110 protein-coding genes and 1 tRNA gene (2 of these 111 cut by a window edge) are annotated in these 113,683 nt (G+C 63.1%); 70 read left to right on the top strand and 41 right to left on the bottom strand.

Annotated features, from left to right (window positions below):
* From V1283_RS19855 to V1283_RS19795, 13 genes are all read left to right on the top strand, one after another.
* Positions 1-1,939 carry the 3' portion of a RelA/SpoT family protein gene (locus V1283_RS19855; protein WP_334388126.1) on the top strand. Its footprint begins 353 nt before the window's first position, so the window shows 1,939 of its 2,292 coding nt (coding positions 354-2,292); its start codon lies beyond the left edge, outside the window; its stop codon occupies positions 1,937-1,939.
* Positions 1,940-2,093: 154 nt separating this feature from the next.
* Positions 2,094-2,858 (top strand): pyridoxine 5'-phosphate synthase, encoded by a 765-nt coding sequence (locus V1283_RS19850; protein ID WP_334388125.1) that lies wholly within the window; start codon positions 2,094-2,096, stop codon positions 2,856-2,858.
* Positions 2,855-3,274 (top strand): holo-ACP synthase, encoded by a 420-nt coding sequence (acpS, locus tag V1283_RS19845; protein WP_212421701.1) that lies wholly within the window; start codon positions 2,855-2,857, stop codon positions 3,272-3,274. The genes V1283_RS19850 and acpS overlap by 4 nt, the downstream gene beginning before the upstream one ends.
* 282 nt (positions 3,275-3,556) lie before the next feature.
* Entirely contained in the window at positions 3,557-4,315 is a 759-nt protein-coding gene (lepB, locus tag V1283_RS19840) for a signal peptidase I (RefSeq protein ID WP_212421700.1), read from the top strand.
* Positions 4,312-5,130: a ribonuclease III gene (gene rnc / locus V1283_RS19835; RefSeq protein WP_334388123.1), complete on the top strand. Its 819-nt coding sequence runs from the start codon at positions 4,312-4,314 to the stop codon at positions 5,128-5,130. Before lepB ends, rnc begins: the two co-directional genes overlap by 4 nt.
* Positions 5,120-6,049 (top strand): GTPase Era, encoded by a 930-nt coding sequence (gene era / locus V1283_RS19830; RefSeq protein ID WP_334388121.1) that lies wholly within the window; start codon positions 5,120-5,122, stop codon positions 6,047-6,049. The genes rnc and era overlap by 11 nt, the downstream gene beginning before the upstream one ends.
* Before the next feature lie 8 nt (positions 6,050-6,057).
* The gene (locus V1283_RS19825) at positions 6,058-6,438 is read left to right on the top strand and encodes a hypothetical protein (protein ID WP_334388120.1); all 381 of its coding nucleotides are present in this window, start codon (positions 6,058-6,060) and stop codon (positions 6,436-6,438) included.
* An 83-nt stretch (positions 6,439-6,521) separates the two neighbouring features.
* Entirely contained in the window at positions 6,522-7,262 is a 741-nt protein-coding gene (gene recO, locus V1283_RS19820) for a DNA repair protein RecO (protein ID WP_334388119.1), read from the top strand.
* 135 nt (positions 7,263-7,397) lie between these two features.
* Entirely contained in the window at positions 7,398-10,205 is a 2,808-nt protein-coding gene (locus V1283_RS19815; protein WP_334388118.1) for a patatin-like phospholipase family protein, read from the top strand.
* Positions 10,206-10,211: 6 nt separating this feature from the next.
* Positions 10,212-11,549, top strand: a complete 1,338-nt coding sequence (locus V1283_RS19810) for a hypothetical protein (RefSeq protein ID WP_334388117.1) — start codon at positions 10,212-10,214, stop codon at positions 11,547-11,549.
* 290 nt (positions 11,550-11,839) lie between these two features.
* Complete coding sequence (gene parC, locus V1283_RS19805) at positions 11,840-14,095, top strand: DNA topoisomerase IV subunit A (RefSeq protein WP_334388116.1); 2,256 nt, start codon at positions 11,840-11,842, stop codon at positions 14,093-14,095.
* Between the two features lie 109 nt (positions 14,096-14,204).
* Entirely contained in the window at positions 14,205-16,205 is a 2,001-nt protein-coding gene (locus V1283_RS19800; RefSeq protein WP_334388115.1) for a pyrroloquinoline quinone-dependent dehydrogenase, read from the top strand.
* A gap of 65 nt (positions 16,206-16,270) precedes the next feature.
* Positions 16,271-17,218 (top strand): cation diffusion facilitator family transporter, encoded by a 948-nt coding sequence (locus V1283_RS19795; protein ID WP_334388114.1) that lies wholly within the window; start codon positions 16,271-16,273, stop codon positions 17,216-17,218.
* 103 nt (positions 17,219-17,321) lie between these two features.
* Here the strand turns inward: V1283_RS19795 and chrA are convergent, their stop codons facing one another.
* Together chrA and V1283_RS19785 are read right to left on the bottom strand one after the other, a co-directional pair.
* Positions 17,322-18,713 (bottom strand): chromate efflux transporter, encoded by a 1,392-nt coding sequence (gene chrA / locus V1283_RS19790; RefSeq protein WP_334388113.1) that lies wholly within the window; start codon positions 18,711-18,713, stop codon positions 17,322-17,324.
* A gap of 11 nt (positions 18,714-18,724) precedes the next feature.
* The gene (locus V1283_RS19785) at positions 18,725-19,543 is read right to left on the bottom strand and encodes a sulfurtransferase/chromate resistance protein (RefSeq protein ID WP_334388112.1); all 819 of its coding nucleotides are present in this window, start codon (positions 19,541-19,543) and stop codon (positions 18,725-18,727) included.
* A 373-nt stretch (positions 19,544-19,916) separates the two neighbouring features.
* On the opposite strand from V1283_RS19785, the gene V1283_RS19780 reads away from it, so the two are divergent.
* Both V1283_RS19780 and V1283_RS19775 read left to right on the top strand, forming a co-directional pair.
* Positions 19,917-20,489: a hypothetical protein gene (locus V1283_RS19780; protein ID WP_334388111.1), complete on the top strand. Its 573-nt coding sequence runs from the start codon at positions 19,917-19,919 to the stop codon at positions 20,487-20,489.
* 13 nt (positions 20,490-20,502) lie between these two features.
* The gene (locus V1283_RS19775; RefSeq protein WP_334388110.1) at positions 20,503-21,732 is read left to right on the top strand and encodes an MFS transporter; all 1,230 of its coding nucleotides are present in this window, start codon (positions 20,503-20,505) and stop codon (positions 21,730-21,732) included.
* A 16-nt stretch (positions 21,733-21,748) separates the two neighbouring features.
* Here V1283_RS19775 and V1283_RS19770 read toward each other — a convergent pair whose 3' ends face one another.
* On the bottom strand, positions 21,749-22,003 hold the full coding sequence (locus tag V1283_RS19770; RefSeq protein WP_334388109.1) for a hypothetical protein: 255 nt from the start codon (positions 22,001-22,003) through the stop codon (positions 21,749-21,751).
* Between the two features lie 262 nt (positions 22,004-22,265).
* Positions 22,266-23,090 (bottom strand): helix-turn-helix domain-containing protein, encoded by an 825-nt coding sequence (locus V1283_RS19765; protein WP_334388108.1) that lies wholly within the window; start codon positions 23,088-23,090, stop codon positions 22,266-22,268.
* 94 nt (positions 23,091-23,184) lie between these two features.
* Between V1283_RS19765 and V1283_RS19760 the strand changes: the two genes are divergently transcribed.
* Positions 23,185-24,063 (top strand): DMT family transporter, encoded by an 879-nt coding sequence (locus tag V1283_RS19760; RefSeq protein WP_334388107.1) that lies wholly within the window; start codon positions 23,185-23,187, stop codon positions 24,061-24,063.
* Positions 24,064-24,074: 11 nt separating this feature from the next.
* Here V1283_RS19760 and V1283_RS19755 read toward each other — a convergent pair whose 3' ends face one another.
* The 6 genes from V1283_RS19755 to V1283_RS19730 all read right to left on the bottom strand — a co-directional run bounded on the left by V1283_RS19755 (position 24,075) and on the right by V1283_RS19730 (position 29,227).
* Positions 24,075-24,476 (bottom strand): RidA family protein, encoded by a 402-nt coding sequence (locus tag V1283_RS19755; RefSeq protein WP_334388106.1) that lies wholly within the window; start codon positions 24,474-24,476, stop codon positions 24,075-24,077.
* 60 nt (positions 24,477-24,536) lie between these two features.
* On the bottom strand, positions 24,537-25,691 hold the full coding sequence (locus tag V1283_RS19750; RefSeq protein WP_334388105.1) for an MFS transporter: 1,155 nt from the start codon (positions 25,689-25,691) through the stop codon (positions 24,537-24,539).
* The gene (locus V1283_RS19745; protein WP_334393105.1) at positions 25,688-26,857 is read right to left on the bottom strand and encodes an MFS transporter; all 1,170 of its coding nucleotides are present in this window, start codon (positions 26,855-26,857) and stop codon (positions 25,688-25,690) included. Before V1283_RS19745 ends, V1283_RS19750 begins: the two co-directional genes overlap by 4 nt.
* 50 nt (positions 26,858-26,907) lie before the next feature.
* Positions 26,908-28,272 (bottom strand): NAD(P)-binding domain-containing protein, encoded by a 1,365-nt coding sequence (locus V1283_RS19740; RefSeq protein ID WP_334388104.1) that lies wholly within the window; start codon positions 28,270-28,272, stop codon positions 26,908-26,910.
* Between the two features lie 56 nt (positions 28,273-28,328).
* On the bottom strand, positions 28,329-28,646 hold the full coding sequence (locus V1283_RS19735) for an ArsR/SmtB family transcription factor (RefSeq protein WP_334388103.1): 318 nt from the start codon (positions 28,644-28,646) through the stop codon (positions 28,329-28,331).
* Between the two features lie 62 nt (positions 28,647-28,708).
* Positions 28,709-29,227 (bottom strand): hypothetical protein, encoded by a 519-nt coding sequence (locus V1283_RS19730; RefSeq protein WP_334388102.1) that lies wholly within the window; start codon positions 29,225-29,227, stop codon positions 28,709-28,711.
* Between the two features lie 118 nt (positions 29,228-29,345).
* Here V1283_RS19730 and V1283_RS19725 point away from each other — a divergent pair, with 118 nt between their 5' ends.
* The 6 genes from V1283_RS19725 to V1283_RS19700 are packed head-to-tail and all read left to right on the top strand — an operon-like array spanning position 29,346 to position 34,251.
* Entirely contained in the window at positions 29,346-29,708 is a 363-nt protein-coding gene (locus V1283_RS19725) for an ArsR/SmtB family transcription factor (RefSeq protein ID WP_334393103.1), read from the top strand.
* Entirely contained in the window at positions 29,701-30,228 is a 528-nt protein-coding gene (locus V1283_RS19720) for an arsenate reductase ArsC (RefSeq protein WP_334388101.1), read from the top strand. Before V1283_RS19725 ends, V1283_RS19720 begins: the two co-directional genes overlap by 8 nt.
* Positions 30,228-30,923 carry an MIP/aquaporin family protein gene (locus V1283_RS19715; protein WP_334388100.1) on the top strand — a complete coding sequence of 232 codons (696 nt, stop codon included), beginning with the start codon at positions 30,228-30,230 and terminating at the stop codon, positions 30,921-30,923. The genes V1283_RS19720 and V1283_RS19715 overlap by 1 nt, the downstream gene beginning before the upstream one ends.
* Entirely contained in the window at positions 30,920-31,327 is a 408-nt protein-coding gene (arsC, locus tag V1283_RS19710; RefSeq protein ID WP_334388099.1) for an arsenate reductase (glutaredoxin), read from the top strand. Before V1283_RS19715 ends, arsC begins: the two co-directional genes overlap by 4 nt.
* A 46-nt stretch (positions 31,328-31,373) precedes the next feature.
* On the top strand, positions 31,374-32,636 hold the full coding sequence (locus V1283_RS19705) for an adenylate/guanylate cyclase domain-containing protein (protein WP_334388098.1): 1,263 nt from the start codon (positions 31,374-31,376) through the stop codon (positions 32,634-32,636).
* Between the two features lie 22 nt (positions 32,637-32,658).
* Complete coding sequence (locus V1283_RS19700) at positions 32,659-34,251, top strand: serine hydrolase domain-containing protein (RefSeq protein ID WP_334388097.1); 1,593 nt, start codon at positions 32,659-32,661, stop codon at positions 34,249-34,251.
* On the opposite strand, the gene V1283_RS19695 is transcribed toward V1283_RS19700, so the two are convergent.
* The gene (locus V1283_RS19695) at positions 34,248-35,462 is read right to left on the bottom strand and encodes a multidrug effflux MFS transporter (RefSeq protein WP_334388096.1); all 1,215 of its coding nucleotides are present in this window, start codon (positions 35,460-35,462) and stop codon (positions 34,248-34,250) included. The genes V1283_RS19700 and V1283_RS19695 overlap by 4 nt on opposite strands.
* 161 nt (positions 35,463-35,623) lie before the next feature.
* A complete protein-coding gene (locus tag V1283_RS19690; RefSeq protein WP_334388095.1) occupies positions 35,624-36,868 on the bottom strand; it encodes an MFS transporter in 1,245 nt (414 codons plus the stop codon).
* 175 nt (positions 36,869-37,043) lie between these two features.
* Here V1283_RS19690 and V1283_RS19685 point away from each other — a divergent pair, with 175 nt between their 5' ends.
* On the top strand, positions 37,044-38,438 hold the full coding sequence (locus tag V1283_RS19685) for an Nramp family divalent metal transporter (RefSeq protein ID WP_442895872.1): 1,395 nt from the start codon (positions 37,044-37,046) through the stop codon (positions 38,436-38,438).
* A gap of 250 nt (positions 38,439-38,688) precedes the next feature.
* The gene (locus V1283_RS19680; protein WP_334388093.1) at positions 38,689-39,684 is read left to right on the top strand and encodes a sulfurtransferase; all 996 of its coding nucleotides are present in this window, start codon (positions 38,689-38,691) and stop codon (positions 39,682-39,684) included.
* A gap of 556 nt (positions 39,685-40,240) precedes the next feature.
* Here V1283_RS19680 and V1283_RS19675 read toward each other — a convergent pair.
* From V1283_RS19675 to hemB, 3 genes are all read right to left on the bottom strand, one after another.
* Positions 40,241-41,017 (bottom strand): arginyltransferase, encoded by a 777-nt coding sequence (locus V1283_RS19675; protein WP_334388092.1) that lies wholly within the window; start codon positions 41,015-41,017, stop codon positions 40,241-40,243.
* A 163-nt stretch (positions 41,018-41,180) separates the two neighbouring features.
* On the bottom strand, positions 41,181-41,771 hold the full coding sequence (locus tag V1283_RS19670; protein WP_334388091.1) for an RDD family protein: 591 nt from the start codon (positions 41,769-41,771) through the stop codon (positions 41,181-41,183).
* Between the two features lie 239 nt (positions 41,772-42,010).
* The gene (hemB, locus tag V1283_RS19665) at positions 42,011-43,072 is read right to left on the bottom strand and encodes a porphobilinogen synthase (RefSeq protein ID WP_334388090.1); all 1,062 of its coding nucleotides are present in this window, start codon (positions 43,070-43,072) and stop codon (positions 42,011-42,013) included.
* 204 nt (positions 43,073-43,276) lie between these two features.
* On the opposite strand from hemB, the gene V1283_RS19660 reads away from it, so the two are divergent.
* The 8 genes from V1283_RS19660 (at position 43,277) to V1283_RS19625 (ending at position 50,000) form a co-directional block, all read left to right on the top strand.
* Positions 43,277-43,747, top strand: a complete 471-nt coding sequence (locus V1283_RS19660) for a DUF6163 family protein (RefSeq protein ID WP_334388089.1) — start codon at positions 43,277-43,279, stop codon at positions 43,745-43,747.
* A gap of 577 nt (positions 43,748-44,324) precedes the next feature.
* Entirely contained in the window at positions 44,325-44,840 is a 516-nt protein-coding gene (gene ldtR, locus V1283_RS19655) for a transcriptional regulator LdtR (protein WP_074276258.1), read from the top strand.
* A 325-nt stretch (positions 44,841-45,165) separates the two neighbouring features.
* Positions 45,166-46,059, top strand: a complete 894-nt coding sequence (locus V1283_RS19650; RefSeq protein WP_334388088.1) for a carbohydrate ABC transporter permease — start codon at positions 45,166-45,168, stop codon at positions 46,057-46,059.
* 13 nt (positions 46,060-46,072) lie between these two features.
* Positions 46,073-46,900: a carbohydrate ABC transporter permease gene (locus tag V1283_RS19645; RefSeq protein WP_334388087.1), complete on the top strand. Its 828-nt coding sequence runs from the start codon at positions 46,073-46,075 to the stop codon at positions 46,898-46,900.
* 45 nt (positions 46,901-46,945) lie between these two features.
* Positions 46,946-48,232 carry an ABC transporter substrate-binding protein gene (locus tag V1283_RS19640; RefSeq protein WP_334388086.1) on the top strand — a complete coding sequence of 429 codons (1,287 nt, stop codon included), beginning with the start codon at positions 46,946-46,948 and terminating at the stop codon, positions 48,230-48,232.
* Positions 48,233-48,310: 78 nt separating this feature from the next.
* Positions 48,311-49,408 (top strand): ABC transporter ATP-binding protein, encoded by a 1,098-nt coding sequence (locus V1283_RS19635; RefSeq protein ID WP_334388085.1) that lies wholly within the window; start codon positions 48,311-48,313, stop codon positions 49,406-49,408.
* A 109-nt stretch (positions 49,409-49,517) separates the two neighbouring features.
* On the top strand, positions 49,518-49,742 hold the full coding sequence (locus V1283_RS19630) for a hypothetical protein (protein ID WP_334388084.1): 225 nt from the start codon (positions 49,518-49,520) through the stop codon (positions 49,740-49,742).
* Positions 49,743-49,778: 36 nt separating this feature from the next.
* A complete protein-coding gene (locus tag V1283_RS19625; protein WP_334388083.1) occupies positions 49,779-50,000 on the top strand; it encodes a hypothetical protein in 222 nt (73 codons plus the stop codon).
* Positions 50,001-50,251: 251 nt separating this feature from the next.
* On the opposite strand, the gene V1283_RS19620 is transcribed toward V1283_RS19625, so the two are convergent.
* Positions 50,252-50,503 (bottom strand): hypothetical protein, encoded by a 252-nt coding sequence (locus V1283_RS19620; protein ID WP_334388082.1) that lies wholly within the window; start codon positions 50,501-50,503, stop codon positions 50,252-50,254.
* Between the two features lie 1,032 nt (positions 50,504-51,535).
* Between V1283_RS19620 and V1283_RS19615 the strand changes: the two genes are divergently transcribed.
* The 11 genes from V1283_RS19615 (at position 51,536) to V1283_RS19565 (ending at position 61,337) form a co-directional block, all read left to right on the top strand.
* Positions 51,536-52,171 carry a glutathione S-transferase family protein gene (locus V1283_RS19615; RefSeq protein ID WP_334388081.1) on the top strand — a complete coding sequence of 212 codons (636 nt, stop codon included), beginning with the start codon at positions 51,536-51,538 and terminating at the stop codon, positions 52,169-52,171.
* A gap of 318 nt (positions 52,172-52,489) precedes the next feature.
* The gene (gene glyA / locus V1283_RS19610; protein WP_334388080.1) at positions 52,490-53,800 is read left to right on the top strand and encodes a serine hydroxymethyltransferase; all 1,311 of its coding nucleotides are present in this window, start codon (positions 52,490-52,492) and stop codon (positions 53,798-53,800) included.
* Between the two features lie 12 nt (positions 53,801-53,812).
* Positions 53,813-54,295 (top strand): transcriptional regulator NrdR, encoded by a 483-nt coding sequence (gene nrdR, locus V1283_RS19605; protein WP_108513565.1) that lies wholly within the window; start codon positions 53,813-53,815, stop codon positions 54,293-54,295.
* Positions 54,292-55,443: a bifunctional diaminohydroxyphosphoribosylaminopyrimidine deaminase/5-amino-6-(5-phosphoribosylamino)uracil reductase RibD gene (gene ribD, locus V1283_RS19600; RefSeq protein ID WP_334388079.1), complete on the top strand. Its 1,152-nt coding sequence runs from the start codon at positions 54,292-54,294 to the stop codon at positions 55,441-55,443. The genes nrdR and ribD overlap by 4 nt, the downstream gene beginning before the upstream one ends.
* The gene (locus V1283_RS19595; protein WP_334388078.1) at positions 55,443-56,051 is read left to right on the top strand and encodes a riboflavin synthase; all 609 of its coding nucleotides are present in this window, start codon (positions 55,443-55,445) and stop codon (positions 56,049-56,051) included. Before ribD ends, V1283_RS19595 begins: the two co-directional genes overlap by 1 nt.
* A gap of 171 nt (positions 56,052-56,222) precedes the next feature.
* Positions 56,223-56,714 carry a 6,7-dimethyl-8-ribityllumazine synthase gene (gene ribH / locus V1283_RS19590; protein WP_334388077.1) on the top strand — a complete coding sequence of 164 codons (492 nt, stop codon included), beginning with the start codon at positions 56,223-56,225 and terminating at the stop codon, positions 56,712-56,714.
* Positions 56,715-56,716: 2 nt separating this feature from the next.
* On the top strand, positions 56,717-57,211 hold the full coding sequence (gene nusB, locus V1283_RS19585; RefSeq protein ID WP_334388076.1) for a transcription antitermination factor NusB: 495 nt from the start codon (positions 56,717-56,719) through the stop codon (positions 57,209-57,211).
* Positions 57,204-58,199 carry a thiamine-phosphate kinase gene (thiL, locus tag V1283_RS19580; RefSeq protein WP_334388074.1) on the top strand — a complete coding sequence of 332 codons (996 nt, stop codon included), beginning with the start codon at positions 57,204-57,206 and terminating at the stop codon, positions 58,197-58,199. The genes nusB and thiL overlap by 8 nt, the downstream gene beginning before the upstream one ends.
* A 209-nt stretch (positions 58,200-58,408) precedes the next feature.
* Positions 58,409-58,618, top strand: coding sequence for a cold-shock protein (locus tag V1283_RS19575; protein WP_028345703.1), 210 nt, complete (start codon positions 58,409-58,411; stop codon positions 58,616-58,618).
* Positions 58,619-58,956: 338 nt separating this feature from the next.
* Positions 58,957-61,077: a sodium-translocating pyrophosphatase gene (locus V1283_RS19570; RefSeq protein WP_334388073.1), complete on the top strand. Its 2,121-nt coding sequence runs from the start codon at positions 58,957-58,959 to the stop codon at positions 61,075-61,077.
* Between the two features lie 104 nt (positions 61,078-61,181).
* Positions 61,182-61,337, top strand: a complete 156-nt coding sequence (locus V1283_RS19565; RefSeq protein WP_334388072.1) for a hypothetical protein — start codon at positions 61,182-61,184, stop codon at positions 61,335-61,337.
* Positions 61,338-61,442: 105 nt separating this feature from the next.
* On the opposite strand, the gene V1283_RS19560 is transcribed toward V1283_RS19565, so the two are convergent.
* Positions 61,443-62,447 (bottom strand): Bug family tripartite tricarboxylate transporter substrate binding protein, encoded by a 1,005-nt coding sequence (locus V1283_RS19560; RefSeq protein ID WP_334388071.1) that lies wholly within the window; start codon positions 62,445-62,447, stop codon positions 61,443-61,445.
* A gap of 105 nt (positions 62,448-62,552) precedes the next feature.
* The gene (locus tag V1283_RS19555) at positions 62,553-63,029 is read right to left on the bottom strand and encodes an outer membrane protein assembly factor BamE (RefSeq protein WP_442895871.1); all 477 of its coding nucleotides are present in this window, start codon (positions 63,027-63,029) and stop codon (positions 62,553-62,555) included.
* A 130-nt stretch (positions 63,030-63,159) separates the two neighbouring features.
* On the opposite strand from V1283_RS19555, the gene V1283_RS19550 reads away from it, so the two are divergent.
* From V1283_RS19550 to V1283_RS19520, 7 genes are all read left to right on the top strand, one after another.
* Positions 63,160-63,708, top strand: coding sequence for a ubiquinol-cytochrome C chaperone family protein (locus V1283_RS19550; protein WP_334388070.1), 549 nt, complete (start codon positions 63,160-63,162; stop codon positions 63,706-63,708).
* Positions 63,705-64,292: a YceD family protein gene (locus tag V1283_RS19545; protein ID WP_334388069.1), complete on the top strand. Its 588-nt coding sequence runs from the start codon at positions 63,705-63,707 to the stop codon at positions 64,290-64,292. The genes V1283_RS19550 and V1283_RS19545 overlap by 4 nt, the downstream gene beginning before the upstream one ends.
* Before the next feature lie 302 nt (positions 64,293-64,594).
* On the top strand, positions 64,595-65,632 hold the full coding sequence (plsX, locus tag V1283_RS19540; protein ID WP_334388068.1) for a phosphate acyltransferase PlsX: 1,038 nt from the start codon (positions 64,595-64,597) through the stop codon (positions 65,630-65,632).
* Positions 65,629-66,606 carry a beta-ketoacyl-ACP synthase III gene (locus V1283_RS19535; protein WP_334388067.1) on the top strand — a complete coding sequence of 326 codons (978 nt, stop codon included), beginning with the start codon at positions 65,629-65,631 and terminating at the stop codon, positions 66,604-66,606. Before plsX ends, V1283_RS19535 begins: the two co-directional genes overlap by 4 nt.
* Before the next feature lie 130 nt (positions 66,607-66,736).
* Entirely contained in the window at positions 66,737-67,066 is a 330-nt protein-coding gene (locus tag V1283_RS19530) for an integration host factor subunit alpha (RefSeq protein ID WP_214492960.1), read from the top strand.
* 91 nt (positions 67,067-67,157) lie between these two features.
* Positions 67,158-67,712 carry a MerR family transcriptional regulator gene (locus V1283_RS19525; protein WP_334388066.1) on the top strand — a complete coding sequence of 185 codons (555 nt, stop codon included), beginning with the start codon at positions 67,158-67,160 and terminating at the stop codon, positions 67,710-67,712.
* Between the two features lie 90 nt (positions 67,713-67,802).
* Positions 67,803-67,880 (top strand) — tRNA-Pro (locus V1283_RS19520).
* A gap of 64 nt (positions 67,881-67,944) precedes the next feature.
* Here V1283_RS19520 and V1283_RS19515 read toward each other — a convergent pair.
* Positions 67,945-69,288 carry a hypothetical protein gene (locus V1283_RS19515; RefSeq protein WP_334388065.1) on the bottom strand — a complete coding sequence of 448 codons (1,344 nt, stop codon included), beginning with the start codon at positions 69,286-69,288 and terminating at the stop codon, positions 67,945-67,947.
* 767 nt (positions 69,289-70,055) lie between these two features.
* Here V1283_RS19515 and V1283_RS19510 point away from each other — a divergent pair.
* From V1283_RS19510 to V1283_RS19500, 3 genes are all read left to right on the top strand, one after another.
* Positions 70,056-70,511: a hypothetical protein gene (locus V1283_RS19510; RefSeq protein ID WP_334388064.1), complete on the top strand. Its 456-nt coding sequence runs from the start codon at positions 70,056-70,058 to the stop codon at positions 70,509-70,511.
* 265 nt (positions 70,512-70,776) lie between these two features.
* Complete coding sequence (locus V1283_RS19505; protein ID WP_334388063.1) at positions 70,777-70,974, top strand: hypothetical protein; 198 nt, start codon at positions 70,777-70,779, stop codon at positions 70,972-70,974.
* Between the two features lie 207 nt (positions 70,975-71,181).
* The gene (locus V1283_RS19500) at positions 71,182-72,267 is read left to right on the top strand and encodes an acyltransferase family protein (protein WP_334388062.1); all 1,086 of its coding nucleotides are present in this window, start codon (positions 71,182-71,184) and stop codon (positions 72,265-72,267) included.
* Positions 72,268-72,829: 562 nt separating this feature from the next.
* On the opposite strand, the gene V1283_RS19495 is transcribed toward V1283_RS19500, so the two are convergent.
* Positions 72,830-73,918, bottom strand: a complete 1,089-nt coding sequence (locus tag V1283_RS19495) for an acyltransferase family protein (RefSeq protein ID WP_334388061.1) — start codon at positions 73,916-73,918, stop codon at positions 72,830-72,832.
* 602 nt (positions 73,919-74,520) lie between these two features.
* On the opposite strand from V1283_RS19495, the gene V1283_RS19490 reads away from it, so the two are divergent.
* Positions 74,521-75,426 (top strand): dihydrodipicolinate synthase family protein, encoded by a 906-nt coding sequence (locus V1283_RS19490; RefSeq protein WP_334388060.1) that lies wholly within the window; start codon positions 74,521-74,523, stop codon positions 75,424-75,426.
* A gap of 153 nt (positions 75,427-75,579) precedes the next feature.
* Positions 75,580-76,548, top strand: a complete 969-nt coding sequence (locus tag V1283_RS19485; protein WP_334388059.1) for an SDR family oxidoreductase — start codon at positions 75,580-75,582, stop codon at positions 76,546-76,548.
* A 60-nt stretch (positions 76,549-76,608) separates the two neighbouring features.
* Here V1283_RS19485 and V1283_RS19480 read toward each other — a convergent pair whose 3' ends face one another.
* Together V1283_RS19480 and V1283_RS19475 are read right to left on the bottom strand one after the other, a co-directional pair.
* Positions 76,609-77,097, bottom strand: coding sequence for a GcrA family cell cycle regulator (locus tag V1283_RS19480; protein ID WP_334388058.1), 489 nt, complete (start codon positions 77,095-77,097; stop codon positions 76,609-76,611).
* Positions 77,098-77,146: 49 nt separating this feature from the next.
* Positions 77,147-77,347: a hypothetical protein gene (locus V1283_RS19475; protein WP_057839093.1), complete on the bottom strand. Its 201-nt coding sequence runs from the start codon at positions 77,345-77,347 to the stop codon at positions 77,147-77,149.
* 286 nt (positions 77,348-77,633) lie between these two features.
* Here V1283_RS19475 and V1283_RS19470 point away from each other — a divergent pair, with 286 nt between their 5' ends.
* Positions 77,634-77,981, top strand: coding sequence for a GrlR family regulatory protein (locus V1283_RS19470; protein ID WP_334388057.1), 348 nt, complete (start codon positions 77,634-77,636; stop codon positions 77,979-77,981).
* Between the two features lie 8 nt (positions 77,982-77,989).
* Here V1283_RS19470 and V1283_RS19465 read toward each other — a convergent pair whose 3' ends face one another.
* Complete coding sequence (locus V1283_RS19465) at positions 77,990-78,931, bottom strand: acetamidase/formamidase family protein (protein ID WP_334388056.1); 942 nt, start codon at positions 78,929-78,931, stop codon at positions 77,990-77,992.
* Positions 78,932-78,998: 67 nt separating this feature from the next.
* Here V1283_RS19465 and V1283_RS19460 point away from each other — a divergent pair, with 67 nt between their 5' ends.
* From V1283_RS19460 to V1283_RS19450, 3 genes are all read left to right on the top strand, one after another.
* On the top strand, positions 78,999-79,802 hold the full coding sequence (locus tag V1283_RS19460) for a YdcF family protein (RefSeq protein ID WP_334388055.1): 804 nt from the start codon (positions 78,999-79,001) through the stop codon (positions 79,800-79,802).
* Positions 79,803-79,879: 77 nt separating this feature from the next.
* Positions 79,880-80,665 (top strand): DUF169 domain-containing protein, encoded by a 786-nt coding sequence (locus tag V1283_RS19455; RefSeq protein WP_334388054.1) that lies wholly within the window; start codon positions 79,880-79,882, stop codon positions 80,663-80,665.
* A 148-nt stretch (positions 80,666-80,813) separates the two neighbouring features.
* Entirely contained in the window at positions 80,814-81,992 is a 1,179-nt protein-coding gene (locus V1283_RS19450; protein ID WP_334388053.1) for a saccharopine dehydrogenase family protein, read from the top strand.
* Between the two features lie 450 nt (positions 81,993-82,442).
* Here V1283_RS19450 and V1283_RS19445 read toward each other — a convergent pair whose 3' ends face one another.
* Together V1283_RS19445 and V1283_RS19440 are read right to left on the bottom strand one after the other, a co-directional pair.
* Entirely contained in the window at positions 82,443-83,606 is a 1,164-nt protein-coding gene (locus tag V1283_RS19445; protein ID WP_334385105.1) for an IS110 family transposase, read from the bottom strand.
* A gap of 87 nt (positions 83,607-83,693) precedes the next feature.
* Positions 83,694-84,890: an FAD-dependent oxidoreductase gene (locus tag V1283_RS19440; protein WP_334388052.1), complete on the bottom strand. Its 1,197-nt coding sequence runs from the start codon at positions 84,888-84,890 to the stop codon at positions 83,694-83,696.
* Positions 84,891-85,014: 124 nt separating this feature from the next.
* Here V1283_RS19440 and V1283_RS19435 point away from each other — a divergent pair, with 124 nt between their 5' ends.
* A complete protein-coding gene (locus tag V1283_RS19435) occupies positions 85,015-85,539 on the top strand; it encodes a MarR family winged helix-turn-helix transcriptional regulator (protein ID WP_334388051.1) in 525 nt (174 codons plus the stop codon).
* Here V1283_RS19435 and V1283_RS19430 read toward each other — a convergent pair.
* From V1283_RS19430 to V1283_RS19420, 3 genes are all read right to left on the bottom strand, one after another.
* Positions 85,514-86,782, bottom strand: coding sequence for an O-antigen ligase family protein (locus V1283_RS19430; RefSeq protein ID WP_334388050.1), 1,269 nt, complete (start codon positions 86,780-86,782; stop codon positions 85,514-85,516). The genes V1283_RS19435 and V1283_RS19430 overlap by 26 nt on opposite strands.
* 141 nt (positions 86,783-86,923) lie before the next feature.
* A complete protein-coding gene (locus tag V1283_RS19425; protein ID WP_334388049.1) occupies positions 86,924-88,474 on the bottom strand; it encodes an undecaprenyl-phosphate glucose phosphotransferase in 1,551 nt (516 codons plus the stop codon).
* 114 nt (positions 88,475-88,588) lie between these two features.
* Entirely contained in the window at positions 88,589-89,722 is a 1,134-nt protein-coding gene (locus V1283_RS19420; protein ID WP_334388048.1) for a glycosyltransferase family 4 protein, read from the bottom strand.
* 255 nt (positions 89,723-89,977) lie between these two features.
* Between V1283_RS19420 and V1283_RS19415 the strand changes: the two genes are divergently transcribed.
* A complete protein-coding gene (locus V1283_RS19415) occupies positions 89,978-92,242 on the top strand; it encodes a GumC family protein (protein ID WP_334388047.1) in 2,265 nt (754 codons plus the stop codon).
* A gap of 111 nt (positions 92,243-92,353) precedes the next feature.
* Here the strand turns inward: V1283_RS19415 and V1283_RS19410 are convergent, their stop codons facing one another.
* On the bottom strand, positions 92,354-93,544 hold the full coding sequence (locus V1283_RS19410; protein ID WP_334388046.1) for a GNAT family N-acetyltransferase: 1,191 nt from the start codon (positions 93,542-93,544) through the stop codon (positions 92,354-92,356).
* 129 nt (positions 93,545-93,673) lie between these two features.
* Here V1283_RS19410 and V1283_RS19405 point away from each other — a divergent pair, with 129 nt between their 5' ends.
* Entirely contained in the window at positions 93,674-94,726 is a 1,053-nt protein-coding gene (locus V1283_RS19405) for a polysaccharide deacetylase family protein (RefSeq protein WP_334388045.1), read from the top strand.
* A 1-nt stretch (position 94,727) separates the two neighbouring features.
* Here the strand turns inward: V1283_RS19405 and V1283_RS19400 are convergent, their stop codons facing one another.
* Positions 94,728-94,940: a DUF2842 domain-containing protein gene (locus V1283_RS19400; RefSeq protein ID WP_334388044.1), complete on the bottom strand. Its 213-nt coding sequence runs from the start codon at positions 94,938-94,940 to the stop codon at positions 94,728-94,730.
* Positions 94,941-95,058: 118 nt separating this feature from the next.
* Here V1283_RS19400 and V1283_RS19395 point away from each other — a divergent pair, with 118 nt between their 5' ends.
* Positions 95,059-96,150 (top strand): COX15/CtaA family protein, encoded by a 1,092-nt coding sequence (locus tag V1283_RS19395; protein ID WP_334388043.1) that lies wholly within the window; start codon positions 95,059-95,061, stop codon positions 96,148-96,150.
* 151 nt (positions 96,151-96,301) lie between these two features.
* Positions 96,302-97,111: an FTR1 family iron permease gene (locus tag V1283_RS19390; RefSeq protein ID WP_334388042.1), complete on the top strand. Its 810-nt coding sequence runs from the start codon at positions 96,302-96,304 to the stop codon at positions 97,109-97,111.
* A gap of 103 nt (positions 97,112-97,214) precedes the next feature.
* Here V1283_RS19390 and V1283_RS19385 read toward each other — a convergent pair whose 3' ends face one another.
* Positions 97,215-98,150, bottom strand: coding sequence for an SDR family oxidoreductase (locus V1283_RS19385; protein WP_334388041.1), 936 nt, complete (start codon positions 98,148-98,150; stop codon positions 97,215-97,217).
* An 82-nt stretch (positions 98,151-98,232) separates the two neighbouring features.
* Positions 98,233-98,973 carry an SDR family oxidoreductase gene (locus tag V1283_RS19380; RefSeq protein WP_334388040.1) on the bottom strand — a complete coding sequence of 247 codons (741 nt, stop codon included), beginning with the start codon at positions 98,971-98,973 and terminating at the stop codon, positions 98,233-98,235.
* Between the two features lie 124 nt (positions 98,974-99,097).
* Here V1283_RS19380 and V1283_RS19375 point away from each other — a divergent pair, with 124 nt between their 5' ends.
* Entirely contained in the window at positions 99,098-100,003 is a 906-nt protein-coding gene (locus V1283_RS19375; protein ID WP_334388039.1) for a LysR family transcriptional regulator, read from the top strand.
* A 27-nt stretch (positions 100,004-100,030) separates the two neighbouring features.
* Here V1283_RS19375 and nadC read toward each other — a convergent pair whose 3' ends face one another.
* From nadC to V1283_RS19335, 8 genes are all read right to left on the bottom strand, one after another.
* A complete protein-coding gene (gene nadC / locus V1283_RS19370; protein WP_334388038.1) occupies positions 100,031-100,900 on the bottom strand; it encodes a carboxylating nicotinate-nucleotide diphosphorylase in 870 nt (289 codons plus the stop codon).
* Positions 100,897-102,450: an L-aspartate oxidase gene (locus V1283_RS19365; protein ID WP_334388037.1), complete on the bottom strand. Its 1,554-nt coding sequence runs from the start codon at positions 102,448-102,450 to the stop codon at positions 100,897-100,899. The genes nadC and V1283_RS19365 overlap by 4 nt, the downstream gene beginning before the upstream one ends.
* Positions 102,447-103,433, bottom strand: a complete 987-nt coding sequence (gene nadA, locus V1283_RS19360) for a quinolinate synthase NadA (RefSeq protein WP_334388036.1) — start codon at positions 103,431-103,433, stop codon at positions 102,447-102,449. The genes V1283_RS19365 and nadA overlap by 4 nt, the downstream gene beginning before the upstream one ends.
* A 54-nt stretch (positions 103,434-103,487) precedes the next feature.
* Positions 103,488-104,444, bottom strand: coding sequence for an NUDIX hydrolase (locus V1283_RS19355; protein WP_334388035.1), 957 nt, complete (start codon positions 104,442-104,444; stop codon positions 103,488-103,490).
* 15 nt (positions 104,445-104,459) lie between these two features.
* Positions 104,460-104,999 (bottom strand): hypothetical protein, encoded by a 540-nt coding sequence (locus V1283_RS19350; RefSeq protein ID WP_334393412.1) that lies wholly within the window; start codon positions 104,997-104,999, stop codon positions 104,460-104,462.
* A 216-nt stretch (positions 105,000-105,215) separates the two neighbouring features.
* The gene (locus V1283_RS19345) at positions 105,216-106,496 is read right to left on the bottom strand and encodes an O-acetylhomoserine aminocarboxypropyltransferase (protein ID WP_334388034.1); all 1,281 of its coding nucleotides are present in this window, start codon (positions 106,494-106,496) and stop codon (positions 105,216-105,218) included.
* A gap of 152 nt (positions 106,497-106,648) precedes the next feature.
* The gene (locus tag V1283_RS19340) at positions 106,649-107,233 is read right to left on the bottom strand and encodes a CoA-binding protein (protein WP_334388033.1); all 585 of its coding nucleotides are present in this window, start codon (positions 107,231-107,233) and stop codon (positions 106,649-106,651) included.
* Positions 107,234-107,352: 119 nt separating this feature from the next.
* Positions 107,353-108,177: an enoyl-CoA hydratase gene (locus tag V1283_RS19335; RefSeq protein WP_334388032.1), complete on the bottom strand. Its 825-nt coding sequence runs from the start codon at positions 108,175-108,177 to the stop codon at positions 107,353-107,355.
* Between the two features lie 86 nt (positions 108,178-108,263).
* Here V1283_RS19335 and V1283_RS19330 point away from each other — a divergent pair, with 86 nt between their 5' ends.
* The 5 genes from V1283_RS19330 (at position 108,264) to V1283_RS19310 (ending at position 111,593) form a co-directional block, all read left to right on the top strand.
* Positions 108,264-108,692, top strand: coding sequence for a PaaI family thioesterase (locus V1283_RS19330; RefSeq protein WP_334388031.1), 429 nt, complete (start codon positions 108,264-108,266; stop codon positions 108,690-108,692).
* A gap of 154 nt (positions 108,693-108,846) precedes the next feature.
* Entirely contained in the window at positions 108,847-109,311 is a 465-nt protein-coding gene (gene rplM / locus V1283_RS19325) for a 50S ribosomal protein L13 (protein WP_057858836.1), read from the top strand.
* 1 nt (position 109,312) lies between these two features.
* Positions 109,313-109,789, top strand: a complete 477-nt coding sequence (gene rpsI / locus V1283_RS19320) for a 30S ribosomal protein S9 (protein ID WP_108513524.1) — start codon at positions 109,313-109,315, stop codon at positions 109,787-109,789.
* Between the two features lie 234 nt (positions 109,790-110,023).
* On the top strand, positions 110,024-111,238 hold the full coding sequence (locus V1283_RS19315; protein ID WP_334388029.1) for a GGDEF domain-containing protein: 1,215 nt from the start codon (positions 110,024-110,026) through the stop codon (positions 111,236-111,238).
* Between the two features lie 118 nt (positions 111,239-111,356).
* Complete coding sequence (locus V1283_RS19310; protein WP_334388028.1) at positions 111,357-111,593, top strand: hypothetical protein; 237 nt, start codon at positions 111,357-111,359, stop codon at positions 111,591-111,593.
* Positions 111,594-111,603: 10 nt separating this feature from the next.
* Here V1283_RS19310 and V1283_RS19305 read toward each other — a convergent pair whose 3' ends face one another.
* Positions 111,604-113,683, bottom strand: partial view of a carboxypeptidase regulatory-like domain-containing protein gene (locus V1283_RS19305; RefSeq protein WP_334388027.1) — the 3' portion only. The gene runs 71 nt beyond the window's last position; 2,080 of the gene's 2,151 nt are visible here — the last part of the coding sequence; its start codon lies off the right edge, out of view; its stop codon occupies positions 111,604-111,606.

Below are 113,683 nucleotides of genomic sequence, written 5' to 3'. Positions count from 1 at the left end.
CGAGATCGACAACATCTTCGGCCACGAGATCGGCGCCTTGGTCGAAGGGCTCACCAAGCTGAAGCGGCTGGAGCTGGTGTCGCGCGAAGCCAAGCAGGCCGAAAACCTGCGCAAGCTGTTGCTGGCGATCGCCGACGACGTCCGCGTGCTCTTGATCAAGCTCGCCGACCGCCTGCACAACATGCGCACGCTGGAATTCGTGCCGCACGCCTCGCGCCGCCGCATCGCCGAGGAGACGCTGGACATCTATGCGCCGCTCGCCGGCCGCATGGGCATGCACGAAATGCGCGAGGAGCTCGAAGACCTGTCGTTCCACGTGCTCGACCCTGAAGCGTATGCGGTGGTGAAGCAAAGGCTCGATGCGCTCGCCGAGCGCAACCGCAATCTGATCGGCGAGATCGAAAACCAGCTTTCCAAGAATTTGCAGAAGAATGGCATCACCGCGCGCGTCTATGGCCGCCGCAAGCAGCCGTTTTCGATCTGGACCAAGATGGAGCGCAAATCGGTCGGGTTTGAGCAACTGTCCGACATCCACGGCTTCCGCATCATCCTTGGCGATCTCGAATCCTGCTACCGCGCGCTCGGCGTGGTGCACACCACCTGGCCGGTGGTGCCCGGACGCTTCAAGGACTACATCTCGACGCCGAAGCAGAATGATTACCGTTCGCTCCACACCACCGTGATCGGCCCGGGCAACCAGCGCGTCGAATTGCAGATCCGCACCGAGGAGATGAACCAGATCGCCGAATTTGGCATCGCCGCGCATGCCTTCTACAAAGAGGGGGCGGGCTCGCCGACCGAGCGGCTCAAGCACGAGTCCAACGCCTTTGCGTGGCTGCGCCACACCATCGGCATCCTCTCCGACAGCGCCAATCCGGAAGAGTTTCTGGAGCACACCAAGCTTGAACTGTTCCACGACCAGGTGTTCTGCTTCACGCCGAAGGGCAAACTGATCGCGCTGCCGCGGCAAGCCAATGTGATCGACTTCGCCTATGCCGTGCATACCGATGTCGGCAACTCGGCGGTCGGCTGCAAGATCAACGGCAAGTTCGCACCACTGTCGTCCGAACTGCAGAACGGTGACGAGGTCGAGGTGCTGACCTCCAAGGCGCAGTCCGCGCCGCCCTCGGCCTGGGAATCGCTTGCGGTCACCGGCAAGGCTCGAGCCGCGATCCGGCGCGCGACCCGCACCGCGGTACGCGATCAATATGCGGGCCTTGGCCGGCGCATCATCGATCGCCTGTTTGCCCGCGCCAAGATCGAATACGCCGACGACAAGCTGAAGGGCGCGCTTCCCCGGCTGGCGCGCGCCTCGATCGAGGACGTGATGGCCTCCGTCGGGCGTGGTGAACTCAAGGCTTCCGACGTCGCCCGCGCCATGTATCCGGACTACAAGGAAGAGCGGATGGTGCGGTACGGGGCCAGGAAGAGCCTCGCGGTGAAACTGAAGCTGAAATCGGAACCGCCGCATCCGGCGCGCAGCGCCTCCGTCATCCCGGTGCGCGGCATCAATTCCGATCTGCCGGTGAAGTTCGCGCCGAACGGCGGTGCCGTGCCGGGCGACCGCATCGTCGGCATCGTCACGCCGGGCGAGGGGATCACGATCTATCCGATCCAGTCGCCGGCGCTGAAGGACTTTGAGGAAGAGCCGGAGCGCTGGCTGGACGTGCGCTGGGATATCGATGAGACCATGCCGCAGCGTTTCCCGGCGCGGATCCTGGTCCATAACGTCAACGAGCCCGGCAGCCTAGCCCAGGTCGCTACCGTGATCGCCGAGCATGACGGCAATATCGACAATATCAGCATGTCGCGCCGCTCGCCTGATTTCACCGAGCTGACCATCGACCTCGAGGTCTATGACCTCAAGCATCTCAGTGCAATTATCGCACAATTGCGCGCCAAGGCCGTCGTCGCCAAGGTTGAGCGCGTCAACGGATAGGCGGTATCGTCATTGCCGGATGAAAGCGCGAAGCGCGTCCTTGCACTGAACGACCCGGCAATCCATCCTTTTCAGGTAGATGGATGCGCGGGTCACGTCCGCGCATGACATTTGTGCTATCGAAGTCACGTCAGATTGCTTGAGAGACCAGCAAATGCCCGTTTCCCCGCTACGCCTCGGTGTAAACGTCGATCACGTCGCGACCTTGCGCAATGCGCGCGGCGGCGAGCGGCCGGATCCGGTGCGCGCCGCGCTGTTGGCGATCGAGGCGGGCGCCGACGGCATCACCGCGCATCTGCGTGAGGACCGCCGCCATATCCGCGACACCGACATGGCCCGCCTGAAGGCCGAAATCTCCAAACCGCTGAATTTCGAGATGGCGGCCACCGAAGACATGCTGCGGATTTCGCTCGCCACCAAGCCGCACGCCGTGTGCCTGGTGCCGGAACGCCGCGAAGAGCTCACCACCGAGGGCGGGCTTGACGTGGTCGGCCAGCACAATGCGCTGGCGCCGTTCATCGCGCGACTGAACGATGCCGGGATCCGGGTGTCGCTGTTCATCTCGGCCGACCCGCAGCAGATCGAGATGGCGGCAAGATTGCGCGCGCCCGTGATCGAGATCCATACCGGCGGCTGGTGCGACGCCGTGGTCGACGGTCATATCGCGAAGGCCGAGGCGGAATGGCAGCGGATCGTCACAGGCGCGACATTGGCGCGCGCCGCGGGGCTCGAGGTCCATGCCGGCCACGGGCTCGATTACCAGACCACGGAGACGATTTCGGCGCTGCCCGAGATCGCCGAACTCAACATCGGCTATTTCATGATGGGCGAGGCGCTGTTCGTAGGCCTTGGCGAGACGGTGCGGCAGATGCGCTCCGCGATGGACCGCGGCCGCCAGAAGGTCGCGGGCCGGTCATGATCATCGGCATCGGCTCCGACCTGATCGACATCACAAGGGTCGCCAAGGTGATCGAACGTCATGGAGACCGCTTCCTCGACCGTATCTTCACCGACGCCGAGCGCGCCAGGGCGGCGCGCCGCGCCAACAGCGAAAAGATGGTGGTCGCGACCTACGCCAAGCGATTCGCAGCCAAGGAGGCCTGTTCCAAGGCGCTCGGCACCGGGATCCGGCGCGGCGTCTGGTGGCGGGACATGGGGGTGGTGAACCTGCCGGGCGGCCGGCCGACCATGAAACTCACCGGCGGCGCGCTGGCCCGGCTGGAGGCGTTGACGCCGGAGGGGTTCGAGGCGCGGATCGATCTGTCGATCACCGATGACTGGCCGCTGGCGCAGGCCTTCGTCATAATTTCGGCGGTCGTTCCCGGCAAATCTTGAGCCGCGCAGGCGTTTGCGCCGGAGGTTTAACACAAAACTAAAAATCATTGATTTTTCAATGCATTATGAAGTTTTGACGAGGCGCTTGATTGCGCGCCCACGAACAACCGTCTAAAACGCCGCAGCAACATGTTCGAGCCAGGGCCGATTCAGGTTAGCGCCGGAATTGGCCCTCAACATCAGCAATGAGACCATTTTCCTGACGCGAACGGATGGGCGATTCGTGTGCGGAAAACGTTCTGCCACCGTGCGGGCAAAAGGCCTGCAGGAATTGGGAAAGCGATGAGCGTGACCTCCAGCACAAAATCTGAAAGCGGCTTGGGCGAAACCATCCGCGTCGTCATCCACGCTCTCCTGATCGCGCTCGTGATCCGCACCTTCCTGTTCCAGCCGTTCAACATCCCCTCGGGATCGATGAAGGCGACGCTGCTGGTGGGCGACTACCTGTTCGTCTCGAAATATTCCTACGGCTACAGCCACTATTCCATTCCACTGTCGCCGCCGCTGTTCTCGGGCCGCATCTTCGGCTCGGAGCCGAACCGGGGCGACATCGTGGTGTTCCGCCTGCCCAAGGACGACTCCACCGATTACATCAAGCGCGTGATCGGCCTGCCGGGCGACCGCATCCAGATGCGGGAAGGCCTGCTCTATATCAACGACAAGCCGGTCAAGCGCGAGCGCTTGTCCGATTTCATCGGCGAAGACCCCTGCGGCTCGGATGCCACCGCGCGCGTGAAGCGCTGGAAGGAAACGCTGCCGAACGGCGTCAGCTATGAATCGCTCGATTGCGTCGACAACGGCTTCTACGACAACACCAACGTCTACACCGTGCCCGCCGGCCACTTCTTCATGATGGGCGACAACCGCGACAACTCGACCGACAGCCGCGTGCTGTCGGCGGTCGGCTATGTGCCGTTCGAGAACATCGTCGGCCGGGCGCAGATGATCTTCTTCTCCATTGCCGAGGGCGAACATGCCTGGATGTTCTGGCGCTGGCCGACCGCCGTGCGCTGGAATCGCCTATTCACAATCGTGCGATGATCGACGAGACAGCGACCATTCCTGATACATCGACCTCGGGTGAGCCGGGCCAGCAGGCCGAAGCCGCCGGCGTCGCTGCGCCGAAAAAGAAGCGCGGCAAGGCCGGGGCCAAGGCGGCCGCTGCCGCGATCGAGGGACGCATCGGCTACAAATTTTCCGATCCCGCGCTGCTGACGACCGCCTTTACCCATGTCTCCGCCTTGAAGCCCGCGACCCGCCATCGCGCCGACAGCTATCAGCGGCTGGAATTCCTCGGCGATCACGTGCTCGGGCTGATCATCTCCGACATGCTGTATCGCGCCTATCCGCGGGCCGACGAGGGCGAATTGTCGAAACGGCTCGCCGATCTCGTGCGCAAGGAAAGCTGCGCCGACGTCGCAAAATCGCTCGGGCTGCTCGACGACATCAAGCTCGGTGCGGTAGGCGCGGGCGCAGGCGCGCGCCTGCGCAAATCCGTGCTCGGCGACATCTGCGAGGCGGTGATCGGGGCGATCTATCTCGACGGCGGCTATGCCGCGGCTTCGCAATTCGTCGAGCGCAACTGGCTGGAGCGGATGCGCAAGCCGCGCCGGCCGCTGCGCGATCCCAAGACGGTGTTGCAGGAATGGGCCCAGAGCAAGGGATTGCCGACGCCGGTCTATCGCGAGATCGAGCGCACCGGGCCGCATCACGACCCGCAGTTCCGCGTCGCCGTCGATCTGCCGGGACTGGCGCCCGCCGAAGGCGTCGGCGGCTCCAAGCGCGCCGCCGAGAAGGTCGCAGCCTCCGTGATGATCGAACGCGAAGGCGTCGGCGGCGGCAGCAATGACAGTTGAATCCTCAGCCGAAGCCACGTCCGCCGAGACCCGCTGCGGCTTCGTCGCGCTGATCGGCGCCCCCAATGTCGGCAAGTCCACGCTCGTCAACGCGCTGGTCGGCTCCAAGGTCACCATCGTCTCGCGCAAGGTGCAGACGACGCGCGCCCTGATCCGCGGCATCGTGATCGAGGACAACGCGCAAATCATCCTGGTCGATACGCCCGGCATCTTCTCGCCCAAGCGAAGGCTCGACCGCGCCATGGTCTCCACCGCCTGGAGCGGGGCCCATGATGCCGACCTTGTCTGCGTGCTGCTCGACGCCAAGGCCGGGATCGACGAGGAGGCGGAAGCGATCCTGAACAAGCTGGCGTCGGTTCAACACCCGAAAATCCTGGTGCTGAACAAGATCGACCTGATCCCGCGTGAGAAGCTGTTGGCGTTGGCGCAAGCCGCCAACGACCGCATGAAATTCGAACACACCTTCATGATCTCGGCGCTGTCGGGCGATGGCGTCGACGATCTGCGCAAGACGCTTGCGAGGATGGTGCCGCCTGGCCCCTTCCACTATCCGGAAGACCAGATGTCGGATGCGCCGCTGCGGCATCTGGCGGCCGAAATCACCCGCGAAAAGATCTATCGCCAGCTTCACCAGGAACTGCCGTATCAATCCACCGTCGAGACCGACACCTGGACCGAGCGCAAGGACAAGTCGGTGCGGATCGAGCAGACAATCTTTGTCGAGCGCGAGAGCCAGCGCAAGATCGTGCTCGGCAAGGGCGGCGCCACCATCAAGTCGATCGGCGCGGATTCGCGTAAAGAGATCGCCGAGATTCTGGGCGTGCCCGTGCATTTGTTTCTGTTCGTCAAGGTGCGCGAGAACTGGGGCGACGATCCCGACCGCTACCGGGAAATGGGACTGGAATTCCCCAAGGAATAATAGGCTCGATGAACGTACCCAGAAACGTGCTGTGGTTTGAGGTTTTGCTGTATTTGTCGCTGACGCTGGATGCGGTGTCGGTGGCGTTTCAGGACCGCACACCGAAGGCCGACATGACGGAGCAGATGATCAACGTGGCGACCGTGATGGCGGGCGTCCTGATCCTGCTTTTGGTCTTTTTCGTTTGGCTCGCCGCCCAGCGCCGCAAGAACTGGCCGCGCTGGGTGCTGGCAGCGGCTTTGGTGCTGTCGGTGATTTCGCTGGTGCAGGTGATCGGCGACAACGGCGTACAATTCGACAGCGGCATCGAGGTCATCTCGTGCGCGCTGACGGCGGCGGGACTCTATCTGTCCTTCACCGGCGACGCGCAGGGCTGGTTCAACGCGTGATCCGGGTTCGCATCTTCGATGCGCCCCGGAATGACGGCTGTGAGATGGCTGCGCCGATCGCCGGAATCCTGTAAACTCCGCCCATGGAATGGACCGACGAAGGCATCGTGCTTGGGGTGCGGCGGCATGGCGAATCTTCCGCCATCGTCGAATTGCTGACGCGCGAGCATGGCCGTCATCTGGGTCTCGTGCGCGGCGGCGCCTCCTCGCGGATGCGGCCGCTGCTGCAGCCCGGCAACAGCGTCACGGCGGTCTGGCGGGCGCGGCTCGATGAGCACCTCGGCACCTACGCCATCGAGGGCACGCGGCTGCGCGCGGCAACGCTGCTCGCATCCTCCCATGCCGTCTATGGCGTCACGCATCTCGCCTCGCTGGCGCGGCTGCTGCCGGAGCGCGATCCGCACGAGGACATCTACGAGATGCTCGACCGCACGCTCGACGATTTTGACGATGCCGGCGGCGCGGCCGCCCACCTCATCAGGTTCGAACTCGCGATGCTCGCCGAACTCGGCTTCGGCCTCGATCTGGAAAACTGCGCCGCCACCGGCGGGACCGCGGACCTGATCTACGTCTCGCCAAAGTCCGGCGGCGCGGTGTCGCGGGCCGCCGGCGAGCCGTACCGGGACCGCCTGCTGCGGCTGCCGGCCTTCCTGCGCGAAGGCGAGGGTGGCGCCAACGGTTGGTCGGATCAGGATCTGCAGGACGGTTTTCGCCTGACCGGCCTGTTCCTGCTCCGCCACGTGCTGGAACCGCGCGGGCAGGGCCACTCCGACGCCAGGGACGGGTTCATCAACGCGGTGATGAAGCGGCGGGCGCGCGCCTAGGCCGGCATTCTCCGCGTTTGCGGCGGCCGCGATCACGCATCCGATCACGCCTCGGGTGCAGGGCGTCCGGGCTGCGACTTGCTGTTGAAGTTGCCGCGCCATGCTGTCTAGAATGCCGGGCGGAGGGAGCTGCCATTGGCGATCGCTGACATCAAGGCAACGCCGGTTCTCGTTCTGCTCGGTGATGTGACCGCGGTGCCGCATCATGCCGGGGCGCTGGCGGCGCTGGAGCGAGCTGGCATCGATATCCAATGGGTGTGCGGCAGTTCAGGCGGCGCCATTTCGGCGGCGATTATTGCCGGTAATTCGCCCGAGCGCCGGATGGTTGCCCTTCTCGACTTCTGGCACTGGTACCAGCGCGATCCGTGGGTCTGGCCGCAGTCCCCGGATGCTCAGGCCACTACCGAGCGCCGTCTCTATGACACGTCGCACGCTACCCTCTTTCGTCTCGTGGACTTCGACCTGCTGAACAACGGACCGGTCCGTATGACCACGTTGGCGACCAGCGTGGCACGGGGCAGTTACACGTTCTTCGACAGTTCGAGATCCATGGTTACTGCTGACCACATCCTGGCCTGCAGTTTGGCGAGCCCGGACAGGTTCTCGATCGAAATCAACGGCGAGCGTTACTGGAACGACGATTGGCTTTCGGTCACCACCCTTCAATTCATTTTGCACGAGGAAGCTCGCCGTCTGCTCGTCTTTGTCGTCGATCCCTGGGCGCGCAAGCGACCTTTCTCCGGGGAGCCCGAATGGCAGCGCGCGCGGGCGCGTGAAATCGCCAACGTCACCCGGATCGACTACGACATCCAGGCCATCGGAAACAATCTCGCCCTCGGCAGGATCACCGAAGAGAAACGCCCCCGACCGCTTTCGGCTGCCGCCCTCGACCTGCCTACGGTCGATATTGTTCATGCCCAGTCGAATTCAGGTGCGACCGGCTTCGCGGACCCGAAGTCTGTCCCGTTCGGGACTCCTGATTTTGAGGCGGCGATGGCCGTGGTCAGCCGCGCCATTGATCGCAGGCCCTGGGAACAGGAGCGCGGGGATGCGCCTGTCGCGGTTCACACCGTCTCCGTCGAGTCCGAGTCGACGGAAATGTATCCGGGAAGGGCGGCCGGCCCCCGCAGGCCGCGCGGGGCCAGCCGCAAGCCTCCCCATCTTGAAGACCTGATCAAAAGCATCACAAGGGTCACGCCAGCCGGCGAGCAAAGCACGGTGCAGCAGAGTTCAATTGAGCCGAATATAATTCCGGTGCCTTTGCCCGCAGACTTGCCGCTGTCTTTGCCTGCGGATTTGAAGGGTATCCTGGATGTTTCCGCGCCGGTGATTGCGGTCCCGGAACGCCCGGGACTCATCTTCAAGCTGGAAGGCGAGGGCGACCGTGTCGGTGTCGACGAGGTGGTGTGGGAGCAGCCGTTCGATCTGGTCGTCGACTACGGAGCGGGTTCGGATAGCGCGCTGACGGTGGTGACCGGAGAGAGGCTGATCTCGGCCACCTCCGGTCCTTCCGCCGAACTGGGAATATCGGTTGCGCCGAGCGGGTTCGCTCTGCGCGAAGGCAGCCCCTTTCAAACCCTGAAATTCGAGAATGGCGTTCTGACGGGCGAAACGCCGCGCTTCAAGCTCAGGGCACCGCGGCCGGCCGACCTCGCGGGCCGCACGAGCGGTCCCTGCGGCGTCTTCGTCATGCTGACCAAGGCGAACGCGCTCGTCCACAGCTTCTTCATCGAAATTCGTCTGGTCGAGGTGTTGGACCGCGAGGCGCATCCGGCGCCTGTGATCGATATCGACCTCGACGGTGTCGCTGCCAGCAAGCCCGAGGAGCGGGTCGCGACGATTACGATCACGAACGAAGGTGCCGCCTGGCAGGTTTACTGGAATATCGACGGCGTGCAGAGCCGGCCCCGGATCGCTTCAAAGGCAACACCGGCTGCGCTCAAGGCGGCTTACGACACCTATATCAACAACGACCTGAAGCAGGTCGCGGAGAGTGCGCTGTGGCGCAATACCGATGCGCAACTGCATCTGCCTGACAATGCTGCCTCGCGCGACGAAGCGCAGAAGCTGATGGGTATCACGGCGAGCGCCGGCTACAAGCTCCACAAGCTTTTCCGCGAGGATGAGGTTTTTGAAGAAGCCATCGAACTGATTGAAAAGCTGCCCGACGGGTCCAGGATTACGGTGATCACCGACGACGTCGTCTTCCCCTGGGAATTGTTTTATCCGCTCTCCATTATCGACGGTGAGCCGAAGGAAAATCTGCAGCCGGACATGTTTTGGGGAAATCGCTTCATCATCGAGTCGTTGCTGATCGCCACGTCGAGCGCGGAGAAGCTGCCTTCGAACCGCCAGCAGGGCGGCAAGCTGCATGTCAGCATGGGGCTGAATGCCAGCATCGATCTCGCCCCAGCCTGGAAGGGGCGGGACCTGCTGCCGGTGCAGTTCCAGAAAGCCTATTTTGACTCGGTGTTCGCCAGCAGCGGCGACTATGCCGCTGGATACAAGCAGGTACTGACCGCGATCCGGAGGAAGCCGCCGGACGCCAGCCTGATCTACTTCTTCTGCCACGGAACGGCCGACAGGTTGGAGTTCGAAGCGTCGACCGCCTTCACCCCCTACCATGTGGACGGCGAGAAGTTTTCCAACTGGCCCGTCGTGTTCATCAACGCCTGTGATGCGGGCAACACCTCTCCGCTTTCGTTCCTCTCGTTCCGCACGGAATTCAGGAAGCGCCGGGCCGCGGGACTGATCGCGCCGTCTTTCCCGATCCCGACCTTGTTCGCGGCGATTTTCGCCAAGGCCTTCATGGAGCGTTATGCCGGCAAAGAAGCCGTCGGATCGATCCTGTTCGATTTGCGCAAGAAGCTGCTGTCGGACGACAACCCGCTCGGCCTCTGGTACTCGCTGCAATGTCCCCTCGACCTCAAAGCACCGGGGTGAACTGACATGCAAAAGCCCCTGACCCTGATCGTCAGCGACCTGCATATGGGCGACGGCAGCTCCAGCGACGATTTCGTCGACGACAAGAACCAGTTTGCCAAATTCCTCGCCGAGCAATTGCTGACCGACCGCGGCAAGAAGGGCGAGATCGAGTTGATCATCAACGGCGATTTTCTCGAATTCGTCATGGTCCGCCCCGACCTCTACACCCTGAATTCGCGTGACTACTGGTGCTCGCGGGACGAGTCGGTCGAAAAGCTGAAGACTCTCCTGAAAGGCCATCCCAAGGTCTTCAAGGCGATCGCCGATTTTCAGGTGCCCGGCAATGTCGTGACGATCTTTGCCGGCAACCACGACATCGATCTCTACTGGCCGGAGGTGCGGGACCTGCTCAGGACCAAAACGGGAAACGTCAACATCGAATTGAAGGCCGACACGTATTACAGATACGGCAACAGGCTCCATATCAGCCACGGCCATCTGTTTCCCACCATCGACACCGTTAACGGCTTCTCGAAATGGGCGGATCCGATACTGCCGTTGCCCGCCGACTCCGATCCGAAGCGGCTTCAGATGTGCGACGGCACGCTGTTTGTGGTGCGGCTGGTAAACCCGCTCACGGCGAAATATCCGTTCGCCAATAACCTGCACCCCGAGACCGAAATCTTGCGCGTTCTGCTGCGGGAGGACGCGTGGGGCCTGAGGACGGTGGCGTGGCTGGGCAGCAGGTTCATCGCCCAGCATCCCGGCGCGGCGCTGAGCGCCACCGGCACAGCCGCCTCGGGCGCGGAACTGCTCAATGCCATCCAGCTGGATTCCTTCTTCCGCGAGAAGATCGCCGGCTTGTGCAGGGATCTTCTGAAGATACCCGACATGACCGCGGACAAGGTGCTGCAGAAATATGCAACGGAAGACGACGTCGCCGAACTGCTGGCCGCCCTGCTGGAGGCCGACGGCACGATGAGCAAATGGATCGACGTGATCGAAATCGCCAAGCCCGGCACGAGCTCGGTTGGATCGGCGGGTGGCGAGGTACTCGGCATCATCGAAACCGGAAGGATCGACGTTCGCGCCGCCTGCGCCACGATTGCCCGGGGCAAATGGCTCGCCGGCGCCGAGATTGTCGTGCTCGGCCACACCCATCTTCCGGAGGAAATCGAGGAGAATGGCCGCAAATACTACAATCCGGGGTCGTGGACCCGGTACATCGACAATCCGGCAGGCCTCAAGCTCGCCGATCTCATGGACGAAACGAAATATCCCTACAAGCTTAAATGTGTCCGGATCGAGGAGATCGACGGTAAGCTTACGAGCGAGATGATCCTCATCGATCGCAAGCCCTAGCCGGCTTCCTGGGGTGTCCCTGGGAGGCCGAGCCACGCAGGCAGGGCCATTCCGACGCCAGGGACGGGTTCATCAACGAGGAATCGGGCGCGAATCAGTTCGTCTGCCTGACTCGGCTCCTGCCGCCGGTCGTCCCTTAGAGCAGGGCCCATACGCGGCGGCGGTCGTTTGGCACGGCGGCCGCGCCATTTTTCGCCACCCCTGTGGTTATGGGCCCCTGCGTTCGCAGGGGCGACGGCTGCCCTGATTCAATTCTTGCCCGATTCAGCCGAAAAGTTTAACGCCTCCCCATGGGAAAACGACAGCTGCCGCCGGAAGAACCGGCTGAAATCCACGAGGTGATGCTGCGCGATGCGCTGGAAGAGCGCTATCTCGCCTACGCGCTCTCGACCATCATGCACCGCGCCTTGCCGGACGCCCGCGACGGGTTGAAGCCGGTGCACCGGCGCATCCTCTACGGCATGCGCCTGTTGCGGCTCGACCCCGGCACGCCGTTCAAGAAGTCCGCAAAAATCGTCGGCGACGTGATGGGCTCGTTCCATCCGCACGGCGACCAGGCGATCTACGACGCCATGGTGCGCCTGGCGCAGGACTTCTCGTCGCGCTATCCGCTGGTGGACGGCCAGGGCAATTTTGGCAATATCGACGGCGATAATCCCGCCGCCTACCGCTACACCGAAGCGCGCATGACCGACGTCGCGCGGCTGCTGCTGGAAGGCATCGACGAGGACGGCGTCGACTTCCGCCCGAATTACGACGGCCAGAGCAAGGAGCCGGTGGTTCTGCCCGGCGGCTTCCCGAACCTGCTCGCCAACGGCTCGCAGGGCATCGCGGTCGGCATGGCCACCTCGATCCCGCCGCACAACGCGGCCGAGCTGTGCGACGCCGCCCTGCATCTGATCGACAAGCCCGACGCCAAGTCGAAGTCGCTCTTGAAATGGGTCAAGGGCCCGGATTTCCCGACCGGCGGCATCATCGTCGACTCCAAGGAAAGCATCGCCGAAGCCTACATGACCGGGCGCGGCTCGTTCCGCACCCGCGCCAAGTGGACCCAGGAAGAGGGCGCCCGCGGCACCTGGGTGGTCGTCATCACCGAAATCCCGTGGCTGGTGCAGAAATCCCGGCTGGTCGAGAAGATCGCCGAGCTCCTGAACGAGAAGAAGCTGCCGCTGGTCGGCGACGTCCGGGACGAATCGGCCGAAGACGTTCGCCTCGTGATCGAGCCGAAATCCCGCGCCGTCGATCCCGCGTTGATGATGGAATCGCTGTTCCGGCTCACCGAGCTGGAGAGCAAGATTTCGTTGAACCTCAACGTGCTGATCAAGGGCAAGATCCCCAAAGTGGTGGGGCTTGCGGAGTGCCTGCGCGAATGGCTCGACCATCTGCGCGACGTGCTGGTCCGCCGCTCCAACTTCCGCAAGACCCAGATCGAGAACCGGCTCGAAATACTCGGCGGTTATTTGATCGCCTATCTGAACATCGACAAGGTGATCAAGATCATCCGCACCGAGGATGAGCCGAAGCCGGCGCTGATCAAGGCGTTCAAGCTGACGGAAGTCCAGGCCGACGCCATCCTCAACATGCGCCTGCGCTCCTTGCGCAAGCTCGAGGAGTTCGAAATCCGCACCGAGGACAAGAACCTCCGTGGTGAGTTGAAGGGCCTCAAGTCGCTGCTCGGTTCCGAGACCGAGCAATGGTCCAAGGTCGGCGAACAGGTCCGAAAAGTTCGCGACATGTTTGGACCGAAGACGCCGCTCGGCAAGCGCCGCACGCAATTTGCCGACGCGCCCGAGCACGATCTCGCCGCGATCGAGGAAGCCTTTGTCGAGCGCGAGCCGTGCACGGTCGTGATCTCCGAAAAGGGCTGGGTGCGCACGCTGAAGGGCCATGTCGAGGATATCTCGGGACTCGCCTTCAAGACCGACGACAAGCTCGACCACACGTTCTTCGCCGAGACCACGTCAAAGCTGCTGCTGTTCGCCACCAACGGCAAATTCTACTCGCTCGATGTCGCAAAACTGCCGGGCGGCCGTGGCCATGGCGAGCCGATCCGCATGTTCATCGACATGGAGCAGGACGCCGCGATCGTGTCGCTGTTCGTCAACAAGGGCGAACGCAAGTTCCTGATCGCGAGCAGTGAAGGTCAGGGCTTCGTCGTCAAGGAAGAGGATTGCGTCGGCAACACCCGCAAGGGCAAGCAGGTGCTCAACGTCACCATGCCGAATGAGGCCTGCGCGATTACGACGGTGGCGGGCGATACAGTCGCTGTGATCGGCACCAACCACAAGATGGTGCTGTTCCCGCTCGACCAGGTGCCGGAGATGGCCCGCGGCCGCGGCGTACGCCTGCAGAAATATTCCAGTGCCAAGCTGTCCGACGTCGCGGTGTTCGAATCCAAGGCGGGCTTGACCTGGAAGGATTCCGCCGGCCGCGAGCAGAGCATGAGCGCCAAGGAATTGTCCGACTGGCGCGGCAACCGCGCCGACGCGGGCCGCCTCGCGCACGGCCTGCCGAAGTCGAACAAGTTTTTGCGGGGGGTGGAGTAGGGGTTGAACGCCGGATTACGGTTTCGTAATCCGGCTGCAATCTCCTCTTTTGCCCTTTGACGGGAGCATTGTTCTCGTCGATGCTTGCCTAAGGGTCAGGGAGGCGGCATTGCGCGAAGCAGGATCGCGACGGCTCGTCACGGTGATTTGGCTTGCGTTCGCCTTGTTCGCAATGCCCGCCGCACTCCGCGCCCAATCCATCCCCGGCGCGCTCCCTGAATCCGCCAAGGCATTGTCGCAGGGCGAATGGCCGGCCTACGCCGGGACCTACGCCGCGTCGCGCTATTCGCCGCTGACCCAGATCAACCGCGATAACGCCAAGGGCCTGCATATTGCCTGGCGCTGGAAATCGCCTGATGCCGCGATCAGAGAGGCCAATCCAGGCGTAGGTCCGAGCTTTGCAAATGAATCGACGCCCCTGATGATCGGTGGCGTCCTCTACACCTCGACCTCGCTGTCGCAGGTAGCGGCGATCGATGCCGCGACCGGCGCGACCAAATGGGTATTCGACCCAAAGATCTACGAAAACGGCCTCGGGCTTCCCGCCAATCTCGGCTGGCTGCACCGGGGCGTTGCGTATTGGCGCAACGGCGACGACGAGCGCATCGTCATCCTCACCGCATTCGCTCAGATGATCGCGCTCGACGCCAAGACCGGAAAACCGGTGCGGTCATTCGGCACCGACGGACGGATCGATCTGACGGAGGGCCTGCGTCGGCCGGTCGACCGCAACTACTACACCATGACATCGCCGCCGGTCATCGTGCGTGGCGTTATTGTGGTCGGCTCCTCCGTGATGGACTGGTGGGCGAAGAAGCCATCGCCGCCCGGCGATGTCAGGGGCTTTGACGTCGGCAGCGGACGCCTGCTGTGGACGTTCCATACCGTTGCGCAAGGCGAGGAGCCCGGCGCCGACACCTGGCAGAAGGATTCGTGGAAGGACGCCGGCAACGCCAATGTCTGGGCGCCGATGAGCGCGGACGAGGAGCTGGGATACGTCTATTTGCCGGTGAGCACGCCGACCAATGATTATTACGGCGGCCATCGGCCGGGCGACGGGCTCTTTGGCGAGAGTCTGGTCTGTCTGGATGTCACGACCGGGCGGAAGGTCTGGCACTATCAGCTCGTTCATCACGGCCTGTGGGACTATGACCTGCCGGCCGCGCCCAGCCTGATCGACATAAAGGTCGATGGACGTCCGATCAAGGCGGTCGCGCAAGTGACGAAACAGGCCTTCGTCTATGTGTTCGATCGCCTTACCGGAAAACCGGTATGGCCGATCGAGGAGCAGCCGGTGCTGGCGTCCAGCGTGCCCGGTGAGAGCGCATCGAAGACGCAGCCGATTCCCAGCAAGCCTGCGCCATTCGACCTCCAGGGCGCGCGAGACGATGACCTGATCGATCTTTCGCCGGAGATCCACAAGGAGGCCATCGACATCGCCAAGGCGTATGACCGTGGTGGCATCTATACGCCGCCGTCGCAGCGCGGCACCATCCAGGTGCCGGGCAATGCCGGTGGCGGCAGCTGGTCCGGCGCCGCGATCGACCCTGAAACCGGCACACTCTACGTCGGGACGCAGCGCGTGCCGACGCTGGTCACCATTCGCAAGCCGGAGCCGTGGCAGGGCCAGTATGATTTCATCGGCCTGCCGCAATATCTGCCGGGCCCGCGCGGATTGCCGCTGCTCAAGCCGCCGTTCGGCAGCATCGTCGCCATCGACATGAATTCCGGCGAGCATCGCTGGCGCATTCCGGTCGGGCGCAGCAACGCGATGGGTTCGGTCCGCAGGCTCGACATTGCCGAAAACCTGGGATTGCCGGCCCGGAACTGGACGCTGGTCACCAGGACGGTGATGATCGTGGTGCAACTGGGCTACTTCAGCGCGCCGCGTTTCGTGCCCGAGTTCAATCTGCCGATACGCGACCTCCACAATCTCGATCCGCATCTGTGGGTCTATGACAAGACCAGCGGCGAAATGCTCGCCGAGATGGAGCTGCCGGCCAACGCCACTGGCGCGCCGATGACCTACATGGCCGGCGGCAAGCAGTTCATCGTGTTTCCGGTCGGCGGCGGCCCGCTGGTCGAAGAACTGATCGCAGTGTCGCTGTAATAGTATTCGATAGTCCGCCCGCTATATAAGTCGCCGTCGAAACATCAGAGGCGACGGTTATCCGCGTGGCGCACGATCACTCTCATCACAATCATTCCCACGGGCATGATCATCCCCATGGTCATGCCGGCCACAGCCATGCACCGGATAATTTCGGCTGGGCGTTCGCCATCGGCGCCGCGCTCAATACCGCCTTCGTCATTGCGGAACTGATCTTTGGCTATGCCGCCAATTCGCTCGCGCTGATTTCCGACGCCGTCCACAATCTCTCCGACGTGATCGCGCTCCTGCTGGCATGGGGCGCGGCGTGGTTGTCGCAGAAGCTGCCGACGCAGCGGCACACCTACGGATATCGCCGGGCCTCGATCTTGGCGGCCCTGTTCAACGCCAGCCTGCTGCTGGTTGCGGTCGGTGGCATCGTCGTCGAGGCGGTCAACCGGCTCTACAGTCCTGCGCCGGTCGCGGGCTGGACGGTCGTGGTGGTTGCGGCGCTTGGCGTCGCCATCAACGGCTTCACCGCGCTGCTGTTCATGCGCGGGCGCCACGGCGACCTCAATATTCGCGGCGCCTATCTGCACATGGTGGCGGACGCGGGCGTTTCGCTCGGCGTGGTGGTCGCGGCTCTCGTCATCATGCTGACGGGCTGGCTGTGGCTCGATCCGGCGATCAGCCTCGTCATATCAGCCGTGGTGTTCTGGAGCGGATGGGGCCTGGCGCGCGACAGCGTCAATCTCGCGCTCGACGGCGTGCCGCGCGGCATCGAGCTTGCGAAGGTGAGGGACTATCTCGCCGGACTGGAGGGGGTTACCGAAGTGCATGACCTCCATATCTGGGCGATGAGCACCAACGAGACCGCGCTGACCGCGCATCTGGTGCGGCCCGGCGGCAGCGACGACGCCTTCCTGCACGGCGTCTGCGAGGAACTGTCGCACCGCTTCAACATCCATCACGCCACGCTGCAGATCGAAGCCGCCGCCGAGGTCTGCAGGTTGGCGCCGGCGGACCGGGTGTAGATGAAATCGTAGGATGGGTAGAGCGAAGAGAAACCCATCACCTTTGAACGGCAATTGATGGGTATCGCTTCGCTCCACCCATCCTACGAGATCGCGGCTACGCTCAAGCCATCCCCGCAAACCGCATCATCACTCCCGCCGCGCACGATCCCGACAGCACCCACAACATCCCGATGTTGAGACGGAAAATCGCGGTCGCAGCGGCAGCCGCCAGCACGAAAGCCGCAATATCGAGGCTTCCCCACACCGGCATGTCGAACGACAGCCCGAACGAGCGAACCGGGATGGTCTGCCGGAACAGCGTGTGCAATCCGAACCAGATCGAAAGATTCAGGATCACGCCGACCACGGCAGCGGTGATCGCCGTGAGCGCGCCCGCCAGCCCCTTGTTGCCACGCAGCGTCTCGATATAGGGCGCGCCGAGGAAGATCCAGAGGAAGCAGGGGATGAAGGTGACCCAGGTCGCCAGCAAGCCGCCAAGCGTGGCGGCGAGCATCGGCGACAGCGTGCCGGGATCGCGGTAGGCCGCCATGAAGCCCACGAACTGCAGCACCATGATCAGCGGGCCCGGCGTGGTCTCGGCCATGCCGAGGCCGTCGAGCATCTCGCGCGGCTGCAGCCAGTGATAATGCTCGACCGCCTGCTGGGCGACGTAGGCCAGCACCGCGTAGGCGCCGCCGAACGTCACCATCGCCATCTTGGAAAAGAACAGCGCGATCTGGCTGAACACGTTGGCCTGTCCAAGCCCGATCAGGAGCGCTGCCACTGGTATCACCCATAGCAACAGCCACACTGAGCTCACTCTGAGCGCGCGTGCCACCGTGGGACGAACGTGATCAGGCAATTCCTCGCCGAGCAGGCTGTCGACTGCCGCCGTCTTCCTGTTGCCGCCGCCGTGTTCGACGGCGGCGAATTCCGGCCGTCCGCTGCGCGCGCCGAAGTATCCGATCACGCCGGCCGCAATGATGATGATCGGGAAGGGGACGTTGAAAAAGAAGATCGCGACGAAGGCGATCGCGGCGAGTGCGATCATCAGCCGGTTACGCAGCGCGCGCTTGCCGACCCGAACAACGGCCTGGACCACGATCGCGAGCACCGCAGCCTTCAATCCGAAGAACACCGCCTCGACGAAGCCGACATTGCCGTAGGCCGCGTAGACGTAGCTCAGTCCCATGATGGCGATGATGCCGGGCAGGATGAACAGGCCGCCGGCCATGATGCCGCCGGCGGTCCGGTGCAGCAGCCAGCCGATATAGGTCGCAAGTTGCTGCGCCTCCGGTCCCGGCAGCAGCATGCAGTAGTTCAGCGCATGCAGGAACCGGCTCTCGGAGATCCAGTTCTTCTCCTCGACCAGGATGCGGTGCATCACCGCGATCTGTCCGGCCGGGCCGCCGAAACTCAATACGGCGACCCGCAGCCAGACCCGGAAGGCTTCACCAAAACTGATGCCGTGACCGAGGTCGCGGCTTGCGCCGGCCCCGGTCGTCTTGTCCATCGTGGCATCCATTACGATTTCGCCTTGTTGGTGGGCCAGTTGTGCGTCTCGCCGGACGCGTCGCGGCACCAGCGATAGAACGCGTCGTACAACAACATGCCGGCCTCCAGCTGCTCGAGATCGTCGTCGAATATGCGCGACAGGCCGAGCGAGGCGGCGAGCAGTCCGGGCGCTTCCGGTGACAGATCGAGCCGCCCGGTATCGGCGCCGCGGACCATCGCCGCCAGCCGCAGCAAGGGCGGCGTCGCCAACCCGAATTCCTCGATCATCACGTCAAAGGTGCAGAGTTCGCCGCGATGGCTCCAGAACACATTTTCAATGTCGAAGGGGGCCGCGTTGAAGCGCTCGCCGACGGCGACAACCTCGGAAGGCGCTACGAACAGGAACACCGCGTTCGGATCGACGAACCGGCGGACCAGCCAGGGGCAGGCGATGCGATCGATCTTCGGCCGCGCCCTGGTCACCCAGACGGTGCGACCCTGCGCGTCACGCGGCGGCAGTTTTGACGCGTTCACCAGCGGGAGGTTTGCCTCCTTCCAGCCTTCAAAGCCGCCTTCAAGCGTCTCCGCGGCAACATTGGCATGCCGCAACCAGGCGGCCGTGCCTTGCGCGAGCTTTGCCCCGCGCATGCAGACGACGATGGCTGAGTTGCCGGAAAATTTGCCGCTCCAGTCGCCAGCGTCCTGATGATTACGCCTGATGGCGCCAGGAATCAGCCGCTGATCGGCGGCGAAATCCTCGTCGGTACGAACGTCGATCAGGGCCGGCATGTTCGCCGTGCCGATCAGTTTGGAAAGCTTGTCTGGAGATATCGTGGTGTAGGATGACATGGTTGCGCCCTCGTAAGAGAAAACGGGACGCGATACTTGGGCATGTCGCCTCGTGGGGAGATCGCAAAATCCCCATGGGCGGAATTAACCGCCTGCGGCTGGTGCTGTCAACTGGGGCCGCACTGTTCCCGACGGAAGGCTTGCGGAATCCCGCATTCAGTCCTAGCTTGGCCGGCATCGGGGATAAAGCAGGCTCCCCGTTAGACGGCCCTTCCGTCCAAGCTCTGCGCACCACTCGACGTGTCGAGGATTGCGCATGGACGGGAACGGGCCGATATTTTTTTGCCCCCGCAGATCAGTTCTGACCGCTTTTCTCGCCGCGTGTTTCCTCGCGGACGCGACGCTGTTCGCGTCCGCACAAACAGGAGCCGCCATGATTGCCATTGATCGTATGACGCCCGGATCGCCCCCGGCGGGATTTTCGTTTGCGCGAACCGGCCAGGGCAGCGAGGGGAAATGGACCGTTACTGAAGATCGGACCGCCGCAGCAGGCAAGGTGATCGAGCAGACCAGCACCGACCGCACCGATTACCGGTTTCCGCTCGCGATCCACGAGAACCTGTCGGCCGCCAATGTCGACGTCGAAGTCAGATTCAAGGCAGTTGCGGGCAAGACGGATCAGGCTGGCGGCATCGCCGTGCGGCTGTTGGATGCCGACAATTACTATGTGGCCCGCGCCAATGCGCTGGAGGATAACGTGCGCTTCTATCGCGTCGTCGCCGGCCGGCGCGAGCAACTGGATGGCGCCAATTTGAGGGTCAGCCCCAATGAATGGCATACGCTCGGCTTACGCGCGGAAGGCCAGCGCTTCACGGTCTCCTTCGATGGCAAGAAATTATTCAGCGCGACGGACAAGACTTTTGCCGAGGCCGGCGGCGTGGCGCTGTGGACCAAGTCCGACAGCGTGACGCGCTTCGATCAGTTCAAGATCACCGTCTTGCCGTAACGGGAACGCAGGAATGGCCGATATCGCGACTGAACCAAAGGCTTCAACCGGAACCGCGCTGATCAAGTTGCTCTATGTCGCGCGCGGCCTGCGCGGCTTTGGCGACGGTTTCGCCATCATCATTCTGCCGGCCTATATGACGGCGCTGGGCTACGACGCCATAGCAGTCGGCATCGTTGCGACCGCATCGCTGCTGGGAACGGCGCTGCTGACGCTGATCACAGGCTGGATCGCGCCGCGTCATGACCTGCGCGCGCTCCTGATCTTTGGCGCAGGCCTGATGGCTGCGACCGGGCTTGCATTTCCCGGCGTAGAGCACTTCGTCCTGATCGCGCTCGTGGCGTTCATCGGCACCATCAACCCCTCGGGCGGCGACCTCGGCGTGCTGGTTCCGCTCGAACACGCGGTGCTGGCGAAGAGCGCCACCGACGACCGCCGGACCGAGGTGTTTGCGCGCTACAGCCTGATCGGGGCACTCTGCACCGCCGCCGGCTCGCTTGCGGCAACCTTGCCTGATTTCCTGGTTTCGCACGGCGGCACCACGCTCGGCGCGTTCCGCGTGATGTTTTATGCATATGCCGCGCTCGGGATACTGAGCGCCGCGCTCTATCGCTACGTGCCGCACACTCGTGGCGAGGAGAAGGCGCCGCAGACGCCTCTCGGGCCATCGCGTGGCACCGTCTACAAGCTCGCAGCACTGTTCAGCATCGATGCCTTTGCCGGCGGTTTCGTCGCGCAGTCCCTGCTGGTGCTCTGGCTGTTCGAGCGTTTCGACCTGTCATTGTCCGCGGCCGGATTGTTTTTCTTCTGGTCGAGCACGCTCAGTGCCTTTTCCTATCCGGTCGCCGCCTGGATTGCCAAACGCATCGGCCTCGTCAACACCATGGTGTTCACGCACATTCCCTCCAGCATCTTCCTGATCCTGGCGGCGTTCTCGCCGAACCTGTACGTGGCGCTCGGATTGTTGCTGTTGCGCTCGGCGCTGTCGCAGATGGACGTGCCGACCCGCACCTCCTACGTCATGGCCGTGGTGACGCCGGCCGAACGGCCGGCGGCCGCCAGCGTCACCGCCGTGCCGCGCAGCCTCGCATCCGCGATCAGCCCGGCGATCTCGGGCGCGCTATTGATGACGTCGTTTACGGGGCTGCCGCTGGTGGTCTGCGGCACGCTGAAGATCGCCTACGATCTCGCGCTCCTGTTCTCGTTCCGCCATATCAAGCCGCCGGAGGAGCAGGGGCGTTAGAGCTTTTCAGGCGCGACTACCAGGGCGGTCGCCGTCCATCGGGGAGGGGTTCCATCACTCGTCGCTCATCACGGGCATGGGACCATTGCACCAGCTTGATCTCCGGAGAGTCGGGCGCATTGGCCTCTTCCGAATGAAAGGCGAGTTTTTGGTTTGCCTGCACCTGGTATTTGGCGGCCTGCGCGAGCCAGTACCATTTCTTGTCCGGCTCGCTCAGCGCGCGCTGACGGCACTCGGCTTCCAATTCACGTAAGCGGATCGCTTCATTCATAGCCAATTCCAGAGCCTGGAAGCTCCAACCTACCGGAGCCTCGAAACCACCGGAACCCGGGGTTCCGGCCAGTTCTTCATGACAAAAACTTCTTGACGGCATGCTATGCCGGATCAGCGCAATTGATTGAAATTTACCAATGGATTGACGCGAAAATTAGCGTGTCGGGCCAATTCGTCGCGATGTGGCCGATGCTCGCCTGCACGACCCGGCAGGGCACCCACAAGAAGATGACATCTGCCGCCATCGGATGGACGCACTCTCATCCGGTAACTGCCGCCCCAGCCGCGCCTTGTTCGGACCATCCGCGCAGCACATTGGCGGTCGCCCCATCCATGGGAAAGAAGCTCTCGATGCGAAGCTCCTGCAGCGTAATGTCCTGCGGGATGCCCAGCGTCGCGATGGTCGTGAACAGCCGCAGATCGGTCGTGCCTTTGCGAAAATGCATTGGCAGCACCGGCGTGATCGCCGGTTCGGCCAGCGGCGCATCGACCGCCGCCTGGACGCCTTCATAAGCCAGCAATCGCTTCAGAAGGGCCGCGGTCTCCGCCGATCCGTCGGCGGCAGCGTCGGCTTCCACGCTTCGGACGAAATAGCCGACCACGTCGACCCAGTTTACAAGGTAAGGCCGCAGCACGTCCGGAGCGACCAACGCGTCGGCCAGATTGATCGCGGCGTCCGGTGCCAATGGCCCGACCAGGAATTCGACCAAACGGACGGCGCCGGAATTGCTTTGCAGCAGATTCCAGTGCCGATCGACCGCGACGGCAGGAAACGGTTCTTGCTGGGCCAGCATGAAATCGAGCGCGGTGCGAATTTGAACGAACTCGGGAGCGGCGAGGTTGGTCTGCCGCCACACGGGCGCGAAGCCGGCCGCCATCAGCAGCGAATTGTGCTGGCGCAGCGGCACGTCGAGGGCCATGGCGAGCCGTATCACCATGTCGCGGCTCGGCGATGCGCGGCCGAGTTCGAGGAAACTCAGGTGCCGCTGCGAGATGTTGGTCCGACCGGCGAGTTCAAGCTGCGACAGGCTCCTTTTGCGCCGCCACAACCGAAGGCTTGCTGCGAAATCGTGCCGATGCGCCATGAGTACCTGCCAGGTAGTTGCGGAGGCTTTGCTGACCGGCAAGATGCCACAACCGGATTGAACAAGACATGTTGACAACATACGGGGGGACCGCGTGGGCGAATGGGTTGGGGTCACGATCGCGCTGGTCTCGAGTTGCCTCGGCGGGAGTGCGGCGGCGATCACGCGCTATCTCGCGGGCAACACCGATCCGATTACGCTTGCGATCCTGCGCTGGGCGATCGGGTTTTGTTGCGTGCTGCCGGCGACGCTGTTGCTGAGGGCGCGATGGCCGCAACGCCGGGACTGGCCGGCCGTCGCTGCGCTGGGCTTTTGCTTCTTCGGCGTCTTCTTCGTTCTCTACAATATCGCGATGTCCTACACGACCGCGGCGCGCGCCTCGCTCGCGCTGGCGACATTGCCGCTGCACACGATGGTGGTCGGCGCCATACTCGGCATCGAGCCGTTGACGAAACGGAAATCGATCGGCGTCTGTGTTGCGGTGCTCGGCGTCATCGCCGCGCTCGCTACCGGATTGTCAGCCGCGCCGCCGGGCGCGTGGCGCGGCGAACTGATCATGACCGGCGCCGTGCTCTGCATGGCGTTCTATAACGTCTGGTCCCGCCCGTTCATCCAGCGCTCCAGCGCGCTTGGCTTCCTCACCGTCGGTATGGGGACCGGCGCCGCAGCCCTGGTCGTGGTCGGGGCGCTGACGGGAAGCGTCGTGGCATTGAGCCAGTTCAGCACGCCGCAATGGATCGCCGGCATTTATCTCGGCGTCGCCGGCGGTGCGCTCGCGTTCATCCTGTGGGTGCTGGCGCTGGAGCGGGCATCGCCGACGCGCGTGGCCAACACCATGACGGTCAATCCGGTTGCCGCAGGATTGCTCGCCACGCAGCTCGTCGGCGAGCCGATCACGCCCAACCTGGTTATCGGGCTGGTCGCGGTGTTTGCGGGCATATGGATCGCGACGTCCGAGATCAAGCAGCCGTAGCTGCGCACGGCTTACGCCGCGGCAATGGCCTCGATCTCGATGAGGAAATCCGGACCGTAGAGTTTCGATACCTCGACCAGCGTCACGGCGGGCGCCGCCGGTGGTGTCACCGAGGCGAAGAAGCGGTCTCGGGCTTCGCGGTAGGGGCCGAGATTATCCATGTCGGTGAGGAATACCGTGAGCTTTACCAGATTGGCCGGCGTGCAGCCGCGGGCCTCCAGCGCAATCGCGAGGTTTCGAAACACCTGCTCCGCCTGGGCTGCAAAATCATTGCTGCCGACCACATTGCCGTCACGATCGAGCGCGGTCTGACCGGCGATAAAGATGATGCGTGCGGCGTGGACTTCGACGATCTGGGAATAGCCAGGCGGCGTTCCGAGCTCGGGTGGATTGATGCGGGTGATCGGGGACATGACCGGGACATCCTAGTGCATGGGCAGGGCGATGTGGGAGGGGCCAATTTGCTTCTGCCCTCACTCCTGGACCCGCGGTCCCTTGCGCAGCAGGAACAGCGCCAGCAACGCCAGGATGCTAAGCGCGGAGGTGACGATCAGGACCCGGCTGCCCATGGCGTCGATCAGCAGCCCGAACAGCAGGGGGGCCGCAGCCTGCGCCATTCGCGCCGGCGCGCCGATGATGCCGAGGCGATAGCCGTAATTCTCCGGGCCGAAGATCGCGAGCGGCAGCGTGCCGCGCGCAATGGTCAGGACGCCGTTGCCCGAGCCGTGAAAGACCGCGAACACGCTGGCCGCGCTGCCGCCGGCCAGCCCCAGAATCGCCGCGCCGATCGGATGCGTGATGCAGGCAAGTTTGGTCGAGACCAGCGGATGGTACCGGCTGAGAAAGCTCGCCTCGAAGATCCGGCCGGCTACCTGGGCCGGGCCGATCAGCGCACCGGCGAACACCGCCTGCGTGGAGGTCGCGCCGGCCGCCTCCATGATGCGTGGCAGGTGCGCGGCCATCGCGCCGGTGACGGTCCATGCGGCGGCAAATGTGAATGCCAGTACGATCATGGTGCGATCGATCGGGATATGCGGCTTGACCGCTGCCGCTACCGCCGCCTTCGCGCCCTTCACGGCGGGGAGCATCAAGAGGTTAAGCGGCAGGCCGATTAAAATATGCGCCGCCGCCCAGGCAAAGCAGGTGTTGCGCCAGCCGATGGTCTCCAGGCCCCACGCCGACAGCGGCCAGCCGACCGTCGAGGCAAACCCCGCAAGCAGCGTGATGCCGGTGATCGAGCGGCGGGCCGCATCGCCATGGATGCGCCCGAGCGCCGCAAAGGCGGCATCGTAGAGGCCGGCGCCCATGCCGACGCCGAGCAGCAGCCAGGCGATCACAAGCATGGGGATCGAGGTGGTGAAGCCGAGCAGCGCGAGTCCCGCCGCCAGCACCAGATTGGACATCGACAGCACGGACCTGCCGCCGACCAGATCGATCTGGCGGCCGACGCGTGGGCCGATCAGTGCGGAGAGCACCAGCGATGCCGAAAAGGCGCCAAACACCCAGTTCGAGGAAACCCCGAGATCGCGCGCGATCGGATCGGCGAGGATTGCGGGCACGTAATAGCTCGAAGCCCAGGCCAGCGTCTGGGTCGTGCCGAGCGCCAGAATGATCGGAAGCTGGTTCACGATTGCATCGTCTCTCTTCTCGACCACATCAGCGCCAACGGCCCCGGCAGGACGCCTGCCGCCAGCACCGAGAACGCCGCCATCCATGCCGATGAGTTCTGCGGGCCGCCGGCGGCATCCAGCGCCACGCCGAGCGCCCAGGCGCCGAGCGCGGACAGGCTGAAGCCGACGGTGGAGTGCACGGCCATGGTCGCTCCGCGGTAATGGGGGTCAGCCGCCATCGACATGCCCGAGGTCAAAGCGCCGGAATCGGCGGGTACCGTGATGGCATAAACAAGGATCAATGGCAGCAAAAGCCAGGGCGATTTGTCGGCGAGCGCGCCGATCAGGAGCGCCACGGCCGCAGAACTAATCATCAGGATCGTTATGGCACGATGGCGTCCGAAGCGAAGCGCAAACTCGTTGCCGAGAATGCTGGCGGGCATTGCAAGAAGCGAGAACAGCACGCTGACGACGATCGGCGTCAGGATCGGCGCGTCGGAGTTTCGCGCAGCGACGAAGGTCCAGAACCCGACGATCCAGGTCCTGATCCCATAGATCTCGAAGCAGTGCGCGCCGTAGCCGAGGACGAAACCCATCGCTTTCCTGTTCTGGAATACTGGCGCGAAATCCAGCAGGCGTCCCGTCGACGGCTTCGGTTCGACCGGCCGCAGCAGCAAGCAGACGGTGAGCATCACCAGCGGCCCGGCGGCGGTGACGAAAAATGCGCTGCGCCAGCCCCAGGCTTCCGCAACGAGTTGGGAGACCAGAAACGACAGGCCAACGCCAAGCGAGAAGCTCGACGTATAGAGCGTGATCGCGCGGGATGAATCGCCGGGCGCGAGCCGGTCCGTGAGCGCCTTGAGGCCCGGCATATAAGCACCCGCGAAGCCGACACCGGCGATAGCGTTGAAGAGGGCGCCCGACCACAGGCCAGTAGCGAAGACACCGAACAGCAATGTCCCGAGCGCGCTCAACGCCGAGCCTGCGATCAGGATTTTGCGCGCGTCGATGCGATCGGTCAGTGTTGCCAATACCGGCACCGTCAGCATGTAGCCGGCTGCGCCCGAACCCGCCAGCAGGCCGGCCTGCGCGCCGCTCAAATGCCATTCCGGAATCAGGAACGCGGCGAGAATGGAGGGCACGACGACGTGCGGGAGCAGGCTGCCAAGCTGCCCCACGCACATCGCGACGATAACGGATCGGCCTTCCAGCGAGATTCCGCCCACTCCCTATTTCAGGCCGCGCAGCCGCAGCCTGTTTTACCTTGCTGCTTTGCTTTCTCATCCGCGACGCAACAAGCGTCAACAGCGGATAATGCAGGACCGCCGCAACAATTGCTGGCATCTGGTGCGAGTGAGCGGCTGCAGACGCCGGTCTCGGGCAGCACCAGTTCGACGCGCTGTGCGGCCGCGCGGTCGCCGGCGATTTCGGCTGCGATCGAACGCACCTGTTCGTATCCCGTGAGCATCAGGAAGGTCGGCGCGCGGCCATATGATTTCATGCCGGCGAAATAGAAGCCGGGCTCGTCCTGCGCCAGTTCGCGCGCACCGTGCGGCCGCACGGTGCCGCAGCTATGCTCGTTGGGATCGATCAGCGGCGCCAGCGCTACCGGACATTCGATCGCCGGATCGAGCCGGATACGCAGCTCGCGCGCAAAGTCGAGGTCCGGCCGAAAGCCCGTCGCCACGATGAGTTCGTCAACGATGACCCGACGGGCCGAGCAGGCGGAGAGGGCGCCCACGACAAGGCGAGGGCCGTCAGGGATAAGATGCGAAACGCGGAATTCGCTTTCGGCCCTGATCCGGCCCGCCGTCACCAGCGCGGCGAAGACGGCGCCGAGTTCACCGCGGGCGACCAGCTTGTCGTTGGCGCCCCCGCCAAACGCCTTGGCGGGATCGTTGCCGCGCAGCAGCCAGATCGGCTGGGTCCCTGGCGCTTCGAGCGCGAGCTTTGCGAGATCGGTCAGTGTGCCGATTGCGGAGTGACCTGCGCCGAGCACGGCGACGGTCTTGCCGGCATAGCGCCCGCGGTTCTTCCCCAGCACGTCGGGCATGCCATAGGCGATCCGGTCCGCCACCTGCGTCTCGCCGATGGCGGGCAGACCATTGGCGCCCGCCGGATTCGGCGAATGCCAGGTACCGGATGCGTCGATGACCGCGTCGGCTTTCACGACCTTCGGACCTTGACCGTTTTGGTATCGAATTTCGAAGGGAGCCTTTTCGCGGCCCCTGGTCTTCATCTTGTCGAAGCCAACGCGGCTGATGCCGGTGACGCGGCTCGACTTCTGAATGTGCGGTCTGAGCGCGGTGTTGTTGGCGAGCGGTTCGAGGTAGCGTTCAACCATCTCCACGCCAGTCGGATACTGGTCGGGCGCGGGCGAATTCCAGCCGGTCGTCGCCAGCAAGCGCGCCGCAGCCTTGTCGACGTTGTATTCCCACGGCGAGAACAGTTGCACGTGACCCCACGCCCGCATGGCGTGGCCGACATGGTCGCCGGCTTCCAGTACGATCGGCTGCAGGCCGCGCTCCAGCACATGGGCTGCGGCGGCAAGGCCGACCGGGCCGGCTCCGATGATTGCGACGGTTTTGACTTCGCTCACGTTGTCCTCCCATAAAACTAGAAATATCGAAATAATGGTCGAAAAAACGCGGCGCGCTATGCCGCGGTCTTGGCATCCGTTGTTTCGGCGCTTTCAGTGCAGCATTCCGCAACCAGAAAACTCACCAGCTCCCGCATCACTTCGTAATTGGCGTGGCAGATCAGCGTCGTCGCATCGCGCACCTGGGTCACGAGGCCGACCACCACCAGCGCCTTGATGTGGTGGGAGAGGGTGGAGGGCGCGATCTTCAGTTTTTCCTGCAGGCGGCCAACCGCCAGCCCGGCGCCACCGGCGCGGATCAGCGCGCGGTAGATTTTCAGCCTAGTCGGATTGCCCAGCGCTTCGAGATGGGCGGCGGCGTCATCGAGTTTCATGACGGCATTGTGCCAGCGGGCAAGCGGCTCGTCAACTGTATTTCTAGAATTATCGAAATAGCTCAGAATCGCCGCGCCAGCGGATGCCGCAGCAGCGCCCGTGCGATCAGCGGCACTCCGAACGCGGCCGGCACGATCCAGTAGGCGAGGGAGGGAAGCTCTTTCCAGAGCGGGAGGCTCTTGCCGTTGTCGACGTAAAAAGCGGTCAGCAGGAAGATGTATGACGCTCCCATTCCGATGAGGTGCATTTTTGCCCAGTGGCGTGGTCGCCGTCGAACCGCCTCGCGGGCCAGGATCGCGGCCCCGAAGCCGAGCAATCCGAGAATGAAGAGGTGGAAATCCTCATTCCAGCGTACGAACGACAGGACGCTTGCCGACAGAAAGACGAGTGCCAGCGACCAGAAATAAAGCGACCCGAAGGTCGGATGCCGGCCGGGACGCTTGGGGCTCAGCATCGCGACAATGCCCGTCACGACGCAGAATGTCCCGAGCATGACGTGGAATGCCACAATGGTCAGGAAGATCGGGGAGGTCGAAGGAATCACTATTCCCGCTACGATCGTCGTGTCGCCGTCAGTCATGTCTTCACCGGTTTTCTGCGCCTGGCAAGCTGCTTAGGCTACTCCCGCAATCTGGTGGCGGCGCGCCGACTTGAGCAACGGATTGACAGTTCCAAATTATATCCATAAGTCTGGATATATGGAATCTGAGCATGCCATTCTCGCCCTTGCAGCGCTCGCCCAATCCACCCGCCTGGATGTCTTCAGGCTGCTCGCGAAACACGAGCCGGACGGGCTTGCTGCCGGTGACATCGCAAAAGCACTTGCGGTGCCGCAAAACACCATGTCGTCGCATCTGGCGATCCTGTCGCGGGCAGGGCTCGTGACAGCACGGCGCATCAGCCGCTCGATTGTCTATCGGGCCGACCTAAAGTCCTTTCAGTCCGTGGTGCTGTTTATGCTCAGGGACTGTTGCGACGGGCGACCTGAAATCTGCGGCCCGCTGATTGAAGATCTCACGCCGTGTTGTCCGCCGAAGTCGAGGAGGAAAGCGCATGTCTGAACGCATCTACAACGTTCTCTTTCTGTGCACCGGCAATACCGCCCGCTCCATCCTTGCAGAATCGATCCTGCGCAAGGACGGTCGCCGCAATTTTCGCGCTTACTCCGCCGGCAGCCAGCCGAAGGGGACGGTCAACCCGCTTGCGATCAAGGTTCTGAACCGTCTCGACTACCCCACGGACGAATTGCGCTCGAAGAGTTGGGAAGAGTTCGCGCGCAGCAATGCCCCCGTGATGGATTTCGTTTTCACGGTTTGCGACAATGCGGCCGGCGAAGCCTGTCCGGTGTGGCCGGGCCAGCCGATGACGGCGCATTGGGGGATCGAAGACCCAGCCGCGGTTGAGGGTACCGATATGGAGAAGGAAGCGGCGTTTGTCGCGGCCTTCCGCTACCTCAAAAATCGAATTACCGCGTTCACCAGCCTGCCGCTTGAAGGCATCGATCGACTGTCGCTCGGGACGAAGTTGCGGGACATCGGCCGGACCGATGGTTCAAGTTCAGGCCATCAGAAAGCCAGCTAATGCCCGAATTTGATTTGCCGCGCCGGCTCGCCGCCGAAGCGCTCGGGACCGCGCTGTTGGTTGCGACCGTGGTCGGTTCCGGCATCATGGCCGAAACCCTGACCAAGGACGTCGCACTTGCGCTGCTCGGCAACACGCTGCCGACCGGCGCGATCCTGGTGGTTCTCATCAGCATTCTCGGACCGGTTTCGGGCGCGCATTTCAATCCCGCGGTGTCGCTGGTCTTTGTCTTGAAAGGCGAACTGACGCCGCGCGATGCGCTGGGTTACGTTGCCGCGCAAGTGGCCGGGGGAATCGCCGGAACCTTGATCGCGCATGCGATGTTCGCGCTGCCGCTGATCGACACCTCGCTGAAAATGCGAACCGGCGGGGCGCAATGGTTCGCCGAGGGCGTCGCCGCATTCGGCCTGGTGGCGACCATCCTCGCCGGCATCCGCTTCAACCGCACGGCGGTGCCCTGGCTGGTCGGCCTCTACATCACCGCGGCCTACTGGTTCACGGCCTCGACCTCGTTTGCCAATCCGGCCGTTGCCATCGCGCGCTCGATGACCAATACGTTTTCGGGCATTCGCCCCGCCGATCTGCCCGGCTTTATCGCGGCTGAGCTCTGTGGCGCGGTAGTGGCGCTGATCTTCATGAACTGGCTGCTGCGCGGGGCAGGCGAGGCGGCAAAGACCAGGGAGGCCCGGCCATGAGCGTCACGATCTATCACAACCCCGCCTGCGGCACCTCGCGCAACACGCTGGCGATGATCCGGCAGAGCGGCGAGGAGCCCGAGGTCATTGAGTATCTGAAAACTCCGCCAAGCCGCGCGCGACTGGTCGAATTGATCAAGGCGTTGGGCATCTCGCCACGCGATCTGCTGCGCGAAAAAGGCACGCCCTATGCGGAGCTTGGCCTTGCCGATCCCAAATGGAGCGATGACGAGCTGATCGATTTCATGCTCGCTCATCCGATCCTTATCAACCGGCCCATCGTGGTGACGGCAAAGGGCGTGCGGCTGTGCCGGCCGTCGGAGCTGGTGCTTGATCTGCTCGACAATCCCATTCAGTCCTTCGTCAAGGAGGACGGCGAGGCCGTCACACGCGCAAAACGTTGAAGGCGGCGAGCCTTCCACCCGTCACGATTGCGCGGCATAATGGCGTATGGAACTCACGCCCCGTCTGCGCCTGATGAACTGGCTGGTCAGCCAGGGCCTCACCGGTCTGCCCGAAAATGACATGATCCGCGGTTTCTGCGAACGCTGCTGTGCCGAAGGCCTCCACGTATCGCGCGGGATGGTCTTCATCGATACGCTGCACCCGATTTTCGAGGGCCGCGGCTTTCGCTGGAACGACGCCGAGACCAACGAAAGCGACGTCTTCGAATATGGCTCGACCAACGAGGGCGAAGCCGCGGAGGCTTGGCGGAGTTCGGTCTTCTATTACATGCTTGAAAATGGCCACGAAGAACTGCCGGTCGACCTCGCCAGCAGCGTCGCCCCCCACAATTTCAAATTCATGGGCGATCTCGCCGAGAAAGGTCACAAGCATGTGGTGGCCTATGTGCACCGGTTCGGCGAGGCCGGCACCATGGGGCAGATGGACTGCGTCTATTCCTATTGGGTAACCCGGCGCGACGAAGGTTTTGGCGCGCAGGGGCTGGCGGCGCTCCGCGATCTCGTGCCGGTGCTGGGCCTTGCGATCAAGAGCGCGGCGCAGGCCGATATCGCCAAGACGCTGGGCCGGGTCTATCTCGGACGCGACGCGGCCGAACAGGTGTTGCGCGGCCGGATCGCGCGCGGCGTCACCGAGCGTATCAACGCGGTATTGTGGTTCTCTGACCTGCGCGGCTCGACCGCGATCAGCGAGAGCATCGAGCCCGGCGAGATCATTCCGTTCCTCAACGATTATGCGCAGGCCTCGATCGACGCCATCCATGACGCCGGCGGCGAGGTGCTGAAGCTGATCGGTGACGGTGTGCTGGCGATGTTCACCCATGAGAACTTGACGGCGGCCAAGCGGGCGGCGCTGCGCGCCGAACATCGCTTCCGCCGCAACATGAGGGCGCTCACCGCCCGCCGCACCGCCGAGGGCCGCACGGTGACGTCGGCCCATGTCGGCCTGCATGTCGGCGAGGTGTTTTACGGCAATATCGGCAGCGATGACCGGCTCGACTTCACCGTGGTGGGGCCGGCCGTCAACGAGGTCAGCCGCATCGCCTCGATGTGCCGCTCGGTCGACCGGGAATTATTGATGTCGTCGGCGTTCCGGGCGGGCCTCGATGCGGCGGGGCGGAACTATCTGGTGTCCACCGGCCGCTATGCGCTGCGCGGCATCGGCCGCGCGCAGGACCTTTACACACTCGATCCTGATATTGCCGCGGACGAGGTCGTGGCGGGGAAGTACGAGCGGTATCTGGCGAGCTAGATCGCAACGAAAAGAGGCACTGATGAAAAACCCAAGATTTGCCGCCCCCGGGATTGTTCTCGGTGCAGTCATGCTCGCGGCGTCGATCTGGAGCGCTGACGCCCAAGACAAGTCTGAAGGCAAATCTGAAGACAAACCTCAAGCCAGCGCAGAGTCCATCTGGCCGACCAAGGAGTGGCAGACCTCCACGCCGGAAGAGCAGGGCATGGATTCGGCGGCGCTGGCCAAACTGGTGGCGTTCGGAACCAGCCGCAGCTTGGACAGTCTGCTGATTGCGCGGCACGGGCGGATTGTCCTGGATGCCTATTATGCTCCGTATGCCGCTGACATCCCACACGTTATCAACTCTGCCACCAAGGCCGTGATCGGCACCTTGACGGGGATGGCCGTCAAGGACGGTCTGCTGGACAGCCCGGATCGCAAGATGCTGGACTTCTTTGCCGACCGCGGTGTTGCCGATCTGGATGACCGCAAGAAAGCGATCACGGTCCAGAACCTGCTGGACATGACCTCCGGGATTGACTGGCGCGAACCGATGGACGGTCCGTTCGTTACTTTTTTCGAAATGGAACGCAGCGCGGACTGGGTCAAATTCATCCTCGATCGTCCAATGTCGAATACGCCGGGAGATTTATTCAACTACAACAGCGGCAATCCGCACCTTCTCTCCGCCATTCTCACCAAGCTGACGGGGATGAGCACTTCGGATTATGCCAAAGCCCGGCTGTTCGGTCCGCTGGGGATCCGCGATTGGAATTGGCGGCGCGATCCGCAGGGCGTCTCGACTGGCGGCAACGGTTTGGCTTTGCTGCCGCGTGACATGGCGAAGATCGGCTATCTCTATCTGAGGCATGGCGAATGGGAAGGCAAAACGCTGGTCCCGCCTGCCTGGATTGAAAAGGCAAGCCACGCCACGATCAACATGAACATGAAGTCCGGACCGGATCTGAGATATTCCAACTTCTTCTGGGCTCTGCCCAACAAGAACGTCTACATGGCGGTCGGATACCATAATCAGGTCATCATGGTGTTTCCGGCTTTGGATATCGTTGTCGTGACGACGGCGAGGGACTTTTATTCGTTGGGCCTCATGGTGAATTATATCACCGACGCGGTCAAATCCGGGACGGCGTTAGCTCCGGCACCCGACGGCGCAGGTGTGCTCGCCAACGCGATCCGCGACGTATCAACGGAGAAGCCGAGCGAGGTTGGCGCAACGCCCGAAACCGCGGCAGCGATCTCGGGAAAAACCTACACATTTCCCGGCAACGGATTGGGTGTGAAATCGCTCTCGCTGACGCTCACCGGTCCGCAACCGCGCATTGACTTCGAGTTTTACAACCGGGACCCAGGCGCGCCGTCCAGAAGGGTGGGCGGCCCGATCGGACTGGATGGGCTGTATCGCCGGGGTGATGCGACCCAAGTCGGAATAGCGGCGGTGAAGGGAAGCTGGTTGAATGACCATACCTTCGTGATCCAGCGCTTGATACTGGGCGCGGGCGCTGCCGAGCAAAAGTATACGTTATCGTTTGACGACGAGAAGCTGAATCTTCGCGGCACCGACTGGAACGGCCGCGACGTTTCGATCGACGGAGGGGCGTGGCGCAAATCCTAGCGGGCCTTTGCTCGCAACGTGTAAAGCCCCACCGCGGCAAGCGAAAACACCGTCAGCACCACGCCAAGCGCGAACAGCGCCTCGTGCGAGATCGTGGCGGCGAGCCAGACGCCGATGGCGGCTGTCATCATTTGCCAGAAGCCGACCAGCGCCGACGCCGCGCCCGCCTTCTCGCCGAATGGCGAGAGCGCCTGCGCCGTTCCCAGCGGGTTGACGACGCCCATGCCGAGCAGGAACACGCTCATGGCGGCGAGAAACGGAAGGAAGGAGGGGCTGTACAGCGAGACCAGCAGCATCGCGATGCTGCCGGTGGCGGCCACCAACAGCCCGCCGCGGATCGAACGGTCGAGGCCGTAGCGCGGCGCAAGCCTGGTCGCGAGCATGCCGGCGGCGAATACGATCAGCACCGTACCGGCGAAGAACAGGCCGAGCTGAATCGGCGTAAAATGCATCGCTTCGATCAGCACGCGCGGCGCGGCCGAGAACATCGAGAACAGTTCGCCCATGATCAGGCTGACGGTCGCGGCCGGCACCACGAAGCGGCGGTCGGCGATCAGGCCAAAATAGTTCTTGGCGATGGCGAGCGGATCGAGCGGGGTGCGTGTGGCGTGATGGGTCTCGCCGAACACGGTGCCGTAAGCGACGGCGCCGAGCGCCGCAAAGGCCGCGACCAGGACGAACTCGGAGCGCCAGCCGAACGCGTGATCGAGCGCGCCGCCGAGCAGCGGCGAGAAACCGGGTGCTGCGGCCATCGCGATCATGATCAGCGCCATCGCGCGCGCCAATGCGGCGCCCGAAAACATGTCGCGGGCGATCGCGCGGGACAGCACCGAGGTGGCGCAGGCGCCCGCGGCCTGGATCACGCGGCCGATCAGGAGGCTGGTCAGGTCGGTCGCCAGCGCGCACCAGACGCTGCCGGCAAAGAAGACGGCAAATCCGATCAGGACCGGCCAGCGGCGGCCGTAGCGGTCCGAGATCGGCCCGACCGCGAGCTGACCGACCGCGAACACGGCGAGAAAGATCGTGATTGCCGAGGTCACTGCCGCGCTGGTGACGTTCAGCGCCGCCGCCATCTGTGGCAGCGACGGCAGCAGGATATTCGTGGCGAGCGTGCCGGTCGCGGCAAGGCCTGCCAAAACGGCGATCTGCAGGACGGTGGAGGGGGCCTCGGTACGGGGGCTGGCCTCGATCGCGGCGGTCTGGTCGGTCATGGTGGTTCCCGTTTGTATGAAATTATACATATCATATAAAGCGGGATTGAAAAGCGATAATGGCCAAGAACGGCCATTTTGGAACGAAATATGTGCTCACGCCGTCATTGCGAGCGTAGCGAAGCAATCCATCGTGACGTGGAAAGGTTTCGGCCAGCCGGCTAACACCCTGCCGCTTCGCCCACCATGTCCGGCTGCCGCGCCAGCGAGACCGCGGGCGACAGCAGGATCACCAGCGCCTGCGCGCCGAAAATGATGGCTGCGAGATAGAGGCAGGCTTCGGCGCTGTAGAGGCCGCCGACGATGGCGCCGAGCGCGGAACCGAGCGGACGGGCGCCATAGCTCATGATGTTGATGGCGGAGACGCGGCCCAACAGCGACGGCGGCGTCACCGATTGCCGCAGCGTCGTGGTCGAGATTACCCACAGGATCGGGCCGACGCCGAGCAGGAAGAAGCTCAGTCCTGCCAATAGCGGCGTCGGAACGATCGTGGTCAGCGCCATCACGGCCGCAGCGATGAAGCCGGTCACCGGTCCAAGCCCGATGACCGTACCGAAGGCAAGCCGCTTCATCACCCTTGTTGCTGCGAGCGCGCCGACCACCATGCCGACGCCGTACATGGCAAGCGTGGTGCCGACGCCGGTGGCGGAGAGGCCGAGATGCCGCACCGCATAGGGCACGAACACGGCGAGCAGCAGGAAGGATGCGGTGTTGAAGATGAACTGCGTGATGAACACCGGCCGCAGCAGCGGATGATGCAGCACGAACGTAGCGCCCTCCTTGATGTCCTGCAGCGGATGGCGGCGCGGGGCGGGCGCGCGCACCGGCTCATAGATACCCGACAGCAGCACGACCGCGATCACGGACAACGCTGCGGCAAAGCCGAACGCGGGAGCCGCGCCCACCCATCCGACCAGCACGCCGCCGAGCGCCGGACCGCTGGCGAACGCGATCGTGCGCGCCAGTTCGATCCGCGCGTTCGCCGCGGGCAATTGTTCCGGGGTCACCAGCGACGGCACCAACGCGGGTGCGGCGACGCTGTAGGCCACCGTTCCACATACCGCGGTGAAGCCGAGCAGCGAAAGCAGCGGCAGCGTCATTTGCCCCAGCCAGATCAGCAGCAGGATTCCGGCCAATGCCGCGGCGCGCAGCGCTTCGGAGCCGGCCATCACCCAGCGCCGCGAGATGCGGTCGGCGAGCAGACCTGCGGGAATCGCGAACAGGATGAAGGGCAGCGTCAGCGCGGTCTGCAACAGGCCGGTCTGGCCTTCGCCGACGCCGAGCAGCAGCACCGCAACGATCGGCGCTGCGGCGAGCGCAATCTGTTCGGCCGACTGCGCGGCGAGGTTGGACCAGGCCAGTCGGTTGAAGGTGGCGGGCAGGCGGGGCGTGTCGGTGGCGGTCATGGCAAGTTCCACTGAAATTTCGATTTCGCCGGCATTCTCCTGCCCAAGGACGTCCAAACCCACCCGCTTCCCGACAAGCCGGTGGGACTCGGTCGGATCCTGCGCCCACCGCATGGCGGCTAGATGCAGTTGCAAATGAGTTGCAATAAGAATGGATATCGGCCATCTTGGTGCAATGGACGCCCGAACACCCGCCTTGGGACCGAAGCCCGCGATTGAGAGTGTAGCTATGACCGACACGACTGCCGCCGGCTGGCGCGCTGACGCCGCCGCTGGCACCCAGCGCAGCCTGCCTGAGGTCAATTCGACCATCTCGGTGCCCTTTGGCGGGCATTGGTCGCGCCGGCTGCTGGCCTTCCTCGGCCCCGGCTACCTGGTTTCGGTCGGCTACATGGATCCCGGCAACTGGGCCACCGATCTCGCGGGCGGGTCGAAGTTTGGCTACACGCTGCTCTCGGTGATCCTGCTGTCGAACCTGATGGCGATCCTGCTACAGGCACTCGCCGCACGGCTCGGCATCGTCACCGACCGCGATCTCGCGCAAGCCTGCCGCGCCAGCTTTTCGCGCCCCGTCAACTTCATGCTCTGGGTGGCCTGCGAGGCCGCCATCATCGCCTGCGACCTGGCGGAAGTGATCGGCACCGCGATTGCGCTCAAGCTTCTGTTCGGCATCCCCCTGATCGGCGGCGCGCTGATCACCGCGCTCGACGCCTTCCTGCTGCTGCTCTTGATGAACAAGGGTTTTCGTTTCCTCGAAGCCTTCGTCATCTCGCTCCTGATCGTCATCGCGATCTGCTTTGGGATTCAGATCGTGGCTGCGGCCCCGCCGGTGGCCGGGGTGCTGAAGGGCTTTATGCCGTCGACCGAGATCGTCACCAATCCAGAGATGCTCTACATCGCCATCGGCATCATCGGCGCCACCGTGATGCCGCATAATCTCTATCTGCACTCCTCGATCGTGCAGACCCGCGCCTATGAACGGAACGACAAGGGCCGCCGCGAGGCGATCAAATGGGCGACGACGGACTCGACGATTGCGCTGATGCTGGCGCTGTTCATCAACGCCGCGATCTTGATCGTCGCCGCCGCCACCTTCCATGCGACCGGCCGCACGGAAGTGGCCGAGATCGGTCAGGCGTTTGAACTGCTGTCGCCGCTATTGGGGCTCGGCATCGCTTCCACCCTGTTCGCGGTCGCGCTGCTTGCCTCCGGCCTGAACTCGACGGTCACCGCGACGTTGGCCGGCCAGATCGTGATGGAAGGCTTTCTGCACCTGCGGCTGCCGAACTGGGCGCGTCGGCTGCTCACCCGCGGCATCGCCATCGTTCCGGTCGTGATCGTCACGGCGTTCTATGGCGAGCGCGGCACCAGCCAGCTTTTGGTTTTCAGCCAGGTCATCCTGTCGATGCAATTGCCGTTCGCGGTGATCCCGCTGGTGAAGTTCGTTTCCGACCGCCGCAAGATGGGCGACTTTGCGATCTCCCGCACTGTGGCGGCCGTGGCCTGGATCGTCGCCGGCGTGATCGTCGCGCTGAACGTCAAGTTGTTGTTTGAGACGTTCTTCGGGTGACCGCGGGGGGAGACCGGACATGTCCGCGAAGCAGGACGATGTCGCCTTTTGACCAGCATTAACGGACGTGTCAGCCGCGCTGACCGATACTTGCTCCCGAGGGATAAGCGGACATCTCGACGTCGGTGTCGCCGACCCATACCGGCCGTCGCTCTGATGATCAAATTCGCTGACAATACGCCCCCCCGGTGATAGACTTTGCGGTCGACTGCTCGCTCATCAGCAAGGAAAAGAACGGAGGGAGTTCGTCATGAAACGCCTGATATTCATTCCGCTTTTGATCCTGTGGGCGCAAGCCGCCGTGGCGGCGTCCCCCACTATCGTCGATGGCGACCATGTCGCCGCGGCTATCGCGCGCAATGCGGTTGTTTGGGACGTGCGACCTGCGGCTGCCTATGCCAAAGGACACATTGCGGGCGCCATCAACATCGGCGATGCGCCGAAAGTCCTGCGCGACGAAAATACCGAGGATTTCATCGCGACGGACCGCATCGAGAAGATCCTCGGCGCGGCGGGTCTGGATCCGCATCGTGAAACTATTGTCTACGGCAGCCGCGGCACGTGGAATCCCTATTTCGGTCTTTACGCCTTGCAGTATTTCGGCGGCAGCAATGTCCGCGTCTACCATGACGGCATCGAGGACTGGGCCGCCGCAGGCCGGGCGATCAGCCTTGACACCGCGCAGCTTCCGCCCGTCGCGCTCAAGCTGGAAATCAATCCGACAGTAGCGGTCACGACCAAAGAAATGGTGGCGCGGCTGAACGACCCGAATGTGCAGATCGTGGATGCGCGCACTCCGCAGGAGTTCATCGGCGAAGATATTCGTGCAATACGCGGCGGTCACGTTCCGGGCGCAATCAACATCCCATACGAACAGAACTGGATAGATCCCGAAACCCCCGCCAAGCTTGCGCGCAAACAGACCACCAGCAACGGCGGCATGTCGCTCAAGGGGACCGAGGATCTGAAACGATTGTACTCGAGGTTCGATCCCAGCAAGGAAACCATTGTCTACTGCCAGAGTGGCGCGCGTGCGTCGGAGACCGCGGGTGTGCTTCAGCAGCTGGGCTTCACAAACGTCAAGGTTTACGACTCATCGTGGCTGGGCTACGGCAATACCCTTGATGCGCCCGCCAATAACGTGACGTTTTTCAATGTGGGGCTGTTCAACTCGCGTTTATCGGCGTTGCAGGACCGGCTCAACCAGCTCGAAAAGGAACTCGCCGAAGCGAGAGCGCAGAAATGACGTGCAGTGCCAATCGCGCAAAAGGGACGCATCGGCGTCCCTTTTTTCTGTATTGTCAAAAGCACGTCCGGATCAATCCAGGCTCGCTGCGAGGGCGAGGCTGTTGCAGCCGGAAATGCGAGATCTTCGAACTGATAGAGGCGCTGCAAACAAGGCCAATGTGAACAGGTGCACCGATGTCATGCCGGATGATTCTGTGCGTTCTTGCGATAACAGGCGTCATGGGTTCGAATGAGGCTTCGGCACAGCGCTGCAATCGCGAGGGTTCCATCTGTCGAGAACAGCCGATAGCCGAGGTCAGGAACAATGACGCTTGGCGTCACGGGTATCGTGCGATCGTGCGCACCTCTCGAAGGACCATCGGCTGCTCCGGGTTCGATCATGGCCCGGTTTATGGTCCCAGGCCCTGCAGTTTTCCCTATAATTGCGAAATGTTCGACGGTGCCTGCGGTAAAGGTCGAGCGTGGGCCAACACCATCGGCAACGGTCATTAATCGAGCCCGCGGCGTACGGGATTACCCGCTTTCGAGGGCGATGAGTTGGCTATCGCTGCGCCCTAATCCTGCGGCTCGGACGGCACTTCGCCTGTCGCGTCCACCCGCAGCCAGCCTGACGGCGCCAGCCGCTGCTGCGGCAGGAAGCGGCCCTTGTAGTCCATCTTCTTGGAGCCTTCGATCCAGTAGCCGAGATAGACGTAGGGCAGCCCGAGCCTGCGCGCCCGGGTGATGTGATCGAGGATCATGAAAGTGCCGAGCGAGCGGCTCTGCTGCGACGGCTCGAAGAACGAATACACCATCGACAGTCCGTCGCTGAGCACGTCGGTCAGCGCCACCGCGATCAGATCCTCGCCGCGGCCGGTGATGCCGGTATCGACGCCGCGCTTGCGGTATTCGATGATGCGGGTCTCGACATGGCTGTCTTCCACCATCATCGCGTAATCGAGCACGGTCATGTCGGCCATGCCGCCGTGGCGGTGGCGCCTGTCGAGATAGGCGCGGAACACCGAATATTGTTCGGAGGTCGGCACCGCGCTGCGCTGCTCGCCGACGATATCGGCGTTGCGCGCCAGCACCTTCTTGAAATTGCGCGAGGGGCGAAATTCGTTGGCGACCACGCGCACGGAAACGCAGGCGCGGCACTGGTCGCAGGCCGGGCGGTAGGCGATCGACTGGCTGCGGCGGAAGCCGCCATGGGTCAGGAGGTCGTTGAGGTCGCCGGCCTTGTCGCCGACCAGATGCGTGAACACCTTGCGCTCGTGCCGGCCCGGCAGATAGGGGCAAGGCGAGGGCGCCGTGAGGTAGAATTGGGGGGTGTCACGCGAGTGCTGGGTCACGTCGGGTCGTCAGGCCTCCGAAACTACTCAACCATAGCGCCTTAGCGTTAAGAAAACGCCTCAAAACGAAAAAGCGCCGGCCCGACCCGGATTCATTTCCGGGCCGGATCGGCTCTAACATCGCGCCCCGAGGGCCGACGGTCAATTACAGTTTGCTATTCGCTCAGTAGCTGCTGCGTGCCGAAGGCGCTACCTGGGTACGAACCGAGCTGTTGATGACCACGGTTCCCAGGATGATGTCGTGCAGCAGCCGGCGGCGGCCGTTGAACAGCCCGACCAGCAGCACCACCGGCGTCAGGAACGAGACCGAGACCCAGTACAGCACGGCGTGGCAGGCACCCAGCACGAAATAGCCCGGTGCGCCGTACCAGGTGCGCACCTCCAGATCCATCACGCGCATGCCCATGGTGGCCGAATGCGGGCCGCCGATTGAAGCGCCGTAATAGACGATCGCCCACACGATGGTAGCCGGCCACGCCAGCCAGAACAGTATCCAGCCGAGGCCGAGCGTGATCACGCCGAACACGGCAATGAAGATGTAGCCGAGGATGACAGGAACCGACAGCACGACGAGGTCGATCAGGAACGCAAACACCCGCCGTGTCAGCACGCCGCGAAACAGTTCCGGCTGCAAATGGGGATCGAACGCATGCGGCGGCACCCCGCCGTCGTTCCGCCAGGCGCCGCCAGCATTTGGAGGGCCGCCAGCACTTGAAGCGCCGCCGCCGGTATTGCCAGAGCCGCTATAAGACATGGTTCGTCCTCCAGGCCGAATTTCCCGATCTGTGAAATGGGAACCGCCCGCGCCGCCGCCAAGGGCCTGCGACCATTAACAGCGTGCAATATTCGGGGTGCGGTGGATCTCTCTGTCGTCCCTGCGAACGCAGGGACCCATACGCCGCGGCCCATCAATAGGGCGATGGAGCTAGTTGCCTTTGCTGCCATTCGCGGCTGTGGTTATGGGTCCCTGCGTTCGCAGGGACGACGAGAGAATTATCCCTCCGTCTTGATCTTCTCCGCCGCCTTCGGCGCAAAATATGTCAAAATCCCGTCCGCGCCGGCGCGCTTGAAGCCGAGCAGGCTTTCCATCATCGCACGGTCGCCGTCGATCCAGCCATTGTTGGCGGCGCCCGCGATCATCGCGTATTCGCCGGACACCTGGTACACGAACGTCGGCATCGAAAACGTGTCCTTCACGCGCCGCACGATATCGAGATAGGGCATGCCGGGCTTCACCATTACCATGTCGGCGCCCTCGGCGATGTCGAGTTCGACTTCGCGCAACGCCTCGTCGGAATTGGCGCTGTCCATCTGGTAGGTGCGCTTGTCGCCGGTCAGCGTCTTCGCGGAGCCGATGGCGTCGCGGAACGGGCCGTAGAAGGCGGAGGCGTATTTCGCCGCATACGACATGATCTGCACGTCGAGAAAACCTGCCTCGTCGAGCGCGTCACGGATCGCGCCGACGCGGCCGTCCATCATGTCGGAGGGCGCGATCACGTCGCAGCCGGCCTCGGCCTGCACCAGCGCCTGCCGCACCAGCACCGCCACCGTCTCGTCGTTGAGGATTTTGCCGCCCTCGATCAACCCGTCATGGCCGTGGCTGGTAAAGGGATCCAGTGCCACGTCGCAGAGCACGCCGAGATCGGGAAATTCCTTCTTGATCGCGCGCACGGACTGGCAGACCAGATTGTTCGGGTTGAGCGCCTCGGAACCGTTCTCATCGCGCAAGGACGGTTCGGTATAGGGGAACAGCGCGATGCAGGGGATGCTCAGCTTCATCGCGCGCTCGGCGTCGCGCACCGCCTGATCGACGGTGAGCCGGTCGACACCGGGCATCGAGGTGACAGGCGTGCGCGTATTGTTTCCGTCGACCACGAACATCGGCCAGATCAAATCATCCGTGGTCAGCACGTTTTCGCGCACCAGCCGCCGCGCCCATTCCGCCTTGCGGTTGCGGCGAGGGCGGATGGCCAGGTCCAGCGAGGTGGAGGCGAGCGCGGTCTGCCGCCGCGGCGCGTCACGCATTTCGATCGGACGGCCGAATTTGATCGCCATGTGATGGGTACTCCTGAAGGCGGCGGGGCCAGTTTTGATTTGTTCCAGTTCTAGCACCTTGAAGGTCGCCCGTCACCGCGCCTTGATCCATCTCATCGGCAATTGATTTTACCGTCCCGGCGGGCCAAGACATGGGTATGCGAACATTTGGGGCCATGAGAACATTCCAGCACGCGTTGAGCCCCGATTCCGAGGTCAGCTTCCATGTCTGACACTTCGGCGCGCGATCAGGGGCGGGACAAGGGCAGGGAAGCGATGTCGATGGCGGCGATGTCGTCGGAGCGGATCGAGCCCGACGACAATGTCTGGACGCGGCGGCTGGTGCTGTTCCTGCGCATCATGGCCGTTATCTCGATCCTGAAGGGCCTGTACCACTGGGCGCAGGTGACGGGTTTCATCGGCGGCGAGGAAGAGGCGTTCGAGAACCAGTCGATGGCCTGGCAGACCGCGACCGTCTATTTCGCCGTGATCGAACTCGTCGCCGCCGTGGGCCTGTGGCTCGCGACGCCCTGGGGCGCGGTGGTGTGGCTCACCACCGTGGTGTCGATGGCGGTGATCGAGCTGATGTTTCCGGGCATCTACGGCGGCAGCCTGACGGTGGTGGGGCTTGAGGCCGTGATGCTCGGCGCCTATCTCGCGCTCGCCTGGATGGCTGCGCGCGAACGCCCGCCGTAGGGTTTGTGCGTCGTCGATTATTGATGCTGGTCGAAGCGGCAGATCCGTCATCCTGAGGTGCTCGCGGCGCGCGAGCCTCGAAGGATGCACGGCCGGATCGAACAGCGGGGCTCGTCGCCCTTCGAGACGGCCGCTGCGCGGCCTCCTCAGGGTGACGGTGATAGAGCGGGGCCGCTTCAACGTGTCAGTTTGCCGCCATAATTCATCCGCGTGCAGAAACCACGTCGCGATCCCCTACAATTTTCAAAAATTTTCCCGGTAACGTTTCAGTCACCGTTAAGGGCCGTAAAGGGTTCCACCACACCTGTTACGCGAGCGTTTCGATTTCAGACGCACCTGTTTCCGAATGCGACAGGGCCTGCAGACGAAGCGTGAACATCGCGCGCTCACCGTCAATGAAATATTGCAAAAAGCCTTGATCCACGGGGCTTAATCGACAATTCACTCTGTTAAATTCATGATCTCTTTATTCTCTTATTTAAGCGGATCTTCAACCCGCCCCCTTAAGTTGAAGCTATCAGGCGGGACAAAAGTTTCGTCGAAATAAGTCGACAAAAACGACTACAGGGGAAGTGTCATGATCAAAGCCGTTGCAACGGCGGTGGAAACCGCTGAACGCTCTGCCGGTCAAGCTCCGGTGCAGCCGCTCTATCTGGAAGCGTTGACATTGGTGGAGCGTCTGCATCGCCGGCTGCTCGACGTCATCAAGGACGAATTCGATCGCCGCGGCCGCGCCGACATCAATTCGGTGCAGGCATTGCTGCTCTATAACATCGGCGACAAGGAGCTGACCGCGGGCGAACTGCGCACGCGCGGTTACTACCTCGGCTCCAACGTCTCCTATAACCTGAAGAAGCTCGTCGAACTCGGCTTCCTCGATCATCAGCGCTCCCGCGTCGATCGCCGCTCGGTCCGCATCCGCTTGACGGCGCAGGGCCAGGAAATCCGCAAGATCGTCGACGCGCTCTACCAGAAGCACGTCAAGACGGTGGAGCAGGTCGGCGGCATCTCCAACGAGGAGTTCGCGACGCTGAACAAGTCGCTGCACCGCCTCGAGCGGTTCTGGACCGACCAGATCCTGTACCGGCTCTGAGACGTTTCTTCCGCGTAATGGCCAAGCCGGCCACTCAAAAGACCGGCAGCCAAAAGCGGACGATGAACTGGCAAGGCAGTAAGCCCTGCTCAAGGCGCATCGGCCCGGTTTTCCGGATCCGGTGCGTTTTGTTTTTTGGCGTACCAAAGGTTGATGGTTTGCTGCTCTCGCACAATCCGATTGTGCTCTCCCACAATCCGATTGTGCTCCCGCACAATCCGCATTGACTAGGCTTCGACGCCCCGCCCATAATCGCTTGCAGGCTCCACGCACGTACCGGCCACAAGAGTCGTGACGGCTTGAGCTCCAGGTGGGGAAAACCGGCTTGTCGGCATCGCGGCGTCCCATGTTCGGCGAGCAACAGCGCTTTGTGCTGCTTCTGATCACGCCGGCTGCGCTGTTGATGCTGCTGTTTCAGGTCGTGCCGATCGTGATCGGCGCCAACGCCAGCTTTCGCGACTGGGCGCTCTACAATCCCAAAAAGACCTGGATCGGCTTCGATCACTATGTGGCCGTGATATCCGATCCGGCGTTCCTCTATGTGGTGCTGCCGAACACTTTTCTGTTCATGGTGCTCAGCGTCGCCGGCGCGCTGGTGGCGGGGCTTATGCTGGCGCTGTTGCTCAACCGCCCGTTTCGCGGACAAAAGCTGGTGCAGACGATCCTGCTGGTGCCGCTGATGGTGGCGCCTGTCATCGCCGCGATCATGATCCGCTGGATCTTCAACGACCAGTTCGGCATCGTGAATGTGGTGCTGGAGGCCATTGGCCTCGAGGGGCAGCCCTGGCTGGTGCAGCGCTGGAGCGCGTTCGGCATCATCCTGCTGACCGACATCTGGCTGTGGACGCCGTGGTTCACGTTGCTGCTGCTGGCAGGCCTGCAGAGCCTGCCGAAGGAGCCGTTCGAGGCCGCCGCCATCGACGGCACCACCACCTGGCGCGTGTTTCGTTTCCTGACGCTGCCGATGCTGCGTCCGGTGATCGTGGTCTGCGTGGTGATCCGCGCCATCGACGCCTTCCGCACCTTCGACATCGTGTGGACGCTGACCGGCGGCGGGCCCGGGCGCTCGACCGAACTGTTCAGCCTCTATGCCTATGTTCACGCCTTCCTTAACCTCGATCTCGGCCGCGGGTCGGCGGCGGCCATCATCGGCGGGTTGATCATCCTCGTGATCGGCGTGGTGCTCTATCGCCTCGTCGACCGCATCGCAAAGGCCTGATCCGATGCCGATGGTGAACCGTTCCGAATTCCTGCCGTGGCTGCCGCCGATCGGCCGCAAGACGCTGTTCGCGCTGGCACTTGCTTTCATCTGCTTTGCGTTCGCCTTTCCGGTGCTGTGGCTGATCCTGACCTCGCTGCGGCCGGAGTCCGGCGTCTATTACGTCCATCGCGGCACTGAATTCACGCTCGCCAGTTTCGCCGAGGTGCTGAGCGACGAGCGGATCGTCGCAGCCTTCCTCAACAGCGCGCTGATCTCGACGCTGGCGACCGTGTTCTCGCTGCTGGTGACGGTCTCGAGCGGCTACATGCTGTCGCGCTTCACCGGGCCGGCCTCGCGGCTCTGGTTCGGGACCATCTACGTATTTCGCTGCGTGCCCTATATTTCCTGGGTGCTGCCGCTGTATTTCGTGACGCAAAGCTGGGGCATCTACGACACCTATACCGGACTGCTGCTGCCGCATATCGCGGTGCATATCTGCTTCTTCTCATGGCTGATGAAGGGCTTTTTCGACGGCATCGACCCGTCGATGGAATACGCCGCGATGATCGACGGCTGCACGCGATGGGGAGCCTTCATCCGCGTCGCGGTGCCATCGGCGCTGCCGGCGATCTCCGCGCTCGCCGTGCTGTGCTGGCTGTTCACCTGGAACGAATTCCTGTTCGCGCTGATCCTGACCGGCAACCGCGTGCCGATGATTACGGTCGTGATGGCGCAGTTCGTCACGGAGATGGGGCTGCGTTGGAATCTGATGGCGGCGACCGCAGTCATGGCGCTGGTGCCGGCGTTCCTGATCGCGCTGTTCGGCCAGAAATACGTCATCAGGGGTTTAAGGATTTAGCTGAGGCAAGACAGGACACAACGACAAAAACGAGGAGGAGAGGCTATGCAGGGACTGGCGAGATGGTTCGTTGCGGCGACCGCGGCCCTAGTGGCTGCGACCGGCGGTGCCGCCGCACAGGTGAAGGAGCTGCGGATCGGCTACCAGCCGAGCCCGATCCAGGACGCCTCGATTGCGATGTTCGAGGCCTGGGGCGCCAAGAACGGCGTCAAGATCGTCAAGGTGCCGAATTCCTACGGCGTCTATGTCGAGAAAATGACGGCGTCGCTGACCTCGAACTCGGATCAGTACGACGTCATCTGGCACAATGACGACTGGGGGCAGACCTGGGCGCATCTGCTGGAGCCGACGGATGACGTCGCGGCCAACAAATTTGCCGACAAGTGGAGCATGGCGCCGGTGGTGTTCGCCAACGCGCAAGGCCAGAACACGGTCGTGCCGATGGGACAGACATTTAGCGTGTTCTTTTACCGCTCCGACCTCGTGAAGCCGGAGGAAGTGCCGAAGACGCTGGCAGAGCTCGTAACCACGAGCAAGAAGCTGCAGGCGGACGGCAAGGTCAAGTTCGGCTATGTCGGCGGCATGTCGATGAACAACAGCTGGTTCAGCTGGTTCTGGTCGATGTGGGGCAACAATTGCGACGTGCTGATGCCGCCCTATGAGCGCGACAATGCGAAGCTCGCCGCGGCCGGCTGGAAATCCAGCATGACCGATCCGTGCATGCAGCAGACCGTCGAATATTGGTGGGATGCGATCAACACCCACAAGATCGTGCCGCGTGGCATGCCGGCCTACGACCGCAACGAAGCCAACGCCATCTTCATGTCGGGCGATGCGGCCTTCACCGTCGCCGACTCGCTGTGGTGGGGCACGTTCAACGATCCGGCCAAGTCGAAAATATCAGGCAAGGTCGCCGCCACGCGCTTCCCGCTCGGTCCCAATCGCGCCAGGCCGTTCGCCTGGGACGATATCTGGGGCTGGGCAATCCCGAAGTCGATCGCGCCGGAGCGCAAGAAGCTCGCCAAGGAGATGCTGGAGGCCATGATGCTCGACAAGGAAGGCCAGAAGAAGCTGTTCAAGGCGACCGGCGCGCCGCCGCCCAACACCGAGTTCTGGGCGGAACTCGCGGCGGAAGATTCGTTCATGAAGCTGTTGAAGGAATCGGTGCTGGATTCGCCGGACAAGGTACGTGGCGCCTATTACTTCCCGCAATGGCCCGCCGTGCACAAGGCGTTCAACGACACGGTCACCAGGGCCGTCACCGGCAAGCGCGAGGACATCGCGAAGGTGCTGGCCGAGGGTGCGCCGCTGGTCAGCAAGGCCGCGCAATAGTCGATGAGCAAACATCCCGCCGCGGCACGTCGCGGCGGGATGTTTTGGGTCAACTTCAAGTTCAGGTGCGGCGGGTAAATGGCAGCGATCACACTCAGCAAGCTCAACAAGCACTATGGCTCGCTGTTCCACGCCGTGAAGGACGTCGATCTCGAGATTGCCGACAAGGAGTTCGTGGCGCTGGTCGGCCCGTCCGGCTGCGGCAAGTCGACCACGTTGCGCATGATCGCGGGGCTGGAGGACATCACCAGCGGCGATATCCGCATCGGCAATAAGGTTGTCAACCATCTGCCGCCACGCGACCGCGATGTCGCCATGGTGTTCCAGAACTACGCGCTCTACCAGCATATGAGCGTCTACGACAATCTGGCCTTCGGCCTGCGTAACAAGAAGACGGCGGAAGCGGAGATCAAGGCGGCGATCGACCGCGCCGCCGGCATGCTCGGGCTGCATGATTTGCTCCAGCGCAAGCCAAAGCAGCTCTCGGGCGGCCAGCAGCAGCGCGTCGCGCTCGGCCGCTGCATCGTACGCAATCCGCAGGTGTTCCTGTTCGACGAGCCGCTGTCGAACCTGGATGCCAAGCTGCGCGCCCAGATGCGCATCGAGATCAAGCGTCTGCATGCGGAGATTCCGACCACGTCGGTGTTCGTGACCCACGACCAGGTCGAGGCCATGACGCTCGGCGATCGCGTCGTGATCATGCGCGACGGCAGGGTGCAGCAGATCGGCTCGCCGCTGCAGGTGTACGGCAAGCCCGCCAACAAGTTCGTCGCGGGTTTCATCGGCGCGCCCGCGATGAATTTTATCGATGTCACCGTACGCAGCGAAGCGGGCACCATGTCAGTCGAGAGCGAAGGTCTTCGGTTGACGGTCGGGCCAGCGGCCGCGCCTGCGCTCGCGGCCCATCACGGCCGGCGGGTGATCCTGGGCATGCGGCCGGAGCACCTCGTGCTCGGCGATGGTGCGCCGGGCCTTGGTTTTGATGCCCGCGTCGAGGTCGTCGAGCAGCTCGGCTCCGAGATACTGCTGGAGACGAGGGTGGGGGGCGCCAGCGTCACCGCCGCCCGTGTGCCCGCCGAAACCGTCATCGCGCGCGGCGATCAGGTCCGCCTGTCGGCGCAGGCTGGCCGTCTGCATTTCTTCGATCCCGAGACCGAGTTGCCGATTTCGGGGTGAAATCACGCCGAAACGCACTGTTTCTGCTGCCAAAAAAGTGAGGTTCCAAAAAAGATGGAACCAACCCGGGCCGCGCGCATTGTCACCCCTGTCACGGAACAGGTGAGGCATGCTGGTCGAGCGCGGAATTCAAATCATGAACTTCGAGGTGGTGGGCGATGCCTACGCCATCGCGTCGAACTATCTGCGCAGGACCGGCGCCATTGCCGATAGCATCGTCACCGACGATCGGCTGCTCGAAATCATCGTGAAGATGTTTCAGCACGGCGAATTGAACAAGCTCCGGCTAGCCAACAAGGCGATTGCCGAATTCGAAGCGCACACACCGGCCTGACCGCATCACCCGCATCACGCAACTCAGGAGAATTCCATGGAAGCCGCGATCGACCGCATCATGCAGACCTATGACCTGCTTGTGAACCGCACCGCCGCGGCCAACGACGAGGCGCGCGCCAAGGTGACCGAATATCTCGCCACCCTCGTGGAGGCGGGCGAGAAGGATCCGCACCGGCTGACCGTGTGCGGGTTGACTTACTTGCGCCAACTCGACGGCAGCAACGATCCGGTGAAGGCGGGCTATACGGGGCTGTAAGCAAACGGTCGTCGCGGCATGCGTCGGCATACGAGGGCGATGTGTGAGGCGGCCAATTCGGCGAAAAGCCGCATCTATTTTTGGTGGCGCGGGGCTTGCCCAGAAGCGAACAGTTTTGCGGCGACGTTGAATGCCCACGACATTAGGATTCTGAGATACGATGTCGATGCGGGCAGTAGGATCCTATTGCACGGATTGGATGATTTGTTGGCGTAAAAAATGGATGCCGACGCCGAGCGCGCTACCCCTCGTTAGTGCGCTTCTGCCCTTGCATCCTTGTTGCGATATCGGTTCCAGTTGGCGATCACCGCCTCATATCTGAGCGCCTTCGCTGCAGTCTGGATGGGCGCGCCTTCGCCTTGCGTCCCATGGGTCTTCATATCTGGAAAGACAATAAAGAATCCGAGCAGGCCGACGACCATCATCCCGTAAATCAGGAAGGCCGTTGTCAGCCATCGCCTCGATTTAGCCCGGTGTTCGCTATGTGAGCGTGAATCAGACATTTGCGAAATCCATCCATCCGCCCCAGGCGTTTATGGACCCACCCGAAGCATTGCACTGTGAACTGGATCACGTGCAGCAAATTTCAACGATGCCGTGCCACGCTGTCGGCGTACGCTATGGGGTTGCTTCGTCACGGGAAACCTCCGTCCCCATGACTGTACGTCAAGGGAACAGCGGCATGGTTCAACGTCGGACCACTTAAATGAAGGGTAGAAGGGGCGCCGGAGATTGGCCGGCTACCTCGACAGGCGCTGGCGCGCTTTGATGCGGGTAAGCATGCCACATTATGCGGCAGGCAGGACACGCTCGGGAGGCGCTCATCCCGAGACCGCAAAAGCTGATGGGGCGGCAAGAGATATCGAATGCGTTAGCCGACAGGCAAATCAGCCAGATGTTGTGTCCAGCCGCGCTCGCAAAAATATTCCGCTTTCGTTCTCACCCAAATCAGTCCCATAACTCCGCCCGTCTCGCGGCAGATGAGGGGCGTTGGCCATCGTCACGAACGCGCGGTGAGATGCGATGGACGTGAATGGCGCGAGACGTACGTGCCTGAAGCGTACGGTGAAGTCGTGTGGTTCGGGCGCCGCGGTGCTGGCGTTAAGTTGGCGGGATCTGTCTCGCTGGCGACGGAGGCAAAAGAGCCGTTCTCCGGGAAGAGCACGAAGTAAGCCGTAAAGCCATTGCGCAGGGAAGGCCGGAATGCTCCCGCTGCCCTGTATGCTCGTGTGCACTTTGTTTAGCGCAAATCGCACGCGAGACCGCGGGTGCAGCAAGCACCCGGTCTTCCCTGCGCCCTCTATTTCGAAGAGGGCCAACGAAAGATGCAAACCTCGGGCGATCAGCGCCGCGAGATCGCGAAATCGTGTCAGGAGCCGTAGCCCGGATGAGCGCAGCGACATCCGGGGACCACCTAACACCGCCCCGGATATCGCTTCGCTCATCCGGGCTACAAGCGAGAAGATGGATTGCTTCGCTTCGCTCGCAATGACAGGTTTGGCTTCGGCCGATCAACAAAATCAGAGGAAAGCGCCATGCTCACCCTTCATCACCTCAACGACTCCCGCTCGCAGCGAGTTTTGTGGCTGCTGGAGGAACTGGGGCTTCCCTATGAGATCAAGCACTATCAGCGCAACGCCGAGACCCGGCTGGCGCCGCCGGAGCTTGCAAAGATTCATCCGCTCGGCAAATCGCCTGTCATCACCGACGGCGACACGACGATCGCCGAATCCGGCGCCATCGTCGACTACATCATCCGCCGCTACGGCCAGGGAAAAGACAAGCCCGCGATGATGCCGGCGCTGGGAAGCGCCGATTACGAAGCCTATAACGAGTGGATGCATTACTCCGAGGGCTCGGCGATGCTGCCGCTATTGCTCAACCTCTATGTCGGACGGCTGAAGGAAGCGGGCGCGCCGCTGCATCCGCGGATCGACAGCGAGTTGGCCAACCATCTCGGCTATGTCGACGGCGCGCTGAAGGGGCGGGAGTTCTTTATCGGCCCGTCGCTGACCGGCGCCGACATCCAGATGAGCTTTGTCGGCGAGATGGCAAAAGTGTTCGGGAAGCTGGAGCCGTACCCAAACCTGGCGGCCTGGCTGGGACGGATGCACGCCCGGCCGGCGTTCCAGCGGTCGATCGAGAAGGGCGGGGCGTACCGGTTTGCGTGAGGGGGGCTGTCATTCCGGGGCGCGGAGCGAACCCGGAATCTCGAGATTCTCAGGTGCGCAATTGCGCACCATAGTTCGATGCTTCGCATCGCCCCGGAATGACGGTGGAGGCAGGAGCCGGGCTCCCGGCTTCAGGCCGCGGCAACGAACGGGCCACCCCTTCCTCCCCACCATATCTTGCATAAATATCAGCCCTGTACCGCAAGTGCTTGGCCAATTCCGGCCGATGTGGTATCTCGCAGGCACTTCTTTCGACCGCCACACAGAAACCGCCCGCCTTGCCCCTAAGGGCCTGCGGCGGTGGAGATATTTCGTCCAATGACCTCATCGTCCTCGAGCTCCAAGACCGCCTCCGCGCCCGACTCGTTCTTCACGGCCACGCTCGCCGAGGCCGACCCGGAAATCGCTGCCGCGATCAAGGGCGAACTCGGCCGCCAGCGGCATGAGATCGAGCTGATTGCCTCGGAAAACATCGTCAGCCGGGCCGTGCTGGAAGCGCAGGGTTCGGTGATGACGAACAAGTACGCGGAAGGGTATCCGGGTGCGCGTTACTACGGCGGCTGCGAGTGGGTCGACGTTGCCGAGACGCTGGCGATCGAGCGCGCCAAAAAGCTGTTCGGCGCGCAGTTCGCCAACGTGCAGCCGAACTCCGGCAGCCAGATGAACCAGGCGACGTTTCTGGCGCTGCTGCAGCCCGGCGACACTTTTATGGGCCTCGACCTCGCCGCCGGCGGCCATCTCACCCACGGCTCACCGGTCAACATGTCCGGCAAGTGGTTCAAGGCTTCGCACTACACCGTGCGGCGGGAGGACCAGATCATCGACATGGACGAGGTTGCCAAGCAGGCCGAGCAGGTGAAGCCGAAGCTGATCATCGCCGGTGGTTCGGCCTATTCGCGTGCCTGGGACTTCAAGCGCTTCCGCGAGATCGCCGATTCTGTCGGCGCCTATCTGCTGGTCGACATGGCGCATTTCGCCGGCCTCGTCGCGGGCGGCGTCCATGCCTCGCCGGTGCCGCATGCCCACGTCACCACCACCACCACGCATAAGTCGCTGCGCGGCCCGCGCGGCGGCCTGATCCTCTGCAACGACGAGGCGATCGCCAAGAAGCTGAATTCGGCGATCTTCCCGGGCCTGCAGGGCGGCCCGCTGATGCATGTGATCGCCGCCAAGGCGGTGGCGTTTGCCGAAGCGCTGCGGCCCGACTTCAAGGTCTATGCGAAAAACGTGGTCGAAAACGCCAAGGCGCTGGCGGAAACGCTGCGCGGTCACGGCCTCGACATCGTCTCCGGCGGCACCGACAACCATCTGATGCTGGTCGATCTGCGGCCCAAGGGCCTGAAGGGCAACGTGTCGGAAAAGGCGCTGGTGCGCGCCGCGATCACCTGCAACAAGAACGGCATTCCCTTCGATCCCGAAAAGCCGTTCGTCACCTCAGGCCTGCGTCTCGGCACGCCGGCGGCGACCACGCGCGGCTTCGGCGTTGCCGAATTCCAGCAGGTCGGCGGCATGATCGCCGAAGTGCTCAACGCGCTGGCGCAGTCGGAGGACGGCAAGGCGCCGCTGGTGGAAGCCGCCATCAAGGAGCGCGTCAAGGCGCTCACCGACCGCTTCCCGATCTATCAGTAAAGGCTTCATTGGATGCGTTGTCCCAGCTGCAACAGTCTCGATACGCAGGTGAAGGACTCGCGTCCGACCGAGGATTCGGCCGTGATCCGGCGGCGGCGGGTGTGCATCGCCTGCAATTTCCGCTTCACGACCTTCGAACGGGTGCAGTTGCGCGAACTCACCGTGATCAAGCGCAACGGCCGCCGGGTGCCGTTCGACCGCGACAAGCTGGTCCGCTCGCTGCAGATCAGTTTACGCAAGCGGCCGGTCGATCCTGAAAGGGTCGAGAAGATGGTCTCGGCCATCGTGCGCGAGCTCGAAAGCGGCGGCGAGGCGGAGGTTTCCTCGGAGGCGATCGGCGAGATCGTGATGGAGCATCTGCGCCAGCTCGACGACGTCGCCTACGTGCGCTTTGCCTCCGTCTACCGCAATTTCCGTGAGGCCAAGGATTTTGAGGCCGTGCTCGGCGAACTCTCCGCGGAAGACGACGCACGGGTCGCCACGTTACGCAAATGATCTTCCGCATTCTGGAAGACCAGTACGCGCAGAAATCCAAAGAGGCCAAAGCCGCGGACCAGCGCTTCATGCAGCTTGCGCTGGCGCTCGGCCGGCGCGGACTGGGCCGCACCTGGCCAAACCCGGCCGTCGGCGCGGTCGTCGTCAAGGACGGCATCATCGTCGGTCGTGGCTGGACACAACCGGGCGGCCGGCCGCATGCCGAGCCCGAGGCGTTGAGACGGGCCGGCGAGGCCGCGCGGGGCGCTACGCTCTATGTGACGCTCGAGCCCTGTTCGCATTTCGGCAAATCGCCGCCTTGCGTCGATGCGGTGATAGCCTCCGGCATTGCGCGCGTGGTGTCGGCCATCGAAGACCCCAATCCGGAAGTGGCCGGGCAGGGGCATGCCAAGCTTCGCGCGGCCGGGATCACAGTCGATGTTGGCCTTGGCGCGGCGGAAGCCGCCTACGATCACGCCGGGCACTTCCGTCGCATTCGCGACAGGCGCCCCCATGTGATCCTGAAGGTCGCCGTCTCCGCCGACGACAAGATCGGCGCCGCCGGCCACAAGCCGGTCGCGATCACGGGCGAGGCGGCAAAGACACGCGTGCACCTGTTGCGCGCGCAATGCGACGCCATCCTGGTCGGGATTGGCACGGTGCTGGCGGACGATCCCGTTCTGACCTGCCGCCTGCCGGGGATGGACTCGCGGTCGCCGGTGCGGGTGGTGCTGGATCGCGCGCTGCGGCTACCCGGCACCAGCAAGCTGCTCCAATCAGCGCGCCAGACGCCGCTCTGGGTCATGACGTCGGACTTCGCCGAAGCTCCGGCGGCCATGAAACTCGGCGCGGCCGGCGCGCAGGTGATGCGCGTTGCGGCGACCGCACAGCCGCCCGGGCTGGATCTGCTGGCGGTACTGCATGCGCTGTCCGGCAAGGGCATTACGAGGCTGATGGTGGAAGGCGGCTCGCGGGTGGCGTCGTCCTTCGTTGCCGCGGGCCTTGTCGATGAAATCTGGCTGCTGCGAGGGCCTGAGGCCATCGGCACGGACGGCATTCCCGCGCTGGACGCATTGCCGCTGTCGGCTCTCACCGGGTCGCCTGCCTTCAAGACACGTGCTAGCGAAAGCCCCGGCAAAGACACTCTTACGATTTACGAGCGCGCCTAATGTTTACTGGAATTGTCACCGACATCGGCGAGATCGCGAGCCTCACGCCAACGGCGCAGGGCCAATTGCACCGCATGCGGATCGCCTGCCGTTACGACCAGACGACGATTGCCGACGGCGCATCGATCGCCTGCAACGGCGTCTGCCTGACCGTGGTCGCTTCCGGCGTCGAGGGCGGCAAGACCTGGTTCGACGTCGACGCCGCCGCCGAAACACTCGGGATGACGACCGCAAAGCATTGGGCCAAAGGCACCAAACTCAACCTCGAGCGCGCGCTGAAGATCGGCGACGAACTCGGCGGCCATATTGTCGCGGGGCATGCTGACGGCATTGCGACCATCGTCAAGCGTGACGATCTGCCCGACATGGCGCGGTTCGAGCTGCGCACTACCCGGGAGTTGGCGCGTTTCATCGCTGCCAAGGGCTCGGTGACGCTGGACGGCGTGTCGTTGACGGTGAATACGGTCGAGGATGTCGTGTTTTCAGTGCTGATTATCCCGCACACGCTCAGCGTCACCACGCTCAGCGGCTGGCGTGCCGGCAGCGAGGTCAATATCGAGGTCGATCTGATGGCCCGTTATGCGGCCCGGCTGTCGGAAATGAAGTGACCGCGCAGCCGTCATTCCGGGGCGATGCGTAAGCATCGAACCCGGAATCTCGAGATTCCGGGTCTGGTCCTTCGGACCATCCCGGAATGACGATGTATCGAGTTCGTGCTTGGCTTAGTCACCGGCGGCGACTACATAGCCCACCAGTACCTGAGTGAAACGGATTGAAAGATGGCAGACGCACGGCGCGCCCCTCTGAAAGATCAGACCGACATCACAGGCGCACGCGCGCTGATCGTCGAGGCGCGGTTCTATGACGACATCCAGGACGCGTTGATGGAAGGCGCGGTCGCCGAACTGAAGGCCGCCGGCGTGACGCATGACGTCATCACGGTGCCCGGCGCGCTGGAGATTCCGGCGGCGATTGCGATCGCGCTCGATGCTGCCGAGAAAAACGGCAAGCCTTACGATGCGGCAATCGCGCTCGGCTGCGTGGTGCGCGGCGACACCATCCATTTTGAAATCGTCTCGATCGAATCCTCGCGTGCGCTGATGGATCTGGCGGTGGCGCGGAAGATTCCGCTCGGCAACGGCATCATCACGGTCAATACCGACGCGCAGGCCTGGGCGCGGGCGCGGGCCAGCGAGTTGAACAAGGGCGGCGACGCCGCGCGCGCGGCGCTGGCGATGCTGCGGATCAAGCGCCGGCTGACAAAGGCCTGACGATGGCAGACAGCAAGAAGCCAGCGAAAAGTCCCGACAAGAAAGCCAACCGCCGTGGCGCGGCTCGGCTCGCCGCCGTGCAGGCGCTTTACCAAATGGACATCGCCGGCGCCGGGATCAACGACATCTTCGCCGAGTTCGAAAGCCACTGGCTCGGTAACGAGGTTGAAGGCGACAAATATCTGCCGGCGGAGGCCGCGTTCTTCAAGGACGTGGTATCCGGCGTGGTCCGCGACCAGGCCAAGCTCGATCCCTTGATCGACGATGCGCTCCAGAAGGGCTGGCCGCTTCAGCGGATCGACGCGATTTTGCGCGCGGTGCTGCGCGCGGGCTCCTACGAACTGGAGCATCGCAAGGATGTCCCGGGCCGGGTGGTCGTGTCCGAATATGTCGACGTTGCGCATGCCTTCGTCGAAAAGGACGAGACGGGCATGGTCAACGCCGTGCTCGATCAGATCGCGCGCCAGTTCCGCGCCGACGAGTTCGCGCGTGGCTAGCGGAAAACCCGCGTCCGGCGAGGACTCGCTGATCGCGCGATACTTTCGGCCGCTTGCGACCCACCCGGGCGCCTTTCGTCTCGACGATGACGCCGCGGCGTTGCAGCCTGATGGCAACGACATCGTGGTGACGACGGACGCCATCGTCGAGGGCGTGCATTTCCTGCCCGACGATCCCCCCGATACGGTCGCGCGCAAGGCGCTGCGGGTAAACCTCAGCGATCTCGCGGCGAAAGGGGCCACGCCGGCCGGCTTCGTGCTGACGCTGGCGCTGCGGCATGCCGACGAAGCCTGGCTAAAGCCGTTCGCGGCGGCGCTGGGCGAGGATGCCGCGCTGTTCAATTGCCCGCTGCTGGGCGGGGACACTGTGTCGACGCCCGGACCGCTGATGGTTTCGGTCACCGCGTTCGGCCGTGTGCCGCCGGGCAAGATGATCCATCGCAGCGGGGCAAAGCCCGGCGAGCGCGTGATGGTGACGGGCACGATCGGCGACGCCGCGCTGGGGCTTGCCGTTCTCAAGGGCGGCAAGGTCCACGCCGCGGCAACCGATGTCGCTGCGCGCGACGCGCTGATCGGGCGTTATCGCGTTCCGCAGCCGCGCGTGGCCATGGCGGAAATCGTTCGCGACTATGCCAGCGCTTCGATGGATGTGTCCGATGGCCTTGCCGGCGATCTCGCCAAGCTGTGCGGCGTGTCCGGCGTATCGGCGGTGATCGACTTGCCGTCGATCCCGTTGTCGAGCGCCGCGCGCGATCTGGTGTTGCGGGGAATTGTCGGGCTGGAAGCGCTGATCACTGGTGGCGACGATTACGAGATCCTGTGCACGATCGCTGAGGACCGCGTCGAAGCCTTCTCGCAGGCCGCGGAGCGCGCCGGCGTCGCCGTGAGTTCCATCGGAACGGTGGTCGCTGGAAGTGCGTTTCCGAAGTTCATCGACGGGCAGGGCAGGGAAATCGCGCTGGAACGGCGCTCTTACAGCCATTTTTGAAGGCTTGGGCGTTAACGCCTTCGGTTTTATTTGCCGCCAGCCATTGCTATTTCGCGGAAAACCTATAGGTGTAACGCCATTCGATTACCGTCGTGCCTTTTCGAACGCGCCCCTTAAGGGGCTTCTTCCAGAGACATCGTCGAGAACGGATTTGAATCCGTGCGATCGCCGCGCGGAATTAAAAGCCTATGTGCTTTGGAGAAGAGAAAATGGCTACGGGAACAGTGAAGTGGTTCAACGGTCAAAAGGGTTTCGGTTTCATTGAGCCGAGCGATGGCAGCAAGGATGTGTTCGTGCATATCTCGGCCGTCGAGCGCGCCGGCCTCGGCGGTTTGGCCGAAGGTCAGAAGGTTCAGTTCGAACTCAAGACCGACAAGATGCGGGGCAAGGTGAGCGCGGAAAACCTGTCGCTCGTCTAAGGCCTCGAAACGGTCGTTTCACGGATGTACTGGAATGGCTAGTGAGCCCGCTCGATCCTGATGGGATTGGGCGGGTTCATGTATTTTGGGCCGAGCCCCAACCTCATAACCAGCGCCCGCCGCCCGCGCGGGCGACGATTTGGCAGGCCGGCTTACCGGTGAATCCTTTCAAAAATCGACGGATTCTGGCCTCCGCGACGTTGCGCCGGGGGGGCGATTTTGGCATGGTCCCGCCGATTTGAGAGGCCGCCCTTCTGGGCAGGGAAGGCCTCCTTTTTATGCGTCCGCCGCGACCGCGGTGACGCGCGGGGTGGAACAAAAAATCTGAGGCAAATTCAATGACAGCATTATGGGTGATTGTGCTCTGCGGAGCGCTTTCGATCGTCTACGCCATCTGGGCGACGTCTTCCGTTCTCAAATCGGACGCGGGCAACCCGCGCATGCAGGAAATCGCGGCAGCCGTCGCCGAAGGCGCACAGGCCTATCTCAAGCGCCAGTACATGACGATCGGCATGGTCGGCGTCGTGATTTTCGCCCTGCTGGCCTACTTCCTCGGCATGCTGGTTGCGATCGGCTTCCTGATCGGTGCGGTGCTGTCGGGCGCCGCTGGCTTCATCGGCATGAACGTCTCGGTCCGCGCCAACGTGCGCACCGCGCAGGCTGCGACGACCTCGCTGGCGGGCGGTCTCGAGCTCGCCTTCAAGGCGGGTGCGATCACTGGCATGCTGGTCGCGGGTCTCGCGCTGCTCGGCGTCACCATCTATTTCGCCTATCTCACCCACGGCATGGGGCTGAAGGCCAACGACCGCGTCGTCGTCGACGCGCTGGTGGCGCTCGGCTTCGGCGCCTCGCTGATCTCGATCTTCGCCCGTCTCGGCGGCGGCATCTTCACCAAGGGGGCTGACGTCGGCGGCGACCTCGTTGGCAAGGTCGAAGCCGGCATCCCTGAGGACGATCCGCGCAACCCGGCGACCATCGCCGACAACGTCGGCGACAACGTCGGTGACTGCGCCGGCATGGCGGCCGACCTGTTCGAGACCTACGCGGTGACTGCGGTCGCCACCATGGTGCTCGCCGCGATCTTCTTCGCGAACTCGCCGCTGCTGGTGAACATGATGACGCTGCCGCTCGCCATCGGCGGCATCTGCATCGTCACCTCGATCATCGGCACCTTCTTCGTCAAACTCGGCGCCAGCCAGTCGATCATGGGCGCGCTGTACAAGGGCCTGATCGCGACCGGCGTGCTGTCGCTCGTGGGTGTTGCCGTCGTGATCAACTGGCTGATCGGCTTCGGTCCGCTGGAGGGCGTGAAATATACCGGCATGGCGCTGTTCGAATGCGGCGTCGTCGGCCTCGTCGTTACCGGCCTGATCATCTGGATCACCGAATACTACACCGGCACCGAATATCGCCCGGTGAAGTCGATCGCCTCGGCCTCGGTCACCGGCCACGGCACCAACGTGATCCAGGGTCTGGCGATCTCGATGGAATCGACCGCCGGTCCGGCCATCGTGATCATTGCCGGCATCCTCGTTACCTACAGCCTTGCCGGCCTTTTCGGCATCGCGATTGCCACCGCTACGATGCTGGCGCTGGCCGGCATGATCGTGGCGCTCGACGCCTTCGGTCCGGTCACGGACAATGCCGGCGGCATTGCCGAAATGGCCGGCCTGCCGAAGGAAGTCCGCAAGTCGACCGACGCGCTCGACGCGGTCGGCAACACCACCAAGGCGGTCACCAAGGGCTACGCGATCGGCTCCGCCGGTCTCGGCGCGCTGGTGCTGTTTGCGGCCTACAATGAAGACCTCAAGTTCTTCATCGCCAACTCCGCCAAGCATCCGTACTTCCAGGGCGTGCTGCCCGACTTCTCGCTCAACAACCCCTACGTGGTGGTCGGCCTGCTGTTCGGCGGCCTGCTGCCGTATCTGTTCGGCGCGATGGGCATGACGGCGGTCGGCCGCGCGGCCGGTGCGATCGTCGAGGAAGTGCGGCGTCAGTTCCGCGAGAAGCCCGGCATCATGCAAGGCACCGACAAGCCTGACTACGGCAAGGCCGTCGACCTGCTGACCAAGGCGGCGATCAAGGAAATGATCATCCCGTCGCTGCTGCCGGTGCTGTCGCCGATCTTCGTCTACTTCGTGATCTACGCCATCGCGGGTGGTGGTGCGGCCGGCAAGTCGGCGGCGTTCTCCGCCGTCGGCGCCATGCTGCTCGGCGTGATCGTGACCGGCCTGTTCGTCGCGATTTCGATGACCTCGGGCGGCGGCGCCTGGGACAACGCCAAGAAGTACATCGAGGACGGGCACTTCGGCGGCAAGGGCTCCGACGCCCACAAGGCGGCCGTGACCGGCGACACCGTCGGCGATCCCTACAAGGATACGGCGGGTCCCGCCGTCAACCCGATGATCAAGATCACCAACATCGTGGCGCTGTTGCTGCTGGCGATCCTGGCGCACTGAGCGGCGCGAACCTCACCGAAAAGAAAACCCCGCGGTGCGAGCCGCGGGGTTTTTGCTTGGCCTGAACCTCGTTCGCTGTACGCGGACAACACGGAGACCAATCCATGTCGCTCTCATCTGCCCGGAATTATGCACTCCGCGCCTCCAGGTCGCAGGACCAGAAGGAAGCCATCGAACTGCTGTCCAAGGCCATCCTGGAACTGGCTCTCTCAATTGAAGCCACCGATGCCAAGGTCAAGAAGATCAACAAGTTGTCCTAGTTCGTAGCCCGGATGGAGCGCAGCGAAATCCGGGGGCCGAAGAATCCGCGGGCTCAAAATTCCCGGATTACGCTTCGCACCATCCGGGCTATGGGAATTACCTTCTCAATTCACGTCCATCTGCAGGCCTTCGCGCTTGATGATCTCGGCGAATTTCGTCGTCTCCGCCTGCACGAAATCGGAGAACTGCTGCGGCGTGCCCCAGTCGGCCGTCGCGCCCATGTTGCCGAGGGTCTTCTTGACATCCTCGCGCGCCAGCATCGCCTTGATCTCCTTGTTGAGCGCCTCGACGGCGGGAGCGGGCGCGGCCTTCGGCAGGAAGATTCCGAACCAGGAGGAGACGTCGAACTTCGAAAGTTCGGGCACGCCCTCGCGCATGGTCGGGATGTTCGGCGCGGCCGGGCTGCGCTCGGGCGTGGTCACGCAAAGCGCGGTGAGCTTGCCGTCCTGGGTCTGCGGCAGTGAGGGATAGAGGTTGTCGAACAGGATCTGGATGTCACCGGCCAAGGCCGCCTGCAGCGCCGGTCCAGCGCCGCGGAACGGCACATGCACCATCTTCAGCCCGGTGAGCTGCAGGAACCAGGCGCCGGTGAGGTGAGGGCTCTGGCCGACGCCGGAGGAGGCGTAAGTCAGCTTGTCCGGATTGGCCTTGATGTAGGCGATGAGTTCCGGGATCGACTTGATGCCGGTCGACGGATGCGCCGACACGATGTTCGGAATCCGGATTATGTTACTGACCGGCTGCAACTGGTCGGCCTTGTAGGTCATGTTGCGGAAGATGCTGTAAGCGATCGCGTTCGGGCCGGGATTGCCGACCAGGATGACGTGCCCGTCCGCTCTTCCTCGCACGACTTCGGCGGTGCCGATGGTGCCGCCGCCGCCGGAGCGGTTTTCGACCACTGCGTTCTGGCCCCAGGCGGTCTGCAGATGGGCGGCCAGCAACCGTCCCATCACGTCGGTGCTGCCGCCCGCCGCCGCCGGCACGATGACACGCACGGTGTCGGTCGGCCGCCAGTCGGCGCCGTAGCTCGCGCGCGGCAAAATGGCCGCCGCAGAAACGGCCGCAGCTCCGGTCAAAACGCGGCGTCGCGAAAAAGCTCTAATCGTCACAAGTTCACTCCCTGCTGAATCATTGTTTGCAGGAAGCGTAGGCACCACGCGCGCAGAGGGCAAGCGGGCGACTTGGCGCAGGATTTCCGCGTTGCGGAACGCAGTCTAGTTAAAGCTGAGCAGCTTGAACAGCGGCGTCAGGTAGCTGAGCTCCTGGCCTGATGTCGCCGTGGTGCGACTGATGAAGTCGAAGATCTTGCCGTCCTGTAATCCGTAATTGGCGAGCCGCTGCACCTGGCGATTCTTGTCGAAATAGATCGCAATCACGCGCTGGTCGACGACCTGCTGATTCATGAACGCGACTTTGCGCTCGGAGCGCTGCGAGATGTAATAGAATACCTCGCCGTTCAGGGTCGCCACCGTCGACGGCGTTCCCATCACGATCAGCACCTGATCCTGGCTGGCGCCGATCGGGATCTGCTCCAGCGCGCCGGGTGGCAGGATATAGCCCTTCTGGAACTGCTCGCCGGTACACCCGGCGAGTGCCGCGCAAATCAGTGCCACGGCTGCAGCCGCGCGAAAACCGCGCCGGCGCGCGATCGGGCGGCGCGGCGAGGGCACGCAGGTGCTCAGGTGGCTCATCTCGGTCATCTCAGGAATTAGCCCGTCCTCTTGCATCGCGCGGTGCGTTGACGTACCGGGCAGCACGCCGAATTGCAACACGCGTGGTCTCCGGGCAAAGACTCTGGAGGGCTCGCTTGCGGAACCCACAATGCTTTGGCCGTTCAATCACTTCAGGAAACCCCGGACGCCGTTGCGCGGCACCATCGAGGCCATCTATGGCATGATCGTGACGCAGGCGCGAGAACCGTTGTTTTATCGGGACTTTGGGGTTCCGGACACGGTTAACGGCCGTTTTGACCTCCTTCTACTGCATTTGTGGCTGATCCTCCGACGGTTGAAGTCGGTCGAGGGCGGCACAGCCCTGTCACAGGGGCTGTTCGACCATTTTTGCAACGATATGGACGATAATCTGCGCGAGATGGGGGTCGGCGACCTCACGGTGCCGAAGCGCATGCAGGCCTTCGGCGAGGCCTTCTATGGCCGGACGGCGGCTTATGATTTTGCGCTGACGGAGGGCCGCGAGGCGCTGGCGCAGGCGATGTGCAAGAATATCCTGAACGGCGAAAACATCGAAAAGGCCAGCCTGCTTGCAGCCTATGCCGAGGCGGCGATGGCGGCTCTCGATCGCCTCGACGAGGCGGCGCTGATGAGCGGCTCGGCCAAGTTTCCCCTGCCGGAGAATGGCGCGCAGCAATGAGCAAGAGCAACACCACAGAGAAGCCCGACCCGTGGCGCGTCCCCATCGCGGTGGCGCAGATACCGGAGACGGGCCTGCATCGCGACCTCGAGGCCGATCAGGCCGTCCGCAACGCGGTGGCCGATGTCGGAGGCTTGCGTGAAGTGCTTTCGGCGCAGGCCTCGTTCGACGTCACGCCAAACAGCGGCGGCCGCTTTCACGTCGCTGGCCACGTGCGGGCGCGGATCGGACAGACCTGCGTGGTGACGCTGGAGGAGATCGAGAGCGACATCGACGAGCCGATCGATCTTATCTTCGCGCCGCCCGAGCAGATCCCGCAGATGGCCGCGCTGGTCGACGAGGCCGAGGAAGGCGACGAGGAGACCCCCGATCCGCCCGAGCCGATCGAGAACGGCATGATCGATCTCGGCCGGGTCACCACCGACGCATTGTATCTCGCGGTCGATCCATATCCGCGCAAACCCGGCGCCGTATTTGAGCCGGTGGTTCAAGCCGCCGATCCCGAGGATCACCCGTTCGCGGCGCTAAGGGCGTTGAAGCCAGAACCGAAAAAACCGGGCAGCAGGAAGTCCAAGGGCAAATAGCCGGCAGTCAAAGTGGTCGGCGAAGCTGCCATTGGTTCAAGGTGGTTGTCATGTTCCGCCAAGAATCTTCCATAAGATATTGAATTATATAGAGATATCTTCCACCTTTGATTTCGGGCCACAGCGCTTGCCTTTCGCCAAAAGAGCGTGGTCAAGAGGTTGTGTCGGGACGGGGACACGCTATTGTCGCGGCCCGGCGGAGGCGCGGGGATGCGCTTTGCCGAGCATCGCTTTGGCGGTGCCATTACCAGTGCGCGGCCGGGCTTACGAGGGCCGCAAGAGATCAGGTTTCCGGGACGTTCATGCCGCAAAAGGTTCGAATCGCGCTTGACGCCATGGGTGGCGATGTCGGCGCATCGGTCGTCATTCCCGGCGCCGCCATCTCTTTGAAACGGCATCCCGACAGCGAATTCCTGCTCTATGGCGACAGCAAGCAGATCGACGAGCAGCTTGCGAAATATCCGGCGCTGCAAAAGGCCTCCCGCGTGGTCCATACCGATGTGACCGTCAGCATGCACGACAAGCCGAGCCAGGCGCTGCGCCGCGGCCGCAAGAACTCGTCGATGTGGCTTGCGATCGACGCGGTGAAGAAGGGCGAGGCCGACGTGGCGGTTTCCGCCGGCAATACCGGCGCGCTGATGGCGATGGCGCGCTTCCATCTGCACACCATGCCCGGCATCGACCGGCCGGCCATTGCCGGTGTATGGCCGACGGCGCGCGGCGATTCCGTCGTGCTCGACCTCGGCGCCAGCATCGGCGGTGACGCGCATCATCTGGTGTCGCTCGCGATCATGGGCAGCGCGATGGCGAGCGTGCTGTTCGGCCTGAAGCGTCCGACCGTCGGCCTGCTCAATATCGGGGTCGAGGAAGTCAAGGGCGGCGAGGAGATTCGCAAGGCGTCGGAACAATTGCGTGCGATGAATCTTCCAGAGTTAGACTATCTCGGCTTCGTCGAGGGCGACGGGATCGGCGCGGGCGCGGCTGATGTGATCGTCTCGGAAGGTTTCAGCGGCAACATCGCGTTGAAGGCCGCGGAAGGCACCGCGCGCCAGATGGCGGATTTTCTGCGCAATGCGATGGCGAGCAGCTGGCAGTCCAAGATCGGTTATCTGTTTGCCCGCAGCGCCTTCAAGGCGCTCCGGGACAAGCTCGACCCGAACAAATCCAATGGTGGCGTGCTGCTTGGACTGAAAGGTGTGGTTGTCAAGAGCCATGGCGGAATCAACGCCGAAGGCTTTGCCTACGCAGTTGATGTTGGCTATGAGATGGTCCGCTGCGATCTCCTCACCAAGATCAGTGCGCTGGTACAGGCGCAGATCGCGCAGGAGGTTGTGTCGTGACTGCAATACGTTCGGTCGTGCTCGGCTGCGGCTCATATTTGCCGGAGCGGATTCTGACCAATGCCGAATTGGCGAGCCGCATTGATACGTCCGACGAGTGGATCGTGCAGCGCACGGGCATCCGCGAGCGCCACGTCGCCGCCGAGGGCGAGTTCACCTCGCACCTGGCGATCAAGGCTGCGCGCGCGGCGCTGCATCATGCGAGGCTCGACGCCCAATCGATCGACCTGATTGTGCTGGCGACTTCGACGCCGGACAACACCTTTCCGGCCACCGCGGTCGCGGTGCAGGAGGGGCTCGGCATCAACCACGGCGCTGCCTTCGACCTGCAAGCGGTCTGCTCCGGCTTCGTCTTTGCGCTGGCGACCGCCGACAATTTCCTGCGCGCGGGCACTTACAAGCGCGCGCTGGTGATCGGCGCCGAGACCTTTTCGCGGATTCTGGACTGGAACGACCGCGGTACCTGCGTGCTGTTCGGCGATGGCGCCGGCGCGGTCGTGCTGGAGGCGCAGACGGAGCAGGGCAAATCGAGCGACCGCGGTGTGCTGACGACGCATTTGCGTTCCGACGGCCGCCACAAGTCGAAGCTCTATGTCGATGGCGGTCCGTCCTCAACCCAGACGGTTGGCCTTTTGCGGATGGAAGGCCGCGAGGTGTTCAAGCACGCTGTCGGCATGATCACCGACGTGATCGTCGATGCCTTCAACGCCACCGGCCTGACGGCCGACGATATCGACTGGTTCATCCCGCATCAGGCCAACAAGCGAATCATCGATGCTTCGGCGCACAAGCTTCATATTGCACCGCAGAAAGTGGTGCTGACCGTCGATCTGCACGGCAACACGTCGGCGGCATCGATCCCGCTGGCGCTCGCGGTGGCCGTCAAGGACGGGCGCGTGAAGAAAGGCGATCTGGTGCTGTTCGAAGCCATGGGCGGCGGCTTCACCTGGGGTTCCGCGCTCGTGCGCTGGTGAGCGCTGCGTAAAATACTGATCAAATTTGTTGTGCTGTTCCATGCGTCTGCATGATGGTCGCTGTTGACCATTGCGAGCTAACCTCATAATTTCAGGGAATAAATTGTTCGCCGAGAGCGCGGGGCAGGCGATGACAGGGACCGGGAAAACAGTCACACGTGTCGATTTGTGCGAGGCGGTCTACCAGAAGGTGGGCCTGTCGCGGACGGAATCGTCGGCGTTTGTCGAGCTCGTTTTGAAAGAGATCACCGATTGCCTGGAGAAGGGCGAGACGGTGAAGTTGTCGTCGTTCGGCTCGTTCATGGTGCGCAAGAAGGGTCAGCGGATCGGACGTAACCCGAAGACCGGTACCGAAGTGCCGATCTCGCCGCGTCGCGTGATGGTGTTCAAGCCGTCAGCTATTCTGAAGCAGCGGATCAACGGCCATGCGGTCGGCAACGGCGAAGGCAAGACCGACTGACAAGACCGACTAGCGAGACCGGGTGATACGGCCGCGTAGCAAGGCGAGTACTGCGTCTTCACCAACAGGATGAGTTGAGAGGAGCTGGCATTTGGACAAGGCGCCGGATGCGTTCCGCACCATCAGCGAAGTCGCTGAAGAACTCGATATTCCCCAGCACGTGCTGCGGTTCTGGGAGACGCGGTTCGCCCAGATCAAGCCGATGAAGCGAAGCGGCGGGCGGCGGTATTACCGCCCTGATGACGTCGACCTGCTCAAGGGTATTCGCCGGCTGCTCTACGGCGAGGGCTACACGATCCGCGGCGTGCAGCGAATCCTCAAGGAGCACGGCATCAAATCGGTGCAGGGCCTTGCCGACCAGACTTCCGCCGTCACTTTCGGCGCCGTCGAGGAGGCGATCGGACTCAGCCTGCAGGAGCCCGAGGAGGGCGAGACGCCGACCGTCGATGCCGAAGACGACGATTACGAGACCGAAGAGAAAGAAATCGACTACCGCTTTGTCGACACCGACGACGACGGCATCCTGCTGCCGTTCGCCAAGGGCAAGCCCGGCCCCTCGGACGCCGACCGCGAACGCCTGGAACGGGTGCTGCAGGATCTCGTCGCCTGCCGGCAATTGCTGGACAATGCGATGAAAGACGGCTGACGGGCGGGCGGGGAACTGGCTGGCTGTTGCCCCAATGAGGCCGTTTCCGCGCCTTGCGCCGGGCGCTGATCGCAGCTAATGGAACGGCATCGGAGCGTGGCGCAGCCCGGTTAGCGCACTAGTCTGGGAGACTAGGGGTCGGAGGTTCAAATCCTCTCGCTCCGACCAACTAACTAATTGAATCCCCTAAACTTCCTTTCTGCGATTCTGACGTGATTCTGACAGGCGGTTCTTACGCTGTTCCGCCATCGTTTTCTGACGCACGCTTGGCGCTACGAAGATCCGCAACCGCGCCGGTGATCTTCTCGGACCGGCGACGGATGTAGCGCAGCGTTGTGCTCTCCTTGGTGTGGGTGAGGGCGCCCTTGATCATCTGCACCGTCGCGCCCGCTTCCTCGGCCTCGGTGGCGCCGCCGGCGCGCGCGTCCATGTTCCAGACCTCGGCCGGAATGCCGGCCGGCTCGGCGATATCCTTGAACCAGTTGTAGTAGCTGCGCGCGCGGATCGGCAGGCCGCGCTCGCCCTTGATGATGGCACCGGTGCGCTCGTGCAGCGGCACGGCCTCGAGCAGCGGCAGCAGCAGGCTGAAGCGGGTGAGGTCAAAATCCTGCGCGGCGCGATACTTCGACTTCGACGTCTTCATGCGCCAGCGCCAGCCGGCGATGTTCTCCCAGGTGAAGAAGCCGGCCCATTGCTCGGTCGGCGCGGACGCCGGCACGTCCAGCGTGATGATGCCGGCCGGCAGCTTGCGCGTGGCGCCGATCGGCGCCCATTCGCCGATGATGTCCATCTGCCGCAGCATCAGCTCGAACTGCGCCGCGACGCCGATCGACATGGTGTGTGCGCGGTCGCGCGGGATGACGCCCTTGTTGCCGAGCTCGAGCGCCGTGCGGATGAAGGACGAGACATGCTGATAGGTGAGCTCGCCCTCGCGCGCGCCGCCCTTCTCGAATTTCACCTTCTCGACGCGTTTGGCGACCCGCTCGCATTGCTCGTTGCCGATCGAGGCCATGAAATAGATCACGGTGCGCACCATGCTGATGGTGTCATGCGCGTGGTCGATGCGCTCGGCCCCGATGGTCTGTTTGCCGTCGGCGTCGATCGAGATCTCGCCCTTCCGCCATTCCTTGTACCAGTGTTTGAAATCCGCCTTGGTAAGGTTGCGGATCAGGCGTTGGCCCACGGTGGCCTCGATCCGGCGCAGGCAGGTGACATAGAACTTTTGCGTCGTGAACTTCACGTCGCGAAAATCCGATAGCGGATGTTCCCGGTAAATGCGGCAGGCGCTGGTCATGGTGCCGTCGTACCGGGTCCTGGTGAGCTGCGGCTCGGCCGGTTTCTTAGCGAGAAACTCGCGGAGCTCGGCGGTGTGGTCCTGGCAAAGCTGCGCGATCTCATCTTCGGTCGCGTCCAGAGGCAACGGCCGCAAGTGATCGGGGAAGTCCGCGGGGACGATCCGGCTGACCTGCTTCGCGTACCAGTACGGCAGGTTGTTGCGGCCGACTTTGAAGCCTGGTCTTTTTCCCCGGGGCGGCATCGAAGGTCTCGGGTCGGTCTTCCTCGTCGCGGTGGGCATCTGGGCCACCTTTGTCTGCGCCAACCTCGTTATGCGAGTCCAGCCACTGCTTGACCTTGGGCCAGTAGAACCCGCCCCATTCTTCATCAAGCGGTGGAAAACCCGCTCGGTCGATCTTTCCCCGGATCAGCGTGCGGAAGCGATCGCGGCCGAGGGCAAGCGCGACCAGCCGTCGCAGCTCGTCCCAGCTGACCTCCGGCGTTTCAGTTGGAGGCGGGTCTGGTGGCGTTTGTCTGGGCAGTTGCCTTTATCAGCTGGTGCTACTACCGGCGGACCCCAGGTGGGCTCGCCGTGGGGGTGGCCACGTTGTTTGCAAGTGTGGCCTTCTTCTTGCCTGCTAGGTACGTGGATCGGCGGTCGATCGGGCTATACTTGGGAATCTTTCTGATGTTCGCAGCGATGGGAATTGGCGCGGATCAGACACGATCGCATCTGAGCGAATCGACAGGGCAAAAAATCGAAACGACGGATGGACCACTGACAGCGTCGGTTATTAGGTCCGGAGAGCGCGGTTTGCTCCTGTTCGACGTCAACAGCCAACGCTTCCTGTTCAAGAAGTGGGAGGCTGTCAAAGAAATAGATTGGCGGCGAACGCCGTGCTTGGGGTCCGATAACAGCCCTTAACGGACACCAGGAAGATGTCGCAAGCGCTGACATCTTCCGCGCCGCGCGCGGCACCGCTAGGTGAGACCCCACTACCTCCCGTTGACACGGAAGCGTGTCAGACGGAAGCTACCAAACACTGGGCTAGATGCGAGGGCGCAGTGATGGAAACGATATCGGAACGTTCAATCGAAATTACTATCCTGTTGACGGTCATAGTGATCATAACAGGTATCGTGCTCATGGTAGTAATACCGCAACGCAACCGGAGCCGGTATGTGATGGAGTTGATGAAGGACCCGGCTATCCAAGCTCGATTGAAGGACACTAGCGTGGACTTCGCTCAGCTGTTGCACGCCATCAGAGATGCAGAGCGCGCTACGCCTACTCCGCCCCGAGACGGCATTATGGACAAAGTTATTGCCGATATCACTTGGGATGTTTCGGGGCTCATTGGAATGGTCGTCACATTGGTCATATGTTACGTAGTTTTGTTTAAGAATCCCGTAGACATTCCGCGTGAGCTGTTGGCCGGTTGGACGACGATCCTGGGATTCTATTTTGGCAGGGCGAAAAAAGTGACGACCGCCGGCTCACGGACGCGGGATGCCGATGGTTGAGGCTTCGAGCGAACCGACTGAGGTCAAAACCACGCCGCGGACGTCGCATGTGGCCCATGCCTGGCTGCGCGGTCCTGTCTTCCTCGAGCTGACCAGCGAGGCTAGCCGCGGGAGCCAAAAAGGCCGAGATCGAGGTCGCCGACGCTCTTCGGGAATTCGCCAAAACCGGCTTCGCCAACATGATGGATTATGCCTCCATCACCGACTCCGGCGAGCCCTTCATCGATCTTTCGGAGATGACGCGCGACCAGGCTGCAGCGTACGCATGGTCGGCATCACACTGCCGAAGGAATACGAGGGCCTGTTCCCACGGATCGTATGCGGCGCCAACCCGGGCGGTATCGGTCACCAGTTCGTCAAGGCGACATTCATCGACGGCGCCACGCCGCTCAAGGTTTACTGCGATGAACGTCGTTACTCAATTCAACACCATTGCGGGTCAAACGAATTTGCTTGCGCTTAAAGCCACCATCGCGGCGGCTTGAGCCGGGAAGGCTGCCGCTCCTCCGGCGACGTCGTGCGACCGCACCCGCGCTCGATTGAGAGCGGCGGCTTCGCCGTTCGGGTCCGATTCGAAAAGTGTAAACTATAAACGTAGTAGAGAAGCCGAGCATGTTCCTCGTATTTGTGTGAGCCATTCGCTTAAATGGGTCAAAGTTCCGAAGTTGCCATGAGCCTCGTGACTAAAGGGCAGGCCGCGACCGCGGCCGATATCCTTGAGGCAAACAATGGCGTAGGTCCCGGCTTCGACGCGCTGCGACTCCTGCTTTCGGTCTGGATTTTCACGCTGCACGCCATGCTCGTTTGCATGGGATTGGACCGCGCGGAGGAGTTCGCTGGCAATCCACTCCAGCGGCTCCTTGTCAGCCCGGCACTGCCGATGTTCTTTATGGTCAGTGGCTATCTCGTCACCGGAAGTGCCATTCGCACGAAAAGCATTACAACTTTTCTCTTGTTCCGCGTGTTGCGGATCGCGCCTGCACTCATCGTCGAAGTAACCCTGAGCGCCTGGATCCTGGGGCCGTGGCTCACCGAAAAAAGCCTGTCCGAATATTTTTCCGACCCATTATTTCTCAACTACTTTCGCAATATCGTAGGCAGTCTTCACTTATATCTTCCGGGGCTGTTTGCTCAAAATCCCATACCTGGCGTTGTAAATTTGAACCTATGGACGTTGAGACCGGAATTCTTTTGTTACATTTTCATGTCTTTCATGATCGTTTCAACGGCGGCATTTAGCAGGAGATACTTCACACTGGTCGGCTTACTGGCGCTTTGTTCTACTGCTGCGTACGCAATTCGGGGCGGACAACTCTACAACTTTCTTGCTGTTGCGGATTGGAAGATGCTGATCCTGGCGTTCGTTGTCGGGTGCCTGGCGTTTCATTGGAATGATCGTATTGTCATATCTGGCCGCGGCGCCGTGATCGCCGTCCTTGTCGCTTTCATCGCTCTTGCCCTTCCGTCGCTTGTTATCCCGGGCCTCTTGGCGCTGACATACATCGTCATCTACATTGGTACTCGAAGACTCTCCCTTCCGGGCTTTTTGCGGAATGGCGATTATTCCTACGGGATCTATTTGTTCGGATTCCCGATCCAACAGACTTTGGTCTACTTCCTGCCATCCGAATACAGGCACGGAGTGATTGTTCTGTTGTTGGGTCTGCCGCTTACGCTCGCGTTTGCCATGTTCTCCTGGAATTTTGTTGAGAAGCCGACGTTGAAGCTAAAGAACAGGTTCAAGCCTGCGCGGTAGCGCCCTGTTTCTCCGCGCCTATGCGTCGAAACGGCGCCGCAACGAAGGTGGCTCGCATGGCTTGATGCCCGCGTTTCCGGTCAATTCCAGCTCCGCGCAGCGAACCGCGTTGGTTAGGGGCATTCCAGCGAAACGAACGGCCTCGCTAAGTTCGGCCGTTTGAATCTGGCTCGGCTTTCTTCAGCGCGTTGGTGGTGGTGACCATGCGAAAGCCATCAGCAAACTCCACGAGGCAGGTATACATGGTGCCGCATGCTAATACACGGCAACGTTGACCCATTCGTCCCTCGCGAGACCATCGAAAGATGTATGGAAAATCTGTACTCAAGGCTATGGATTCGGCTAGCGTCATTTCAGAGCTGGGATTGTTTTTTGACGGATTTCTTCGTAGTTGCGACGAATAATTAAACCGACGCACGACGCCGATCGAGGCCGTCGTCGTGTAGGTCTGGCGCTTCGGGGCCTTTTCTTGACCGGATTTCATTTTAGGATGTATGGCGGCGCGCTGGAATATGCAACCGAACTCGCACGTTAAGCTTGATGTTCGCCAGCGCAGCCCGCTTCAGCTCGCCTCGGCTTGCGGTTGCGAAATCCTCGTCCATATCCGAGCCAAGATACGCTCCAGGGCGGGCGCCACCGACTTGCCCGCTCTGATCGACGGCGCTTCGACAAATCGATATGACAGCGCGGCGATGCCAACCGCGACGATCGCGGACGTCACCATCACGAGCAGATTCCCCCAGATATGGGTCGGCACGGCCGGGCGGCAAATAACAGCGAGCAAGGCGCAGACGTAGAAGATCGGCCAGTGCACCAAATAGAGGCTATAGGAGATTCGTCCGAGGAACCGCAGCGGCGCAACCGTCGTCCACTGCAGCAGCTCGCGCGACGCCGCCACCGCGCCGATCATCAGCGCCGCGGCGATCGCTGACGGGATGACGATGCCGACCGCATAGAATTCCGAGTTGGTGCCGGCCGTCTCGAGGCCGATCAGGCCGACGACGAACGTGGTTGCCGCAAGCCACCGCCGCCCCGCCAGCAACGCGCCGATCTCCTTGGCGAGAAAGTAGCCGGAATAGAACCACAACAGCATGTGATAGGGGCTGATCGCGAGCAGCGTCGCGATCACGACGAACAGCGCCCAGCGCCACCGCTGCTCGATTCTGACATGCGCGGCGACCACAAATGGCAGCATCAGGGCGCCCAGTAGTTCCAGAAGGAGCGTCCACGTCGGACCGTTCACCGTGAACGACCTGAGAAGCAGGTTGTCCCACAGCGCATCCCAGGTCGGCTGCGGCCAGAACATGCGCTGGAAGCCGGGCATCAGGCCGGACGGTATGGGATCGATACGGAAGAGCCGTTCGCAGGCGAAGGTGAACAGCAGCACGACCACGAAGGGCGGGAGCAACCGGAACAGCCGCCGTGCCAGGTAGGTCACGAATGTGCCGTCGCGCTCCAACGCGCGGCCGAGCACGTAGCCGCTCAGCACGAAAAAGAAGATCACCGCCGCCGCCGAATTGAACGCAAACAGCAGGGCGTCCATGGCAGCAAGAGGCGCATTGTCGGCGAACACGCTCATCCCGTGATGCACGCACACCAGCAGCGCCGCGAGGCCACGCAGGCTTTCCAGCCGCGGGTCGAATGAGGACATAATCAGGGCGCCGTCCGTCGGTGCGAGCGGAGGGGAAGCCATCGGCGGAACGCGGTCGTGCTCCAGAAAATCGCCACTCGATTTGGGGAGTTTATCTTGCCGCGGGCTTTTTCGAGCTGTTGCGCCAGATCGAGGCGCAATGTCGCGAGCGCCATACCGGGGGCTCACCAGCTCAATTGCGTCTTTGGCCATGCGGGTCCCGTATTCAGCTGAGACCCGAATAGTGATGAATCGTGAAGATCGTATTTATACTGAAATACAACTTTGGAGATGTAAGGTTAACCAACTGACAGTTTGTTGGCTGCGAGCTCAAACCGCCGCTCAATTCCTGCTCGCCGCCGCATCGCGGATCGACCGCCGCAAATGGGCTTCTACAATACCGGCCAATATGTTCGTCTGCGGCGAATCCAGCGAATATGCGTCGCGCCGGATCAGGCTGTGCCGTACGTGGGAACTTGCACGGCGTTTCCGATGCCCAGCCGTGTCAATTCCGCAACTGGATCGCGGTCCCGGCATTCAATAGGCTTGCCACAACCGGCGGGCAGGCCGGGAAAGTCGGGGATACACCCGTTACCAGGGAATCGAAACGCGAGGGCAGGTCCATGAAAACACGTCCGACCGGCGTGATACCGCCGATGACAACGCCGTTCCGCAAAGACGGCGAGATCGATTTTAAGCTTGTTGCCTCCCAGGTCGACTGGCTGGTCGGCGCCGGCAGCCATGGCATGGCGGCGGGCGGGTCGACCGGCGAGGGGCATACGCTCGACCATGAGGAATATCGTGACCTGGTGGCGGCGACGGTGGAAGCCGCCAAGGGGCGCGCGCCCGTCATTGCCGGCATCATCGTCGATTCCACGCGCGATGCGGTCCGGCGCGGCAGGCTGGTGCGCGACATGAATGTCGCCGCGTTGCAGGTGACGCCGGTGCATTATCTGTTCAAGCCGGACGACCAGGCGATGGTCGATCATTTCCGCCGCATGGCTGACGAAACCGGCATGCCTGTTATCATCTACAACGTGGTGCCGTGGTCCTATCTCTCGCCGGCGCTGCTAACGCGGATCATGAACGAGGTACCGCTGGTCGTCGGCGTCAAGCAGAGTGCAGGCGATCTGAAACTGTTTGCCGATCTCATGATGATGGCGCCGGACAAACTGATCTACAGCGCCGTCGACGCGCTGATGTATCCGTCCTACGCGCTCGGCGCGCACGGTTCGATCGCGGCGATCCTGAGTGCCGCGCCGCACGCTTCCGTCGAACTCTGGAACGTGGTCAAGGCGGGCAATCACGCGCGCGCGCTCGAGCTGCACAAGAAGCTGCTGACGTTGTGGAATGCGATCGTCTCGGACAATCTGCCGGCGTGCACGCGCTATGCGCAGTCGCTGCAGGGGCTGCCCACGACATTCTCCCGCGCACCGATGCCGGAAGCATCCCCCGTGCAACAGGCTGCCATCAGGAAGGCGCTGGAGGGATTGGGCGCGCTGGGCGGCTCTCGCGAGGCGGCGGAGTAAATTCCGCCGCGCGAAAACGCCGGCGAGACCATCGTACTATCAGTCTCACGGGCGGCTGTACCGGCAGTCGCGACCTGTTACTGTCCTGTTCGCGCGGGCTCCATTGCCATGAGGGCTCCAACTCAAAAATTGAAAACCGAGGTAACGATCGCAATGAAGGACTTTGCCGGGAAGTTTGCCGTGATCACCGGAGGCGGCACGGGCATGGGCCGCGAACTCGCGCGCCAGCTCGTGGCCGAAGGCTGCAATGTCGCGATGTGCGATGTTTCCCTGGAGGCGATGGCCGAGACCAAGCGCATGTGCGAGGCGGAAAAGCTGCCGCAGGGGCTGCGCGTCACCACGCATGTCGCCGACGTCTCGATCGAAAACCACCTCCAGCGTTTTCGCGACGAGCTGATCGAGCAGCAGGCGACCGACAAGATCCATCTGTTGTTCAACAATGCCGGCATCGGTGGCGGCGGCAGCCTGTTCACCAACACGCGCGAGCAGTGGGAGCGCACCTTCAACATTTGTTGGGGCGGCGTCTATCTCGGCGTCCGCACCTTCCTGCCGCTGATGATGAAGGCGGACGAAGCCCACATCGTCAACACGTCGAGCGTCAACGGCTTCTGGGCCTCGGTCGGCTTGGGCGCGTCACACACCGCCTACAGTGCTGCCAAGTTCGCGGTGAAAGGGTTTACCGAAGCGCTGATGACGGACCTGCGGCTCAACGCCCCGCACATCAAATGCTCGGTCGTGATGCCCGGGCATATCGGCACCTCGATCGTTTCAAATTCGCGCAAAATTCAGAGCGGATCGGAATCCGAAGCATTGAGCCCGAATGAAATCCTGGCGACGCGGCAGCGCCTGAAGGGCATGGGCATCGACACCGCGCCGATGTCGGACGACGACATCCAGAAGATCGCGCTCGACCGTGCCCGCAACTTTCTCGAACAGGCGCCGACCACGGCGGCGGCCGCGGCCAAGATCATCCTCGACGGCGTCAAAGCCGATCGCTGGCGCATTCTCGTCGGCGACGATGCCCACAGGCTCGACGAGCGGGTGCGGCAGGCCCCGGAAAAGGCCTACACGCCGGAGTTCTACAAGAGCCTTACGGAAGAGGTCGGCTGGCGGCTGGGATAGGGCTCCATCGGTTCTGATTGAATCAGAACCGAGGCTCCTCTTTGTGTTAAGGCGTTTTCTTCACGCGAACCGGTTGCCTTGTCCTCGCACGACGCGCTGGCGCGAGCCCGGACGGTAGGCGAGGCGGTGGTGGCCCGCGCAATAGGGCATCCCTTCGACCGGCGTGTTGCCGCAAAAGCAGAAGTCCTCGGCGCCGGGCGTGCTGATCGGCCAGCGGCACCGTTCGTTGCTGAGTTCGAATAGCGAGCAACGTCGTTCGCTGGCGATCGGCTCTTCCTGGAGCGGCTGCGCGTTTTCGTAGACGGCCTGCAGGATCTGATATTGCAGTCTGGGGATGGATTTTCTGGAGCGCTCTCGGGCGGCCTTGGTCGGGCGCGGTTCGGCACGGGCCGGGCCGCGCGTCAATTGCAGGCGGGCAAGTTTTCCGATCACCGCGTTGCGGCTGACGCCGATGCTGGCTGCGATCTCGCGGCAGGTGAGGCCAGCTTCAAAATGACTCTTCAGCAATTCGACGCGATCGGTAGTCCATGTCGGTACGTTCGTAAGCATGTTTTCGGTTCCACATTCTGTATGAACCGCCGCGTTCCGAAAATTCCCGTCAGGACGCCTTTCCGTTGTCGCGGATCGCAAGCAGCCCGTCCTTGATGGCGAGCCGAATGCCTTCCTCGATCAAAGTTCTTGCGACGCCGGGAACGCTGGTGCCGTGGGTACCCTGTCTCACCAGTCTTTCGAGATAATTGATGGTCGAGAGCGCCAACGTAACGGGAACGCGGTCGGTTTCGGCTTTTTCTGTAGCCATGGAGAACGCTAACTTTTAAACGATGTACTGAAAAGTTACTATTTCGACTCTATTTAGTTTTGCACACATGAGTCAAACGACTTGTGGATAGCCTCCTATCCGTTTGAAAAAGCGGTTAAAATTCCAGGGTCGAGCCTGTGAATTGGTTGCGCGCCTGTTGCACGAGGCTCCTGGAAGGCCTTGGGCCCCATCCGCAGCCGCGGCGAAACGATCCAGCCGCGCGACCATTTTCTTGATTGCCTCGCGCTACCGGGAATGCCGATGATGTCCCCGGGACGAGGGCGCGATGACGGTAAAGAACGGTCTCTACACCATCCAGATCGAGATGACGGACGGCGGGCATGGCCGCGCCAACGGCGTGATCGTGCTGCACGACGGCAAGATCGCCGGCGGTGATTCATATTTCTATTACACGGGATCCTATCGCGCCGATCACGGCAAATGGCGCGGCGAATTGATCACCAACGAGCATACGAAGTCCGCGGGCACGCTGCCGCTGTTCGGCGGGCGCGAAGTCACCTGCGGCTTTACCGGCGCGTATTCCGCCGACACGGCGGAAGTGAATGGAACGGCGCTGGTCGGAAAGACCAGCGTGGTGTTTCAGGCCAGGCTGCAGCTGCGTTCGGAGTTCTGAAGCCGGCGTCAGCCGTGCACGACCGCCTTCGCGATCATGCAGTGAATGCCCTTGGAGCCGTTGACGGTTTGCGTCACGCGCAAATCGGCGGTGAGGCTGCACAGCGTGTAGGCGTCCTCGCGTGACAGATTGCGCTTCTCGCCGAGCAGCACGATCATGTCGCGCAACGCACGCACCACGCATTGATCGAGATCGGGGTCCATCGCCATCGTCATGTAATGATCAGGCGTTTCCGCGCGCGGATAATCAAGCCGCAGATCCTTGCGCAGCGTCAGGCGGAAGCGGCCCTGCAGCGCGGTCTCGATCGCGGTGACACAGACCTCGCCATCGCCCTGCACGCCGTGGCCGTCGCCGCAGGAAAACAGTGCACCTGGCACGAACACCGGCAGATACAGTTTCGCGCCGGCGCCGAGCTCCTTGTTGTCGAGATTGCCGCCCATCGCGCGCGGGATCAGCGAGGTGATGCGGCCCCAGGCGGTCGGCGGCGCCACGCCCATCACGCCGAAGAATGGCTTGAGCGGCAGGTCGAGGCCCCACGGCATCCGGCCGACCATCCGCTCACGATCGAGCGGAATGTTCAGGATGCGCGTTTCGTGAAAATCGTCCGGCAGCGTGCCCGACAGAGGGCGAATCAGATTCCAGCCCCAATCCTGCCGGAGCTGGACGTCGAGGATGTCGACTTCCAGCACGTCACCCGGTTCGGCACCCTCGATCGCAATCGGACCGGTCAAAATATGGCCCTGCAGCTGCCGCTCGCATTTCGCATGTATCTCCGCAAGCTCGGGCGGGACGTGAAACTTGCTTTTGTCCGGTACGACCTCGGGACCGCCGCTGAGGGTCTCGATGGTGACTTCATCGCCGCTGGCGATGGTCAGGACGGGCTTCAATTTGCCTTCGAAGAAGCCCCAGTGGCAGGTTTCGGGGCTGGAATGCAGGTGATGATGGAGCATGGGGAGGGCTTTTGGTTGCTGCAATGGCGTCGTATGACGCTGTAGCAGACATTGTCAGAGGCTTCCCTTGTTTTTTGTCCTGTCCAAGACGCTCGGCTATTTGCTATTGCCGACGAACTTTTTGATCGTCATCGGGTTCGTCGGCGCCATTCTGATGATGACGCGCTTTGCATCGCTCGGCCGCAAGCTCGTGATAGCGGCCGTGCTGCTTCTCGTGATCTGCGGGCTGTCGCCGCTCGGAAAAGCTTTACTCTATCCGCTGGAGCAGCGCTTTCCGTCATGGGACGCCGCGCGCGGTGCGCCTGATGGCATCATCGTACTGGGGGCGTCGATCGAAGCCGATCTCTCCGTGGCGCATGGAACGCCGGTCGTTCGGGGCGCGCCGGACCGGATCATCGCCGCCGCCGCGCTGGCGAGGCGATATCCGAACGCGCGCGTGGTCTTTTCCGGCGGGAGCGCGAACCTCGTCTCAAACGATGCACGAGAAGCGGATTTCGCCGGCGCCATCTTCGAAAGCCTCGGCATCGACAAATCGCGGCTGATCATGGAACGGGGATCGCGCAACACCCAGGAGAACGCCGAATTCTCCAAGGCGCTGGTCAAGCCGAAGGAGGGTGAACGGTGGGTGCTGGTGACCTCGGCCTTTCATATGCCGCGATCGGTCGGCTTGTTCCGAAAAGCGGGATTTGCGGTGGAGCCCTATCCCGTCGATTGGCGCGTCGGCGGACGCGATGACCTGATGACGCTTTCAAACGTCGCCGTCGAAGGGCTGGCACGGACCGACCTTGCGGTGCGCGAATGGATGGGCCTGATCGCATACCGGATCACGGGCAAGATCGATGAGCTGTTGCCGGGCCCGGCGGCGAAGTAAGAGGTCGCAACCCCCATCCAGCCGGGCTACAATCGAAGCAAGGCGCTTGTTCAGCGCGCCGCCTGGGAGTTCATGCCATGCAACAGCAGACACCGCCGGAAACGTTCGACTTGGCCGGCATGGTGGCCGACCTGAACAGCCTGCTTCGGCTGAAGACCACCGTGATCGGCATCAAGATGTTCGCGCGCGTCGAGGAGATGGCCGCGATCCCCAAAATCCGCCGTCCCTCGGCGGTGCATACCACCGACCAGATCGTCAGCATGGCCTCGCGGCTCGGCTGGACCGTCGGCATCACCGGTGACGATCTCGTCGGCGCGCAATGCCGCGCCGTGATCGGGCTGGCGCCGCAGGACGAAAAATTTCTCGCCGGCGAAAACTATGTCGGCGTCTGGCACGGCACGGCCGAGGATGCACGCAAGCGCCAGGAAGCGCTCGATGTCGTGCCTTTCGGCCGGTATCAGGCGATGGCGGTGAGCCCGCTCACCAGCGGCCGGCTCAACCCGCCGGATATTTGTCTGGTCTACGCCACGCCCGGGCAGATGATTATTCTCATCAACGGCCTGCAATATACCGGCTACAAGAAGTTCGAATGGGGCGTAGTCGGCGAAACCGCGTGTGCGGATTCCTGGGGCAGGGCGCTGAAGACAGGCGAACCGTCCCTGTCGCTGCCATGCTTCGCCGAGCGGCGCTATGGCGGCGTGCCGGACGAGGAGATGCTGATGGCGCTCAAGCCTGAGCATCTTGCCAAGGCAATCGTAGGCATGAAGCAGCTCGCGAAGAACGGCCTGCGCTATCCGATCGCGCCCTATGGTATCCAGGCCGACGTACGCGCCGGCATGGGTGTCTCGTACGCGAAGAAATAGGCTTGCGAAATGCGGCCGAAGCCGTCATTGCGAGCGACGCGAAGCAATTCATGCCTCCACGTCGGGATAGAATGGATTGCTTCGCTGCGCTCTCTTGCACAAACGCTTCGCGTTTGTCGCAGGCAATGACGAGAAAAAGGAATTGAATATGTCTTCGTCGAAATTCGACATCGTCGTCTACGGCGCCACCGGCTTCACCGGGCAACTCGTCGCCGAATATCTCGCCGCGAACTACAAGGGCGGCGCCAGTCTGAAATGGGCGATGGCCGGACGCAGCAAGGACAAGCTTGCTTCCGTCCGCGACGCGATCGGTGCGCCGGCCGATACGCCGCTGATCGTGGCCGATGCTGGCGATCCCGCGTCGCTGATGGCGATGGTTGGGCAGGCGAAGTCGATCATCTCGACCGTCGGCCCGTATCAGTTTTATGGCAACGAGCTGCTTGCGGCCTGCGTGGCGTCGGGTACCGACTACTTCGATCTCTGCGGCGAGCCGCTGTGGATGCGGCAAATGATCGACAAGCATGAAGCCGCGGCGAAAGCGAGCGGCGCGCGCATCGTGTTTTCGTGCGGGTTCGACTCGATACCGTTCGAACTCGGCGCCTTCTTTGTGCAGGAGGAAGCCAAGCGGGTGTTCGGCACGCCGGCTGCCCGCGTCAAGGGCCGTGTGCGCGACATGCGTGGCACCCTGTCCGGCGGCACCGCCGCGAGCGCCAAGGCGACCTTCGATGCGGTCGCCAAGGATCTCAGCCTCGTTGCGATCCTCAAAGATGCATTCGCGCTAACGCCCGGGTTCAAGGGGCCGAAACAGCCGCCGGGCAGCAAGCCGGCTTACGAGGAAGACCTGCAGTCCTGGGCGGCGCCGTTTATGATGGCGCTCATCAACACGCGCAACATCCATCGTTCGAACATGCTGATGGGCTTTCCGTACGGGAAGGAGTTCGTCTACGACGAAATGGTGCTGACGGGTGCCGGCGAGAAGGGCGAGGCCAACGCCAAGCTGGTGATGGCCGCAAACACCGAAAAGACCGGCCCAGGTGCACCGAAGCCGGGCGAGGGCCCGTCGAAGGAGGAGCGCGAGAACGGCCTCTATGATCTGCTCTATGTCGCCATCGCGCCCGATGGCAAGCAGGTCCGCGCATCCGTGAAGGGTGATCGCGATCCCGGCTACGGCTCGACGTCAAAGATGATCTCCGAATGCGCGATCTGCCTGCTGCGCGACACGCCGGATGTGCCGGCGGGAATCTGGACACCGGGGGCGGCGATGCAGCACAGACTGATCAAGCGGCTTGTCGATCATGCCGGATTGACGTTCACGGTGGAGAAGTAGTCGCAGAATCGTAGGGTGGGCAAAGCGCAGCGTGCCCACCATTTAAAGCAACGATCGTGGGTAGATGGTGGGCACGGCGCAAAAGCGCCTTTGCCCACCCTCATATGAGGGCTTTTGAGTCAAGCATCCCGACCGGGGCTTGGATGTGATTTTTTGCATTCGGTGGAGCGGCGGCGCGCGGAGCCATGCGTAGCGCAGCGTGCCGCCGCGGTCGGTGCGCTCAGGAACTGGCTTCCGGCGATTTATGCAGCATCTCACTGCATCACCTCATATCCGGTCGGGCGTTTTGCAGCCCGGTACCCACATTCCGCATGCATGCGGCGAGGAAGCCATGAGGATGAGACCCATCTACGAAGCGGCCTGTTGATTTGGCCCAAGGGTGGCACGGTCATCATCCATTCCGCGCTGACCGCGGCCGACGCCGCGACGCTGACGCGTTGCTTGAAACGTTTACGCCTTCGCGGCCTTGAGCACGGCTCCTTCGGGAACCATGCCGGTTGTGAGGTAGCGCCAGAGCGCCACCATCAGCTTGCGCGCCAAGGCCACGATGGCGATGCGCTTGTTGCGCTTGCTGGCATTGTTGTGGGTGCGGCTGCGGAACCATCGGGTGAGCGCACTCTCCGGCTGATGCCGCAGCCACAGCCAGGCCAGTTCGATCGCGGCGCAGCGGGCGCGTGGATTGCCCGCCTTGCTGATGCCCTGGTCGCGGTCGGTCCCGCCGCTCTGCCATGGACTGGGCGTCAGCCCGAAATAGCTCGCGACCTCACGCCGATTACGAAAGTCCTTGTAGAACACCTCGCTGGTCAGCGTCGTCGCGAACGCCGGACCGAGGCATTTGAGCCGGAGCAACAGTTCGCTGCGCTCGGTCATCTGCGCCGCCGCAGGTGCCGGATCCGCTTGAGCCGACGCCTGTGCGAGTTCCTCGAGCCGTTCGCGCACCAGCATCAGCCGTGCGTGCTCGTGCCTGATCTCCGCCAGCATCCGTGGCGGCACCGCCTGGCCCTGCCAATCCCGCTGCGCCGAAAGCCAGCTCAGCCAGTCACGCCGGCGCGGGTTCCCCACCGCCATGCCCAACAATCGCAGCAGCGCCTTGATCCGGGTGGTGTGCGCGGTTTGCTCCTTGATCAGCCGGCCGCGTTCACGGCTGGTGCGGCGGGCGTCCTCTTGCTCCGGCGCAGGTGCCCGCACGATCCGCACCACCTGCGGCTCACCGCGCAGATACGCCATCAGCGTCCGTAGCATCTTCTCGCCATCGATCCGGTCGGTCTTCACCCGCCGTGCCCGCTGATCCACCGCTATGCTCGCAGGGTCAAACACGTAGTTCGTGATCCCGGCAGCCAGCAGAAGCCGATGCAGCCAGAACCCGTCGTAGCCCGCTTCGTAGCAGCTCACCACCGCCGGAACGGCTCCCAGCGCCCGGGCCGCCCGCTCCCGAACCTGACCGATCAGCGCCAGCAGCGCAGCATGATCGCCGCCCTCCAGCTTGTGACGCGACATCTTGCCTTTGTCCGGACTGTGCAGCGTTACCAGCCAGCTCTTCTGGCTCAGTTCAATCGCAACGAAAATCGTGCCACAATGCCCGGCGGTGGGCGTGTCTACGGTCGATGCTTGCATCTGGCTCTCCGATGGTTCGAGTGTGGAAACCCAAACCTACCGGAAAGGGCACGCTCACCGCCCCATGGAATCTACGAAGCTATGAAGTTACGCCGCCGCTCTGGGATCATACGCGTACATCCAGTCCATTCCTTTGGCTGTGACCGGCAGCAACAGCTTCAGCATGCGGTCGCGAATCCAGGCGCCGGTGGCGCTGAATTCGCGCTTGCTGTTGCCGTTGCGGCGAGCGAGCGCCACGATCTTCTCGGCGCGGGGACGTCGCTCGGCCTCGAAATTCTGAAACGTCAGTCCAAGCTCCTGCCTGTCCTGCATCAGGCGGCCGAGCCGCATGGCGTCTTCGAGCGCCAGCGACGCGCCCTGGCCGGCATGCGGACTGGTGGCGTGGGCGGCGTCGCTGATCAACAGCGTGCGCTTGCGCGACCAGGTCGGCAGCGTCGCGACGTCGAGCGTCGCCGTCACCACGATGTCATTGGCTGCCTCCAGAATTCGCGGGATCGGATCGTGCCAGCCGGCATGGAAATCGAGCAGGTGCCGCCTGATCGCATCCTGACTCATGGCGCGGAACGCCGCTGCATCGGTGCCATGCGATGGCTGCGTGCTCCACCACATCACGCCGTCGGCTGGATCGGAACTGCAAAAGCCGTAACCGAAAAAGCCGCTTTGTCCGAACGTCGTCGCCACGCGTTGGCCGATCGGCATATCGTCGAGCAACGATCTCGGCACGAAGCCGCCGAAGCCGATCAGCCCGGTGTCGAACGGTTTGGGTCCATCCGGAACCACGTGCGCGCGCACCGCGGAATGCACGCCGTCGGCGCCAATGACGAAATCGCCCTCGGCAAACGAGCCGTCGGCGAAATGCGCGACGACGGGCTTGTCGGCGCGGTCCTCGATGGCGACCAGCCGCTTCTCGAACCGCAGTTCGACATTCTCGCACCAGGCCTTGTTGATGAGGGCTTCATTCAGCGTGGCGCGGCACATATTGACCGCCGGCTGGCCGAAACGCTGCCTCATGTTCTGGTTGACGGAACCGAGCCGGGCGCCTGATTGCGAATGGAAATCGAAGGATTCCGCGATCGATCCGCGCCGGGTCATTTCGTCGGCCAATCCGATCTCGGCCAGCACATGCATGCCGTTCGGCGCGATTTGCAGGCCGCCGCCGATCCCGGTGGAATAAGCCCACGCCTCGAACAGTTCGGCATCGATGCCGGCCTTTTTCAGGAAGATCGCCGTCACGGGACCGGCGATACCGCCGCCGATGACCAGGGCTTTCGGTCGTCCGCTCATGCCTTGCTCCAAGCGTCTATGAAGTGATAGGAACGTACAGTAGCTAATTATCTTAGCATCTAAGATATATATCGACTAAGAGGTGGGGCTGGCTTTGTCAAGAGCGAAAGCGCGGGCTGCGCTGATGCAGGAACTAGAGAATGCGCTGCGGCGCTCGTCCGCGCAGGGTGTGATTTTCGGGCAGACGGTGGCCAATACGGTCGGGATTTCCGGCTCCGACCTCGAATGCCTGGACTTCCTCAATCTGGAAGGCCGAGTGACGGCCGGGCGGCTGGCGGAGGTCACGGGGCTGACCACCGGAGCCATTACCGGCGTCGTCGATCGGCTGGAGAAGGCAGGGCTGGTTCGCCGCGAGCGCGATCCCGCCGACCGCCGCAAGGTGTTTATCGCGATCGTCCCGGAAAACGTCGCCAAGATCGGGCGCTTCTACGAACACATGCAGCGCGGCATGGTCAAACTATGGGAGTCCTACTCGGACGCCGAGCTGCGGTTGCTGCTTGAGTTTGCGTCGAAGGGCTATCAGACCATGCTGGCGGCGACCGAGGAATTGAAGTCGATGGTCGATGCGCCCAGGAAAACGCAAACGAGAAAGCCAGAGCAGAAGCCCGGACGGGCAAGCGGACCTAGGAAGCCTTCGCGCGCACCGTGAGCGTCGGATCGCGGTTCGCCTTCCAGCGTTCGGCCGCGACGAACGTGCCCCACATGGTGCCCAGCATCATCCAGAAGTGCCGCCAATGGTCGGTATCGATGATGAAACTCTCGCCGACGGTGCCGAGGAAAGCCGCGAAGACGGCCAGATAGGCCGGCTGCCAGGGCACGCGAACGAAGACATAGCGGAAGCTCGTCAGCACGGTGACGAAGACCAGCGCCGGATAGCAGACGCCGGACAGCCAGCCGCCCGACATGAAGGCGTTCAGGTAGGAATTGTGGGTGTCTTCCGGAAAGTAACGGTTGAACTGCAGCGGCCCGATGCCGAACGGCAGCCCGAGCGCCATTTCGGCGCCAAGGATATGCCGGCCGAAGCGGCCGAAGCGACCCTCATCATAGCTCTGGTCGAAACTGGCGCGCTGCTTGAACAGTTGCGCGATCGAATCGAATGAAAGCAGTACCGCGACCAGCGCGGCCGCCAGCACCACCACAGCCAGCGCCATGATGATGATGCGCGATCGCTGCGACTGCGAGCGGCTGGTCAACACCATCAGCACCAGCATGGCGGCGGAGGTGATGATCAGCATGCCCCATGCGGCGCGCGAGAACGCCAGCAGGATCGCCAGCGACATGATGCCGAAGGCGATCGCGTTGCGCAATGATTTGCCGAACTTGTCCGAGACGGCGCTTTGCAGCGCGAACAGCGCCGGCGGGACCAGGAACGCGCCGTATACGTTCGGGTCCTTGAAGGTGCCGCGGGCGCGGTCGTACAGCGTCAGCAGGTCGCGCCCGCCAGGGACGAGATTGAAATAACCCGCGATGCCGGCGAGCGCCGCAATCACCGCGCCGACAACGAGGCCGCGCCGGAGCATGTCGAGCCGCGCCGCGGTGTCCTCGGAGATGACCATCGCAAAGAAGATGACTGTGACCGCCATGTACCAGGACGTCGCGATCCAGTTCGGCACATTCGGCCGGTCCATCACGGCGACCGCACTGATGCTGTAGCCGATATTGATCAGAAACAGGAGCAACAGCAGCGGCATGAACACCAGCCGCATCCGCAACCCCGTTGCGAAGAAGATCAGCGCGGCGGCAAGCGTCGCCAGCTCATAGGGCGAGGGTTCGATGAAGACGATGGCGCCGGATGCTCCGACCAGCCACACCATCGCGCGCTGCAAGGCAAGCACGCCCGGCGCGGCCGTCATCGATGGGAGCGATCCCCCGGCTGTCGCCGCATACGCCATCACACACTCACGCAACGCAACAAAACAACGGTAGTCCCCCGTCATTGCGAGGAGCGATAGCGACGAAGCAATCCATCTGTCCCGGCGCCGCGCGATGGATTGCTTCGCTCCGCTCGCAATGACGAGCGCGAATTCTTCACCTCAGTACGCGTTCTCGCTCTTGGTCATCAGCGCCAGCGGCGTCTTGAGCAGAATGTAGAGGTCGAACAGCACCGACCAGTTCTCGATGTAATAGAGATCGAACTCGACGCGCTTCTGAATCTTCTCGTCGGTATCGACTTCGCCGCGCCAGCCATTGATCTGCGCCCAGCCGGTGATCCCCGGCTTGACGCGGTGGCGCGCGAAATAGCCGTCAACGGCCTCGTCGAACAGCCGGCTCTGCAGCTTGCCTTGCACAGCATGCGGGCGAGGGCCGACCAGCGAGAGGTTGCTCTTGAACACGACGTTGAAGAGCTGCGGCAATTCGTCGAGGCTGGTCTTGCGGATGAAGCGCCCGACACGGGTAACGCGGGGATCGTTCCGGGTCACGACCTTGGAGGCGGTCGGATCCGCCTGATGGTGGTACATCGAGCGAAACTTGAAGACGTCGATGCGCTCATTGTTGAAGCCGAAGCGTTTCTGACGGAACAGCACCGGCCCGGGACTGTCGAGCTTGACCGCAAGCGCGACCAATCCCATCACCGGCAGCGCCAGCACCAGGATCACGAAGCCGATGACGTGGTCGAACAGCCACTTCATCACCAGGTCCCAGTCGGTGATCGGCGCCTCGAACACGTCAAGCGTCGGCACCTCGCCGAGATAGGAATAGGAGCGCGGACGGAAGCGCAGCTTGTTGGTATGGGCCGAAAGCCGGATATCGACCGGCAGCACCCACAGCTTCTTCAGCATCTCCAGAATGCGCGTCTCGGCCGAGATCGGCAGCGCGAACAGCACGAGGTCGATGCGGGTGCGGCGCGCCAGTTCGACGACGTCGTCGACCTTGCCGAGCTTGGGGCTGCCGGCGCAGGTGTCCATCGCGCGGTCGTCGTTACGGTCGTCGAATACGCCGAGCACCTTGATGTCGGAATCATCCTGGGTCTTGAGCGCCTGGACGAGCGCTTCGCCGTTCTCGTCCGCGCCCACGATGACGGTGCGGCGATCGAGCCGGCCCTGACGGGCCCAGCCGCGTACCAGTGAGCGCAAAAACACCCGCCCGGTTACCAGCGCCGCAATACCGCCAAGGAAAAACGTCGTAAGCCAGAGCCGCGAAATTTCGTTGCCGAGCTTGACGATGAAGGATGCGCCGATGAACAGCAGGAACACGAACGCCCAGGATGAGATCATTCGGGTCATCTGGCGCAGCTGGCCGCGGAATAGCTGCACCTGGTAGATATCGGCGGCCTGGAAGCAGATCACGGCCGTTGCGGCCACGCCGAAGATCGCCGCGAGAAATTCCCAGTGAAAGCCACTGAGCGGGACGACATATCCGAAATAGAGCGCGATACCGATCACGCTCAGCATCACGAAATCGATGACACGGACGACGCCTGCGATCACGATCGGCGAGTAGGCGCGGCCAACTTTTTGGTTGCTGATGGCTATGGCGGCCGGAGTGAGCCTGCGGCGCCGTTCGATCGCTGGGTGACCGGCGGTGACGGTCATCGCGGCCGTTGCCGCGGCATCGAGCATCGAGCGTGCGTTAATCGGTTCCATGGTCCACGTCCGTTCTGGAGCATGCACATAGGAACGTGCCTGCCGGTGCGGAATTCCTCGCACCCACGGCTTACGGGACAAATCGGAAGAAACGGTTACGTTGGTAAAGAACGGTTAACGATTGGCAAACGCGTCGCGGTAGCCGGCAAAGACGCCCTCGACCATCGCCTTCTGCGAAAAATGCTGGAAGATCCGTTCGCGCAGCGATTTGGCCCGCTCCTTCGCCGCGGCCGGATCCTTCAGCGCGGCTTCGATGGCATCGGCCATGGCGGCTGTGTTGTTGGGAGCAAACAAGGCGTCGCCATGCGGGCCGAAAATCTCGGGGATGCCGCCGACATTGGCGGCGATCATCGGAATGCCGGCGGCCGCCGCCTCGATCACGACATAGGGCATTGAATCGCCGCGGGAGGGAACGACCAGCAGCGAACCCTTGGAGAAGCCGAAACGCGCCTTGACGTGGCCGATGAACCGCGCGGCGTCGCCGAGGCCGAGCTGTCGCACCTGGGCCTTGAGGCTTGCGCTTTCCTCGCCGTCGCCGGCGAGCGTGATCGTCACCGGACGGCCGCCGGCGCGCAGCCGTGCCACCGCGTCGATCAGGAGGTCGGCGCCCTTGATGTGCCGGAACTCGCCGACATAGATCAGGTCGGTGGCGTCTTCGGCTTTCACGACCGGATCGAATTCGCTGGCGGTGACGCCGTTGAAGACGCATCGCACCAGGCCCTTCGGGGTACCTATGGTGCGCTGATAGGTGTCGCGCGCAAACGCGCTTTCGAACAGGAACAGGTCGGTATCGTTCATCAGCGCGCGTTCGACACGGGCATAGATGCTGCCCTTCAGCGTCGCCAGCGGAAAGTGCAGCGAGCCGCCATGGGGGGTGTAGACCCGGATCCTGTCGCGGGAAGCGGTCCGCAAACGCATGAAGGCGCCGGCCTTGGCGCCGTGACCGTGCAGCACGTCCGGCTTCAGTTCGCGGATCATGCGCTGGAACCGGGCCCATACCAAAAAATCACTTGGTAGCGGTTCGCGGCGAATGGCCCTGCGGTGAACGCCGAGCTTGAGGCGCGGGGCGATTTCCGCCAGCGCCTGCTCGGCGCGTTCGCCACCGGTAAGGCTGTCGGCGATGATGCCGACGTGATGGCCGCGATCGGCCTGGCCGTTGGCGAGATCGAGGATATGGCGGAAAATGCCGCCGACAGGCGCGCGCGTTGCGTGCAGGATACGAAGCGGCTGACTGTCGACGAAAGGCATGATCAGAACCAGCGCTCGCCGACGAGCACGAGCGCAGCAACCGGACATGGGATTGGAGCGGGTACGCCTCGCATCATGGGAATCCTGAAAAAGTATCCTCCGATTAAGGGGTGTTCATGGTTAACAAAAAATGACCGTGCACGTGCGGCGCGTCGTCTCGCGGTGCAAACAGGCAAATTAACCCAGCGGCAACCATAATGGAGTGTACTCGGGAGGGTTCGAGTGGACCAGCAGTTGCGTCCGCGGGAGTGTGCGATGCGTTTGGCGTTCTGGCGTGCAGGCAAGGACAGGCCGGTGGTGCAGCGGGCGACCGCGAGGCCTGCACCTTCGGCCCTGAAGCCCGTCGCAGCATCCGAAACCGGCGATCTCGATCTGCATGCGCTCGGCCAGACGCTGATACGCAAGCGAGCTTTGATCATCGTCCCGACGATGCTGGTGCTGGTGGCATCGCTCGCCGCGGTCAACATGGTCACGCCTCGATTCAAGTCGGAAGCGCGCATCCTGATCGACGGGCGCGAAAACGTGTTCCTGCGTCCGACCGGCGAACGCAACGAGGAACGCAGCGCGCTCGACGCCGAAGCCGTCACCAGTCAGGTGCAGCTGGTACAGTCGCGCGACCTGGCCCGCGAGATAATCAGGAAGAACAAGCTCGCCGAGCGCCTCGAATTCGATCCGGTGCTGCAGGGATTTTCGCCGCTGAAATCGATGCTGGCCCTGGTCGGCATCGGACGCGACCCGCTCTCGCTGACGCCGGAAGAGCGCGTCCTGGAAGCCTATTACGATCGCTTCACGGCCTACGCCGTCGACAAGTCCCGCGTCATCGTCATCGAATTCCAGTCGCGCGATCCCGAACTTGCCGCGCGCGTCGCCAACTCTATCGCCGAAGGTTATCTGGTGCTGCAGCAGGATGCGCGGCAGCAGCAGGCGAAGTCGGCAGGGCAGTGGCTGTCAGGTGAAATCGAAAGACTGCGCAGGAAGGTGGCCGAAGACGAGTCCCGCGTCGAGGATTTCCGCTCCAGGTCGAGCCTGTTTGTCGGGACCAACAACACTACGCTCTCCAACCAGCAGATGGGCGAACTCAACACGCAGTTGAACAACGCCCGCGCGCTGAAGGCGAATGCAGAAGCCAGGGCGCGACTGATCCGCGAGTTGCTAAGGAGCGGTAAGCCGATCGAGGCCTCCGAAGTGCTCAACTCCGAATCGATGCGCAGGCCGTCCGAGCAGCGGATGACGCTGCGGGCGCAACTTGCTGAACAGTCGTCGACGCTGCTCGGCAACCATCCGCGCATCAAGGAATTGAAGGCGCAGCTCGCCGACATCGAGAGTCAGATCCGCGACGAGGCGAGCAAGATTGCGCGCTCGCTGGAAAACGACGCGCGCTTGGCCAGCGACCAGGTCGATGGGTTGACGTCGAGCCTCGATCAGCTCAAGAAGCAGGCGTCCTCCAACAACGGCCAGGACGTGCAGCTCCGCGCGCTCGAGCGCGAAGCCAAGTCCCAGCGTGATCTGCTGGAATCCTATCTCGCCAAATACCGCGAGGCGAGCGCCCGCGAGAATATCGAGGCGGCACCGGCCGATGGCCGCATCATCTCGCGCGCCACCGTCTCCAACACCCCGGCCTATCCGAAGAAACTGCCGATCGTGCTGATCGCGACGCTGGCGACCTTGCTGCTCACCTCGGGGGCGATCGCGACCGGCGAGCTGTTGCGCATGACCGCGCCGCGGAGACCCGGTGCGGCTTCGCTGGAAGTTGCGCGCGAAATTGCGCCCGAAATCATCCTGGCTGCTCCGCCGGAATCGGTGCACGCGCCGGCGATCGCGCCCGAGCTTTCCGTGGCGGAGCTCGCTGACGTGGATCACACCGAGCCGGTGTTGAATGAACCGCGCGTGGACCCTCGCATGGATATCGCGGCGGAAATCAGTGAAGTCGAGCAAATGGCGGATGTCCTGGTTGGCGCAGGCTCCGCGGCGCGCAAGGTTACCGTGCTCGGCACGGCATCGAGCGAGAGCATCACGCTGACCGCGCTGACGCTGGCGCGGTTAATGGCGCAGCAGGCGAAAGTCGTGGTCGTCGATCTCGTGGCATCCGTGCCGATGATTCCCGCGGCGTCGGTCGATCCGGTTGCGCCCGGGCTTGCCGAACTGATGCAGGGCGAGGCGTCGTTTGCGCAGATCATCACCAGGGACCGGCTGTCGCGCGTTCATCTCGTCAGCGCCGGACGCCCCGGCTTCGACCGCGCGCAGCTTCAGTCGCCGCGGTTGACGCTCGCGATCGACGCGCTGCTGCGGGTCTACGACCATGTGCTGCTGGATGCCGGCGCGGCCTCCGATCTGCCGGCCGAATTGCTGACGTCGCAGGCGCGGGCCGTCGTGGTGCCCGAAGCGTCGATGGCGCAGGACGCACGCGCACTGATGTGCGACCAGCTCAGGGCGGTCGGCTTCTCCGAGGTGACGATGCTGAGCAAGCCGTGTCAGGACTCTGACGCGGTCGAGCCGGGTCCACGCGTCGTGGCGGCGTGAGCGAGAACTAACCAAGTCATTGCGAGGAGCGAAGCGACGAAGCAATCCATGCTGCAAGCGGCGAAATGGATTGCTTCGCTTCGCTCGCAATGACGGGGTGACAGGGTTGCCTTAGCTGAACGCGCTGCGCAGCTTTTGCGCCATTTCCAGCAGTGCCGGATTGTGCTTCACCAGCCGCTTGGTGCGGTTGACGCCCGACATGACGCCGGCGGCAAGCTTGCCACGCTGGCTGAGCGGGATGAAGCTGTCGAAGATCGGCTCGTCGTCCTTGCAGAACAGCCGCTTGTAGTCGTCCGATCCGATCCCGAGGTCGAGGGCGCGATAACCCTGTCCGGCATAGTGATCGATGATGTCGCGCATCAAAATCAGGCCGGGGCTGTATTTTGAATTCGCTGACATCGTGTAGGTATTGAACATCATCGAGAAGCGATGGCCGTCGGCGACGCCGGCGAAGATCGCGATCACTTCCTCGTCGCATTCCAGCGCGTGGATATCGATGGCGTGCCTGCCGTTCGCGAGCGGCGCGGTACAGGCGCTGCGGACGAAATCCTCGATGCCGGGATCGGCGAACACATTCGGCAACTTCTGTTCGGCCATCCGCAGCGGCTTGACGCGGAAGAACCAGTCGAGCAGCCGCGTGATGTCGGCCTCTGACGACGCAACGTGACTGCGATAGCCGGGCAGGGACTGCAGCTTGCGTTCCTTGCCCTTGAGGCGGCGCCGGAACGAATTGCTGACCAGCGCCGCGGGCTGGGCGCCGGGTTCCATCACCAATAGCGGACAATCATTCGCGGACGGCTGATGTGGCAGCAAGGCAAGCGGATTGGGCAGATCGCGCCAGCGAACCGGTTGCTGGTGCAGTGTGAGGACGTCGGCTTCGGATCGCTGCGCGATCGCCGCCATCAGGCCTTCGAGATCGGCTTGCGTTGCGCTTGCGGCGAAATCGCGGTCGAACAGCGCCATGTTGAAGGTGGAATGCTTGCCGCCCATGAAACTTGCGCAACGCGCGCTGTAGGCGTGCCTGAGCGCGAGCGGCAGCAGCAACAGCGGACGGCGCTCCGCGTCGTAGGCGATCACGATGAAGGGAACGAGACCTTCGCGCTCGCCGACCTGCCGCTGCCAGGAGCCGAGGAAGTCGAACCGCTGATACGGCGTGAAGGAGGTTTGCGCGCCTTCCAGCTTGCGCCAGATGCCTTCCGCGGCGGCGAGGTCGTGAATGATGTCGATGGCGGCGATGCGGCTCGCCTTCGACCACCCATCTGCATCCGCCGTCCGGTCTTCAATCGCGGCAGCCATGGTCATCGCAGAGCTCGTGCTATATGAATTTGTTTACAATTTTCGGCTTTGGCCGACCTTCGCAGGGAAATGTCAACAAAGGGTAATACAATCCGGCCGCGGCGGAGGCACCGCGACCGTAGGTGGGGACGGACCTTGGCGTCGGATATCGGAATTTTGCGGCGGGCCCGGATGGAGCTCGGCTATTTCAGCGGCTACTTCAGGCTGAAGCAGCGGGAGACCGGCGGCGCCGGCGTCATTTTGCGGTTCGAGCGCGTGCGTCCGCGCGATTCCCGCCCGTTTCAGCCGAACCGATGGCGTGAAATCACGCCGCAATTTCTCGACCGGACGATACGTGCGCTGAAGCGCTGGAACTTCGACCTGATCACGATGGACGAAGTGTGCCGGCGGGCGGTCACGCTGCCGAAGGCCAATCGATTTGCCTGCCTGACCTTCGACGGCGGCTGCAAGGATGTCATCACGCAGGCCTATCCCGTGCTGTCGAAGCACGGCGTGCCCTTCACCGTGTACCTGCCGACCGCGTTTCCGGACGGGCTCGGCGAAGCCTGGTGGCTTGCGCTGGAGGACATCGTCGCGCGCGAGGATCGCATCAGCCTGGTGATCGACCGCAAGGAGCGGCGTTTCGCAACGGGCAGCATGCCGGAGAAATATGACACGTTCGAATTTCTGGTGAGCTGGATGCGGACGCTGCCGCCGCCGGATCTTTCGTTCGCGATCCACGACCTCTGCACGCGCTATTCGATCGACCTCGCGGCGCTGTCGCGCGCTGCGTCGATGGATTGGGCCGATCTGGCGAAGCTCGCAGCCGATCCCTTGGTGACGATCGGCAGCGCAACGGTGAATTATCTCCCGCTGTCCAACCTGAAAGCGGCCGACGCGCAACGTGAGATGACGATGGGCAAGGCGGTCGCGGAGACCGCCTTGCGCCGCACCGTCAGCCATTTCGCCTATCCGTTCGGTGACCGGCAATCCTGGCGCCGCGAGCATGTCGTGATGGGGCAGGAGGCAGGTTTCGCCAGCGCGGTATCGACGATCCCGGGCATTGTCGAGGCCAGGGGAAATACCAATCTGCACGCGCTGCCGCGGATCGCTTGGGACGGACGGGAAGGTTCGTTGCGCATGATGCGCGTGATGCTGTCGGGGATGATGTTTCCCGCGGTCAGGCCGAGCCGGGACAACTGGGTCTAATTTAAGCAGCGCTGTCCGGCCGCGACATCCAGCTGATGATCGGCATCGCGGGCAGCACCCATCCGAGCCCGGCCACCACATAGAAGATGGCCTGCAGCAGGCCGGAATTGGCCAGCCACGGCGTCTGGGCGATGGTCATTCCCAATAGCGACCACACCACGACCAGCACCAGCAAGGCGACGGTTCCGAAGAGCTTGCGGGTGCGTATCGTCATGGCGGATATGTCAGGCTCGTGGCGGGTTGCGCGCGGGAAGGGGCGGACTATAAGGGGCGCGCCAATTCAATCAAGCGCGCCTTCGGGCCGAGCCAGAACGGCTTTCAAGACAGGTTTTATGACCGATAGTTCCGCACAGCAGGCCCGGCATCTCGGCGCCGTCAGATGGTGGCTGATTGCGGTCGCCGCGCTGATCGCGGTCATGGTGCTGGTCGGCGGCGCCACGCGGCTCACCGAATCCGGACTGTCGATCGTGGAGTGGAAGCCGGTTACCGGCACGCTGCCGCCGCTCAACGAGGCGCAGTGGGTGCAGGCATTCGAGGGCTACAAGGCCATCCCGCAATACCGCGAACTCAACGCCGGCATGAGCCTTGCGGAGTTCAAGACCATCTTCTGGTGGGAATGGAGCCACCGCCTGCTCGGGCGCGTCATCGGCGCGGTCTATCTTTTGCCGTTCCTGTACTTCCTGTGGCGCAGCGCGCTGGGCGCTGAGCTGAAACGGCGGCTGTGGATGATCTTCGCCCTCGGCGCGCTGCAGGGCGCGGTTGGCTGGTGGATGGTCGCCTCGGGCCTCACGCAACGGACCGAGGTGTCGCAGTATCGGCTGGCGACGCATCTGATGCTGGCCCTGATCATCTTTGCGTCGATCATCTGGACGCTGCGGCGGATGACCGCGCGTCCGCAGCTAGCTATCCCCGCGCTGCTGAAGGCCTCCGGGGTGGCTTTGCTCGCCCTGACTTTCGTCCAGCTTTATTTTGGCGCGCTGGTCGCGGGCCTCCGGGCGGGCCGGGTGTACAACACCTGGCCCGAGATCGATGGCGCGTTCATCCCCTCGGCGGCGCGGCTATGGTTCGAGGACCCGTGGTGGCGCAATTTGTTTGACAACACGCTCACTGTGCAGTTCGAGCATCGCATGACCGCTTACGCGCTGCTGGCGCTGGCGGTGCTTCACGCCATCGACGCCATGCGGTCGCGAGCCGGCGTTGCCGTTATCGGCGGGGCGTGGTCGCTGGTGGCAGCGATCACGCTGCAGGCGGCGCTCGGCATCCTCACGCTGCTGCATCAGGTGCCGATCGATCTCGCGCTGGCGCATCAGGCCACAGCCATCGTGGTGCTGACGCTTGCGGTTTTGCAGACCGAGCGCCTGGTTGCACGCCGCGTCGAGGACGATCGGCAGAAACTGGTTCTGCCGCTCGGGCAACCCGGCTGAAATTGAACAATTCTAATCTGTCAGTATGCCGGGAAGTGCCCGATTTGCAGGGGGTTCTTGTCGCACGACGTCCTTGACGCGTTTGTGTGGGGCCGCCCCGCTTTACTTGGATGGTTTGGACGATAAAACGAAACAAAAATAGGTTCGTCTCATGTCCTCAGCATTCATCCAGGCCGCCGTCATCCTGCTCCGCGAGGGGCTCGAAGCCATGCTCGTGATCGCCGCATTGGCCGGCTATCTGACCAAAGCCGGTGCAGCCCATCGTATTCAGGCGCTGTATGGCGGCGCGCTCGCGGCCGTCGGCGCCAGCATGATTGCGGCCTGGTTGTTTGCAGTGCTGAACTCGGGCGAGCACAGCGATATCCTCGAAGGCATCATCATTCTCGTCGCCGCCGCCCTGATGCTCTATGTCAGCGGCTGGCTGATGGTGAAACAGAATCCACGCGGCTGGCAGGAATATCTCGCGCACAAGGCCGATTCCGCGCTGTCGCAGGACACGGTGTGGGCGGTCGGTGCGCTGGCCTTTCTCGCGGTGTTCCGCGAGGGCGCCGAAACCGTGCTGTTCATCAACGCGCTCGCGACCACCGAAGGCGGCTGGAGCGCCGGCCTGTTCGCCGGCCTGGCGGCTGCGACCGCCGGCCTTGCCGTGCTGTTCTATTTCATCAACCTGATTGCGCGGAAGCTGCCGCTGCGGCCGCTGTTCGTCATCACCTCGGCGTTCCTGTTCGTGATGGCGATCAAGTTTATCGGCGAGGCCGTGCAGGAATTCCAGGAGCAGGCGATCATCACGGTCACCGAGGTCAAGGGCTCGGCGTTCCTGAGCGCGATCGGCCTCAATCCATCCATGGAAGCACTGTCGATCCAGGGCCTCGTGATCCTGTTTGCGCTGGCGACCTATTCGGTGGTCCAGCGCAACAACCGCCTGATGCGCGAGGACAAGGCCATGCGCGCGGCCGAGTAATCCGGAGGCATTACCCTCCAGGAAGAAGCCGCCCGAAGGCGGCTTCCTTGCGATGTTGAGCGATGGGTGACGGGTTTCGCACCCGTGATCCAAGGCCATGTCCTCAGATGAGCTTTGCGGGGGTGAGCAGGTCGGCCAGGCCGACACGGTGCAGCATTTCGGCGCGCAGGCGGTCGAGCACGGTGAAGCCGACATCCGCGCCATCCTGCGTAGGATCGTAGTGAACGCGGAACGGCCGCTTGCCGAACGGCATGTTCACGATATCGACGATGGCCTCGGCCACGCCCGCAACATCGGCATCATCAGGCACGATGGCCGCGAACGCCTTTTGCACTTCCTCGCCGAAACCTCTGTAGGGACCCGCTTCATATTCGGCGAGGCGAGCCTCGTCGGCCGGACGGCCGGAATGTGCAAAGTGGTTGGTGCCTTTGGTGAAGGCGCCCGGCACCACGATCGAGGTTTCGATGCCCCAGCGCGACAGTTCACGGGCATATTGAACGGCGAGCGCATCCATCGCCGCCTTCGCGGCGAAGTAGGGCGAGAGGTAGGGCGGCGTGCCGCCGGCGGAGCTGCTGCTCGATACCCACACCAGCAGGCCCTGCTTCTGCTTGCGCATGTGCGGGAGCACCGCGCGGTTGACGCGCTGCGTGCCGAGAACGTTGACATCATATTGCTGGGCGAACTGCTCGGGCGTGAACGACTCGGCCGGGCCAAACATCATGTGTCCGGCGTTATGGACCACCACGTCGATGCGGCCGGTTTCCGCGATGACCTTCTCGGCGGCGGCATTGGCTGACGGTTCCGACTGCACGTCGAGTTCGATGGCGCGCAGATCGACGCCGTCACGTGCGGAGGTCGCGGCCATCTCGGCGGCATTCTTCGCGTTGCGCCCGGCGACGTCGCGCATCGAGGCGTAAACGGTATGGCCCGCCTTCGCGAGCGCCTCGGCGGCCAGGCGGCCGAAGCCGCTGGACGCGCCGGTGACGAGGACGACAGCCTTTTTGGAAGCGACAGCGTTGGCGGCATTTGCGTTGGACATGATACAATTCCTTTCTTTGGCGTCCGCGCTCAGGGCGGACGTTGCGATGAGACAAGGTTGACGAGAGTGTTGAGAGTGGTGATCAGATGATGCCGCCGTTGGCGCGCAGCACCTGACCGTTGATCCAGCCGCCGTCAGGCCCGGCGAGGAACGCGACCGTGTTGGCGACGTCTTCCGGCTGGCCGAGCCGCTCCAGCGGCGCCAGCTTGGTGAGGTGATCGATCACCTGCTGCGGCTTGCCGTCGAGAAACAGTTTCGTTGCGGTCGGTCCGGGGGCGACGGCGTTGACTGTGATGTTCCGCCCGCGCAGCTCCTTCGACATCACATGCGTCATCGCCTCGACGGCAGCCTTGGTCGCGGCATAGACGCCGTAGGTCGGGTGAAGCAGAGCCACCTGGCTCGACGACATGTTGATGATGCGACCGCCGTTGCGCAGCCGCTTCGATGCCTCGCGCAGGGTGTTGAAGGTGCCCTTCAGGTTGATCGCGACATGGCTGTCGAACAGCCTGTCGTCGCTCTCGGCAATCGAGGCCAGATGCATGATGCCAGCATTGTTCACCAGCACATCGACCCCGCCGAACGCCGCATCCGCCGCGTCGAACATGCGAGCGACCGCAGCCGGGTCGCTGACGTCGGCTTGCGCGGTGATGGCCCGGCCGCCGGCTTTCTCGATCTTGCCCGCCAACGCTTCGGCATCGCCCGCGCTGCCCGCGTAATTGATCACGACGGTAAAACCATCGGCGGCGAGCCGCTCGGCGATGGCTGCGCCGATGCCGCGTGAAGCGCCGGTGACGAGTGCGACTTTGTTGGTGGTGGTGTTCATTTTGATCTCCTTCATTTTCGAGCGCCCGGTATCGAGCTGATGGGAAGGAAGTACGCCGTGGACTTCGCCAGATAATCTGGGTAAAAACAGCAATACTGTTCGTGAATTCAGAACAATTGGACCCATGGACCGATTTAACGCCATGCGACTGTTCACGCGGGTGGTGGACCGCCGCAGCTTTACCCAGGCGGCGCACGACCTGGATATTCCGCGCTCCACCGCGACCCAGGTGATCCAGCAGATGGAGGACCGGCTCGGGGTACGGCTGCTCCAGCGCACGACGCGCACCGTGATGCCCACCCTCGATGGCGAGGCCTATTACCGGCGCTGTCTCGCCATTCTCGACGACATCGAGGATGCGGATGGCGCGTTCAGCGGCGCCGTTCCGAAGGGGACGCTCCGCGTCGAGGTGCAGGGAACGATTGCGCGGCACTTCCTCATGCCGGGCCTGCCGCAGTTCTTCGCAAATTATCCCGATATCGAAATCGCCATGAGCGAAAGCGACCGCTGGGTGGACGTAGTTCGCGAAGGCGTGGATTGCGTGCTGCGCTACGGCGCACTCCCGGACAGTGATCTCGTCGCGCGCACGGTCACCGCGCTCGAACGCATCACATGCGCCGCGCCTGCCTATCTCGAACGCTATGGCTGCCCGCAAACGCCGGATGATCTCGCAGGCCATCGCGCCGTTGGGCTGCGCTCCCTTACGTCAGGTGCGCTCGCGCCCTTCGAGTTCCTCCGGCCACAGGGCCTCATGCGCATGGACGTGTCGGCGCCATTCTCGGTGACGGGCACCGAAAGCTTTCTGGATGGCGTGCGCCTCGGCCTCGGGCTCGCGCAAATGCCGGTATTCCATGTGGAGCGCGACATCGCTGAAGGCCGCTTGCAGCGCATATTGCCGGAGCATCCAGTGCCGGCCGGCCCAGTCGCGGTGCTGTATCCGCGCAGCCGTCAGCTCTCACCGCGCGTGCGGGTGTTCATCGACTGGATCGTGCAGCGGTTTTCGCCTTCGATCGGAAACGAAAGAGGGTGAAGGCCAGGACCGGAGCAGCAGCCTCCATCAACTTTTGGCGGAGCTGAATTCCAGATAATCCAGCCCGATATCGAGCGCGGCGGAGCTGTGCGTCAGCCAGCCGGCCGAAATCAGGTCGACGCCGGTGGCGGCGATTGCCCTGGCGGTCTCGGCGGTGATGCGGCCGGAAGCTTCCGTGATCGCCCGGCCGCCGGTCATCGCCACCGCCTGCCGCAGTTGCTCAAGCGTCATGTTGTCGAGCAGCACGGCATCCACGCCGATCGCGAGAACCTGTTCAAGCTGGGCCAGCGTGTCGACCTCGATCTCGATGTTGACGAGATGGCCGGCGTGCGCTTTTGCGCGCTCGATCGCAGTTCTGACATCGCCGGCCAGCGCGATGTGGTTGTCCTTGATCAGAACGGCGTCATCGAGGCCAAAGCGGTGATTGCTGCCGCCGCCGGCGCGGACCGCGTATTTTTCCAGCGCGCGCAATCCGGGCGTGGTCTTGCGGGTGCAGACGATGCGCGCCTTGGTGCCTTGCGCGGCCGACACCAGCGAGGCCGTCGCGGTGGCGACGCCGCTGAGATGGCAGAGAAAGTTGAGTGCGGTCCGTTCGCCGGTCAACAGCCCGCGCGCCGGCCCTTCGATGGTCGCGATCACATCTCCCGGCGTGACGACGCTGCTATCAGATCGCTCGGCGGTGAGCCGGATGGCAGGATTGACGAGCTGAAAGGCACAGCGCGCGATGTCGAGCCCGGCCACCACGCCGGGCTGGCGCGCGCGCAGCGCCAGCGAGGTTTGCCGGTCCGCCGGCACGATCGCATCGGCCGTGATGTCGCCGGCGCGGCCTAAGTCTTCGAGCAGGGCGGTTCGCACCAGCGGCTCGTACATGAGGGGCAGAAGCGGCGTAAGCGTCACGGCTGGGCACTCCCGACGGACAGAGATCCGGTTTCAAAGACGTCGCGCGCGGTGTCGAGCGTCTCCGTCAGCGAGATGGTAGACGGCACCGCCGAGGGCAGGGCGTCCAGAAAATCGCTGCGGAAATGCCCGCCGCGGCTTTCCTCACGCCCCCAGGCGGCGACCGCGATCATCAGTCCCACTAGCGCGGGATCGGCTGCCGCACTGTCGCCGCTGGCGAGCGGATAGAGGCCGCGGATCGCGCGTTCGATGCCGTGGCGGTCCCGCAGCACGCCGAGGCCTTGCGACAACATCGGCCGCACGGCCGAAGGATCGGATGCGGGCGGCGGCGCATTGGCAGTGCGCGCTTTCAGCGGACCGCGGCTCGCGCCCTGGACGCTCTGCGCGACCCATTGCGCACAGACGATCGCTTCCATCAGCGAATTGCTGGCGAGCCGGTTGGCGCCATGCAGCCCGGTGCGGCTGACTTCGCCGCAGGCCCAGAGGCCGTTCACGGTGCTGCGGCCGTCGATGTCCACCGCTATCCCGCCCATGTGGTAGTGCACCGCCGGCCGGACCGGAATCGGATCGGTCGCGGGATCGATCCCGGCCATTTTGCAGAAGGCGGAAATGACGGGATAGCGTTTTGCAAATTCCGCGCCCGGATGTTTCCGCGCATCGAGGAAGACGCGATGTCCCTCCGCGCGGCGACGCCAGACTGCGCGCGCGACGATGTCGCGAGGCGCGAGTTCGGCACCGGGTTGGTCCGCCATGAAGCGCTGCCCGGTGTCGTCGATCAGGATCGCGCCATCGCCGCGCACGGCCTCGGTTACCAGCGGCATCGGGCGCGACGGCCCGTCGAAGGCGGTCGGGTGAAACTGGACGAATTCGAGATCGGAGAGTTTTGCGCCCGCGCGTGCCGCCAGCGCCAGCCCCTGGCCGAAGCAACCCCCAGGATTGGTGCTGTCCAAAAACAGGCCGCCGATTCCGCCGGTCGCGATCACGACGCGGCCGGTATCGATTATGAGCGGACCGCGCTCGTTCGCGGCGAGCACACCCTTGACGGCATTGTCCTCGACAATCAGGCTTCGCGCCTCGACGCCCTCCAGCAGCGTAATCGACGGGCAGCGGCGCACCGCTGCGATCAGCGCGCGCATGATCTCGCGCCCGGTACCGTCGCCGGTGGCGTGCACGATCCGGTTGCGGCCATGCGCGGCCTCCAGCCCAAGCCGCCAGCCGCCATCGGGCCGCCGGTCGAAGGCGACGCCAAGCCTTGCGAGATGCTCGACGGCCGCAGGCGCCGCGTGAACGATCCGGCGAGCGACGGCTTCGTCGCACAGGCCCGCGCCTGCGGCCAGCGTGTCAGCCAGATGCAGGGCAGGGTCATCGTCGCCGCCCATCGCCGCGGCAAGCCCGCCTTGTGCCCACAGGCTCGACGCCTCCGCGCCGAGCGGCGCCTTCGACAGCAGCACCACCGGCTCGGGCGCCAATTGAAGCGCCGTCATCAATCCGGCGGCACCGCCGCCGATGATGACGGGACGGTTGTTGAGCGCTGAAATCTCCGTGCTCATAGCGCCAGCATCCTTTCGACGGCACGCCGGGCAGACGCAGCGATGGCAGGATCGATCGTCACCTCGTGCTGGCCGGTTTCCAGCGCGTGGCGGATGTTCTTCAGCGTGATCCGTTTCATGTGCGGGCACAGATTGCAGGGGCGGATAAACTCGACGTCGGGGTGGAGCACGGCGACGTTGTCGCTCATCGAGCATTCCGTCAGCAGCACGACCCGGGGCGGGCGTTTTTGGCCGACGAAGTCCGACATCGCCGCCGTCGAGCCGGAGAAATCGGCTTCCGCGACCACTTCGGGCGGGCATTCCGGATGCGCCAGGATGGTCACGTCGGGGTGATTTTCGCGCAGTTGCCGGACGTCGGATGCCGTGAACAGCTCGTGCACCTCGCAATGGCCCTTCCATGCGATGATCCTCACATTCGTCTGCGCGGCGATGTTCTGCGCGAGATATTCATCGGGCAGCATGATCACGCGCTCGACGCCGAGCGACTCCACGACCTTGAGCGCATTGCCCGAGGTGCAGCAGATGTCGGACTCCGCCTTCACCGCCGACGAGGTGTTGACGTAGGTGACGACCGGGACGCCGGGATAGCGCTGCCGCATCAGCCGCACGTCCTGCGCCGTGATGGAGTCGGCAAGCGAACAGCCTGCCGCAAGATCCGGGATCAGCACGGTCTTTTCCGGATTCAACAGCTTGGCCGTCTCGGCCATGAAGTGCACGCCGGCCAGCACGATGATGTCGGCATCGACCTTGGTGGCTTCGCGCGCCAGCAGCAGGCTGTCGCCCACGATGTCGGCGACGCCGTGGAAGATCTCAGGCGTCTGGTAGTTGTGCGCGAGGACGACGGCGTTGCGGCTTCGCTTGAGTTCGAGGATGGCGTCGACGTCCTCGGCGAAGGCGGCCCATTCGGGCGGCGGGATGACCCGTTTGACTCGGTCGTAAAGCTTTGCGGAACGGGCGAGCGCGGTGGAGCTGAGGTTGGCCATTTATACTCTCCTTGAGTATATCTTGGCTTATACTTATCCTGAGCATAACCGATGTCAAGTGCGGGAAAGCGGGAGCTTGGTTCCGGCAATCGCCCGTTCCGCCAGCACGCCATGGCGGAACCGGAATAATTTGGCGGGGCGGCCGACGGTATCGGCGGCGATTGCGCCAGTTTCCTCAACGAGTTGCTGCTGCTCAATCAGGCGGCGAAAATTCTGCTTGTGCACCAGCCGGCCTGCAAGCGCCTCAACACTGCGTTGCAATTGCAGCAGGGTGAATTCCGCCGGCATCAGTTCGAACACCACGGGGCGATATTTGATCTTGGCGCGCAGCCGCGCGATCCCGGTCGCGAGAATGCGGCGGTGATCTCCACTCATCGGCCGGCCGGGAATGACCGCGGCGGCGCTTGCCCCGTCGCGCATGGCTTCCGGAATTAGCCCGGCCTCGTAGAGCAATTCGTAGCGCTGCAGCACCAGTTCCTCGTTCCATTCGCGCTCGTCGAGGCCAAATGTGATGGCGGCGCGCTGCCAGCGTTCGCGCTGCAGGCTGGCGGTATCTGCGGATTTCGACCACGCCCGCAGCCGCGACGCCAATGTCTTCGCGAGCGTCGCGGGAAGACCGGACCGTTGATCCTCCCAGGGGAAATAATCGTACCAGCCGGACCAATGCGCCTCAAAACCCTGGCCGACCTTGTCTTCGCGGGTCAGGCCCAGATAGCTGATCGAGATCGAGTGCGGTGATTTGGCATCTCCGCCGCGTCCGCGGTCGGCGAAAGTGTAGAGCTGCTCGACATAGCCGAGCGGATGGCCGGTCTGCGCCTCGACCCATGCCCGCAATCCCGTCTGCAGCGAACGGTGCGCAAATTCGAACGGGCCGCTCGGCAGCGCGCCGTCGTTTGCGATGGTCATGATCTTGGGCTCGCCGTCGGTCACGGCAACGAGGACGGCAACAAGGTCCGCCGTGGTCGCGTTGGCGGAGGTCTTGTCGCTGGTCCTTCGCGGTGCCCCTGCCACGTCGATGATCCGTTCCTAGCAATATCCGAACACGCCGCAGGCGTAGGGCAGGCGGTCCCAGTAAGGCGTATAGGGGCCGCCGTAATAGGGCCCGTCATAGCTGTAGGAATGGCTCGTACCGTAATAGCCGGGCAGCGTCGAGGAGCCCGGAAGCAGCGGCGTGCCGAAGAGGCGTGGCGCGTAGGGAGCCGGGTTAACCGGCGAAAATTGCAGGTCAACCCGTTCCTCGACCACCAGCGCGCGGCCACGGCGCACGTAGAGAGGGGCGGCGGGGGCAACCGTGGTCCGGTATTTATAGTGGGCGCGGGGCAGGCCCGGCGGCAACTGGCTGGCGGCTCGGACCGTGGCGCGCCTGGTTGCGGCGCGTTTCGCGGCGACGGGGCTGGTGGCCGACTTGACGGCGGGCGGCCTGTCCGCGGACTGGGCGGCGGCCGGGCTGTCGGCAGGCTTGGCTGCTGCGGGGCCGTCAGCGGTCTTGTTCGCGTCGGGGCCCTCGGCGGCAGCGGTTCCGATCGCGAAAATTGCGACCAGGAAGGGCGTCGTCCAGCGCAGCATCGTTTGCTCCGAATCATCAAGGGCAGCTCAGCGCCACTTTATGCCGGAATGAGCGTTAACGAGAGGCTTGTGAATTTTGCGCGTTCGCCGTCACGGCCGGGCTTGACCCGGCCATCCACGACTTCCTTCAGCGTTCCCAAGGACGTGGATGCCCGGGACGTCTAGCGCGAAGACGCGCTTCCCGGGTATGACGGTATTCGTTGGCGCGCGCAGCCATCACGCGCTCAGTGCCTGCTCCAGATCCGCGATCAGGTCTTCCTTGTCCTCGATGCCGATCGAGAGGCGTACGACGTCGGGCGCGGCGCCGGATTTTACCTTGGCGGCGTCGTCGAGCTGGCTGTGCGTGGTCGAGGCCGGGTGGATCACCAGCGAACGGGTGTCGCCGACATTGGCCAGATGCGAGAACAGTTTCAGGTTCGACACCAGATTGACACCGGCGTCGTAGCCGCCCCTCAGGCTGAAGGTGAACACCGCACCGGCGCCCTTCGGCGCGTATTTGCGCGCGAGCTTGTTGTACTTGTCGCTGGCGAGACCGGCATAGTTCACCGACGCCACCGCGGAATGGCCGGCAAGGAATTCCGCGATCGCCTTGGCATTTTCGCAATGCTTCTGCATGCGCAGCGGCAGCGTCTCGATGCCGGTCAGGATCATGAAGGCGTTGAACGGTGAGATCGCCGGCCCGAGGTCGCGCAGGCCCAGCACGCGGCAGGCGATCGCGAAGGCGAAATTGCCAAAGGTCTCCTGGATCCTGATGCCGTGATATTCCGGCCGCGGCTCGTTGAGCATCGGGTATTTGTTGTCCTTCGACCAGTCGAAGGTGCCGCCGTCGACGATGATGCCGCCGAGCGAATTGCCGTGGCCGCCGAGAAATTTCGTCAGCGAGTGCACGACGATGTCGGCGCCGTGATCGATCGGGCGGATCAGGTACGGCGTCGCCAGCGTGTTGTCGACGATCAGCGGCACGCCGGCCTTGCGGGCCACTTCCGCGATTACCTCGATGTCGGTGATGCTGCCGGCGGGGTTGGCGATCGATTCGATGAAGATCGCCTTGGTGCGCGGCGTCACCGCGCGCTCGAAACTGCCGATATCATCGGGATCGGCCCACGCCACGTTCCAGCCAAAACTCTTGAACGCATGCGTGAACTGGTTGATCGAGCCACCATAGAGCTTTCGCGCGGCGATGAATTCGTCGCCGGGCATCAACAGCTGCTGGAGCGCGACGACCTGCGCCGCGTGTCCCGAGGCGACTGCCAGCGCCGCGGTGCCGCCTTCCAGCGCCGCAATGCGCTCTTCCAGCACAGCGGTGGTCGGATTACCGATGCGGGTATAGATGTTGCCGAATGCCTGCAGCCCGAACAGCGAGGCGGCATGGTCGGCATCGTTGAACACAAAGGACGTGGTTTGATAGATCGGCGTCACCCGTGCGCCGGTGGTGGGATCGGGCTGCGCACCGGCATGCACGGCAAGGGTCGAAAATCCCGGGAGACGGTCGGTCATTCTATGCGTCCTGTTCTTTTGGCTTGTTTCAAAATGCGCGGCGATGCTGATCGCAGCCGCGTGCGCCGTCAAGTTGGGTGGATCACAAACTGGATTAGAAACGGGCGTACTTCTTCACGCCACCTTGTCGAAACAATTATTTCGCATTCAGGTTACGTCAATTCGTTTTTGTTCTTTGCCGCGCGATCCGATGCGGCGGTCGCGCCACCGCCGACGCTCGTCCGGTTCAGCGACAGCCGCATGCCCTGAGTCGGGACCGGCGCGCGCTTGGAGCTCAGCGTGCGCGAATTGACGCCCATCCATGAAATTTCCGATGACAGCCGTCCATACTCGATCTTCGGGCAGCGGTTCATCACGACCTTGAGGCCGGCGGCTTCGGCCTTCTCGGCGGCCGCGTCGTCGCGCGCGCCGAGCTGCATCCAGATCACCTTCGGCGGCGGCGACAATGTCAGGGCTTCGTCGACGACCGGCATGATGTGGCTGGAATTGCGGAAGATGTCGATCATGTCGACGGGACGGCCGATATCCGACAGCGAGGCGACGAAGGGTTTTCCGAGCAGGCTCTTGCCGACATGGCCGGGATTGACCGGGATCATGTCGTAACCGCGCTGCGCGAGATATTTGAACGCAAAATAGCTCGGCCGCACATTGACCGGCGAGGCACCGACCATCGCGATAGACTTCACGCCGTTGAGGATGCTGCGGATGTAATTGTCGTCGTAATTGTCGTGGTTCATTTGCTTTCCTCAAACCCTCATGGTGAGGAGCGCGGAACGCGCGTCTCGAACCATGAGGCCACGGGCGGGCCTGCATCCTTCGAGACGCCGCTTGCGCGGCTCCTCAGGATGAGGAGCAACTATTTATCCTGCCACTTCGGCTCGCGCTTCTCGATGAAGGCACCGATGCCTTCCTCGGCGTCGCGCGCCATCATGTTTTCGGTCATCACCTCGGCCGTATAGCGATAGGCGTCAGCGAGGCTCATTTCGGCCTGGCGATAGAACGCCTCCTTGCCGAGCTTGACGGTGTAGGCGGATTTGAGCGCGACCTTCTGCGCCAGCGCGATCGCCGCATCGCGCTCGGTGCCGGCGGCGACGACGCGGTTGACGAGGCCGATATTCTTTGCCGTTGCTGCCGAGATCGGCTCGCCCGTAAGCAGCATCTCCATCGCCTGTTTGCGCGGGATGTTGCGCGACAGCGCCACCATGGGCGTCGAACAGAACAGGCCGATATCGACGCCCGGGGTGGCGAAGCCTGCGGCCTCGGAGGCGACGGCAAGATCGCAGCTCGCCACGAGCTGGCAGCCGGCGGCGGTGGCAATGCCCTGCACGGCGGCGACCACCGGTTTCGGCAGATGCACGACCGCCAGCATCATCGCGCTGCAGGCGTTCATGATCTGCCCGAAATAGGCGCGGCCGCGATCGGCATCGGTGCGGCGTGCGGTCAGTTCCTTCATGTCGTGGCCTGCGGAGAAGGCCGGCCCATTGGCCGCGATGACGACGGCGCGGACGCTGTTGTCGTCATGGATTTGCTTCAGCGCGCCGTGCAGCTCGGCGATCAGGCCCTCCGACAGGCTGTTGCGCGCCGCCGGCCGGTTGAGGGTGAGCAGGCGGATGCTGCCGACATTTTCCTGCAGCAGGACCGGAGGTTGCGGTGCGGGTGCGCGAGCAGTCTGGGCGGGCATTTCCGAGGTTTCCACTCCGAGATTTTCAGTTGGGTTTTGATGACAACCTAATGTAACAGGCACCCTTAATCGAGGGCAGGGGCGGCATGGCGGCAGCGAAAATGAGCGTGGCTGAGCTGGAGAAGTTCCTTCGCGAGGAATTTCCACAAGCCTTCAGCGACGGCGACATCACCATCGAGAGCGCCGACGGCCAGACCTGCCTGCTGCGGCGGCGCTATGACGAGCGCATGCTGCGTCCGGGCGGCACGGTGTCGGGGCCGACGCTGATGGCGATGGCCGATTTCGCGATGTATGTGGTGCTGCTCTCGGCGATCGGGCCGGTGGGACTAGCGGTAACGACCAATCTCAACATCAATTTCCTGCGCAAGGGCGGGCCGGGACAGGACGTGTTGGCTGCTGCGAAGCTGTTGAAGCTCGGCAAGCGGCTGGCGGTCGGCGAGGTCAACCTGCTGTCGGGCTCGTCGCCCGATCCGATCGCCCATGTGACGGCGACCTATTCCATTCCAAATACATAGAGTTTTAGACGGTAATATTGCACCATATTTGTAAGTGATTGTTTTAGTTGGCGTAATTTCCAAACATTGGCGTTGACTGACAACAACCCATTCTCTAGAAACCCGCCAGTTCGGCGCATCTGGCGCCGATTTCCATTTTCACGGATTTCCTCACATGAAAACCTATTCGGCAAAGCCCGCCGAGGTGACGAAGAAGTGGGTCTTGATCGACGCCAAGGGTCTGGTGGTCGGCCGGCTCGCCACTTTGGTCGCCATGCGCCTGCGCGGCAAGCACCTCCCGACCTACACGCCCCATGTCGATTGCGGCGACAACGTCGTCATCATCAATGCAGCCCATGTCGTGCTGACCGGTCGCAAGCGCGACAACAAGGTCTACTACAAGCACACCGGCTTCATCGGCGGCATCAAGGAGCGCACCGCGAAGTCGATCCTCGAGGGTCGTTTCCCCGAGCGCGTGGTCGAGAAGGCCATCGAGCGCATGATCCCGCGCGGTCCGCTCGGCCGCGTTCAGATGGGCAATCTGCGCGTCTACCCCGGCGCCGAACATCCGCATGAAGCCCAGCAGCCCGAGAAGGTTGATATCGCTTCGATGAACCGCAAGAACATGAGGGCCGCATAAGATGTCGGATACCATGCAGTCTCTCGACCAGTTGGCGTCGCTGAAGACGGCCGCTCCGGAAGCGCCGAAATACGTCAAGAAGGTCGACAAATATGGCCGCGCCTATGCCACCGGCAAGCGCAAGGATGCGGTCGCCCGCGTCTGGATCAAGCCGGGCGCTGGCAAGATTGTGGTCAACACCCGCGAAGTCGAAGTCTATTTCGCCCGCCCCGTTCTGCGCATGCTGATCCAGCAGCCGCTGGTCGCCGCCGCGCGCGCCGGCCAGTACGACGTTATCTGCACGGTTGCCGGCGGCGGTCTGTCGGGCCAGGCGGGTGCCGTGCGTCACGGCATCTCCAAGGCTTTGACCAACTTCGAGCCGGATCTGCGCGGCGTTCTGAAGAAGGGCGGCTTCCTGACCCGCGACTCCCGCACCGTGGAGCGCAAGAAGTACGGCCGGGCGAAGGCGCGCAAGTCGTTCCAGTTCTCGAAGCGCTAATTGCTTCGCTAAAATTTGCATCGATTGCTGCATCCACGAACGAAAAAGGGCGCCCGATCGGGCGCCCTTTTGCTTACTATTTAGTGATGGGTTACCACGGATTTTCGTGAAAACTTGCTTACTTGCACAAACGAAATTGGAACACGACCTTCTTAGTGTCGACGATGCGATGGCGCGAAATTGCATTTCAGTATGCGCCGAACAAAGTTGCATCCCACGCGTTCGGGTGAGCCCATGTCGTTCGATACTTCCACGTTATATTTGTTTGCCACGATGGTCGCAGGCATGCTCGGGGCCATGCTCGTGATGTTCGGCAAGCAGGAAAACATTCCAGCCTTGAAGTGGTGGGGGACGGCCTATCTGCTTGGTGCATCGTCGGTGGCGATCTGGACCATCGGCGGCGTCTCGCTCGGCGAGCCGCTGTTGCTGGCGCTGCATGCGCTCGGCTTCGTCGCCTGCGGCATGGTCTGGAACGCCTCGCGCGTATTCCTCGGCCGCAAGCCCAATCTGCCGGGGCTGTTGTTTGGCGCGATCGTCTGGGTCGGCGCAGCGCTGGCTGTGCCGTTGAATCCGGCTACGCGGCTGATCGTCGGAGCGGCGATCGTCGCGATCTATGCGGGGCTGACGGCTTCCGAATTGTGGAGCGAGCGGCGGCGGACGATGCACAAGCGCTGGCCGACGATTGCCGTGCCCGTGATGCATGGTTGCGTGCTGGCGCTGCCGATCGTGCTCGGCAGTCTGCTGCGCCCGCATGACGAAACCTTCACCAGCAGCATCTGGGTGACGGCGTTCTCGATCGAACTGGTGCTGTATGCGATCGGCACGGTGTTCGTCATCTTCATGCTGGTGTCGGACCGCGCCGTGACGGTGCACAAGACCGCGGCTTCGGTCGATCCCTTGAGCGGAATGCTGAACCGCCGCGGTTTCACGGAAGCCTGCGACCGGGTGATCGAACGCGAGGCCGCCGCGGGGCGGCCGGTGACGGTGATGATTTTCGACATCGACCATTTCAAGAGCATCAACGACCGCTTCGGCCATCCGGCAGGCGACGAGATCCTCAAACTATTCTCCACCGTCGTGATCAGCAATTTGCGCATCAACGATCTGTCGGGGCGCATCGGCGGCGAGGAGTTCGCGGCGTTGCTGGCCTGTCCGCTGGAAGAGGGCGTGATCGTGGCCGAGCGCGTGCGCGAGGCGTTCGAAGCGTCCAATATCGCCTGCGAGGAAGGTCCGGTCGACACCACCGTCAGCATCGGCGTTGCCGGCGGTCCGGCGGGCACCGATCTCGACGTGTTGCTGGCGGCGGCCGATACCGCGCTCTATCAGGCCAAGCGCACGGGCCGCAATCGCGTCGAGGCCGCGGAAGAGCTGCCGCTGTCGCTGGAGAAATGGCGGCGCAAGACCGCCGGCCGCGCAGCTTCGCAACGCCAGGTGCCGGCCGCGACTTGAACGTCCTGCTCAAACAAGGCGATATCTCAGGCGAGTGATCCAACACTTTAGATCGTTCTCCGTGGTATGGCGCGCGCGGTAACCTCGCGTTTACCATTCCGTCCATATCATCTTCGCCATGAATTCCCCTCGCAGACCAAGCCCGCAGGCTGCCCTGACGTCGCTCGAAGCGGCAGAAGCCTCGGCTCGCGGCGGTTTTGGCTGCATGTTCTCGACCTCGGAAGAATTCGAGATGGCGCTCATCACCGAGCGTCGTGCGCAGGGGCGTTATGATCAGTGCAGAGCGCGCTGGCCTGCCATCCTGTTCGTCGGCTGTGCGCTGATGATCGCCGGCACGGTGCTGCTGTTCGGCTAGGTGTGATCCCTTACTTCGCCAACGGGTCCGGGCGTACCTGAATATGCACCGCCCGCGGCTTTGAGCCCTTGCCGCCTTCCATGAGCCAGGGTGTGCGATCACCGCTTGAACTCCACAGCCCGCGGCCTTTCCAGCCCGCGCCCGGATCGTCAATTCGCCCGTCGAGGCCCTTGGCAAAGAAGCCGAGCGGATAGGGGATGCGCAGCATCACCATCTGCCCGTCCTTGAAGGCGACGAAGCCGTCGTTGAGGTTGGCTGTGGAGATCGGAATGTTTTCGCCGAGGCCGACCGTGTTGTGGTGATCGACCCAGGTGTAGTAGCTCGCCTCGGCGCTCGAACTCTCGAACCCTTCGAAGCCGGGGCCCGGATATTTGAAGTAGGAGAAGCCCTCCGGGCAGTGGTTGCCGGTCGCGCTCGGGCCATTCGGCGGGTTCTTGCATTTGCTGCGATCGAAGCGGATCAGGCTGCCGTTCGAGCCCGAGCCCCAGAGGACGCCGTTCTTGTCGATGTCGCCGCCGCGAACGCCGATGCCTTCCTTCGGAATGGCATAAAACTCCGACAGTTTGGTCTTGGGATCGAAGCGCATGAAGCCGGGTTGGCCGACGAACACGTTGACGGTGTACCAGACCGAACCGTCGGTCGGATGCGGCATCACGGCGTAGGGGCCTGAGCCGGCGACCCGCATGTCCTTGTCGGCCTGCGCCGGCGCGCCCGGCTCGGTGTATTCGTCGACCTTGCCATTGCCGTTGGTATCGAGAACGAACGGCGCCCAGCCCTGCGCTTTGACAGCATCGCCGGTCTCGTCCCATAGCTTGGTGTTGACCCAGCCGGCGACGGGGCCGGTCCCCGAGACCCAAAGCGTATCGTCGGCGTCGTAGCCGAATTGCGGGTGATGGGTGCCGAAGCAGGTATCGATGAAGCTGTATTTCTGGGTTTTGGGATCGAACACCGTCACCTGCCGGCCCGAGCGTTCCAGCGGGAAGGCCTTGGCCGACGGATGATCCGACCCCTTGCGGCAGTAAACCGGATTTTCGATGCCGCGCACCGCCGCCGCCAGCCACACGCGGCCCTTCTTGTCGAACATGCTGTTGTGATTGTTGGCCCGCTGGCTCCAGATCTTCTCTTCACCCCAATAGGCCGATGGGCTGACCGGATTGAGCACGGCGGTGCCATGGAGCGGAGGACCGAACGATTCCGGCGCATTGGGGTCAGCAACCGGCATTTTCGAGAACGTCACCTTGTGCGTCTTGGGATCGAGGATCGGCATGTCGTCGGACGAGTATTCGTTGGCGCCAAACAGCGGGCCGTAGGCGTTGACAGTCGGATAGCGTCGGTCTGAGGAAATCAGATCGTGCACGAAATGCTTCTCGGTCGCCCATTCCCACGACGAGATGACGACGTTGCGTTCGATGCCTGCCGGCCGCGGCGGTTTGGACTTCGGCAACTCGCCCTTGGCGACCCGGTCGGTCCAGTCGCCGAAATATTTGAACGGCACGCCGCCGAGTTGGCCGGCGAGCCGATTTGTCATCCATTCCCCGGTCTGGCCTGAGGAGACGCGGCGCATCCAGGCTTCCTCGCCCGATTTGAATTCGCCGAACGCGCCCGGGATCGTGCGCGTGGATTCCTGGCCCAGCTGATGGCAGCCGATGCAGTCGACATTGTTCATCCGCTGACGCCAGATGTCCTGCGTGATCTCCTTCGGAATCTCGGTGCTGCCGCCGAAATCCTTTGCCGGCGGCATTTTCATCATCGTGTACCAGTAGATCGCCGAGTAATAATGAGCTGCCGCCGCCTCGTTCGGCGCCGGCACCGCCGTGAGATTGACCTGCTGGCCGGGCTTGGCGCGTAGCTTGGGTGAATCCACCAGCCCGTAGCCGCGCACCCAGATGGCGTAGTTCACGTTCGTTGGCAGGTCGGGGATCACGTAGCGTCCCCGATCGTCGGTAACGACGATCTTGGCGAATTTCGTCGGCAACTCGGTGGTCTCCGCGATCACCCAGACGCCGGCTTCCGGGCCGTTGGGTCCGGCTACCACGCCGCCGATGTCATCATTGTCGATTGCGACCGTCGCCGGCTGCTGCGCATGCAAC

The sequence above is a fragment of the Bradyrhizobium sp. AZCC 2262 genome (assembly GCF_036924535.1).
GTDB lineage: Bacteria > Pseudomonadota > Alphaproteobacteria > Rhizobiales > Xanthobacteraceae > Bradyrhizobium.
This window is presented reverse-complemented; position numbering and strand designations above follow the sequence as displayed.

Excerpts from the sequence above, each read along its gene's own strand:
- V1283_RS19770 (WP_334388109.1), bottom strand. The coding sequence starts at position 22,003 with ATGAATGAAGCGATCCGCTTACGTGAATTGGAAGCCGAGTGCCGTCAG.
- V1283_RS19395 (WP_334388043.1), top strand. The coding sequence starts at position 95,059 with ATGACCGATAGTTCCGCACAGCAGGCCCGGCATCTCGGCGCCGTCAGA.
- V1283_RS19715 (WP_334388100.1), top strand. The coding sequence starts at position 30,228 with ATGCCCGAATTTGATTTGCCGCGCCGGCTCGCCGCCGAAGCGCTCGGG.
- V1283_RS19690 (WP_334388095.1), bottom strand. The coding sequence starts at position 36,868 with ATGACCGCCACCGACACGCCCCGCCTGCCCGCCACCTTCAACCGACTG.
- nusB (WP_334388076.1), top strand. The coding sequence starts at position 56,717 with ATGGCAGACAGCAAGAAGCCAGCGAAAAGTCCCGACAAGAAAGCCAAC.
- V1283_RS19330 (WP_334388031.1), top strand. The coding sequence starts at position 108,264 with ATGGCGGCAGCGAAAATGAGCGTGGCTGAGCTGGAGAAGTTCCTTCGC.
- V1283_RS19575 (WP_028345703.1), top strand. The coding sequence starts at position 58,409 with ATGGCTACGGGAACAGTGAAGTGGTTCAACGGTCAAAAGGGTTTCGGT.
- V1283_RS19385 (WP_334388041.1), bottom strand. The coding sequence starts at position 98,150 with ATGTCCAACGCAAATGCCGCCAACGCTGTCGCTTCCAAAAAGGCTGTC.
- ribD (WP_334388079.1), top strand. The coding sequence starts at position 54,292 with ATGATCTTCCGCATTCTGGAAGACCAGTACGCGCAGAAATCCAAAGAG.
- V1283_RS19440 (WP_334388052.1), bottom strand. The coding sequence starts at position 84,890 with ATGAGCGGACGACCGAAAGCCCTGGTCATCGGCGGCGGTATCGCCGGT.
- lepB (WP_212421700.1), top strand. The coding sequence starts at position 3,557 with ATGAGCGTGACCTCCAGCACAAAATCTGAAAGCGGCTTGGGCGAAACC.
- V1283_RS19435 (WP_334388051.1), top strand. The coding sequence starts at position 85,015 with ATGCAGGAACTAGAGAATGCGCTGCGGCGCTCGTCCGCGCAGGGTGTG.
- V1283_RS19565 (WP_334388072.1), top strand. The coding sequence starts at position 61,182 with ATGTCGCTCTCATCTGCCCGGAATTATGCACTCCGCGCCTCCAGGTCG.
- V1283_RS19640 (WP_334388086.1), top strand. The coding sequence starts at position 46,946 with ATGCAGGGACTGGCGAGATGGTTCGTTGCGGCGACCGCGGCCCTAGTG.
- V1283_RS19735 (WP_334388103.1), bottom strand. The coding sequence starts at position 28,646 with ATGAAACTCGATGACGCCGCCGCCCATCTCGAAGCGCTGGGCAATCCG.
- V1283_RS19775 (WP_334388110.1), top strand. The coding sequence starts at position 20,503 with ATGGCCGATATCGCGACTGAACCAAAGGCTTCAACCGGAACCGCGCTG.
- era (WP_334388121.1), top strand. The coding sequence starts at position 5,120 with ATGACAGTTGAATCCTCAGCCGAAGCCACGTCCGCCGAGACCCGCTGC.
- V1283_RS19495 (WP_334388061.1), bottom strand. The coding sequence starts at position 73,918 with ATGTCCTCATTCGACCCGCGGCTGGAAAGCCTGCGTGGCCTCGCGGCG.
- V1283_RS19335 (WP_334388032.1), bottom strand. The coding sequence starts at position 108,177 with ATGCCCGCCCAGACTGCTCGCGCACCCGCACCGCAACCTCCGGTCCTG.
- V1283_RS19345 (WP_334388034.1), bottom strand. The coding sequence starts at position 106,496 with ATGACCGACCGTCTCCCGGGATTTTCGACCCTTGCCGTGCATGCCGGT.
- V1283_RS19630 (WP_334388084.1), top strand. The coding sequence starts at position 49,518 with ATGCTGGTCGAGCGCGGAATTCAAATCATGAACTTCGAGGTGGTGGGC.
- V1283_RS19415 (WP_334388047.1), top strand. The coding sequence starts at position 89,978 with ATGCGTTTGGCGTTCTGGCGTGCAGGCAAGGACAGGCCGGTGGTGCAG.
- V1283_RS19400 (WP_334388044.1), bottom strand. The coding sequence starts at position 94,940 with ATGACGATACGCACCCGCAAGCTCTTCGGAACCGTCGCCTTGCTGGTG.
- V1283_RS19755 (WP_334388106.1), bottom strand. The coding sequence starts at position 24,476 with ATGTCCCCGATCACCCGCATCAATCCACCCGAGCTCGGAACGCCGCCT.
- V1283_RS19765 (WP_334388108.1), bottom strand. The coding sequence starts at position 23,090 with ATGGCGCATCGGCACGATTTCGCAGCAAGCCTTCGGTTGTGGCGGCGC.
- V1283_RS19450 (WP_334388053.1), top strand. The coding sequence starts at position 80,814 with ATGTCTTCGTCGAAATTCGACATCGTCGTCTACGGCGCCACCGGCTTC.
- V1283_RS19825 (WP_334388120.1), top strand. The coding sequence starts at position 6,058 with ATGAACGTACCCAGAAACGTGCTGTGGTTTGAGGTTTTGCTGTATTTG.
- rplM (WP_057858836.1), top strand. The coding sequence starts at position 108,847 with ATGAAAACCTATTCGGCAAAGCCCGCCGAGGTGACGAAGAAGTGGGTC.
- V1283_RS19595 (WP_334388078.1), top strand. The coding sequence starts at position 55,443 with ATGTTTACTGGAATTGTCACCGACATCGGCGAGATCGCGAGCCTCACG.
- V1283_RS19420 (WP_334388048.1), bottom strand. The coding sequence starts at position 89,722 with ATGCCTTTCGTCGACAGTCAGCCGCTTCGTATCCTGCACGCAACGCGC.
- V1283_RS19550 (WP_334388070.1), top strand. The coding sequence starts at position 63,160 with ATGCTTTGGCCGTTCAATCACTTCAGGAAACCCCGGACGCCGTTGCGC.
- V1283_RS19725 (WP_334393103.1), top strand. The coding sequence starts at position 29,346 with ATGGAATCTGAGCATGCCATTCTCGCCCTTGCAGCGCTCGCCCAATCC.
- V1283_RS19510 (WP_334388064.1), top strand. The coding sequence starts at position 70,056 with ATGGAAACGATATCGGAACGTTCAATCGAAATTACTATCCTGTTGACG.
- rnc (WP_334388123.1), top strand. The coding sequence starts at position 4,312 with ATGATCGACGAGACAGCGACCATTCCTGATACATCGACCTCGGGTGAG.
- V1283_RS19350 (WP_334393412.1), bottom strand. The coding sequence starts at position 104,999 with ATGCTGCGCTGGACGACGCCCTTCCTGGTCGCAATTTTCGCGATCGGA.
- nrdR (WP_108513565.1), top strand. The coding sequence starts at position 53,813 with ATGCGTTGTCCCAGCTGCAACAGTCTCGATACGCAGGTGAAGGACTCG.
- V1283_RS19670 (WP_334388091.1), bottom strand. The coding sequence starts at position 41,771 with ATGTCTTATAGCGGCTCTGGCAATACCGGCGGCGGCGCTTCAAGTGCT.
- arsC (WP_334388099.1), top strand. The coding sequence starts at position 30,920 with ATGAGCGTCACGATCTATCACAACCCCGCCTGCGGCACCTCGCGCAAC.
- V1283_RS19505 (WP_334388063.1), top strand. The coding sequence starts at position 70,777 with ATGGTCGGCATCACACTGCCGAAGGAATACGAGGGCCTGTTCCCACGG.
- V1283_RS19390 (WP_334388042.1), top strand. The coding sequence starts at position 96,302 with ATGTCCTCAGCATTCATCCAGGCCGCCGTCATCCTGCTCCGCGAGGGG.
- V1283_RS19315 (WP_334388029.1), top strand. The coding sequence starts at position 110,024 with ATGTCGTTCGATACTTCCACGTTATATTTGTTTGCCACGATGGTCGCA.
- V1283_RS19530 (WP_214492960.1), top strand. The coding sequence starts at position 66,737 with ATGACAGGGACCGGGAAAACAGTCACACGTGTCGATTTGTGCGAGGCG.
- V1283_RS19680 (WP_334388093.1), top strand. The coding sequence starts at position 38,689 with ATGAAACGCCTGATATTCATTCCGCTTTTGATCCTGTGGGCGCAAGCC.
- V1283_RS19625 (WP_334388083.1), top strand. The coding sequence starts at position 49,779 with ATGGAAGCCGCGATCGACCGCATCATGCAGACCTATGACCTGCTTGTG.
- V1283_RS19635 (WP_334388085.1), top strand. The coding sequence starts at position 48,311 with ATGGCAGCGATCACACTCAGCAAGCTCAACAAGCACTATGGCTCGCTG.
- ribH (WP_334388077.1), top strand. The coding sequence starts at position 56,223 with ATGGCAGACGCACGGCGCGCCCCTCTGAAAGATCAGACCGACATCACA.
- nadA (WP_334388036.1), bottom strand. The coding sequence starts at position 103,433 with ATGGCCAACCTCAGCTCCACCGCGCTCGCCCGTTCCGCAAAGCTTTAC.
- plsX (WP_334388068.1), top strand. The coding sequence starts at position 64,595 with ATGCCGCAAAAGGTTCGAATCGCGCTTGACGCCATGGGTGGCGATGTC.
- V1283_RS19410 (WP_334388046.1), bottom strand. The coding sequence starts at position 93,544 with ATGACCATGGCTGCCGCGATTGAAGACCGGACGGCGGATGCAGATGGG.
- V1283_RS19695 (WP_334388096.1), bottom strand. The coding sequence starts at position 35,462 with ATGACCGACCAGACCGCCGCGATCGAGGCCAGCCCCCGTACCGAGGCC.
- V1283_RS19660 (WP_334388089.1), top strand. The coding sequence starts at position 43,277 with ATGTCTGACACTTCGGCGCGCGATCAGGGGCGGGACAAGGGCAGGGAA.
- V1283_RS19730 (WP_334388102.1), bottom strand. The coding sequence starts at position 29,227 with ATGACTGACGGCGACACGACGATCGTAGCGGGAATAGTGATTCCTTCG.
- V1283_RS19620 (WP_334388082.1), bottom strand. The coding sequence starts at position 50,503 with ATGTCTGATTCACGCTCACATAGCGAACACCGGGCTAAATCGAGGCGA.
- V1283_RS19570 (WP_334388073.1), top strand. The coding sequence starts at position 58,957 with ATGACAGCATTATGGGTGATTGTGCTCTGCGGAGCGCTTTCGATCGTC.
- rpsI (WP_108513524.1), top strand. The coding sequence starts at position 109,313 with ATGTCGGATACCATGCAGTCTCTCGACCAGTTGGCGTCGCTGAAGACG.
- V1283_RS19720 (WP_334388101.1), top strand. The coding sequence starts at position 29,701 with ATGTCTGAACGCATCTACAACGTTCTCTTTCTGTGCACCGGCAATACC.
- V1283_RS19705 (WP_334388098.1), top strand. The coding sequence starts at position 31,374 with ATGGAACTCACGCCCCGTCTGCGCCTGATGAACTGGCTGGTCAGCCAG.
- V1283_RS19485 (WP_334388059.1), top strand. The coding sequence starts at position 75,580 with ATGAAGGACTTTGCCGGGAAGTTTGCCGTGATCACCGGAGGCGGCACG.
- V1283_RS19615 (WP_334388081.1), top strand. The coding sequence starts at position 51,536 with ATGCTCACCCTTCATCACCTCAACGACTCCCGCTCGCAGCGAGTTTTG.
- V1283_RS19555 (WP_442895871.1), bottom strand. The coding sequence starts at position 63,029 with ATGAGCCACCTGAGCACCTGCGTGCCCTCGCCGCGCCGCCCGATCGCG.
- V1283_RS19745 (WP_334393105.1), bottom strand. The coding sequence starts at position 26,857 with ATGTGCGTGGGGCAGCTTGGCAGCCTGCTCCCGCACGTCGTCGTGCCC.
- acpS (WP_212421701.1), top strand. The coding sequence starts at position 2,855 with ATGATCATCGGCATCGGCTCCGACCTGATCGACATCACAAGGGTCGCC.
- V1283_RS19810 (WP_334388117.1), top strand. The coding sequence starts at position 10,212 with ATGCAAAAGCCCCTGACCCTGATCGTCAGCGACCTGCATATGGGCGAC.
- V1283_RS19785 (WP_334388112.1), bottom strand. The coding sequence starts at position 19,543 with ATGTCATCCTACACCACGATATCTCCAGACAAGCTTTCCAAACTGATC.
- V1283_RS19380 (WP_334388040.1), bottom strand. The coding sequence starts at position 98,973 with ATGAACACCACCACCAACAAAGTCGCACTCGTCACCGGCGCTTCACGC.
- V1283_RS19425 (WP_334388049.1), bottom strand. The coding sequence starts at position 88,474 with ATGGAACCGATTAACGCACGCTCGATGCTCGATGCCGCGGCAACGGCC.
- hemB (WP_334388090.1), bottom strand. The coding sequence starts at position 43,072 with ATGGCGATCAAATTCGGCCGTCCGATCGAAATGCGTGACGCGCCGCGG.
- V1283_RS19430 (WP_334388050.1), bottom strand. The coding sequence starts at position 86,782 with ATGGCGTATGCGGCGACAGCCGGGGGATCGCTCCCATCGATGACGGCC.
- V1283_RS19455 (WP_334388054.1), top strand. The coding sequence starts at position 79,880 with ATGCAACAGCAGACACCGCCGGAAACGTTCGACTTGGCCGGCATGGTG.
- V1283_RS19700 (WP_334388097.1), top strand. The coding sequence starts at position 32,659 with ATGAAAAACCCAAGATTTGCCGCCCCCGGGATTGTTCTCGGTGCAGTC.
- V1283_RS19475 (WP_057839093.1), bottom strand. The coding sequence starts at position 77,347 with ATGGCTACAGAAAAAGCCGAAACCGACCGCGTTCCCGTTACGTTGGCG.
- V1283_RS19470 (WP_334388057.1), top strand. The coding sequence starts at position 77,634 with ATGACGGTAAAGAACGGTCTCTACACCATCCAGATCGAGATGACGGAC.
- V1283_RS19445 (WP_334385105.1), bottom strand. The coding sequence starts at position 83,606 with ATGCAAGCATCGACCGTAGACACGCCCACCGCCGGGCATTGTGGCACG.
- V1283_RS19365 (WP_334388037.1), bottom strand. The coding sequence starts at position 102,450 with ATGAGCACGGAGATTTCAGCGCTCAACAACCGTCCCGTCATCATCGGC.
- V1283_RS19545 (WP_334388069.1), top strand. The coding sequence starts at position 63,705 with ATGAGCAAGAGCAACACCACAGAGAAGCCCGACCCGTGGCGCGTCCCC.
- V1283_RS19375 (WP_334388039.1), top strand. The coding sequence starts at position 99,098 with ATGGACCGATTTAACGCCATGCGACTGTTCACGCGGGTGGTGGACCGC.
- V1283_RS19465 (WP_334388056.1), bottom strand. The coding sequence starts at position 78,931 with ATGCTCCATCATCACCTGCATTCCAGCCCCGAAACCTGCCACTGGGGC.
- recO (WP_334388119.1), top strand. The coding sequence starts at position 6,522 with ATGGAATGGACCGACGAAGGCATCGTGCTTGGGGTGCGGCGGCATGGC.
- parC (WP_334388116.1), top strand. The coding sequence starts at position 11,840 with ATGGGAAAACGACAGCTGCCGCCGGAAGAACCGGCTGAAATCCACGAG.
- V1283_RS19500 (WP_334388062.1), top strand. The coding sequence starts at position 71,182 with ATGAGCCTCGTGACTAAAGGGCAGGCCGCGACCGCGGCCGATATCCTT.
- V1283_RS19685 (WP_442895872.1), top strand. The coding sequence starts at position 37,044 with ATGGACGCCCGAACACCCGCCTTGGGACCGAAGCCCGCGATTGAGAGT.
- V1283_RS19480 (WP_334388058.1), bottom strand. The coding sequence starts at position 77,097 with ATGCTTACGAACGTACCGACATGGACTACCGATCGCGTCGAATTGCTG.
- V1283_RS19850 (WP_334388125.1), top strand. The coding sequence starts at position 2,094 with ATGCCCGTTTCCCCGCTACGCCTCGGTGTAAACGTCGATCACGTCGCG.
- V1283_RS19515 (WP_334388065.1), bottom strand. The coding sequence starts at position 69,288 with ATGCCCACCGCGACGAGGAAGACCGACCCGAGACCTTCGATGCCGCCC.
- ldtR (WP_074276258.1), top strand. The coding sequence starts at position 44,325 with ATGATCAAAGCCGTTGCAACGGCGGTGGAAACCGCTGAACGCTCTGCC.
- V1283_RS19340 (WP_334388033.1), bottom strand. The coding sequence starts at position 107,233 with ATGAACCACGACAATTACGACGACAATTACATCCGCAGCATCCTCAAC.
- V1283_RS19780 (WP_334388111.1), top strand. The coding sequence starts at position 19,917 with ATGATTGCCATTGATCGTATGACGCCCGGATCGCCCCCGGCGGGATTT.
- glyA (WP_334388080.1), top strand. The coding sequence starts at position 52,490 with ATGACCTCATCGTCCTCGAGCTCCAAGACCGCCTCCGCGCCCGACTCG.
- V1283_RS19490 (WP_334388060.1), top strand. The coding sequence starts at position 74,521 with ATGAAAACACGTCCGACCGGCGTGATACCGCCGATGACAACGCCGTTC.
- chrA (WP_334388113.1), bottom strand. The coding sequence starts at position 18,713 with ATGGACAAGACGACCGGGGCCGGCGCAAGCCGCGACCTCGGTCACGGC.
- V1283_RS19310 (WP_334388028.1), top strand. The coding sequence starts at position 111,357 with ATGAATTCCCCTCGCAGACCAAGCCCGCAGGCTGCCCTGACGTCGCTC.